The sequence below is a fragment of the Bradyrhizobium japonicum USDA 6 genome (assembly GCF_000284375.1).
Taxonomy (GTDB): domain Bacteria; phylum Pseudomonadota; class Alphaproteobacteria; order Rhizobiales; family Xanthobacteraceae; genus Bradyrhizobium; species Bradyrhizobium japonicum.
Window position 1 is genome coordinate 8,886,007 of the sequence record NC_017249.1, and the last position, 114,789, is coordinate 9,000,795.

Here is a 114,789-nt window from a genome sequence, read left to right on the forward strand (position 1 = left end):
GATGGAGACGCCCGCGCTGCGCGCGTTGCAGAAGAAGGACATGTTCACGTCGGATGTGAGAACGGACGACGACATCCGCGCCATCCTGCGCAATCGCGTCGACACCGTCTATCACCCCGTCGGCACCTGCAAGATGGGCACCGATGCGATGGCCGTGGTCGATCCGAAGCTGAAGGTGCACGGCATCGAAGGCTTGCGCGTCGTCGACGCCTCGATCATGCCGACGCTGATCGGCGGCAACACCAACGCGCCGACGATCATGATCGGGGAGAAGGCGGCGGATATGATCGGTGCGGAGATGCGGGCGAACTAAAGCATGATCCGGAAAAGTGCGCAGCGGTTTTCCGAAAAGATCATGCTCAAACAACAACCTAAAGCGCGATGACGATTCGTCCCAATCTCATCGCGCTTTAGCGAACGGACTTTTCGAGCGACAACAGGCCGGGATAGACTGCTGATCCAGCCCGGAGACATCGATGCGCGCCGTAGCCCTGGAGCTTGCCTGACATGACGCGTGGACGACGGGTCGGACTTGCGGCGGCGATCGCGCTGGCGCTTTTCGTTGCCTATGAGGTGATATCGTCGTTCGTCGCCTTCACCGACGACGCCTATGTGCAGTCCGACCTGATCGCGCTCGCGCCTCAGGTGACGGGGCGCATCATTGCCGTGGACGTCGCCGACAATCAGGACGTCGCAGAAGGCGACCTGCTCGCCAGCATCGATCCGGTACCTTTCCAGCTCGCCGTCGATCAGCGGCGCGCCGATCTTGCCGAGGCCCGCGCGCAGATCGCCTCCGACCAGCACCGCATCGCCTCGACACGGGACGCGCTGGCGGCCGCGAGCTCGGCTGCGGATTTTGCGCGCGAGAACGAAAAGCGCCTGACGACCCTGGCCTCGGCCCAGGATGTGTCCCGCGTCGCGCTCGACCAGGCCAGCGATACGTTGCGACGGGCCGATGCAGCACGCGACGCTGCGCAGGAGTCGGTCGCGGCAGCAGAGGCCACTCTGTCCATGCATCAGGCGACCGAAGCCCGCGCGGTCGCGGCACTCGCGCTCGCGGAGTGGCAGCTCGCCCGCACCAAGCTGGCGGCGCCGACCAGCGGCACGGTCACATCCCTCAGCCTGCGCGTCGGCGACACCGCACAGGCCGACGTGCCCCTGATCGGCATCGTCGATGCCCGAGCCTGGCGCATCGTCGCCAATTTCAAGGAGAGCTACATTCGCGGCTTCACCGTGGGCAGCACGGCCTGGGTATCGCTCGACTCGAATCCCTGGCATCTGCGGCGCGCCAGGGTGGCGGGAATCGCCCGTGGCATCAGCCGTGAAGCCGTACCCAATCGGCTCCTGAACTATGTGGCGCCGACCACCGACTGGATCCGCCTCAAGCGCCGCTTCCCCGTGACACTGACATTGGTCGATCCACCGTCCGACCTGAAGCTCTATATGGGAGCCGACGCAAGGGTGGTCGTGCTGCCATGAGCGGAGCCGCCGCACGAGCGATCTCTGCATTGCGGCAGGAGTTGCTGGAGATCGATCTGGCCGGCTCACGCAGCCATCATTGCAACCGGGTTGCACTCGCTGTCACGCTCGCTGTGGCCGTCGCGCTCGCGCTGCGGGTGGACGCACCATGGTGGGCAGCGATCAGTGCCTTCGTCTCGACCCAGGTGACAGCGCCTGCGTCCTTGCGACGCGGCGCCCTACGCATTATCGGCACGGCGATCGGTGCTGCCGCAGGCCTGCTCCTCAGCCCGTGGCTGATCGAGGACCAGGTCGCGCTCAGCCTCGCGCTGTTCGTCGCGAGCAGCATCGGCGTGCTCGGCCTGCAAGTCAGCCTCCATGGTTATGCCTGGCTTCTTGGCGCCGTCACCTGCGACATGGTGCTGCTTGCAACGCTCGACGATCCAACCTCGGCGCTATCGGTTGCCTGCAACCGCACGGCCGAGGTGACGATCGGCACGCTCGCTGCCATTCTCGTCTCGCACCTTCTGTCGCCGCGCGAGGATCATGCGCCGCCGCGTCCGCAAGCACCCGGCTGGTCCGATCTCCTCGGCGCGCAATGGGCTTCGACCCAGCATGCCATGCGCGCGGGGCTCGGCGTGATGCTGGTGCCACTGGCCTGGAGCTGGCTGCAATTGCCGAGCTTCTCGCAGGCTGCGATCACAGTCGCGGCCGTGATGGCCGTGCCGGTGCTGTCCGACGACAATGCCGCAAATCGCGAAAGCATCACTGCGCGCGGCACGCATCGCATTCTCGGCTGCCTGATCGGCGGCCTCGCCGGCCTCGCGGTGCTGGTCGTCTCGTTCGAGAACTTTCTGCCCTGGCTTGCTGCGCTTGCCATCGGCGTCTGGATCGGCGCGCATGTGCAGGCGAGCGCGCGCGATATCGGCTATGTCGGCACGCAGGGCGCGGTCGTGTTCATCATGACAATGGTGCAGGGATCGGGGCCGCCGTCGAGCATCATTCCCGGCATCGAGCGCCTCGCCGGCATCACCGGCGGATTGCTCATCGTCCAGATCGTGGCCATCCTGCTGGCCCCTCGGCTGCACGCGTCGCCGCGCGCTAGCCTCAATTCAGCAGGAAGCCGCCATCGACGGTGATCACGCTCCCCGTCATATACCGCGACGCCTGTGACGCCGGCAGCAGGATCGCGCCATCGAGATCGGACTCTGCGCCGACGCGGCGCTGCGGGATGCGTTTGGCCAATCTCTCGCCCGCGGGCGTCGACCAGAAGGCGTGATTCATTTCGGTATCGATATAACCTGGCGCCAGCGCGTTGATCCGGATGTTCTGGCCTGCGAGCTCCAGCGCCATCGCCCTGGTCGCCTGGAGGATGCCGGCCTTGGAGATCGCATAGGGCGACACCGCCTTCAGCACGCCGGTGCCGAGCACGGAAGCGATGTTGACGATGTTGCCTTCCTGCTTGCGCGCGATCATGCGGCGCGCGACTTCGGTCGCGAGGAAATAAGCGCCTTTCAAATTGGCGCCGATCACGGCGTCCCAATCGGATTCGGTCTGTTCGGTCGCGAGCTTCTCGATGGCGATGCCGGCATTGTTGATCAGCACGGTGATCGGACCGAGCGCGGCTTCCGTGGCATCCACGGCCTTGGCGATCGATGACATGTCGGTGACGTCGAGCGCGACCGCGGCAGCGCGGCCACCCTTGCCGCGGATCTCCTCCTCCAGGCTCTTCAGCTTGTCGGTCTGCCGCGCGGCGAGCGCGACGGCTGCGCCATGGGCCGCCAGAACCCGGGCAAATTGCCGCCCCAGCCCCTGGCTCGCGCCCGTCACAAGGATGGTTTCTTGACTGACGTCGAATAAGTCTGACATGACGCTTGCCTTGAGCGATTTCCCTGAGCTTTGGAGCCATCAATACAGACGATTTTAACGATCTGAAACCGGAATGATCGGTCCGGCGTTCATTCGTTCCATCGACGCTAGCGTTCCATCGAGGCAGGCCTGACGCTCATGAACAGTTTCGATCTCGCGGTCTATGCGGCACTCGCCGTCGCGATCGGCTTCGGTTTCAGGACCGGCCTGCTCGGCAGCGCCATGACCATCCTCGCCTATCTCCTGGCCGCTCCCATCGCCGTCGGGCTGATGCCGCTGATCGTGCCGCAGGTTGCGGCCAATCCGAACGCGCCGCTGCTGCAAAACTGGATCTGGTTCTTCTGCATCTTCGTGGTCGTCGGCATGCTCCTTGGATATATCGGCCGCCTCGCGCTGAACGACACGATACGCGAAGCCGGAATCGGCGACCGGCTCGCCGGCGCCGCACTCGGCGCCGTCAGGGTCGGCCTCGTCGCTACCACGCTGGTGCTGGTGTTCGACCAGATCGTGCCGGCCAACCGGCAGCCGCCATTCCTCGCCGGTTCGCATCTGCGGCCGCTGTTCTCGGCGGCCGGCAAGATGGGCTTCAAGACATTGCCGCCGGAGGCCGCCGCGGCGATCGACCGCCTCAAGCAGGAACGGCGCATCTAGCTTATTGTCTCGGCATGATCTTTTCGGATAACCGCGGCACACTTTTCCGGATCATGCCCGCACATTTGCATCGCCGCGCGACCGCGCCATGCATTTTGACGCGGCCCCCTCCCTTATCAGCGGCGCCACGATTGGCTAGAGTGCGACCCGTCCAAAACCTGCCTGACATTACGGGAGTGAAACAGTGGATCTTGGGATCAAAGGTCGCCGCGCCATCGTCTGCGCATCCAGCAAGGGCCTCGGCCGCGCCTGCGCCATCTCGCTGGCGGAAGCCGGCGTTGACGTCACGCTGACCGCACGCGGCGCCGAAGCCCTGAAGAAGACGGCCGACGACATCCGCAAGGCCTATCCGGGCGTGAAAGTCACCGAGATCGTCGGCGACATCACGACGCCTGCCGGCCGCGAGGCCGTGCTGAAGGCCTGCCCCGAGCCGGATATCCTCATCAACAATGCCGGCGGCCCGCCGCCCGGCGATTTCCGCAACTGGACCCGCGACGACTGGATCAAGGCAATCGACGCCAACATGCTCACGCCGATCGAGCTGATCAAGTCGACCGTCGACGGCATGATGGCGCGCAAGTTCGGCCGCATCGTCAACATCACCTCGGCCGCGGTGAAGGCGCCGATCGACATCCTCGGTCTCTCCAACGGCGCGCGCGCCGGCCTCACCGGGTTCATCGCCGGCCTGTCGCGCAAGACCGTGATCAACAACGTCACCATCAACGGCCTGTTGCCGGGCCCGTTCGAGACCGACCGCCTGACCGGCACCGCAAAGGCCGAGGCCGACAAGCGCGGCACGACGCCGGAGCAGATCCTGGCCGAGCGCGCCAAGCTCAACCCCGCCGGCCGCTTCGGCCAGCCCGACGAGTTCGGCTATGCCTGCGCCTTCCTCTGCGGCGCCAAGGCCGGCTTCATCACGGGCCAGAACATTTTGCTCGATGGTGGTGCCTTCCCCGGCACGCTGTGAGGGCGGTCTGGTACGAGCAAACGGGACCGGCGGCGGACGTCCTCACCTATGGTGAGATGGCGACGCCGGTCGCAGGCCCAGGCGAGGTTCGCATTCGCCTGGAGGCCTCCGGCGCGAATCCGGCCGATGTGGGCCGGCGCGGCGGCAGCTATCGCGCCATGGAATATGAGCGCGTCATTCCGAATAGCGACGGCGCGGGTTTCGTCGACCAGATCGGCGACGGCGTGACGCGCTTCAAGGTCGGCGACCGGGTCTGGCTGTTCAACGGCCAGCGCAACGGCCGCGCCTTCGGCACGGCGGCCGAATATATCGCGCTCGCCGAGCGGCTGGTGACGCCGCTGCCGGATCATCTTTCCTTTGCGGAAGGTGCAACGCTCGGCATCCCCGCGATGACCGCGTGGTGCAGCCTGTTTGCGGATGGGCCGATCGTCGGCAAGACCGTGCTTGTCACCGGCGGCGCCGGCGCGGTTGGCCACTATGCCGTGCAGTTCGCCAAATGGGGCGGCGCGCAGGTGATCGCGACGGTCAGCTCGGCGATGAAGGGCGAGCAGGCCCGGCGCGCGGGCGCCGACCTCGTGGTCAATTACAGGGACGAGGACGTCGTCGCCAAGGCGATGGCGTTGACCGGCGGACGTGGCGTCGATCGCGTGGTCGATATCGATTTCGGCGGCAACATCGCGACCACCTTGAGGTTGATGGCGGTCAATTCGACGATCGCGGTCTACGCCACCAACGGCAACCGCACGCCGGTTGTCCCGATGCGCGAGCTGATGGAAAAGTGCATCACGCTACGCACGCTGGTGCTGTTCGCGCTGCCGCCGGCGCTGCTTTCGGCGGCGCAGGCCGACATCACGAAATGGCTGGCGGCGGGACCGCGCATTCACAACGTCGCGGCGCAGTTCGCGCTGTCGGATACGGCGCAGGCCCATCTCGCGGTCGAGAAGGGCGACAAGCTCGGCACCGTGATCGTCGACTGCGCGCGGTGACGACTTAGGATACCGGCGTGGTCCGCTCGTCGGTCCAATCTATGCCGAGCTCGTCCATGCCATCGGCGAGCAGATCGCCCAGCATCGGCTCGCCCAGCAGGTATTGCACCGTTTCGCGACGCGGGTTCTTGTATTCACCGCGGGCCTCGGCGGCGCGGGCACGCAGATCGTCCCACTCCTCCAATTCGCCATCGCCGCGGCCAAGCCACATCAGCGTGACGAGGTCGAGCTGCTCGTCCTCGTTCAGCGCGCGGATGAACCCGGACAGCTCGGCTGCGACCGGGTCGGAATTCGTGTCCTCGAGCACGTCGATCTCATCATCATCAGAGGGATTGGAGCCCGAGTCAGGGGCGGACGCCGCCTCCTTGACGTCGAATTCGCGGGCCTTCTCGATGATGAAGGCGACCTTCTCGGCGGAAATGGCAAGCTCTGGCATCGTCGCTCTCTCTGGCTGTCTCGGGGTTCCCCCGATAACGCAACATCGCGACAGATGATCCATTGCGTTCGACGGCGGAAGGCCGCATCTTTCGCGAAAGCAAGAAAATTGGGATCGCCGCATGCCGTGGACCGTGGGCAAGGTCAAAATCACCAAGATCGTGGAAATGGAGACGGTCGGCTCGACCCGCTTCATCCTGCCGGCCGCGACCAATGACGAGATCCAGAAGCTGCCCTGGCTGATCCCGCATTTCGCCACCGAGGAGGGCCGGCTGAAAATGTCGATCCACTCGCTGGTGGTGGAGACGCCGACGCGCCGCATCGTGGTCGACACCGGCCTTGGCAACGACAAGCAGGGCCGCGGCGTCCCGGTCTGGAATAACCGCAGCACGCCGTTTCTGGAGACCATGACGGAAGCGGGCTTTCCGCCTGACAGCATCGACACCGTGCTGTGCACGCATCTTCATGTCGATCATGTCGGCTGGAACACGAAGCTGGTCGATGGCAAATGGGTGCCGACTTTCCCCAACGCGCGCTACCTGTTTGGCAAGACCGAGTATGACTATTGGCGTGACTATACGGCCGAGCCGGACAAGATCGCGGTGTTCAACGATTCCGTGAAGCCGGTCGTCGATGCGGGCCTGGCCGAGTTGATCCCGAGCGATCATCGGCTCTGCGAGGAGATCAGCGTGATCCCGACCCCCGGCCACAGCCCCGGGCATATGAGCGTCCTGATCGAATCCGGCGGCGAACAAGGGTTGCTCAGCGGCGACGTCGCCCATCACCCCTGCCAGATGGCGCATCTCGACTGGTGCTCGGTCGTCGACACCGATACCGCCCAATCGGCGGCAACCCGCCACAAGGTGTTCTCGCGCTTTGCCGATACCCCGACGCTGGTGATCGGCGGCCATTTCTCGGCCGGGCACATCAAGCGGGACGGGGACGCGTTCAAATTTGTGGCACTGCAATCGTAGGGTGGGCAAAGCCACCGGGTCGCGCGAATGCGCGCCCGATGACAGGCTCCGCGTGCCCACCATACCGGGCCATCAAAAAGAATTCGTGGGCACGGCGCTCCGCACCTTTGCCCACCCTACAAAGGAAGGGCTGCAATGCGCCCCGTTTTGAGCGGTTGAATTTCCCGCCGCCCTGTTCCATGAAGCTATTTAACCGACCGGTCAATCTCCAGGGAGAAACGAGAATGAAGCTTGTTCGTTATGGCGAAAAGGGTGCGGAAAAGCCCGGCCTGATCGACAAATCCGGCCAATTGCGCGACCTGTCGGCGCATGTGAAGGACCTGACCGGCGAGGCCTATTCCCCGGAATCCCTGAAGAAGCTGGCGGGCCTTGACCCGGCCTCCCTGCCTGTCGTCTCCGGCAAGCCGCGCTTCGGCGCGCCTGTCACCGGTATCTCGAAATTCGTCGCCATCGGCCTCAACTACAGCGACCACGCCAAGGAAACCGGCGCCGCGATCCCGACCGAGCCGATCATCTTCATGAAGGCCAACACCTCGCTGTCCGGCCCGAACGATGCGGTCGAGAAGCCGCGTGGCTCGACCAAGCTCGACTGGGAAGTCGAGATCGCCGCCATCATCGGCACCCGCGCCAAGTATGTCTCGGAAGCCGATGCGCTGAACTACGTCGCCGGCTATTGCGTCTGCAACGACGTCTCCGAGCGCCACTTCCAGACCGAGCGCCTGGGCCAGTGGACCAAGGGCAAGTCGCACGACACCTTCGGCCCGGTCGGGCCGTGGCTCGCGACCAAGGACGAGATCAAGGACGTGCAGAACCTGTCGATGTGGCTCGACGTCAACGGCCAGCGCCGCCAGACCGGCTCGACCCAGACCATGATCTTCTCCATGGCCAAATGCGTCTCCTACGTATCGCAGTTCATGACCTTGCTGCCGGGCGACATCATCACCACCGGCACCCCGCCCGGCGTCGGCCTCGGCATGAAGCCGCCGACCTTCCTCAATGTCGGCGACGTCGTCACGCTCGGCATCGAAGGCCTCGGCGAGCAGCGCCAGGAGATCGTGGCGGCGTAAGGCCTCCGCTCTCCCCCGTCATTGCGAGGAGCAAAGCGACGAAGCAATCCAGACTATTTCCACGGAGACAGACTGGATTGCTTCGCTTCGCTCGCAATGACGATAGCCAACTGCCGGTCACCGCGTAGGACATTTTCCATGAAACTCTCCTTCTCCGCCGCCTCGCCCTTCGCCCGCAAGGTGCGCATCGCCGCGATCGAGCTCGGGCTGATCGACAAGATCGAGCTGACACCCGCGACCGTCGCGCCGGGCACGGTCAATGAGGACTATTCGCGCATCACGCCGCTGAAGAAGCTGCCGGTGCTGATCACCAATGACGGCGACGTCATTCTGGATTCCTACGTGATCGTCGAATATCTCAACGAGATGGCCGGCGGCAGCCTGATCCCCGATTACGGCCCGCGGCGCTGGAAGGCCAAGACCAATCACTCGCTGATCAACGGCATGCTCGATTCCATGCTGCTGTGCCGCTACGAGAAGATGGTGCGGCCGCAGGGCCTGCAATGGCAGGCGTGGTCGGAAGACCACTGGAACCGGGCCTGGACCGGCATGGCGCGCTTCGAGAACATGCCCGAAGTTTTGAACGGCCCGTTCGACATCTCGCAGATCGGCCTCGTTTGCGTGCTCGGCTATGCCGACTTCCGCTTCGCCGATTGCGGCTGGCGCAAGGCCTATCCGAAACTCGACGCCTTCCACCAGAAGATGCTGGAGCGCCCGTCCGTCAAGATCTCGGTGCCTCCAGCCGCCTAAAGCACGATGAAGATCATCGCGCTTTAGGGTTGTTGTTTGAGCATGATCTTGTCGGAAAACCGCTGCACACTTTTCCGGATCATGCGGTACAGCGGGAGTTCTCATGAGCCTGAAATACGCGGTCGGCGATCTCACCATCCATCGCGTCATCGAGCAGGAGACTTCATTTGTCCCGGCCCTGGAGATGCTGCCGGGACTGACGCCCGAGGTCCTGGCCGAAAACCGGGACTGGATGCGGCAGGCCAAGGCACTGGACGAGCAGGATGTGCTGCTCCTGTGCTTCCAGTCCTATGTGGTGAAGACGCCGCACCACACCATTCTGATCGATAGCTGCATCGGCAACGACAAGCCGCGCCCCAATCGTCCGAAATGGAACATGAAGTCCGACGACACCTATATGCGCGGACTCAACGCCGCCGGATTCTCTGTCGACGACATCGACTTCGTGATGTGCACGCATCTGCATGTCGATCACGTCGGCTGGAACACGCGGCTGGAGAACGGCCGCTGGGTGCCGACCTTCCCGAGGGCGCGCTACGTCATCGCCAGGCAGGAATACGACCACTGGTTCGCGGAGAATGCCAAGACGGAGATCCCCCCCTTCGCCGACAGCGTGCTGCCGGTGGTCGAGGCCAGGCGCCACGAGCTGGTCGGCAATGATCACCAGATCGGCGACCACGTCCGCATCGTGCCGACGCCGGGCCACACGCCCGGCCATATCGCCATCGCGATGGGCCGCGGCAAGGACGACGCTGTGTTCTCCGGCGACCTCATGCATTCGCCATTGCAGACGCTCTATCCGGAGCTGTCGATCAAGTTCGACGCCGACCCGGCCGCGGCGGCGAAAACGCGCCGCGGCTTTCTGGAGCGCTATTGCGACACCGACACGCTGTGCTGCACCGCGCATTTCCCCTCGCCGTCGATCGGGAAGATCAGGCGCAGGGGCAGCGCGTTCGTGTGTGCGGCGGTTTGATTTAGCCGCGATGCCGTAGGGCGGGCAAAGGCGCGCGCTTCGCGCGCCGTGCCCACCATTCCTTAACGTGTTTGGCATGGTGGGCACGCTCCGCTTTGCCCACCCTACGATTCCACCCGTGTGGAGAAAGCAATGACAACGCTCCCCGACGTCCCTCTCCCCGCCGGCATCCGCTCGCGTTATGTCGACGGCATCAATGGCTTGCGCATGCATGTGCTGGAAGCCGGGTTCGAGACCAAGGGCCGGCCCTGCATCCTCTTGCTGCACGGCTTTCCGGAGCTCGCCTTCTCCTGGCGCAAGGTGATGCCGGCGCTGGCCGCGGCCGGCTATCACGTGATCGCGCCGGACCAGCGCGGCTATGGCCGCACCACGGGATGGACCGCCGATTACGACGGCGATCTCACGCCGTTCTCGCTCCTCAACCTGGTGCGCGACGCGCTCGCCCTGGTGTCGGCGTTCGGCTACCGGCAGGTCGATCTCGCCGGGCATGATTTCGGCAGCCCGGTCGCGGCCTGGTGCGCCCTGATCCGGCCCGACGTGTTTCGCTCGGTGACGCTGATGAGCGCGCCGTTCGGCGGAGCGCCGCCGCTACCGTTTGGCACGGTCGACAGTCCGGCAAAGCCGCCCGCGGAAGACCCCGTGCATCGCGAACTCGGCGCGCTGCCGCGCCCGCGCAAACACTATCAATGGTATTACGCGACGCGCCCGGCCAACGCCGACATGCAGCACGCCCCGCAGGGCGTGCACGATTTCCTGCGCGCCTACTATCACCACAAGAGTGCGGACTGGACCGACAACAAGCCTTATCCGCTGACGTCGTGGTCCGCGGGCGAGCTCGCAAAACTGCCGACCTACTACGTGATGGACGCCGGCGAGACCATGGCGGAGACGGTTGCGAAGGAGATGCCCTCGCCCGCCGCAATCGCCGCCAACCAATGGCTGCCGGACAGCGACCTCGCCTATTACAGCGCCGAGTACGGCCGCACCGGATTCCAGGGGGGCTTGCAATGGTACCGCTACGGGACGTCCGGCATGCTCAACAGCGAAATGCAGCTGTTTGCGGGCCGCAGCATCGACGTGCCCTCTTGCTTCATCTCGGGCAAACAGGATTGGGGCACCTATCAGCGCCCCGGCGTGTTCGAAGCGATGCAGGGGCGCGGCTGCACGAAGATGCTCGGCTGCCATCTCGTCGACGGCGCAGGTCATTGGGTGCAGCAGGAACAGCCGGTCGAGGTGAACCGCTTGCTGCTCGAGTTCCTTGCAAAAGCCGCCTGATTTGACCCGGGAACCGGCGCGCCCTATATAGTTTAGAATAATTCTAAACTATCGAACAGGGTCGCCGTGAAGAGTTTTGCCGAACTGACCGAGCGCGAGGTGCTTGCGGTCGCGATTTCCTCCGAGGAGCAGGACAGTCGCATCTACATGACCTTCGCCGAGGATCTGAGGGAACGTTACCCGGACACGGCAAAAATCTTCGAGGAGATGGCCGAGGAGGAACGCGGCCACCGGCATCGCCTGCTAAAACTTTACGAGGAGCGTTTCGGGGCGCATCTGCCGCCGATCCGTCGCGAGGACGTCAAAGGCTTTTTGCGCCGCCGCCCGATCTGGCTGACCAAGAACCTACCGCTCGATACAATCCGCAAAGAGGTCGAGACCATGGAGCTTGAGGCCGAGCGCTTCTACGCGCGGGCCGCCGAGCAGGCCGAGGATGTCGGCGTGCGCCGCCTGCTCGGCGATCTCGCCGAGGAGGAAAAGCATCACGAGAACCGCGCCGTCGCGCTCACCGACGAAATCCTGAAGCCGGACGTGCGCGCCGAGGAAGACCGCACGCGACGGCGGATGTTCGTGCTGCAATATGTGCAGCCGGGCCTTGCCGGCCTGATGGACGGATCGGTCTCGACGCTGGCGCCGCTGTTCGCCGCAGCTTTCGCCACCCACCAGAACTGGCAGACGTTTCTGGTCGGCCTCGCCGCCTCGATCGGCGCCGGCATCAGCATGGGCTTTGCGGAGGCGCTGTCCGACGACGGCTCGCTCACCGGGCGCGGCTCGCCATGGCTGCGCGGCATCACCTGCGGCGCGATGACGACGCTCGGCGGGCTCGGCCACACCCTGCCCTATCTCGTCCCAGACAGCTGGCCGAACGCATTCTGGATCGCGACGGGAGTAGCCGGCGTCGTCGTCTTCTTCGAATTGTGGGCAATCGCCTTCATCCGCGCGCGCTACATGGACACCCCGTTCCTCCAGGCCGTGTTCCAGATCGTGCTCGGCGGCGCGATCGTGCTGGCGGTGGGGATATTGATCGGGGCGGCGTAGGCAGCCAGCCTCACACTCCGTGTCGTAGCCTCACCCTCGGTGTCATCGCCCGCGAAGGTGGGCGATCCAGTACATCGCGGCCCATCGCTTCAATCACAACCCTCTCGGAGTACTGGATCGCCCGGTCAAGCCGGGCGATGACACCGACTTTTTGGCGTCCGCCCGACGAGCCTCACCGGCATATCAATCGCGATCAAACGGCGGTTGCGGCTTTCGGCCAAACTGCGCATCATCCTTTCAGGGAAGCGCAGGAGCATGTCGTGGCGAAATCGGAATGGAGTTTCAAGAGCGCGGTCGAGCTGTCGGCCGCGTTGACGGCGAAGAAGGTCTCCGCGGTCGAGCTCACGCAGGATGCGATCGACCGCATCGAACGTCACGACGGCAAGGTCAACGCGATCTGCGTCCGGGATTTCGACCGCGCGCTGAGCGCTGCGCGTGACGCGGATGCAGCGTTGGCACGCGGCGAAAGAAAGCCGCTGCTCGGCCTGCCCATGACGGTGAAGGAATCCTACAACATTGCCGGCCTGCCGACGACCTGGGGGATTCCTGCGCAAAAAAACTTCATTGCCAAGGAAGATTCGCTGCCGGTCACGCGGGTGAAGGACGCCGGCACCGTCATCGTCGGCAAGACCAACGTGCCGCTCGGGCTCGGCGACTGGCAGAGCTATAACGACATCTACGGCACCACCAACAATCCCTACGATCTCGGCCGCACGCCGGGCGGCTCGTCCGGCGGCTCCTCGGCTGCGCTCGCCGCGGGCTATGGCCCGCTGTCGATCGGCTCCGACATCGGCGGCTCGCTGCGCGTGCCGGCGTTCCATTGCGGCATCTATGCGCACAAGCCGACCTTCAATCTCGTCGCGATGCGCGGCCATACGCCGCCGCCGTTGCCGCCTTTGCCGTTCGAGCGCGATCTCTCGGTGATCGGCCCGATGGCGCGCAGCGCCGCCGACCTTTCGCTGGTGCTCGACGTGATGGCCGGGCCCGATCCGATCGACGCCGGCCTCGCCTACCGGCTCGAGCTGCCGGCGGCGCGACACACGGCATTCGGGGATTTCCGCGTGCTGGTGATCGACACCGATCCGGTGATGCCGACCGACACGGCGGTACGCGGCACCATCAACCGGCTGGCCGACAATCTCGCCAAGGCCGGCGTCAAGATCGAGCGCAGCAGCCCGCTGCTGCCGGATTTCGCGGCCTCCTCGCGGCTTTATATGCGCATGCTGATGTCGTTCCTCGGCTCGACCTTCGCGCCGGACATCTATGCCGGCGCGAAAGCGGCCGCAGCGTCGTTGTCAGAGGGCGACAACAGTCTGGCCGCGGAACGGCTCCGCGGCATCGCGCTGAGCCACCGCGACTGGGTGGCGGCAAATGCCGGACGCACGCGGCTACGGGCGCAATGGCGGGAGCTGTTCAAAACGTACGACGCTGTGATCTGCCCCGTCATGCCCACAGCAGCCTATCCGCACGACCATTCGCCGGACCAGGAAACCCGCCGCATCAAGATCGACGGCAAGGAGCACGTCTATCCCGACCAACTCGCCTGGCCCGGCATCGCGACGCTCCCTGGTCTGCCCTCCACCGCGATCCCGACGGGCTTTGCGGCTGATGGACTGCCCATCGGCGTGCAGATCGTCGGCCCGTGGCTGGAGGACCGCACGCCGCTCAAGCTCGCCGAACTGATCGAGCGCGAGTTCGGCGGGTTCGTGCCACCGAAGATGTTTGATGATTAATGCCGCCGCGTCATTGCGAGCGACTTGTCCGCCATAGCTCGAAGAGCGACGGCGGAAGCGAAGCAATCCAGTCTGTCCCCGCGGGGAGATTCTGGATTGCTTCGTCGCTTCGCTCCTCGCAATGACGGAGTAAGAAAATATCGGGATTCCGGGGCCACGCTCGGCGCGCCCGAAATGACGGGGAGGGAAATGCCATGAGCCAGGACCTCGAGCAGCTCACCGCACTCAACCACGACTATGTCGCCTCCGTACAGAACTGCGACGTCAAACGCTTCGACGAAATCCTCGCGCCGGAGTTCTTCTGCTCCAATCCCGACAAGACATTGGTCGACCGCGCAGCCTTCCTGGAGCAGACGGCACGGCCGATCGCAATCCGCAATCTGCATGCGCATGATGTCATCATCCGCATCATGGACGATTTTGCCATCATCCACGCAGCCACCAGCTACACCACCGCCGACGGCCAGCAGGCGACGGGGCGGTACACCGATTGCTGGACGAAGAAGAACGGGACGTGGCTCGCAGTATCAGCGCACGTGTCGCGGTGAGGCTTTTGTTGTAGCCCGTTTTTGTTGTAGCCCGTTTTTGTTGTAGCCCGGATGGAGCGAAGCGAAATCCGGGCTACAAACTCCACTGTCATGCCCCGCCTAGTGCGCTATTGCGCACGGGGGCGGGGCATCCAGTACTCCGGGACGACAGTTGGCTCACGCAACTCCTGCTGCGGAGTACTGGATCGCCCGGTCAAGCCGGGCGATGACACCGTCATTGGCGTTCAACTGTCAAACACAATCACGCTGCGCAGCGTCTTGCCGGCCTTCATGTTGGCAAAACCCTCGTTGATCTCCGACAGTTTCAGCTTGGCCGAGATCCAGTCCTCGAGGTGCAGCCTGCCGCGCAGGTAGAAATCGACCAGCCTCGGCATGTCCACGCGAAAATGGTTGGAGCCCATCGATGACCCCTGGATCCTGCGCTCGCGCAGGAAGTCGAAGCCGTGCAGCTCGATCTTCTGGCCGAACGGGATCATGCCGACGATGGTGGCCGTGCCGCCGGACGCCAGCATGCCAAAAGCCTGCTCCGCGGTCTCCTTGCGGCCGAGCACCTCGAAAGAATGATGCACGCCGCCATTGGTGCGGTCGCGGACCTGCTTCACCACGTCGCCGTCGGCGGGATTGATGATGTCGGTCGCGCCCAGCTTGGTCGCGAGCTGGAGCTTTGCCGGATTGGTGTCGATGGCGATGATGCGTCCGGCGCCTGCGATCTGCGCGCCGTTGATCGCGGCCATGCCGACACCGCCACAGCCGATCACGGCCACGGTCTCGCCGGCCGTCACCTTCGCAGTGTTCACGACCGCGCCGTAGCCGGTGATGACGCCGCAGCCGATCAGCGCGGCGAGATCGAGCGGCATTTCTTTCCGGATTTTGACGATCGCATTCTCGTGCACCAGCATCTGCTCGGCGAAGGACGAGAGGTTGAGGAACTGATGCAGCTTCTCGGACTTCGACCATTGCATCCGGTTCGAGGCGCCCGGCAGCATCTTCACCGTGGTGTCGGTGCAGAGCACGGTGCGGCCCGTGGTACAGTTGTCGCAGGTGCCGCAAAAAACCGACAAGCACGTCACGACGTGATCGCCCGGCTTCACATAGGTGACATCGGAGCCGACCTGCTCGACGATGCCGGCGGACTCGTGCCCGAGCACCGCGGGCAGCGGATGCGGATACAGGCCCTCCATGAAGTGCAGGTCGGAGTGGCAGAGGCCCGCGACCGCCGTGCGGATCAAAACCTCGCGCGGGCCCGGCTTCGGCAGGCTGACATCCTCGATGACCAGCGGCTGATTGACTTCATAGAGGACGGCGGCCTTCATCGAGCACTCCCTATCGCTTCTTTTGGTTTGAGCGTGGCGTACAGCCTACGCTGCCAGAACCAGTTCGCCAACCTCGCTCATGCCGGCGTCGCGATCCCCGAGCAGCAGCGCTGCGATCTTCGCTTGCGCGGCATTTTCCGTCAGCCGGAACGGATCGCTCGGCGCCACGCGATGGTCGATCACCAGCCGCGACAGCAGCAGCCGGCGCGCATCGCCGCGCATCTCGTGGATGCGATGCGCTTCCCAGGCGAGCGCGACCGCGCTTGCCACGTGATAAAGCAGGCTGGTCGCACGCCGCGCATCGGCCTCATTCTCGGATTTCCCCGCGACCTCGCGCGCGAAGCCGACGGCGCGATCGACGAGACCGCGCAAATTGTCGCGCCAGGCTTGCGGGACCGACACGCTATCATCGAGCCGCGCGTGCAGATCGGCTGATAGCGCGGATTCGGCGCCATGGCGGCCGACCGCGCGACGGAGCGCATCGATCGCGACGATGTTGCCGGTGCCCTCCCAGACCGAGCCGAGATGCGCATCGCGCAGCAGGCGGGGCGTGGCGAATTCCTCGATATAGCCGATGCCGCCGCGCATCTCGAGCGCGTCGCCGCAAACCTTGCGCGCATCGCGCGTGGCACGGAATTTCAGCGTCGGCGTGAGGATGCGCAGCAGCGCCGCAGCATCCTGGCTGCCGGCCTCGGCGCGGTCGAGCGCGTCGGCGGTCAGAAAGCTCATCGACAGCGCCTGCTCGACCGGCAGCATGATCTTCAGCATCTGCCGGCGCCCGAGCGGCAGATCGATGATGCGCTTGCCGAACACCACGCGGTTCTTGGCCACCGTCATCGCATCATGATAGGCGCGGCGCATCAGCGCGGTGGATTTGACGCCGTTGGAGAGCCGCGACGAATTGACCATCTCGGCCATCTGCACGAAGCCGCGGTCGAGCTTGCCGACCGCATAGGCGATCGCGCCTTCGAGCTTGATCTCGCCCGAGGCCATCGAGCGGGTGCCGAGCTTGTCCTTCAGGCGCACGATCCGGTAATGGTTCTGCGAACCGTCGTCGAGGAAGCGCGGCATCAGGAACAGGCCGACGCCGCGCGTGCCGGGGCCAGCGCCTTCGGGGCGCGCCAGCAGCATCACGACCTTGGCATCCGCGTTCGAGCAGAACCATTTTTCGCCATGGAGGCGCCAATGGTCGCCCTCCTGCACCGCGCGCGTGGTCAGCGTACCGACATCGGAGCCGCCCTCCTTTTCGGTCATGAATTGGCCGCCCTGGGTCAGCTTGCTCATGTCGGTCTGGGTCAGGCCGTCGAGATATTGCGCCTTCAGCGCCTCGCTGCCGAAATTCGCCAAGAGCTTTGCGCAGCCGTCGGTGACGTTGATCGGGCAGCCCATGCCGAATTCGGTCTGGTTGAACAGGAACGTGAAGGCGTGCTTGGCCACGACGGGATATTTATCCGGCCAGCCCATGATGCCCTTGCGGATCGAAAGCGCGTGGATGCCGAACTCGCCGAACGCGGAGTTCTCCAATTCGCGATAGGCCGGGTGATATTCGATCCACTGCACGTCGCGGCCGAACTTGTCGCGCTGGTGCAGCACCGGCGTGTGCCGGTCGGCGAGCCGCGCGCAATCGTCGAGCCGGCCACCTGCCAATTCGCCGAGGCGATCGAGATGCGGCTCGATGTGACGGAACAGAGTCTCTGGCAGATGAATGCGCAGGAGATCCGTCAGCGCCTGATCGGCGCGATAAAAGTTCATGCCAGACGTATCGGGCGCCAGCAGGCCCGGCTGCTCGGCCGCGACATGTTTCGGCTGCGCTGTGACCGGCTTGTACATGATCGTCCTCTTCGTTTCCGCCCGACGGCAATTCTTATCGCTTGCCGCTTGAGATGATGTCGATCATGCTCCAGTCGCAAAGGCGGATAAAGCCGCAAATTGTCAGGGAGGCATGATCGCCGTGAAGGAGCAATTCGCTCTGCGGAATTGTGACCGCCCCCGGCTGGTTGTCCGCACGGCGGATGCATAGATCAGCGACTTCCCGTCCCCGAGAGATCACACCATGGAACATCCGAAATACAAGATCGCCCTCATCGTCGGCGCCGGCGAAGGCCTGAGCGCTTCGCTGGCGCGGCTGCTGTCAGCGCAAGGCATCCGCGTCGCGCTGGCCGCGCGCAAGATCGAGAAATTAGGCGCGCTCTGTCGCGAGACCGGCGCCAAGGCCTATGCCTGCAACGCCACCGAGCCTGAGGAGGTCGAGCGGCTGTTCGGCCTGGTCGAACGCGAGATCGGCACGCCCGATCTCGTCGTCTACAACGCCAGCGGCCGCACGCGCGGGCCGTTCGTCGATCTCGTTCCGGCCGATGTCGCGCAGGCGATCGCGATCAGCGCCTATGGCGGCTTCCTGGTGGCGCAGCAGGCGGCCAAGCGCATGCTGCCGAACAAGCACGGCGCGATCCTGTTCACCGGCGCCTCGGCGAGCGTCAAGGGCTATGCGCAATCGGCCTCGTTCGCGATGGGCAAGTTCGCGCTGCGAGGGTTGGCGCAGAGCCTGGCGCGCGAACTCTCGCCGCAGGGCATCCACATCGCGCATTTCGTGATCGACGGCGGCATCCGCAGCGCGGCGCATGCGGAGCCGGCCGACAAGCCGGATTCGATGCTCGATCCCGATGCGATCGCGCTGAGCTATTGGAACGTGCTGCAGCAGCCGCGCAGCGCCTGGACCTGGGAGCTCGAGCTGCGGCCCTGGGTGGAGAAGTTTTGAGGCAAGCCAATAACCACACCCGTCATTGCGAGGAGCGAAGCGACGAAGCAATCCAGACTGTCCCGCGGAAAGTATCTGGATTGCTTCGCTTCGCTCGCAATGACGAAAGAAAAAGGGAGCGACATGACCACGGAAACCACCGTCGATACCGGCACCAATGAACTCCTTTGCGTCATCCGCGACCGCGTCGCAGTGATCACGCTGAACCGGCCGGAGGCGCGCAACGCGCTGTCGGATACCTTGACGCCGGCACTGCGGACGATGATCCGCACCTGCGGCGAGAGCCCCGATGTCGGCGCGCTTCTGATCACCGGCGCGGGCGCGGCCTTCTGTGCCGGCGGCAACGTCAAGGGCATGGGCGCGCATCGCGACCCGAAGAAGCTTGAAATGTCCTTCGACGACAAGGTCGCCGACCTCCAGGAACGGCAGCGGCTGCTCACCGGCGCGCTGGCGTCGGTACGCAAGCCGACCATCGCGGCGCTACCGGGGCCTGCGGTCGGCGCCGGGCTCGCCATTGCCATGGCCTGCGACATCCGCATCGCCGCGCAATCGGCCTTCGTCGCCACCGGCTACGCCCGCATCGCGCTGAGCGGCGACTACGGCATCGCCTGGCTGCTCACCCGGCTGGTCGGCACGGCGCGGGCCCGCGAGTTGCTGTTCACCGGTGATCGCGTCGACGCCGCGCGCGCCGAGACAATCGGCCTCGTCAACCGCGTCGTTCCCGACGACAAATTGCAGGCTGAAGCCTTTGCGCTGGCCAAGTCGCTCGCCGAGGGCCCGCGTCTGGCTCTGCGCTACATGAAGGACAATCTCGACGAGGCCGTGCTGTTCGATTTCGAGACCGCCCGTGACCACGAAGCCGGACGGCTGATCCGCCTGACCACGACCGCCGATCACAAGGAAGCCGTGCAGGCCTTCATCGAGAAGCGAAAAGCCGTGTTTACGGGGAAGTAACAGGATTCGACAATCTCTGACCATCACCCTGAGGTGGCCGCGCCTTCGCGGCCCTCGAAGGGCGACGGCCCGGCTGTGGTTGCGAGTCGCGTTTCATGAGTATCGGGGCCGTTCATCCTTCGAGGCTCCCCATGAGACGCCTTGCGTCCCATGCATCGCACCTCAGGATGACGGGATACACGTCGCTCGATCCGGGTCACTTGGCGGGCGCCCGCGCGAAATCCACGAACGCGCGCAGCGCTGCCGGCAATTGACGGCGGCTTGGATAGTACAGGAAGAAGCCGGGATAGGCCGGGCACCAGTCGGCGAGCACGCGAACCAGCTTGCGCTTGACGAGCAGCGCTTCGACCTGCGCTTCGAACACATAGGCAAGCCCAGCGCCGTCGAGCGCCGCATCGACCATCAGATCCTGGTCGTTCATCGTCAGCGGTCCAGCGACGTCGATCGCGAGCTCGATGCCGCCGCGCTCGAACTCCAAATGATAGAGCGCGCCGGAGGTGAAGCGGTAGCGGATGCAGGGCAGGCCTTTCAGGTCGCGCGGCGTGGTTGGCGGCTTGTGCGATTTGAAGAACGCGGGCGTGCCGACCACGGCAAATCGGTGCCGCGGGCCGATCGGCACCGCGATCATGTCGGCGGCGATGGTCTCGCCGAAGCGCACGCCGGCATCGAAGCCGGCCGCGACCATGTCGATCAGGGCGTCATTGATGACGATCTCGACGCTGACATCGGGGAATGATTTCAGGAAGCGCGTCACGATCGGCAGCAGCACCAGCTGCGCGGACTGGCGCGCGGCGGTGAAGCGCAGCGTCCCGGCGGGCTTGCCGCGGAAATTGTTGAGGTCCTCGAGCGCGTCGTCGATGTCGCGAAAGGCCGGCGTGATGCGGGCAAACAGCCGCTCGCCGGCCTCGGTGAGCGCGACGCTGCGGGTGGTGCGGTTGACGAGGCGCAGGCCGAGCCGCTCTTCGACATTGCGCAAAGCGTGGGACAGCGCCGATGGCGTGACGCCGAGTTCGGTCGCCGCCGCGCGAAAACTGCGGTGGCGGGCGATGGCGAGGAAGGTCGCGAGGTCGGACGGGTCGATCCGCATTGATGAATTTTTCTCAGTAGCTTGCAAAGTATATAGCGGATTATCTCAGCTATGGCGAGCCGCTACACCTTGCCCATCGGCTCGGCACATCGTCGGACCAAAATGGAAAGGGCAACATCATGCGTGTCTGGTTCATCACAGGAGCATCCCGCGGATTTGGCGCCTTGATCGCCGAAGCCGCCTTGAAGGCCGGGGATGCGGTGGTCGCGACGGCGCGCGATCCGTCCACTGTCACCGCGCGCCTCGGCAGCCACGAGCGCCTGCTCGCGACCCGGCTCGACGTCACCAGCGAGGCCGAGGCGCATGAGGCGGCGGGCCAGGCCGCGAAGCGCTTCGGGCGCATCGATATCCTGGTCAACAATGCCGGCTACGGCCTGCTCGGCGCGATCGAGGAGGCCAGCGGCGCGGAGACGCAAAAGCTGTTCGGCACGAATGTGTTCGGCCTGCTCGGTGTCACCCGCGCGGTGTTGCCGCATATGCGCCGCCAGCGCTCGGGCCACGTCATCAACATCTCGTCGGTCGGTGGCTACACCGGCTATCCCGGCTGGGGCGTCTATGGCGCGACCAAATTCGCGGTCGAAGGGATCAGCGAAGCGCTGGCCGGCGAAGTCGCGCCGCTCGGCATCAAGGTCACCGTGGTCGAGCCGGGCTTCTTCCGCACCGACTTCCTCGACGACACCTCGCTGTCGCGCACCGCGCAGGTGATCGACGATTATCACGAGAGTGTCGGCAAGACCCGCGCTCACGCCGCCGAATTCAACCACGGCCAGCGCGGCGATCCGCGCAAGCTGGCGCAGGCCTTCCTGACGCTGGTCGATGCCAAGACCCCGCCGCTGCGGTTGCCGCTCGGCAGCGACACGGTGGAGCGGATCGAGGCGAAGAACGCATTCGTTGCGCGGGAGCTGGCGGGATGGCGATCCGTCGCAACCTCGACCGACTTCACCAATGACGGCGCTTGAGCGAGGGCAAAAAAAGGCCCGGCTCTGGATGACCAGGCCGGGCTCGGAGTGGTGTCAGGCCGAGGCTGAGGGGCTGTCGGCCTGACGGGAAAGGGCGGCGAGGCGCCAGCTCGCGCAGGGAATGTCTTTCGGCGCGACGGCGATCTCCTTGTCGAAGCGCACCAGCCTCCAGTCGTCGGGATGATTGACGAAAGCGAAACCGGATTTGCGGGCGAGCGAAATCATGGTCTCGTTGGAGCGCAGCGTGTCGCCGAACATGTGCTCGGCACCGAGAGCTGCCGCGCGGCATTCGAGATTCTTCATCAGCGCGGTGGCGATGCCGTGGCCCTGCCAGCGGTCGTCGACCGACAGGCCGAACTCGAGTGTCGAGGTCTCGGCATGGAAGGCGTAGCGCGCTTCGGCGACGATGGTCTCGAAGCCGTCGACCATCTTGGTCGCGACGACAGTGAACCGCTCGCGCGCTCCAACGTCGAGGAATTCGCTCAGCAGGCCCTTCGGCAATTCGCTGATCGCACCGAAGAAGCGGTTGTAGCGGGAGCGGGTCGAGAGCGAGCGGAAATAGTGCTGAAGCTCCTCGGTGTCGCGCGGCTCGACGAAGCGAACGTTGATCGCCTCACCCTGCCGGGTACGCAGCGTGTCCGAATATTGCTTCAGATCTTCCAGGCGAAGAGTGCTCATGACACGAGCCCTGCGGAAAGAGGGACCGCCGGCGCCCCTGTGATCAGGCGGCGCCGGCCTGGCGGCCAATCAGGCCCGCCAGAAGGGTTTGTCAGCCTCGTAGGCGATATCGGTCCAGGACAGGCCGACGTCGTGGAGATCGCGGGCCGTCCAGTTGGTCAGTTCGCGGCGGGTCCGGTAGCGCTCGTGCCAGACGTGAAGCGTCTCGCCGATCTGCTGGATGAGGCCGGGCGCATGATGATTTGTCATCGAATTGTGGGTCAAAGTAGACATTTTCAGCTCCTTGAGCTAACTTGACCGCTAATATCTGCTTGCCACCGCGCTGCGACAAACGACAATTTGTACCCCTTCGCATGAAATAACGTCATGCATGCTGCTGCCAGATGACTGCCAGATTGCCCTCCCTGAACGGATTGCGGGCCTTTGAGGCTGCCGCGCGCCATCTCAGCTTCACGCTGGCCGCGTCCGAGCTGAACGTGACCCAGACCGCGATCAGCCATCAGATCCGGCGGCTCGAGGAGGAGCTCGGCATCCGCCTGTTCGTCCGGCAGAACCGCGCGCTGGCGCTGACGCCGGAGGCGCGCGACTATTTGCCGGGCGTCCGCGCCGCCTTCAACGACCTCCGCCTCGCCACCGACCGGCTGCTGCGCAAGGACGACGACAAGGTACTGACCGTCTCGACGTTGGCATCGCTCGCCGCGAAATGGCTGCTGCCGCGGCTGACCGATTTCCAGGAGCAGCATCCCGGCATCGACGTCCGCATTACCACCTCGACCAGCCTCGTCGATTTCCAGCGCGACAATGTCGATGCCGCGATTCGCTATGGCCGCGGTCAATGGCCGGGCCTGCGCGCCGACTGGCTGATGGCGGACGAGCTGTTTCCGGTGTGCAGTCCGTCGCTGCTGCGCGGCGACAAGCCGCTGCGCCAGCCTGAGGATCTCCGGGGCTATCCGCTGCTGCACACCTCCAATGCCAACAGCGATGACTGGCGGCTATGGCTGACGGCGGCCGGCCTTCCCGGCGACATCGCCAGGCAGCCCGGCATCACCTTCGACATGATCTTCATGACCATCCAGGCCGCAATCGACGGCATCGGCGTGGCGATGGGCCGGACCTCCTACGTCCAGGACGACATCGCCAAGGGCCGGCTCGTGGTGCCCTTCAAGATCGCGCTGCCGGCCGATGCCGGCTTCTACCTGGTCGCGCCGGAGGGCCGGCGCGAGCCGCCGAAGCTGGCCGCGTTCCGCGAGTGGATGATCGCTGCAACGCAGAATAAAGCGTGAAAAATCATCAGCTTCCCCGGTGAAATCGATTGACTCGCCGCGCGCCGCGCGAGAGGGGTAGGACAGATTGTCGCAGCCGACAATCGGCTGCGTTGCCGTGAAATGAGTTCCGGTCCGGCCGCGCCTTCCAGGGGAGTAACGACATGGCTGGACCAGCAACCAATCCGCCCGAGATCAAGTCGCGCATCGGCGCGATCCTGCGCGCCACCTCCGGCAATTTTCTCGAGCAGTTCGATTTCTTCCTGTTCGGCTTCTATGCCGCCGCGATCGGCAAGGCGTTCTTCCCCTCGACCAACGAGACGGCGTCGCTGCTCAATACTTTCGGCGTGTTCTGGCTCGGCGCTTTGATGCGCCCCGTCGGCGCGATCGTGCTCGGCGCCTACATCGACCGCATCGGCCGCCGCCAGGGCCTGATCGTCACGCTCGGCATCATGGCCATCGGCACCGTCGTGATCGCGTTCTGCCCGAGCTATGCGACCATCGGCATCGCGGCGCCCGTCATCGTGCTGATCGGCCGCCTGCTGCAGGGCTTCTCCGCCGGCGTCGAACTCGGCGGCGTCTCGGTTTATCTCGCGGAAATCTCCACGCCCGGCAATCGCGGCTTCTACACCTCGTTCCAGTCGTCGAGCCAGCAGGTCGCGATCTTCGTCGCCTCGATCCTCGGCTTCATCCTGTCCGAGGTGATGCCGGCCGACACCGTGGCCGCCTGGGGCTGGCGAATTCCCTTCTTCGTCGGCTGCCTGATCATTCCGTTGATCTTCTTCCTGCGGCGGACGCTCGAGGAGACACCGGCCTTCCTCGCCATGAAGAAGCATCCGACCGCAAGCGAAGTGTTCGCCTCCGCGTTCGCCAATTGGCGCATCGTCATCCTCGGCATGATGATCGCGGTCCTGACCACGACGACGTTCTACTTCGTCACCGTGTACACCCCGACCTTCGGCAAGACGGTGCTGAAGCTCTCGACGCAGGACGCACTGCTCGTGACGCTGCTCGTCGCCGTGACCAACTTCTTCTGGAATCCGGTCGGCGGCGCGCTGTCCGACCGCATCGGCCGCAAGCCGGTGCTGATCGGCATCGCCTGCCTCGCGCTCGTCACCGCCTACCCGGCGCTGTCCTGGCTGGTGGCCGCGCCGACGTTTGGCAAGTTGCTCGCCGTCGAGATGATGTTCTCGTTCTATTTCGGCATGTACAGCGGCACCATGCTCGGCGCGCTGGTCGAGATCGTGCCCGCGCATGTGCGGACCACCTGCTTCTCGCTCGCCTTCGCGCTCGCCGCCGCGCTGTTCGGCACGTTCACGCCGTTCGCCTCGACCTTGCTGATCGACTACACCGGCAACAAGGCCGCCCCCGGTCTCTGGCTGATGTTCGCGGCGGCGCTCGGCATCATCGCCGCGCTGGTCGTGTATCGCGGCGGCGGCAAGGTTGTGCCGACGTACGATACGGCGGCGGAGCCGGTTGCGGGGCATTGATAGTCACTTCGATCATCATCGCCTCTTACCCTCCCTAGAGGGGGAGGGTCGGCTCACATTGAGCGGAGCGAAAATGTGAGACGGGGTGGGGTGAAGGTCCCTTCGCGTCGAACGCTGCCCGTGGGGAGAGATCACCCCACCCCGCTCGCGCTGCGCGCGATCGACCCTGCCCCTCCAGGGGAGGGTAAGCGGAGCTAGAGCTCCACCACCACGTAGTCGCTCTCGATCTTCACCGTGACAGTCTCGGCGACATACGGCCCCTTCACCACGCTCGCGCCCGGCTCGACATGGGCCTGATAGGCCTTCACGCGGAAGCGGCGGGGGTCGCAATAGGACTGTCCGGTGCGGATGTCGAACTCCCAACCGTGCCAGGGGCAGCGGATGATCTCGCCGAGCTTGGTGTACTCGATCTCGCCGGGATCCTTTGACTGCGCGAGCCCGATCAGCGGGCCCTCGCACAGCGCCGCGCCCTGATGCGGGCAGCGGTTCATCAGGCCGAAATACTCGCCCTTGATGTTGAAGACCGCGATCGGCCGTCCGTCGATCTCCAGAAATTTTCGCGTGCCCGGCGGAAGCTCGTCCACCGCCGCAATCACGTGCCGCGCCATGCTTATGTCTTCCGCATAATCTCCGCGCAAACGCGTTCCGCGCTTGTCGCGAGGGAAAACCGCTTCACACTTTTCCGGATCATGCGGCAATCCCATAGAGCTTGCGCGCATTGCCGAGATAGAACGCTTCGCGGTTGGTGTCGCTGACGCCCGCCGGCAGCACGCGCGACGGATCGTCGTAGTCCCAATGCGGATAGTCGGTTGCGAACAGCAGACGGTCCCAGCCGATCCATTTGATGACGTCGAACAGGTCCTCGCGCCGCTCCGGGTCCTCCATCGGCTGCGTGGTCCACCACACCTGCTCGCGGATATATTCCGAGGGCGGCCGCTTCACATGCGGCACTTCGCTGCGCAGCCGGTGCCAGACCTTGTCGAGCCGCCAGGCGAGCGACGGGGCCCATCCGAAGCCGGCCTCGATCATCACCATCTTCAGCTTCGGAAAGCGCTCGAACACGCCTTCCAAGACAAGGCTCGCCAGCGCCGATTGCTGACACTGCGAGTGGCCCACCATCTCCTCGATGTAATAGGAAGGCCAGCCGGACGGCGTGATCGGATTGCCGCCGAAGCCGAAAGCGTGCACGCCGACGGGAAGGCCAGCCTCTTCCGCGGCCTGATAGATCGGCCAGTAACGGCGCTGGCCGAGCGGCTCGACGTTGCGGCTGAGCAGCAGCACCTGCACGAAATTCTTGTCGCCGGCGCGCTCGCGGATTTCGGCGGCGGCCGACAGGCCGTCCTCATTGCCGACGACAATGGACGCCTTCAGACGCCTGTCCTTGCTGGTCCATTTGTCGATCTGCCAGTCGTTGATCGCCGAGCACAGCGCCGCCGAGAGCTCGTGATTGCGGATGCCCTGCCCGGTGTTGAGCGGATTGAGCACGCCGAGTTCCACGTTGTTGGGATCGAGCAGCTGCTTCTGCATGAAGGACAACGAAGAGCCCTGCGGTCCGCCTTCCGGCGGATAGGCGTCGCGGCGCGATGCGTTGGGCTGGGCCTTCGGATAGGGCGGGCCTTCCATCATGCCCTGATAGGCATGGACGCCGTAGACTTCGAGATGATGCTGCCAGCGTTTGGCCAGATAAGGATAAAGCTCAGTCCGGGTTGCGCGTGCCGGATGGATGTCGCAGTCCGCGATTGCGGTTTTGACGGTCAGTGGGGAAGCGGCTTCGGTGCTCTCGCGGAATTGGACATTCATCGCCTTGCCTCCTTTGGCAGCGGGCTAAGTCAGGCGGGGATAGGTCGCATGCGGATTTTCGATCATGATCTTGCGCACGAGATCGGGGGTGAGGCCCTCGGGCAGCGCGTCCTGGCCGTTGAATTGCCAGTGCGGATAGTCCGTGGAGAATAGAACCAATTCGTCGGACTGCATATGATCAAACAGGCGAATTAATGTCTCAGGTTCCGGCGGCGCATCAAATGGCTGTAGAGAGAACCGGATGTTGCTGCGCACAATGTCGAGCGGCGCGCGATCGACCCATGGCGTCTCCATTCGCACTCCGCGCCAGAACTTGTGCAGGCGCCAGAGAAAGGGGGAGATCCAGGAGACGCCGGATTCGAGCATCACCATTTTCAGCCGCGGATATTTGGCGAACACGCCCTCGACGATCAGGCTGGTGAGTTGGGTCTGGAACGCCTGGGCCTGACCGACATAATCCTCGATGTGATAGGAACCCCAGCCCACGGCAGTCGGTGGATTGTGATAGGCGGAACCGGCGTGAATCCCGACGGGCAGTTGGAGCCGTTCCGCCGCCTCGTAGATCGGCCACAGCGCGCGCTTGCCGAGCGGCGTGTCGCCCATGACCAGCATCAGCACCTGCACGAAGCGGCGATCCTGCGCGCAACGCTCGATCTCGGCGACGGCTTTCTCGACACTTTGCGTGGGGATCACGATCGAGCCACGCAGCCGTGAATCGCGATCGAGCCATTCCTTCACCAGCCACTCGTTCAACGCGCGGCAGAAGGCGGCCTGCAAATCTTCCGAAAACACCATCTGCACGCCGTAGAGAGGATTGCAGATGGCGTATGTGAGCTGGAACGGATCGAGCAGATGGCGCTGCATGTCATCCAGGCTTGCGCCGGGCTTGCCCGTTTCCGGCCGCCAATCAGGACGCGCCACGATCGGCGAATTCTGCGGATAGGATTGCGAGACAAGATCGACCATGCCGCGCGTCGTCACCTGATCGCGCCAATAGTCATTCAGGTACGGCAGCAGGCTGGTCAGATGCGGCACGGCCGGATGCACGTCGCAATCCACCCCGCCGGCGATCAGGGACGCCATCACGTCTCCTTCACGTTTCCTCGTCACGTTTTGTCTTGTCCACCATTCAAGCAGGCCTGCCCGTCGCCCGCAACTCGGCCAAGGCCGCTGTCATATGCTAGGAAGGCACAGCTCCGTTGCGAGGACTGAGAGGTTAAAGGGATGAAAGAGCTCGTCGGCATTGCGGAACAGGTCGCGGCCCGACTAATCGCGCGCAAACAGACCATTGCGGTGGCTGAATCCTCGACCGGCGGCCTGATCTCGGCCAGCCTGCTCGCGGTGCCCGGCGCCTCCGCCTATTTCCTCGGCGGCACCGTGGTCTACACCCGCGATGCCAGGCGCGTGCTGATGGATATTTCGGACGAAGGAATGAAGGGCTTTCGCTCCTCGTCGGAGCCTTATGCGAGCCTCCTCGCCGAACGGATGCGCAGCCGCTTCGGCTGCGACTGGGGCCTGTCCGAAACCGGCGCCGCGGGCCCCACCGGCAACCGCTACGGCGACGCCGCCGGGCACAGTTGCATGGCCGTCGCCGGCCCCGCGGCGGAAGTGATCACGCTGGAGACGGGCAGCAACGACCGGCTTGCGAACATGCAGGTGTTTGCTGCCACAGCGCTGAAGCTGTTGTTGCGGAAACTGGAGGGGTGAACGCTGCCGCCGGTTAAGTGAATCGGACGGTCTTGCCACATCGTTGCTGTCATGCCCCGCGAAGGCGGGGCATGACAGCGGAATATGGGGCGACACTACCTCCCCAAATTCCGCATGAAAATCCGCACGACATATCCCTGCACCCGCGGCGCCTCATCATAGAGGTCCGATGCGATCCGCTCGATGGTTTCGCGTAGGGACAGAAACTGCGCCTGGCGCGCGCTGCTTTCGGTGCCTTGCATCCCCGCGAGCTCGTCCATCGCGGCGTCGCTGATCTGGCACTGCACGGCGCCGCCTTCACCGGTCATGGTGAAGCGAAAGGCCAGCCGTTCAAGGTCATGGCCGATTATCTTGTCGCGCGTCAGCGGCATCCAATTGTTCCGTTCGCGCCCCCGAACCGGACAATGCTGAAAATCTGACGCCTTGTCACCATCCGCGCTGAAGAACATGGCCGCCATACGGCGCCTGTCGACGGCTGCTCCCCAACGTCAGTAGGCGAGCGCCGTGCCGGTCGGCTTGTCGAGTGCCGCGGCCAGCGATCGATACTCCTCACAATCCGTCCCGCAGATGGCAGCAATCCGGCTGAGATGATAGAGCGCCTGCTCGCGGTTGCCCCGCTCGAGCTGCCACAATCCGTAATACTGCCACGTCAATACGTGGTTCGGATCTGCCTTCAATGCGCGCTCGTACCAGACCCGCGACTGCTCGTAGTCGCCAAGCTTGCGGTAGGAATAGCCGATGAGATTGGCGACGTTCGGATGGTCGTCATGGCCAAGCGACTTCAATTGCGCGATCGCAGCCGCATAGTCGTTGCGTTCGTAGATGGTGTCATAGGCGACGCGGTAGCCGGCCGCGAATGCGGGATCGCCGATGCTGGACTGGTTGTTCGGCTTCTTGCCTTTCTGGGTTGCCTTGGTGCCCGGGCGCTTCGGATAGGTTGGCTGCGGCCTCTGATCCGAATAGGCGCCGGCATAGGGATCGGTGGAGCCGTTACCGCCGCCTCCCCCGCCTCCGCCTCCGCCCGCGGCAAACGCCGGCGAGCCCAGCAGCGCTGCCGCAAATGTACCCAGCGTGACGAGTTTGATCATCTTCGCGAACATCTCCGTCTCCTGTGCTGTTCAAGCGGCCCCTGACAACGTAACCCTGCCTTGGCGGCGATATTCCGGGGCGCTGCGCTCACGGAGACGTCAGCGTTCGAACGGCAGTTCTGTTGTCCTTACTGGAACGCGACTTCGGCGAAGCTGCGGAGCTTTCGCGAATGCAGCCGTTCTGATTCCTGCTGCTTGAGCCGCTCCAGCGCCTTCAGGCCGATCTCGAGATGCTGGCCGACGCGGCGGCGGTAGAATTCGCTGGCCATGCCCGCGAGCTTGATCTCGCCATGCAGCGGCTTGTCGGAGACGCACAGCAGCGTGCCATAGGGAACGCGAAAGCGGTAGCCGTTGGCGGCGATCGCGGCCGATTCCATGTCGAGCGCGACCGCGCGCGACTGCGACATGCGGCGGATCACCTCGGGCCCCGAGATCTCCCAGTTGCGGTTGTCGACGCTCGCAACGGTGCCCGTGCGCATCAGGCGCTTCAGCTCGAAACCTTCGAGGCCGGTGACGTCCTCGACCGCCTGTTCGAGCGCGACCTGCATCTCGGCCAGTGCCGGGATCGGCACCCAGAGCGGCAGCTCGCGGTCGAGCACGTGGTCCTCGCGCACATAGCCGTGGGCGAGCACGTAGTCGCCGAGCCGCTGCGTGTTGCGCAGGCCTGCGCAATGGCCGAGCATCAGCCAGGCATGCGGGCGCAGCACTGCGACATGGTCGGTGACGTTGCGCGCGTTCGACGGGCCGGTGCCGATGTTGATCAGGGTGATGCCGCGATAGCCAGGCGCGACCAGATGGAACGCCGGCATCTGCGGCGCGCGGGCAGGCGCCACCCCACTCGTTGCGCCGCCGCTGCCGGTGATCACGTTACCGGGCGCGACGAAGGCTTCGAGGCCGGCTTCGCCGGACTGCAGCCGCTGCTGGCAGAGCTGCGCGAAGGCATCGACATAGAACTGGTAGTTGGTGAAGATCACGAAATTCTGGAAATGCTCGGGATCGGTGCCGGTGTAGTGATAGAGCCGCCGCAGCGAATAATCGACGCGGGCAGCCCGGAACAGGGACAGCGGCTCGGGCGCGCCCGGCTGAAGCTCGAAAGTGCCGTCGGCGATCGAATCGTCCATGGTGGCGAGGTCGGGCACGTCGAACGCATCGCGCAGCGATCGCGTCACAAGGGAATTCTCGCTGGTGGTGATTGCGGCTTCGATGTTGATGTCGCGGCGGTAGGCGAAGTGGATCGGGATCGGCTCGGCGGATTCGCCGATCTCGACGGGAACGCCGTGGTTCTGGATCAACAATCCGATCTGCTCGGTGAGATAGGCGCGGAACAGATCCGGCCGCGTGACGCTGGTCTCGTGCACGCCGGGGCCGGCGACGAAGCCGTAGGCGAGACGCGAGTCCAGCCGCGCATGCGTCGCGGTGGTGAGGCGGACGAAGGGATAATAGGCCCGCACCCGCGTCGTGATCGCCTCGCCGTTGACATAGGCCTCGAACCGGTCGCGCAGGAATTTCGTGTTGCGCTCGTAGATTTCCTCGAGGCGGGCGACGGCGAGGACGACATCGGTGAAGGATTTGGTGGCGATGGAGGGTGGGGATTGCATTGTTCGACCGCCGGGTTGCTGGGCCTGAGTCGAACTATAGCAAAGAACGATGGCAATCGTCAGCGAAGGGCGGTTTGCGAACCACACGCTCCACTGTCACGCCCCGGCTTGACCGGGGCATCCAGTACGCCGCGGCGTCCCGGTTCAATCACAGCCGCCTCTGGAATACTGGATCGCCCGGTCAAGCCGGGCGATGACAGCAAGTGTGCGGCGCGCTCCGGGATGACGCGCTTTCGTGCGTCACTTCTCGCGGAATGCCCGCATCAGCTGGTCGTGCAGCGGCTTCATCAGATAGGACAGCATGGTGCGGTCGCCGGTCTGGACGAAGGCTTCCGCCGGCATGCCGGGGATCAGCTTGGAGTCGCCGAGCTTGGCGACCTCTTCCGGGGACATCGACACGCGGATGGTGTAGTAGCTCTGGCCGGTGCGCTGGTCGGTGGTGACGTCGGGTGAAACGCGGCTGACGACGCCGTTGAGCTCGGGCGTGGTGCGCTGGTTGAACGCGGACAGGCGCAGCAGCGTCTTCTGGCCGATCTGGAGCTTGTCGATATCGACAGGATTGACCTTGGCCTCGACCTGCAGATCGTCCGCCTGCGGCACGATCAGCATGAGGGCATCGCCGGCGGTGACGACGCCGCCGACGGTATGCACCGTCGATTGCAGCACCATGCCGTCCTGCGGCGCGCGGATGTCGACGCGGCGAAGCTGATCCTCGGCCGCGACCTTGCGCTCGATCAGCTCGCCGATCTTGTCGTTGGTCTCGCGCAGGTCCTTGGAGACCTCGCTCACCATGTCCTTGTCGACCTGGATGATCTGAAGCTCGGTCTCGGTGATCTTGCCCTTGGCCTGCGCGCGCGATGCGATGTATTGCGCGCGCTCGCCGTTGAGGCGGGCGCTGTCGCGCTCGAGCGTGGTCAGGCGCGAGATCTGCACCAGGTGCTTCTCGTAGAGATCGCGCACGCCGGTGAGCTCCTGCTGCACCAGGACGATTTCCCTGTCCTTGGCCTTCTCCTGCGCGGAGAGGCCCTCGATCTCCTCGTTGAGCTGCTGGATGCGCTCGCGGAGCTGCGCCTTCTGGCCGGCGCGGCCGTTGACGCGGACGTCGAACAGCTTGGTTTCGGCGGAGAGCAGCGTCTTGACGTCGGGCTCGTTGGTGCGATCGAGCAGCGGTTGCGGAAACTCGATCTTGTCGAGCGCGCGCTGCTCGGCCTGGAGCCGAGACGCGCGCGCCAGCGCGGCGTCGAGATTCTTGGTGACGATGGCGAGATTCGCCTTGGTGACGGTGTCGTCGAGCCGTACCACGATGTCGCCGGACTTGACCACGTCGCCGTCGCGGGCGCGCAGCTCGCCGACCACGCCGCCGGTCGGATGCTGCACCTTCTTGACGTTGGATTCGACCACGACCTGGCCCGGTGCGATCAGGGCCCCCGAGATCTGCACCGTCGAGGCCCAGCCGCCGAGGCCGACGACGAGGGCCGCCACGATGGCCAGTCCGAGCATCAGGTGAAACCTGATGGAATCCCGGACGGTCCTCTTCGCGGCGGGCTTTCCGCCGCCGATAGCCATCGTGCTCATGACTTGGGCACTCCGCCTTCGCTGACGATCTTGATCGGTGCCGGCGGCGTCACGCGCGGCTGAAGCACCTGGGCAAGCACCTGCTCCTTCGGCCCGAACGCCTGCATGCGGCCGTCGCGCAGCACCAGGATCTGGTCGACCGCCTCGACGCCGATCGGGCGATGCGCCACCACGATGACGATGGCGCCGCGCTCGCGCGCACTGCGGATCGCGCGGGTCAGCGCCTCGTCGCCCTCGGTGTCGAGATTGGAGTTGGGCTCGTCGAGCACGATCAGGAACGGGTTGCCGTAGAGCGCGCGCGCCAGCGCCACGCGCTGCGCCTGGCCCGCGGAGAGCGCGGTGCCCTGCTCGCCGACCTGCGTGTTGTAGCCCTCGCGCATCTTGATGATCATCTCGTGCACGCCGGCTTCCTTCGCCGCGGAAATGATGCCGTCAGAGGTGGCCTCGGGATCGAAACGGCTGATGTTCTGCGCGATGGTGCCGCCGAACAATTCGACGTCCTGCGGCAGATAGCCGATGTGGCGGCCGAGCATGTCGGAGGCCCACTGGTCGAGCGCAGCGCCGTCGAGCCGCACCTTGCCACGGACCGGATGCCAGACGCCGACCAGCGCGCGGATCAGCGACGATTTGCCGGACCCGCTCGGCCCGATCACGCCGAGGCCATTGCCGGCGGTGAGCGCGAAGCTGACGTCCTGCACGATGAGGCGCTGATCGCCGGGCGGCACCATGGAGATGCCCTCGACCGACAGACGACTGGTGGGCGCCTGCAACTGGGTCGGCATCGTCTGCGGCGGCATCTGCTCCAGCAGGCGCGTGAGGCGCTGCCAGCTCTGACGAGCCGCGACAAAGGATTTCCAGTGCGCGATGGCGAGATCGACCGGCGCGAGCGCGCGGGCGGAGAGGATCGAGCCGGCGATGATGATGCCGGCGGTCGCCTCCTGGTGGATGACGAGATAGGCGCCGACCGCGAGCACGGCCGATTGCAGCATCATGCGCAGCACTTTTGCGACCGCGCCGAGACCGCCGGCGACGTCGCTCGCACGCTGGTTGCCGTCGAGGTATTTTTCGTTGGCCTCGCTCCAGCGCTGGTTCATCCGGCCGGTCATGCCCATCGAGACCATGACTTCGGCGTTGCGCCGGCTGGAGGCGGCGAGATCGTTGCGCTGGGCGGCAAGGCCCATCGCCTCCTTCGCCGGCTGGCGGGAGAGGAATTCGGTGACCAGCGTCAGTCCGACCAGGATGATGGCGCCGACCAAGGCGGTCACGCCGATCATGACGTGGAAGGCGAAGCAGATCGCGAGATAGAGCGGCAGCCAGGGCAGGTCGAAGAACGCGCTCGGACCCATGCCACCGAGGAAGGAGCGGACATTGTCGAGGTCGCGCAGCGGCTGCAGGCCCTCGTTGCGGCTGCCGACCAGGAGCGGCAGGCGCACGATGGTGTCGAACACGCGCTTGTTGAGGGCCTCGTCCAGCGCGGTGCCGACCCGCCCCAGGATCCGGTTTCGGATCATGTCGAGCACGCCCTGCGCCATATAGAGGAAGCCAGCGAGGATGATCAGGCCGACGAGCGTCGGAACGCTCCGGCTCGGCAGAACCCGGTCGTAGACCTCCAGCATGAAGATCGACCCGGTCAGATAGAGCAGGTTGATCATGCAGCTCATCAAGCCGACGCCGACGAACGCCGTGCGACAAGCACGCAAGGCGTCACCGAGCTCTGAACGGCGGACGCCAGGTACGGCTGCCATCAGTCTGATCTCTTTCAGATGAGGGGCCAGAGCCCCCGATTTCACAGGCGGTTCAGGGGTACTCGACCCGGATTAACATCGTATTCCCCTGCAACCAGCGCAGCCGATTTAATCCAGAACCCTGATGGGCACATCAACCCCTGACGGCCTCGCACGCAAGTCCGGTATTTCACAGTCTTTGCGGCTTTTTATAGCAGACATCGCGGCCTCTCCCCAGCGGGGGAGAGGCGAAAGTTCTGGCTCACCGAGCCAATGTGACGCTAGAACCGGCCGCCGCCGCGCACCAGCCGTACCACCAGGAGCAGGATGATGGCGCCGATGGCGGAATAAATGATCTCGGACACGAGCCCGGTGCCGAGGCGGATACCCAGTTTTGGAAACAAGAGGCTCGCCACCAGCGCGCCGGCGATGCCGATCACGATGTCGCCAATGATGCCGAACCCGGCGCCCCGCACGATCTTTCCGGCCAGCCAGCCGGCGATCAGGCCGACAAACAGGATGACGAGCAGGCCTTCGTTCGAAATGTACATAAATGAGGTCCCTCTCCCAGGAATGCGGCATGGAACGGGAACCGGGATGAACGGGGTCTGAATGCTGTTCCCCGCGACCGAATTGCGGCTGCCGAAACAAAAATGTCGAAAACAACCCCATGCACAGTAGGGGTGCAGTTGGCCGGTGGTGCGAGGTGAACTGTGACAAGTCGGTGTTGTCGTAGAGGGATTCTGAAGATGTGCGCGGGGCTCTTCACCTCTCCCCGCCTGCGGGGAGAGGTCGGATCGCCCTTGCGATCCGGGTGAGGGGATACAGGTCCCTCGACAATCTCATCCGCGGAGAGAGGCCCTCACCCCAGCCCTCTCCCCGCAAGAGCGGGGCGAGGGAGCCCACCGGTTACGTCGCTCCCACCGGCTCGGCCAGCACGCATCTCGCCGCCCTACCCGGCCCTACCTCGACATTCGCAGGCAGCTGCTCCAAGCATCGCGACTCGGCGAGCTTGCAGCGGGGGGCGAAGGAGCAGTTGTTCGGCTTGTCGGCCAGCGAGGGCGGGGTGCCGGGGATGGTTTCCAGCCGGGCGCCGCGCTTGGCGCCGTGGATGGTGGAGGCGAGCAGGCCCTTGGCGTAGGGGTGAACCGGCGTGCGGACGATGTCGCGGAGCGTGCCCTGCTCCACGATCTGGCCGGCATACATCACCGCAACGCGGTCGCAGATCTCGATCGCAACACCAATGTCGTGGGTGACGAAGATGACGGACATGCCGAACTCGCGCTGCAGCTCGCGCAGCAGCAGCAGGATCTGGATCTGCACGGTGGCATCGAGCGCGGTGGTCGGCTCGTCCGCAAGCAAGATCTTGGGACGGCAGGCGAGCGCCAGGGCAATCATCGCGCGCTGGCGCATGCCGCCGGACATCTCGTGCGGATAGGCATCGAGCCTGCGCTTTGCGGAGGGAACCCGCACGACCTCGAGCATTTCGAGCGCCCTCGCCCGCCCTTCCGCAAAGCTCTTGCCTTCATGGCGCACGACGCTTTCGGCGATCTGCGCGCCGATAGTGTAGACCGGATCGAGCGCGAGCGCGGGCTCCTGAAAGATCATCGACACGGTCTGGCCGCGGAACGACGACAGCTCCTCGTCGTTCATGGCGAGCACGTCGCGGCCCATCACGTCGACCTTGCCCGTGATCTGCGTGCGCTTCTTCGGCAGCAGCCGCATCAGCGCACGCAGGGTCACGCTCTTGCCGGAACCGGACTCGCCGAGCAGGCCCAGCACCTCGCCGTCACCGAGCGAGAGACTGAGATCGTTCACGGCATAGACCGTGCGCTCCCCGGTGAAGCGGATATTGAGGCCTGAGATGTCGACGAGCTTTGTCATGACGGCAGTTTGGGTACCCGGTCGTGGTAGTCGGTGACGCGCTGGAAGGCGGCGCCGATGGTGAGCAAGGTCGCTTCATCGAAGGAGCGGCCGATCAGCTGCATGCCGACCGGCAGGCCGCTTCTGGTGAAGCCGGAGGGAATGGTGAGCGACGGCAGGCCGAGAAAATTCACCGGGCGGGTGAACAGCGTCAGCCGCTGCACCATGGCCGGCGCGTTCGGACCGCCACCGACGTCGCTCTCGTCGATCGTCGGTGCCGGCACCGGCGATGCCGGCGCGATGATCGCGTCAACACCAGCCGCGGCTGCATTGTGCGCGGCGAGTGCGGGGCCACGCCAGCGCATGGCTTCGAGATAGGTGATGGCGGGAACGGCGAGACCGTTCTGAAGCCGCATCAGGACCTGCGGGCCGTAATCCTGCGGCCGCTCGATCATCCAGCGCTTGTGGAAGGCGGCCGCTTCGGCCGCGAGCACAAGCTGGCTTGCCGCGGACAATTGCCGCTGGTCCGGCAGCTCGACGGTGACGATATCGGCGCCCTCGCGCTTGAGCACCGCGATGGTCTCGTCCAGCACGCGCGCGACCTCGCTGTCGAGATCGTCGACATAGAAGGACGCGGGCACGCCGATCTTCAGGCCCTTGAGCGACCCCTTGGTGGCGCCGACATAGTCGGACAGCGGCTCATGACTGGTGGTCGAATCCGCGGGATCGAGACCGGCCATCAGCGCCAGCAGCAGCGCACAGTCTTCCGCGGTGCGGGCGAGCGGACCGACGGTGTCGAGCGATTGCGACAGCGGCATAGCACCGGCGCGGCTGACGCGGCCGACGGTGGTCTTCAGCCCGGTGACGCCGCAGAAATGCGCGGGCATGCGGATCGAACCGCCAGTGTCGGAGCCGAGCGCCGCGAACGTCAGGCGCGCCGCGACCGACGAGCCTGAGCCGGAGGACGAGCCGCCGGTGATGTGAGCGACGTTCCAGGGATTGCGCACCGGACCGTAATGGGCGTTGTGCCCCGTCGGTCCATAGGCGAATTCGGCCAGATGCAGCGTGCCGAGGCGGACCTGGCCGGCATCCTTCAGGCGCTGCAAGGCCGTCGACGAGACGGTCGGCACGAAATCGCGCCGGATCAGCGAACCGCAGGTCGAGACGTGGCCGGCGTCGTAATACATGTCCTTGTGCGCGAGCGGCACGCCGTGCAGCGGTCCGCGGACATTGCCCTTGGCGAGCTCGGCATCGGCGGCCTCGGCGGCCTTCAACGCGGACTCGGCTTCAACCGACATGAAGGCGTTGAGATGCGGCTGCCACTGCGCGATGCGGTGCAGCAGCGCGCGCGTCACCTCATGCGAGGACACCTGCTTCATCGCGATCGCGCGCGCGACCTCGGTGAGCGTCATCAATGCAGGCTCACGGCTCATTTCGACACCTTCTGCGTCTGCGCGATCGGATAGAGCGAGGGCTCGAGATCGAACGGCAGCGTGCCGGCGATGGCTTCAAAACCTTCGAAGGCGGGCCCGATGGAGTTGGAGATGCGCGTTGCGATCTCGTCATCGACAGGAACGCCCGCGACTTGCGCGATCGGCTTGATCTCTTTCGGTGTCGGTCTTGTCATGCTGTTTCCTCTGCGGGCGCGCGGCTATGGCCTGAACCCGGAATCGCCATGTAGCACGCGGCCTCGTGGCCCATTCTATCGACGGCCGTGAGCTTTGGTGCTGCATTTGCGCAGAGCGGCTCCGCAAACGCGCAGCGGGTGTGGAAGCGGCAACCCGGGGGCGGATCGATCGGATTGGGCGGATCGCCGGTGATCGGCGGTTTTTCGGTGCGACGATCCGGGTCCGAGGACGGCATCGCGGCAAGCAGCGCGCGCGTATAGGGATGCGCAGGGTTGTCCCAGACCTGGTCGACCGGACCGAGCTCGACCACCTCGCCGAGATACATCACCAGCACACGGTCTGAGATGTAGCGGACGACGTTGAGGTCGTGGCTGATGAAGAGATAGGTCAGGCCGAACTCGCGCTTGAGGTCGGCGAGCAAATTGAGCACCTGTGCCTCGACGGATTTGTCGAGCGCGGAAACGGCTTCGTCCAAAATCACCAGTCGCGGCGACAGCGCCAGCGCACGCGCGATGTTGACGCGCTGACGCTGGCCGCCGGAGATCTCGTGCGGATAGCGGTTGGCGAAGTTTTCCGGCCGCAAGCCGACTTTGCCGAGCAGCTCGCGAGCCAGCGCCCGGGCCGTTCCATCCGCCATGCCGTGCACTTTCGGGCCGAACGCGATCGATTCCTCGATCGTCAGGCGCGGATTGAGCGAGGCATAGGAGTCCTGGAACACCATCTGCATGCCGCGGCGCAGCTCGCGCAATGACAGCGACTGGCCGACGGTCATGCCGTCATAGATGATGTCGCCGGTATCGCGCGGCATCAGATGCATCAGCAGCCGCGCGGTGGTCGACTTGCCGCAGCCGGATTCGCCGACGATGCCGACAGTCTCACCCTTCGCGACCGAGAAGGAGACGTTGTCGACCGCGCGCACGGTGCGTTTGGCCGCGAACAATCCGCCGCGAACCGGAAAATGCTTGGTCAGGCCGTTGACCTGCAGCAGCGGCTGCGCGACGCCACCAACGTCCTCGACCGGCTCCAGCATTTCGACGGATATGTTGGTCTCGCTCATGGCCTAGTTCCTGATGTCCATGGCGCTACGCAGGCCGTCCGAGAGTAGGTTGAAGCAGATCGAGACCGCGAAGATCATCGCGCCCGGCAGCGCGGCAACCCACGGATTGACGTAGATCGCAGTGCGGAGCGTGTTCAGCATCAGGCCCCATTCCGGCTCCGGCGGTTTTGTGCCGAGACCGAGGAAGGAGAGACCTGCGGCCAAAATCATCGAGACCGAAATGAGACTGGTCGCATAGACGAAGATCGCACCCAAGACATTGCCGAGGATGTGCACCCGCATGATGGTGAAGGGCCCTGCGCCGGAGGCGCGCGCGGCCTCGACGAAATCCATGTTGCGCACGCCGGTGGTGACGCTTTCGGCGACGCGGGTGATCTGCGGCACGAACACGACCGTCAGCGACACGATGGAGTTGAGGATGCCGGCACCGAGCGCACCGGAAATCGCGATCGCCAGCAGTACGGAGGGAAAGGCGTAGAACACGTCGATCGTGCGCATGATCGCGGTGTTGAGCTTGCCGCCGACATAGCCGGCGACGAGGCCGAGCGAGGTGCCGATGCAGAAGGCGAGGATCACGGGCAGGATGCCGATGACCAGCGACAGCCGCCCGCCATAGATCAGCCGCGCGAGCATGTCGCGACCGAGCTCGTCGGTGCCGAGCGGATAGCCTGCTGTGCCGATGTGGCGGAGGCGGCGGATCATCGAACCCTTGTAGGGATCTTCAAGTCCGAGCCACGGCGCGAGCACCGCGGACAGGAAGATCAGCAGCAGCACCAGCGCGCAGGCCATGCTGACCTTGTCGCGGGCGATGCGGCGACCGACGGTCGCCCAATAGCCGCGCGCCTTGGTCGCGGGCGCGGCCTGGAGCGCGGCATCGGCGGTGGCGGACAACGGAAGCTCGCTCATCGGCTAGCTCCCGGAACATGTTGGTTCGATCGGTGCCAGCCAAGGAGGCAGTGCACCGCTCCCGCTTGCGGGAGAGGTCGGCGCAACGCGCCGGGTGAGGGTTTTCTCCTCTTGGGGGTTCTCGATTGAGGAGACACCCTCTCCGATAGCCGATGCTTCGCATCGGCGTCCTTTCTAAGGACGGCGGCCGAAGGCCGCCTGTGCCTCCCCCGCCGGCGGGGGAGGGAGCGCACCGTTGGCGTGACAGCAGGGTTCATCGGCTAGCCCCGCTTGATGCGCGGGTCGATCGCGGCTTGCGCGATGTCGACCAGCAGATTGAGGAAGACAAAGAACAGCGCCAGGATCAGGATCGTGCCCTGCAGCAGCGGCAGGTCGCGCTGGAAGATCGCCGAGTTGAGCAGGAAGCCCGAGCCCGGCCAGGAGAATACGGTCTCGATCAGGATCGAGCCGCCAAGCATGTAACCCAGTTGAAGCCCCATCACCGCAAGCGCGGTCGGCGCGGCATTCTTGATGACGTGGCGAAACACGCCGGTTTCGTGCAGGCCTTTTGCACGCAGCGCCTCGACGAAATCCTGCGAGAGGATGTCGCCGGTCAGCGCGCGCACGGTGCGGGTGACGATGCCCATCGGGATTACCGAGGTCGTGATCGCCGGCAGCACCAGATATTTCAGATGCGCCCAGTCCCAGGCCCAGGAGTTGGAGCCGTTCGGGCCGGCGCCGACCGCGGGCAGCCAGTTCAGCTGCACCGAGAAGATGATGACGAGCACCATGCCGAGCCAGTAATGCGGCACCGAGACGCCGGCGATGGCGAAGGAGGTCGCGACCTTGTCGATCCAGGTCTCGCGGAAATAGCCGGCGATCAGGCCGAGCAGGATGCCCATCGTAAAGCCGATGATGGCGGCCGCAATCGCGAGCGTGACGGTGTTGCTGACCGCGCGCATGACCTCGGCGAGCACCGGGCGCCCCGTCGCGATGGAATTGCCGAGATCGCCGTGAAGGGCACGCAGCAGCCAAAGCCCGAACTGCACCGGCAGCGGACGATCGAAGCCGTAGGCGGCGCGGAGCTGTGCCGCAAGCTCCTGCGAGGCGTCGGCCGGCAGCACGGCAACCAGCGGATCGCCCGGCGTGATGTGCACGAGCAGAAAGCACACCAGCGCCACGCTGATGACGATCGGAATGACATAGACGATACGGCGAGCGATATAGGCGAGCACTGGTCTTCTTTCTTCCTTCTCCCCTTGTGGGAGAAGGTGGCGCGCGATCAGCGCGCCGGATGAGGGGTATCTATCCGCAGATACAGCGTTATCGAATGAGGGAGAGGGTCGCTCGCGGAGAGAGACCCCTCACCCGGCTTCGCTGAAGCGAAGCCACCCTCTCCCACAAGGGGAGAGGGTGCAGCGAGTACGTTGCTAGCAGCTCACTACTGCATCGACACCAGCGAGAAGTCGATGAACCAGCTCTTGGGCTGCACGACGCCCGTCACCTTCGGGCTGATGGCGCGGGGGCCGACGTCGTGGGCGACGTAGAGGAAGGCAGCATCGTCGACGGAGGCCGCGTGCAGCTCGGCGAGGGCGGCGTCACGCGCGGCGGGGTCGAAGGTCTGGCGCGCCTTCTTCACGAGATCGTCGAACTTGGGGTTGTTGATGAAACCCCAATTGTTCGAGACCGGCGGCGCCATGCCCGATTGCAGGAAGCGCACCAGCGCGAAGAACGGGTCCATCGCCGCATAGGTGACGTTGGTCGCGTTCGAGCCGTTGGCGCTGGGATCCTTGGCGCCGCGGCGCCAGTTGGTGAACAGCGTGTTCCACTCGATGACGTCGAGCTTCACGTCGAAATAGCATTCGGCGAGCGCCTGCTGGAGATACTCGTTCATCGGCAGCGGCTGCATCTGGCCCGAGCCCGACGCAGAGGTCTGGATCTTCACCGTCAGCTTCTTGTTCGGGCCGAAGCCGGCCTCCTGCATCAGCTTTTGCGCAGCCGCCTTGTCATACTTGATCTGGAAGGTCGGACTGCCGCGCCAGGGATGGCCGGGCTCGAACGTGCCGCTCGCCGGCACCATGAGCCCCGCGAGCAGGCCGTCCTTGAGGCCTTCACGGTCGACGCAGAGGTTGGCAGCCTTGCGGACGCGGATGTCGTTCCAGGGCGAGCCCTCGACGCGCGAGAACTGCCACGGCCAGACATGCGGCTGCTCGTTGGCGTAGAGCTTGAAGCCGCGCTGCTTGAGCTCGGGCAGCGCGTCCGGCGCCGGCGCCTCGACCCAATCGACCTGCCCCGAGAGCAGCGCCGCGGTGCGCGCGTTCGCCTCCGGCATCGGCAAGAGCACCATCTTGTCGACCTTGGGCACGCGATCCTTGTTCCAGTAGCTCGCGTTCTTCACCAGTTCGAGCCGCTCGCGCGGGGTGAAGCTTGCCATCTTCCACGGGCCGGTGCCCGCGGCGTCCTTGGCGAACGCGGTCCACGCAGCCTGCGACTTCGCCTTGGCATCGGCGCCTTCCGCCTTGTCGTAGAAATGCTGCCACTTCGCCGGGCTCGCCATGAACAGGTTGGTGAGGTTGATCGGCAGGAAGCTGTCCGGCTCCTTGGTGGTGAGCTCGACCGTCATGTCGTCGATCTTCCTCGCGGAGGCCAGCGTCGGCATGCGCGACGCGGTGACGCCGACCTGGCTGGCGTCGAACTGCGGCGCATCCTGCTTCAGCACCTTCTCGACGTTCCACACCACGGCGTCGGCATTGAACGGCGAGCCGTCATGGAAGGTGACGCCGGGGCGCAGCTTGAAGACCCACTTGGTCTTGTCGGCATCGTCGACCTTCCACTCGGTCGCAAGGCCCGGAATCACCACGCTCGCCTTGTCGGCCGAGGACAGGTCCCAGCCCGTGAGCGCGTCGTACATGGTGAGGCCGGTGAAGCGGTTGCCTTCAAAACCCTGATCGGGCTGGCCCAATGTGCGCGGAATATCGGCAGCGGTCATGCCGATGCGCAGCACGGTTTCCGCGCTGGCCGCACGCGGCCATGCGGCCGCGCTGCCGAGCGCCAGCAACGCGATCAGCGCCGCGCGGGTCGTGTTCTTCTTGATAAGCATTACTTCAGTCCTTTTCCGGCTTTCGATGATTAATTTTGATGCAAACGTATGCAATGGCTATGCCAATGGGGAAATTAATTCTGCCAATTGCCCCTACGACGACAAGTCCTTGTGATCAGGCGCGGACACGAGCACTGCGCTGCCTATTCTGGCATCAAGATTGCAGGTTCGGCCCCGATTTTCCCCTGGGAGCCTTAGGCCATGCGTATTCGTTTAACGACCTGTCTCGCCGTGCTCGCGCTGGCGTCATTCGCAATCCCGGCGCGCGCCGAGTCGGTGGTGCGCTACGGCATCTCGATGGCGGACATCCCGCTGACGACGGGCCAGCCCGATCGCGGTGCCGGCGCCTATCAGTTCACGGCGTACACCATCTACGATCCGCTGGTGGCCTGGGAGATGGACGTTGCCGACCGCCCCGGCAAGCTGGTGCCCGGGCTCGCCACCGAATGGAAGGTGGATGATGCCGACAAGACCAAGTGGCGCTTCACCTTGCGCAAGGGCGTGAAGTTTCACGACGGCAGCGAGTTCAATGCCGACGCGGTGATCTGGAATCTGGACAAGGTGCTCAACGACAAGGCGCCGCAATTCGACAAGCGGCAGAGCGCGCAGGTGAAGACCCGCCTGCCCTCGGTCGCGAGCTACGCAAAGATCGACGATTTCACGGTGGAGATCACGACCAAGACGGTCGATTCCTTCTTTCCCTATCAGATGCTGTGGTTCCTGGTCTCGAGCCCGGCGCAATACGAGAAGCTCGGCAAGGATTGGGACAAGTTCGCGAGCCAGCCCTCCGGCACCGGTCCGTTCAAATTGACCAAGCTCGTGCCGCGCGAGCTCGCGGAGCTCACGAAGAATCCGGACTACTGGAACAAGAAGCGCATTCCGAAGGCCGACAAGATCGTGCTGGTGCCGATGCCGGAAGCGCTGACGCGCACCAATGCGCTGCTCGCAGGCCAGGTGGACCTGATCGAGACGCCGGCGCCGGATGCCGTGCCGCAGCTGAAGGCGGCCGGCATGAAGATCGTCGACAACGTCACGCCACATGTCTGGAATTATCATCTCAGCGTGCTGCCGGGCTCACCCTGGACCGACATCCGCCTGCGCAAGGCGCTGAACCTCGCGATCGATCGCGAGGCGGTGGTGGGCCTGATGAACGGTCTCGCAAAACCGGCCAAGGGCCAGGTCGACCCGTCGAGCCCGTGGTTCGGCAAACCGAGCTTCGAGCTGAAATATGATCTGGCCGCGGCCAAGAAACTGGTCGAAGAGGCCGGCTACTCCAAGGCGAAACCGCTGAAGGCCACTTTCATCATCGCCCAGGGCGGCACCGGCCAGATGCTGTCGCTGCCGATGAACGAATTCCTGCAGCAGAGCTTCAAGGAGATCGGCATCGACATCGACTTCAAGGTGGTCGAGCTCGAGACATTATATACGCATTGGCGCAAGGGCGCGGCCGACGAGATGAACGCCGGCATCACCGCCAACAACATCGCCTATGTCACCTCGGACCCGCTCTACGCCATCGTCCGCTTCTTCGCCTCCGACCAGATCGCGCCTGTCGGCGTCAACTGGGGCGGCTACAAGAACCCGAAGGTCGACGCTCTGATCAGCGAGGCCAAGCAGACGTTCGACACCGCCAAGCAGGACGATCTGATCGCCCAGGCGCACGCGCTGATCGTCGACGATGCCGTGCTGGTCTGGGTCGTCCACGACACCAACCCGCATGCGCTGTCGCCGAAGATCAAGCAGTTCGTGCAGGCGCAGCACTGGTTCCAGGATCTGACGACGATCGGGACGGAATGAGGGGGCGGTAAACGCCGGTGTCGTAGGGTGGGCAAAGCGGAAGCGTGCCCACCACCTTAGGCCGGCGCGAGGAGATGTGGTGGGCACAGCGCTAACGCGCCTTTGCCCACCCTACGGGAGTTGATGTTTGGCGCAGGTAGCGTGGCGCCAAGCTACCGCGTCAAACACCGCTGTCGTCCCGGGGCGCGACGTAGTCGCGAGCCCGGGACCCATAACCACAGGGAGTGGTTTGGCGAAGACTCGAGGTTACCTGCTCGCGCGATAACATCTCCCTGGGGGTATGGGTCCCCGCATAGGCGGGGGCGACAGTGAGTGTGCAGCGCCGCACCGCTACTTGGTCAGCAGCGCATACGCCCCGGTCCATCCCTCCGCCGGCGGATTGACCTGGAATTCCTTGATCCGCGCCTCGTACAGCTTGAACAGCTTTTCCAGCGTGTCGGCGTCCTCGCTGCGGCGGCCGCGCTCGATCGCGTCCAGCGCGCCCTGCCAGTCGCGGCCGCGGTAGCAGCCGAGCATCTCGATGGTGACGTTGCGCAGGCGCTGGAAGGCGCCCGAATGCATCACGTCCTCGCGGCCGGCGATGGCGTAGATCACCTCGGGCTCGGTCTTGCCCTTGACCATGATGAAGTCGAGCTCGAGGATCGCGAACTTGTCCTTGGCGGCGAGCGCGGTCCTGGAGCCGACGATGATCGGGAAACCGTATTCCTTCGACTGTCCCTCCAGGCGCGAGGCGAGGTTCACGCTGTCGCCGAGCACCGAATAGTTCTTCTTCAGGTCGGAGCCCATGTTGCCGACGACGCCGATGCCGGTGTTGAGGCCGATGCCGACATTGAGCGGGATGTAGACGTGACCGCCGTCGGCGGCCTCCCGCTCGCGCTCCTTGTTGACGGCGTCGATCTGCTCCAGCATCTGGATCGCGGCCTCGCAGGCGTTGACCTCGTGATCGGCATCGTCGAGCGGCGCGTTCCAGAACGCCATGATGGCGTCGCCCATGTACTTGTCGATGTAGCCCTTCTGATCGATGATGACGTCGGTCAGCGGCGTCAGGAAGCGGTTCATCAGCGCGATCAGGCCTTGCGGATCCTGCTTGTAGCTCTCCGAGATCGTGGTGAAGCCGCGCACGTCGGAGAACATGATCGTCATCTCGCGCTCCTCGCCGCCGAGCACGAGCTTTTCGGGCGACTGCGCGAGCTGCTCGACCAGGACGGGCGACATGTATTGCGCGAACATGCCGCGGATCTGCACGCGCTGACGCTGCTCGCGCACGAAGCTGGCGAAGATCAGTGTCAGATAGATCGCGGTGGTCGAGAGCAGCGGATAGGTGAAGTCGATGAGATAGCGGCGCTGCGCATAGAAGAACCAGGACACGCCGACCAGGATGGCGGCGAACATCGCGCCCGCGAGCACCAGACGGACAGGGCCGAGATTCGGCGTGAAAATGATGACGAGCAGACCGATCACGAGCGCGGCGATCAGCTCGACGCCGAGCGCATAGTTCGGCTGCGAGATCACCGCGCCGCTGAGCACACTCTCCAGCACCTGGGCATGGATCTCGACGCCCGGCATGGTCGATGACACCGGCGTGGTCTTGAGGTCGTTCAACCCGACCGCGGACGTGCCGACCAGCACCAGCTTGCCGGCGATCCTGGCGGGCGGCACGGTGTTGTCGAGCACGTCGGCCGCCGAGATGTAGATCGAGGGATCCTGGCGGGCATAGTGCACCCAGAGCTGGCCGTTCTTGTCGGTCGGAATCTCCACGCCCTTGAGGCGCACGGCCCGCACGCCAGTCTTGTCGGTCCGGACCAGCAGCGTCGGCGTGCCGGTCACCACTCGCAAAATCTCGAGGCTGAGCGAGGGCATGATGTTGCCCTGGGCGCGCATGATCAACGGCACGCGGCGGATCATGCCGTCGCGCTCGGTCTTGATCGAGAACAGGCCCCGGCCGGTGGCGACCTTCTCGATGACGGGCACGTTGCGCAGCAGGCCGGGGAATTCGAACAGGAAGCGTTCGGCGCCCTCCTCCCCGACCGTCGCCACGCCGGTGAAGGGAAGCGTCTTGTCGATCTCGGACGAAATGGCCGGCTGTCCGGTCTCGCCAAGCACCACGCGCGAGCGCTTGATCGCTTCGGAGAGGACCTGGTCGTTGGTCGGCAGCTCGCGCAGCCTGGCGCGGGTGGCATCGTCCAGATCGCGCATCTGGCTCGCGACCAGATCGGGGTTGAGCCGGTCGGCTTCGGAGAACACCATGTCGAAGCCGATCGTCACCGCGCCGTTACTGGTGAGGTTCTGGATCAGGTCCGCGATCCGCGTGCGCGGCCACGGCCACTGGCCGAGCTTGGCGAGGCTCTTGTCGTCGATGTCGACGATGGTGACCGGCCGCGCCATCTTGTGGCGCGGATCAATCAACTGAAACATGTCGAAGGTGCGCAGCCGCAATTCCTGGATTGGCGGCGGATCCCACAGGCGCGCGCCGGCGAACAAGACCAGCAGCGCAAGGCACATCAGCCGCGCGAAGCCGAGCTTCCGCGCAAACCACCGCCGCAGGATCTTCAGACGTTTCATTCGGCTTGGATATCACGCTTTCGCGGCGAACGGCAGCGGATCTGCAGGCGGTCGCGGCGCCAGAAGCGGCCATCAGGCATGGACGATGAAGTCACTCGCCTGGACGTGGGCGACGCCCTTCAGGAGGATGCTGTCCGTCGCGTTGATCGTGATCAGGGTGTCCGCCGCCCCTGACGCGGTCACGTGCTGATTGATCCAGCTCTGAGGATCGGAAGTCGTCACCACGGCCGACAGGTCGATCTTGTCCGTACCCGAGGTGAAGTTCAGGATCGTGTCGTGGTTCGAACCGGCCGCGAATACGAACTGGTCCTGATAGCCGGTGCCGAAGAACACGTCCTTGTCGGCCGTGCCGGCGAGAGTCACCGGACCTTCCCCGGTCAGGTTGAAGATCAGGTTGACCTTGTCACTCGCGCCATGGCCGTCGGTCACCGTCACCGCAACCTGGTCCGTCGCGGGCCCGTTCGGCTCGGCATAGGCCAGCGCCTGGAGTGCCGAGTTGACGTCGGCCAACGTGTCGCCCGCCGATGGGGGATCGACACAGCTGCCGGAGGCCGCCGTCGCGGCGAGCGTGAACGTTTCATGGGCGCCGGCATCGACGTCGGTGACTGAGAGGCCGTGGACGAAGACCTTGTCGCCTTCCTGCGTGACGCTGATCTGGTCGGTGTTGATCACCGGCGCGTCGTTCGTGCCGGTGATCGTGATGGTGACTTCGGCCGTGGTCTTCTGGCCCGCGTGGTCATCGAGCGTGATGGTGGAGACGATTTTCGCGGTCTGGTCCTTGCCGAGGAAATCCAGCGCGCCGTCGGCGACCGAATAGCTCCAGCCGATCGCGCCGTTGTTCTTGTTGCCGGTCTGTGGCAGCAGTGTCAGGGCGTGCTCGAGCGCGGCTTCCTGGCCGGTCAGCGCGAGGTGAGTCGTGCCGTCGGCATCGAGCCAGGTCACGGATTGGTCCGTAATCTCCGCCGTCGGCCGGTCGGTCAGGTCGATGTCCTTGAAGTCGATCGAGCCGGTCGCGGCCGGCGACGGGTCGAGCGTCGAGGACGCGGTGGTATCGGGCTGCTCGAAGAAGCTTGCGGTCAGCTGCGCCACATCCGTGGTGGTGAAGGTCGGCGCATCGTCCTCTGCGTTGATCGTGATCAGCGTGTGGCCGGTGCCGTCATCGCTGCCGGCGAAATGCGCGTGGCTGTAATCGGCGCCGGTCAGCTTCAGGCTGATGCTCTGGCCGTCGTCACCGGTGACCGTCAGCACACCGCCGGTCGCGGGATCGGCATTGGCGACATAGACGGCGCTGGTGTCGGACCCGTACTTGATGGTGGACAGGTCGATCGTGTCGGTCGCGGACAGCGCCGCGATCGATCCGCCAAACGTCGACGTATCAATCTGAAGATGGGCGCCGTCGCCGGCGAGCGTGATCGTTTGCGAAACCGTACCCTCGAGCGTCAGCAGCGCGCCGGCATCGACGGTGACCGACCCGGTGCCCGATAGCGAGCCGAACAGCGTCAGGTCCCCGCCATGGACCTCGATGGTTCCGGTATTGGTGATGGTGCCCGAGATCGACGCCGTGCCCCAGCTACCGATGGTCGCATAATTCGCGATGCTCAGCCCGGTCCCGGAAATCGAGGCCCCGTGCAGATCGATGTCGCCGTGGTTGACGATCGAGGACGCATCGCCGAACACGCCGCTACCGGCGACTGTCCAGGTGCCGCCTGCGTTGTTATTGAACGTGGCGGTGGCGACCGAAATGTTGCCGTTGATGTGGCCGGTGTTGTTGATCGTGATCTCGCCGCCAGTCTCGACGATCGCATAGGTCGATGAGGTCACACTGCCGGCATCGGCTGTCCCGATGGTGCCGGAATTGTCGATCGTCGCAGTGCCGGTGCCGTTCTCCTGGATGGAGATCGCAGCGACGCCATCAGCGCCGGCCACGGAGCCGGTGTTGGTGATGTGCGTCGAGCCGGTCGCGCCCGCATCGTCCTGGTCGACATTGATGCCGAACGAGGTCGTGCCGGTGATGTGCCCGTTGTTGGTGACGGTGACTGCGCCGTTGCCATGGGAGACGATGTCGAGACCGACCGCGCCGGAAACGCCGCCGCCGATCGTCGCCGTGATATCGCCTGCCCCGTTCGCGCCGTCATGCAGCACGATGCCGTTGCCGGTCTGGCCGGTGATGTCGCCTGACGTCGTCAGCGAGACGTCGCCGATGCCGTTCTGAGTGACGACAATGCCGTTGGTCGCGCCGGTCAGCGTACCGCTCGGGGTCAGTATGATGTTGCCACGATGGCCGATCGTCCCGCCCGAAGCGGTGAAGTCGAGCGCGTCGCCCTTGCCCGAATTGATGTCGGCATCGCCGGTGACCGTGAAGGTTCCGCCGGTCGTCGCCTGACCGGCGATGGTGCCGGTAAAGGCATGGCTCGTCTTGTCGAGCTCGAGCGTATTGGTGCCGCCGGTGAAGGTGACGGTCTGCGCGTCCGCACCACCGAGCTCCAGCGTCGTGTTGTCGTCGATGATCAGCGTGCCCGCGCCGGTGATGCCGCCGGACAGGTTGAGCGTGCCGCTCTGGACTTCGATGGTGCCAGTGTTGGTGACGCCGCCCGTGATCGTGTTGAGGCCGGCGACGCTATAGAGATTGCCGGCATTGGTCACGCTGCCGCCGTTGATCGAAACGTCGGTCAGATAGAGTTTTGACGCGCCGTCGACCGAAATGATGCCACCGGCGTTGGCGATGGTGGCGGCCGTGAGCTTCAGCGTGCCGCCGGTCACGGCCTCGATCAGACCGTGATTGGTGATGGCGTGGAGGATGCCGGGATCGATCGTCAGCGTGCCGCTGGTGACGGAGATCGTGCCAGTATTGTCGACGTCGGCGTTGTCGATGGCGCTCGCGCCGGTCGATTCCAGCGTGCCGGCGATGGCAAGCGTGCCGCCGGCCAGGCTCGCACCGTTCAACGTCAGCGTCTTGCCCGCATCGACATTGACGGTGCCGTGATTGACGATTGCGGTGCCCGAAACGGTCGCGTCGTCGAGCGCCAGCGTGACGTCGCCCTCGACCGTGAGGGCGCTGATGCTGACCGTAGCCCCGTTGTCGATCTTGCTGGCGCCGGTGACGTCGATCGTGCCGGCACCCTTGATGGCGCCGCCGCTGATCGTGGCGTCGTCCAGCGTCAGCACCGCATTGCCGTCGACGATGACGTCGCCGGCCGAATTGTCGACGGTCGAGCCCTGATCGATCGCGAGCGCGCCGTTGGCGAGCACTTCGATGATACCGGCATTTATGACGGTCTCATTGCTGAGCGCATTGCGCGCACCGCTCGCCTTGACGACGGCGTTGTTATTCAGAATGCCGCCGCTCAGGACGGCATCGCCGGTCAGATCGATCTCGCCGTTGTTGGTAATCGTGCCTGCGCCGCGAATGCCGGCGTTGACGACGGGCCCCCCCTCGTCATCACCGCCGATGGTGCCGATCACCGCACCAGCTCCGTCGATGGTCGCATTGCTGACGATCAGCTTGCCGCTGGCATCGACCGTGATCTGGCCGTCATTGATAACGCTGGAGCCCTGATGGATCGTCAGCCAGCCGTTGGCCAGCACCTCGATCACACCGGCCGCGGTGTTGGACACGGTCTCGTGGGCGAACTCGACCGCACCCTTGACGTTGACGGTGCCGGAATTGTTCAGCGTGCCGTTCTCGATCAGGCTGGCGCCGTCGAGCTCCAGCGTGCCCAAAATGCTGACGGTGCCGCCATCGACCGTCGCGGTATCGACGATCAGCGTCGCGCCGGCATCGGCCCTCAGCAAGCCGCCGGCATTGTGGATCGTGGCGAGCGTCTTCAGCGTGCCGCCGGACAGCTCGATCGTGCCGGAATTGGTGATCGTGGTGCCGCTGGCGAAATCGCCGCCGCTCGCGAGCGTCAGATAGCCGGCATTGGTGAGCACGCTCGTGCCCAGAATCTCGGCCTTGCCGCCGACCGACATCGTTCCGGTCGCGGCGGTCGAGAGGATCGAATCGGCGCCCATGTTGAGCGCGCCTGATATCGTCAGCGAGCTCTGGACGATCACCTTCGGCGGCGGGCCGCCGAAATCGTTCATCGTCAGCGACTTGGCGTAGGCCGCGGTGTCGATCGTCACCGGATAGGACGGCGTCAGGCCGTGCAGCTGATCGGTGATGACGATGACGTCGTCATTGATGGTCGGGACCGTACCGGTTGCCCAGTTCGCCGCGTCCTTCCAGAAGCCGCCGGAGGGAGCGCCGGCCTTGTCGGTCGCGATCCACACCACCGCGGGCGCGTCGGTGCCGGTGATGGTGACGGTGATGGTCTGCTGCGAGGTCGCGCCTTGCGAATCCGTCAGCGTCACGGTGTAGACCAGCGTCAGGACCTCGCCCTTCGGGATGAAGTCGGCGAGATAGACCGGCAGATCGGCCAGCGACCAGCTGATGGTGCCGGTGCCATCCCCGGTGCTGTCGGCGCCCGCCGCGATCGCGACCGACATCGCGCTCTGGAACGCCGCGAGCGGGCCCGGCGGAACGGTGCCATCGGGCAGGGTCGCGCTGGTCAGCGCCACCGACACCGTATGCTTGTCGGTGAGATCGACGTCGTCGAAGCTCAGCGTGCCCGTCGTCGGCACATCGCTGGTGAGCGGTCCGCCCGGCACGCTGGTGCCGCCTTCGAAGGTGATGGTCGGAACGCTGGTCGTGATCACCGGCTTGTCGTTGGTGCCGGTGATCGTGATGGTGATCTGGATGACGGTGGTCTCAGGACTGACCGAGAAATTGTTGTCGACGCGGACCATGTAGGTCAGCGTCAGCGTTTCGCCGGCCGCGAGGAAGTCGAAGACGTGGTCGGGGACCGTGTAGGTCCAGACCGCCGAGCCGTTGTTGTTGTTGCCAGCATCGGCGACGACGCTGATCTGGATCTGCGTCGCCGCGATATCCTGCTTCTGGAGTGCAGAGAGCGTGCCGGTGACGTCCTGGCCGGCACTCTTGTAGACGTAGTTCGGCGCTTCGGCGAGGTTTATGCTCACCGTCGGCCGATCGCCCAGGTTCTGGTCGACGAAGGTGATGCGGCCGGAGATCGTGTCGGAATGCGTCGCGTCGCCGGTCGTGTCCGCGCGCTCGGCCAGCGCGAACGCCGTCTTCACATTGCCGTTGAGATCGAGGCTCTGAGACAGAGGCTTGCCGGGGTAACGGTTGAAAGGCGCCGTGTGATCGCCGGACCCCTGCGATCCCTGCTGACTGAGGTTGACGAAGAACGCGGTCGCGACGTAGCCGGCCGGCGTCTTGATCACGAGGCCGTCGCTGGTCTGCGTGATCGTGTCGGTGAAGTTCGTGGTCAGCTTGGTGTTGGTGTTGTTGTCGGTGAACTTCAGCGTGAACACGTCCGTGATCAGCTTCTGCACGTCCGGCGACAGCAGCCCGTTGGTGATCGAGACGTTGCCGCCGCTGATCTGGATCATCTGGCCGGCCTGGTTGACCGTCGCGATCGGCAGCAACGTGACCTTGTCGAACAGGATGTAGGAGCCCGTCGTGCCGTTCGGCTCGACCAGCACCTGGAAGCTCGCCTGCGGCTGCGGATCGCCGCCGCCGGCGGGAACGACGAAGTTGATCTGGGTCAGCACCGCCGTGCCGCGGATGCCCATGGTGGCGACCGGCGTGTCGATCTTCATGTCGCCGTGCTTGGCGGTCTCGCCGGCGACGAAGGTGATGGTGCCCGCGACCAGACTCAGCAGCGAGGAATTGCTCGACCCGTTGGGGTCGTAGACCATCTCGTTCAGCACCATCCGCGCATTGGAGGACAGGCCGAACACGGTGCCGTCGATGAAGGTGATGCCGAGCGTCGAATCCGCACCGGTCGAGACCACATCGCCCTTCTCGACATTGTCGCCGTTGTTCAGGGTGACCGAGACGCCGTTGCGAACCGCGGTCGCGCTGCCGGAGAGTTTCGTGACGTGGCCGATGACCTGCGCGGCAGCGATGCCGGGCGCGGCCTGCGCATATTGCACATGGCCGGTGAGCGCGTTGACGACGTCGCCGGTGAGGTGGGCGCCATCGGGCGAGGCGATCGCTGCGCGCTTGTCGCCCTTGAAATAATCGTGAACGACGAACTCGTGCCCCTCGTGGGACAGCACGAGGTCGAGACCTGCGCGCTTGAACTCGCCATTGAAGATCAGGTTGGCATCGGGAACAACGAACGTGCCGTCGGGCACATGACCGTGTGCCTTTGCGACAAAGGGCTTGGCGATAAAGGGCTTGGCCGCAAAGGAATCGACAAGAATGTCCGCGGCCGAGCGGGAACCCTCGCCATCAAGGGGAATCGTGGCGTCAAATTTGCCAGCGTAATTCAACCGGGCACCGCAAAAAGAGTTAAAATTTAAGTAAGTAACGACCGCCTAAGCTTGAATAGCATTACCAAGTCCTTAGCGAAACCATCTATTGCTTGTGTGATTCGCATCACTTGGCCCGAGGAGTCCCCCAGTGGCGGCGCTTTCACAGAGGAGCCGAAGTAATTCTTCAAATATTCCGGGGTCGGTTTTCGGCTTCTTTTCACGCATTTCCAGTCATCCAAAGTAATCAGTCGTCTAAATCAAACGACGGATACTTGTGTCATCTTTTCTTCGTAGTGCCCCGCAGCATCCTGCGGCAAATACGGGGCAGAATCTGTGACCCAACTAACAGAACTCGTGAAATAGCGGGCTGTTAGCCATAAGCGGTAGAATCAGCCCGCCCGCAACTTCTCCCTGCAATTGGTTCCATTTCGCGGCGACGGAGCGCTCCTAGCCGGCGAATCGTAAAATTTTACGCAATTTGCACGGTCCCGTTTCAGCCTGTCCCACGGTTTTGGGGGCCCTTCCGGGCGCATTAAGCAGAACAAAACGGCCCGTCTCGCACTATCTCCGCGAAAGCAACAAAGCCCGGCACGTACAGGTCGAGGGGGACCTGGCGAAGCCGGAAGGGGATGTCAGATGGAGACCGCTGCTCGCTCGCGCGCCTGGCGCGCTGTCCTTGTGCTGTGCGGATTGATCCTGCTCGGATCGGCCGCCGAACTCCGCGCCGGCACGCTGCTGTCGCCTGGAGCCGGCGTCCTCGTGCGCAAATCCGCCGAGCCGTTCGGCGTGTTCGCCTTCGCCATCTCGTCCGGCAGCCTCCAGCAGAAATGGTTCGCGCTGAAGCAGAAGCTCGACGACGACATGGTGCAGCTCGCGCTGTGCGACGGCGACCGGGACAATTGCGCGTCGCCTGCGGCGCTCAAGCTGATCGCCATCGTCGACCAGGCCCGCAGCCGCGACGGCCGCGCGAAGCTCGGCGAGACCAATCGCGCCATCAATCTTGCCATCCGGACCGCCAATGACGGCGCCGACGACGTCTGGAGCTCGCCGCTCGCGACCTTCGCGCGGGGCGCCGGCGATTGCGAAGACTATGCCATCGCCAAGCTGGCCGCGCTGCGGCTCGCCGGCGTCGCCAATGAGGACCTCCGCATCGTCGTGGTGCATGACGTCAGGGCCGGCGAAGAGCATGCGGTTGCCGCAGCAAAGCTCGACGGCCACTGGCTGATGCTCGACAATCGCCGCATGGCGATGGTCGAGGACGACGCGGCGCAGACCTACCAGCCGCTGTTCGTGCTCTACCAGTCCGCCGTGATGAAATATGTCGACGAACCCGTGCGGTTGTCGATGGTCGCGCCCGAGGCGCACTGATTTTCTTGTAGCCCGGATGGAGCGAAGCGAAATCCGGGACCGCCATCACATCTTGCACCGGCCCCGGATTACGCTTGCGCTTCATCCGGGCTACGGGTCTCACATAGACCTTCCCCACAAAGCGGTTTCGCCGCGCGATCCGGGGCGCTAGCATGGCGCCTTTGCGGGGGCGACTGGAATGCGGTTCATCGTGTTGTCTGTGCTTGCGCTGCTGGTATTGCCGGCGGCACCAGGCTCCGCGCAATCGGGCCCATCCGACCGCTCCATCGCCGACAGGCTGCCGCTGTTTGCCCGAAACAACTGCCAGCAGATCCGCGATCCCGGCAATCAATTGATCTGCGGTGACGCCGAGCTGGCCGCCGCCGCCGAAAAGCTCGGCGCGGCGATCGAGGCACGGCTCGCCCGCCTGCCCGATCGCCTCCCCGCGATCGAGGAGAATGCGATCTGGATCCGACAGCGCAACCTCGGCTGCGGCATCGTTGGCCAGACCGCGATCCGGGCCGACGATTTCGACCGCGTGAAGGCGTGCCTTCTCAAGGTCACCGAAGAGCGCGCCGCAATCGTACGTGATCCGGATTTCGACTGTCTCGCGGCCAACACGGCCGCGGGCGCGCTTATCTGCGCGGACCCGTCGCTGGCGCTCACCGAAACCGAGCTCAACAGCCAGGTGCTGCGCCTGATCGGCAGGCTGGACCCGACCGCGGCCCGCTTTGCCTTCGCCGAATACGGCCGATGGACGAGGGAGCGCGATCGCAAGTGCAATCTCGTCGGCAAGGAGAACGTGCCGCTTGCCGAGCTTTCGTCCGCGGAAGATTGTCTCGCCGACCATCTGAAGCGCAAGACCGAGGAGATCGCCGCCGCCAAGGGCGATCCGAAGAAAGTGTTTGGCCGGCAGGTCGCGGCCCGCTCACCCGACACCGATGCCGTCGATTTCTGCGCCGCGCGGATTCACGCCGCCAATTCGTGCGGCAATTTCCTCCGCATCAACCGCGTCTACGCGGTCGACAGCCAGGTGACCGACCAGGAGGCGCAGGTCACGGGCGAGATCGAGATGGTCGTGCTGGCGCCCTTCACCATGTGCAGCAAGGTCGCTTCCACCTGCACCGGCACCTGCTGGGACCCCAGGACGGGCCGTCCGCAGCCCGGCGTCGGCAGCAAGGAGCGATCCGGCGAGGCCTTCAACGTCACGCGCCGCCTGAGAGTCCAGCGGACCTTCGCCTTCGTGAAAGCCGCCGACGGCTGGCGCTGCCGGGAAGACGAGCTCGCGCCGGTGAATTCGGGCACGGCGGGCGGGGGATCGTAGGTTCTTACCCTCCCTGCGTGTCGCTCCTTCTTCCTTCTCCCCTTGCGGGAGAAGGTGGCGCGAAGCGCCGGATGAGGGGTTCTCTCCGCTCGCTCGAGTATTCGTGAGGATAGAGACCCCTCACCCGGCTTCGCTTTCGCGAAGCCACCCTCTCCCGCAGGGGGAGAGGGTGCACCGTCAGCGCCGCGAGAGCGATCCGATCAAAACATCAGATTGTCCTTCACCAGCACCCAGCGGCCGCCCTTGACCTGCTGCACCTGGGTGATGGTGTTGGCGAGGTGGTCGGTCTTGGAGAACTTCGTCGGGGGCGAGTTGAAGATGTCGAGGAATTTCTCGCCCGACTCCAGCGAGTCCAGCATCTTCTGTCCGGTCAGATCCTTGCCCGCCTTGTCGGCATAGAAGGCGAAGGTCATCATCGCGTTGTAGCCGATGATCGCCTGCGTGTTGGCGTCGGAGTTGAACATCTTCTTGTAGTTGACCAGCCAGTCCTTCACCTTGCCCTTGGCGCTGTCTTCATAGGGAATCTCGAAGAGGCTCGCTGCATAGAGTCCTTCAACAGAGTCCTTGCCCAATGCTGGAACTTCCTGCACGTTGGTCGGCGAGGCGCCCAGGAAGGTTACGTCCCAACCGAGCTTCTTGGCTTCCGTCATCGCGCCGATGGTCTCGCGGAGGATGGTGCCGAGCAGGACGAGATCGCAGCCGTCGGACTTCATCTTGGCGACCTGCGCGCTGAAATCGGAAGCGCCACGCTTGTAGCTCGTGATCGAGGCCGGCTGCACCTTCATGGCTGTCAGTTGCTGGTTGAAGCCGTCGAGCACGTTCTTACCGTACTCGTCGTCCTGATGCATGATGCAGGGCTTCTGGAACTTCTTCCACTCCATCATGTATTTCAGCGCGGCCCGCGTGCTTTCGACATAGGGCAGCAGATTGTTGAACTTCAGCCGCTCCTGCGGCTTGGCCGGATCGAACTTGAAGGTGAACTCGGCCGCCGTCAGCGGGAAGAGCTGCAGCACTCCGGCGTCGAACAGGATGTCCTGCGCGGCGAGCACGGTCGGCGATCCCATTGGGCCCACCATCGCGAAGATCTTGTCACGCTCGATCAGCTTTTGCGAAGCCAGCACAGCCCTTTTCGGGTCGTACCCGCTGTCCTCGACGACCAGTCGAACCTTGCGGCCGTTGATGCCACCCGCCGCATTGATCTCGTCGGTCGCCATCTTCATGCCGTTCGCAACCGGCACGCCCCAGCCCTTGATCGGCCCCGACAGGTCCTGATGGGTGCCGACGACGATCTCGGATGCCGAGATGCCTTCGTTGGTGACCTTGGTTTGCGCCACGGCCGGCAGACAGGTGAGCACCACCGCACTCACAGCAAGGCCGAACGTGCTGAACGATTTCGACATTGACGTCTCCTCTCCTTTGGGCCCGTATGGCGCGAAGGGCGGGGGCCACAGCTCCTTCGCTTTCTCGAACTGGCAGGCTCGTCACGCCACCGCGCGCTGGCGATACATCGCCTCGATTTCGGCAGCGTAGCGCTTGTTCACGAAGCCGCGCTTCAGCTTCATGGTCGGCGTCAGCTCCTCGTCCTCCGGGGTCAGCTGGCGCTCGATCAGGTAAAATCTCTTGATGGTCTCGACGCGGGCGAAATTGCCGTTGACGCCTTCGATCTCGCGCCAGATCAGGTCCTGGATCTCCGCCGCGCGGCACAGGCTCGCATAGTTGGTGAAGGGGATGTCGTGGTCCTGGGCGAATTTCTCGACATTCTCCTGGTCGATCATCACGAGGCAGGTCAGATAGGGCCGCTTGTCGCCGATCACCACGGCATCCGAGATGTAGGGCGAGAATTTGAGCTGGTTCTCGATCTCGGACGGCGTCACGTTCTTTCCGCCGGAGGTGATGATGATGTCCTTCATCCGGTCGGTGATGCGGACAAAACCTTCGTTGTCGATGGTGCCGACGTCGCCGGTGTGCAGCCAGCCGCGATGGTCGATGGTCTCGGCGGTCTTCTCAGGCTGATTCAGGTAGCCCATGAACAGGAAGTCGCCCTTGATCAGGATCTCGCCATCGGGCGACAGCGCGACCTCGCCCCAGGACACGGCAGTGCCGACCGAGCCGAACTTGATGCGTTCCGCCGGCATCATGGTCGCGACGCCGCAATTCTCGGTCTGGCCATAGACCTCGTGCATGTCGATGCCGAGCGCGAGATACCAGCGGATCAGCTCCGGCGCGATCGGCGCAGCGCCGGTGAACGCGATGCGGCAGCGGTCGAGCCCCATCATGCGGCGGATGTTGCGGAACGCGAGCCGGTAGGCGATGCCGTTGGCGATGCGCAGCGAGAGCGGCGGCGCCCTGCCCTCGATCCGGCAATCGACCATGCCATAGCCGACCTTGATGGCGCGGCGATAGACCCATTGCTGCAGCGGTGTCGCGTCCTTCAGCGCGATGGTGATCGCGGAATAGAACTTCTCCCAGATGCGAGGCACCGCAAAGAAGACGGTCGGCTGCACCTCGCGCAGATTGTCCGGCACCGTCTCCGGGCTCTCGGCGAAATTCATCACCGAGCCGAGTGCGACCGAGATGTAGTAGCCGGCGACCCGCTCGGCGACGTGGCAGAGCGGAAGGAAGATCAGCCGGTCTTCGTCCTCCCGCGCCGAGATGAAATCGTTGGCATGCCGCATCTGGTGCGTGACGCTGCGGTTCGCGTGCATCGCGCCCTTGGGCGGGCCGGTGGTGCCCGAGGTGTAGACGAGGATGACAAGGTCGTCCGCGCTGCGGCTGTCGATCATCTCCTGCCACAACGCCTCACGGCCGACCATGTGGTTGCGGCCGAGCGCACGGAACTCGTCGAGCGACATCACCATGTCGTCGGAGAAGCCCCTGAGGCCCTCCATGTCGAACACGATGATCTTTTGCAGGGACGGACAGCGCGCGCGGCAGGCGAGCACCTTGTCGAGCTGCTCCTCGTCCTCGGCGAAGATCACCTTGGTCCGGGAATCGTTGACCAAATACTCGACCTGGGACGATGCATCGGTCGGATAGATTCCGGAGGAAACACCGCCGGCGCACAAAATGCCCATGTCGGCATGAACCCATTCCGGCACGGCATTGGCGATGACGGAGGCGACGTCGCCGGGCAGAAAGCCGGAGGCGCGAAGCGCGTAGGCGATCTCCTTCGAGATCTCCAGCCACTCGCGCCAGCTGGTCGGCTGCCAGATGCCGAATTTCTTCTCGCGAATAGCCGGCCTGTCGCCCCGCGTCTCGGCGGCGCGCAGAAAGCTCTTCGCGATCGTATCAGCGACCGTCAGCACCGCCGGTCGGGCCATGCGCGTCTCCTCCTTGTCGCTCTCCCCTCCGCTGCCTGCCTTGCCGGCGGTCTGTCGTTGCGGATGGGCCAATCCATTTAACGCCTTTCTCCTAGCGCCAAGTCTTCTTCTTTTTCCAGCGCCGCTCGCCTCGCGCGCCCGCCTCCTTGGCGCCAAGGTAGAATTCCTGGATGTCCTGGGAATGCATCAAGCGGTCGCAGGTGTCGTTCATCACGACGCGGCCGATCTCGAGCACGTAGCCGTAATGCGCCGTCTCCAGCGCCACCTTGGCGTTCTGCTCGACCAGCAGGATCGACATGCCCTGCTCATCGTTGACGCGGCGGATGATGGTGAAAATCTCCTTCACCAGCAGCGGCGACAGGCCAAGCGAGGGCTCGTCGAGCAGCAGCAAGGTCGGCCGGTTCATCAGCGCGCGACCGATCGCGAGCATCTGCTGCTCGCCGCCGGAAAGCTGGCCGGCCGGTTGGTTGATGCGCTCCTTCAGCCGCGGGAAATAGCCGTAGACGCGCTCCAGATCCTCCGCGACGCCATCACGATCCCGGCGCGGATACGCCCCCATCATCAGGTTCTCGCGCACCGAGAGGAACGGGAACACCTCGCGCCCCTCCGGCACATGGCTGAGACCCAACCGCACGATCCGGTCTGCCTCCATACGCTGGATCGACTTGCCCATGAATTCGATCGTGCCCTTCTGCGGATCCAGAATGCCCGAGATCGTCTTCAGCACCGTGGTCTTGCCGGCGCCGTTGGCGCCGAGCAGGGTGACGATGCGGCCGCGCGGCACCTCCAGCGAGATGCCGCGGATCGCCATGATCGGCCCGTAATAGCTCTCGATGTTGGAGAGTTTCAGGATGATGTCGGGCGTGACGGCGGCGTCCATGCGTCAGGCTCCCAGATACGCGGCGACGACATCGGGATGCTGCTGCACCTCGGCGGGCGAGCCCATCGCCAGCACCCGGCCGTAGTTCAGCGCGATGACGCGATCGGAGACGCGGTTGACCAGCGACATGTCGTGTTCGACCATCAGCACGGTGACGCCGAGCTCGTTCTTCATGTCGCGGATCCAGAAAGACATGTCGCCGGTCTCCTCGACATTCAGTCCGGAGGACGGCTCGTCGAGCAGGATCAGTTTCGGCTCCGAGCACAGTGCGCGCGCCAGCTCGATCACCTTGCGCACGCCGTAGGGCAAGCCGGAGATCAGCTTGTCGCGATAGGGTTCGAGATCGAGGAACTCGATCACCTGCTCGACCCTGCGGCGATGCACCTTCTCGTTCGCCCGCACGCTCGGCAGGAACAGCAGTTCCTGCCAGAGCCGGGTAGTCGAATGACGGTGGCGGCCGACCAGGAGGTTGGAGAGCACCGTCGCGTTCTCGAACAGCTCGATGTTCTGGAAGGTGCGGGCGATGCCGAGCCTTGCGATGTCGTAGGGCGGCTGCTCGGTGATGTCCTGGTCTTCGAAGAAGATGCGGCCCGCGGTCGGCCGGTAGATCCGCGAGATCAGGTTGAAGATCGAGCTCTTGCCGGCACCGTTCGGTCCGATGATCGAGAGGATCTCGCCCTTCTCGACCGCGAAGGACACCGCATCGACCGCCTTCAGCCCTCCGAAATGCAGCGACAGGTTCTCCGCGCGAAAATAGCTCATCGGTTGCGCTCCGACTTCACGTAGATCTTCTGACGCTTGAAGGTGGCGCGCTTGTAGAGCGGAAACAGCTGGAAGAAGAGCTTGATCTTGAGCCAGCGGCCGTAGAGCCCGAGCGGTTCGAACAGCACGAACAGCACGATGATGATGCCGTAGATCGCGCCCTTCAGCCCGTTGAGCGAGGCGAACGCCGCGACCTTGGACTGGATATTGCCCGCAGTCGCCGGGCCCGCCCCGAACGTCGCGGCAATGCCGGCGATGATGCCGGGCAAATCGTCCTTCAGATAGGTCAGGAACGGGTCGATCATCACGATGAAGATCGCGCCCAGCACCGCGCCGTGCAGGCTGAAGGTGCCGCCGATCAGGATCACGATGATGAACTCGATCGAGAGCTGGAGCGTGAACATCTCCGGCGAGATGAAGGAGAGCTTGTGCGCGAACAGCACGCCGGCAAACCCGGTGATCGCCGCCGAGATCGCAAACGACTTCACCTTGTACAGCGCGACGTTGACGCCCATGCTGCGCGCCGCGGTCTCGCTGTCGCGAATCGCGACGAAGGCGCGCCCCGTTGGCGAGCGCAGCAGGTTGAGCGTGCCGACGATGGTCAACACCAGCACGGCAAGGCAGAGGAAATAGAAGGTCGGGCTGTCGCGCGGGACGGCGACGCCGAGCAGCGACAGCGTCTTGACCCGCATGCCCTCGTTGCCGTTGGTGACACTCTCCCAGCGCGCCAGGATCTCCTCGACGATCAGGGCAAAGGAGATGGTGGCGATGACGAGGTAGATGCCGGTCAGGCGCAGGGCAGGAAAGCCGACCATCGCGCCGATCAACCCGGTCAGGGCACCGGCGGCGAGGAAATAGACCGGGAACGGCACGTTGTATTTCTGCAAGTAGGCCGCCGTGTAGGCGCCGATCGCGAGGAACGCCGCGTGGCCGAGCGAGGCTTGCCCGGTAAAGCCGGTCAGGATCAGGAGGCCGACGCCAACCGTCGCGTAGATGCAGACGAAGACGAGCTGGCTCATCAGATAGCTGGAGAGCACATAGGGTGCGATCAGCAGCAGCGCGAGCAGGATGCCGTAGGAGACGACATAGCCCGAATGCGGGAACAGCTTGATGTCGTCCTCATAGTCGGTCTTGAACAGGAAACGCATGGCGTTCAGACCTTCTTGCGGACGTGGAGGCCGAACAGGCCTTCAGGCTTCAAGAGAAGTACGGCGAGCAGCACGAGATAGGGCGCGACGTCCTTCCAGCCCTCCGCCAGATAGAAGCCGGCCATGCTCTCGATCACGCCGATCAGCACGCCGCCGACGACTGCGCCCGGGATCGAACCGAAGCCGCCGAGGACTGCGGCGGGAAACGCCTTGAGGCCGAGCACGAGGCCGACATTGGAATGGATGAAGGTGATCGGCGCCAGCAGCACGCCGGCGCAGGTCGCGACCGCCGCGCTGATCGCCCAGACGACCGACACCACGCGCTTGACCGGGATGCCCATGTAATAGGCTGCCAGCATGTTCTCGGAACTGGCGCGCATCGCGGTGCCGAGCGTGGTCTTGTTGAAGAACAGCCAGAGCAGCGCGCACAGGATCATCGTCGCGGCGATCACCGAGAGCTTGTCGTAGGCCAGCACCAGCGAACCGACGCGCAGCACGCCGTGGCTGAACGGCGTCTCGATCTTCAGATCGTCGGTGCCCCAGATCATCCCGGCGACCGAGCGCAGGAAATAGCCGAGGCCGATGGTGGCCATGATGATGGAGAATTGCGGATAGCCGAGGATCGGCCGCACCACCACGCGCTCCGCCAGCATGCCGAACAACGCCATGGCCGCCACCGCACCGGCAAAACCGATCCAGTAGTTCAGTCCCATCATGCCGATGAAGGTGAAGGCGAAGAAGCCGCCCAGCATCATCAAATCGCCCTGGGCGAAATTGACGACCTCGGTGGCCTTGTAGACGAGCACGAAGCCGAGCGCGATCAGGCCGTAGACGCAGCCGAGCGCAACACCGCTGACCAGCTGCTGAACGAAATCCAGCATCGCCGCGCTTCCTCCCGATGCAACCAGCGGTTCTTCGCGACCGCCTTGCTGCATCTTGTGTCCAGTCGCTACGCGGTCGTTTCGCCGCGTTAGCGCCATTTGTCCCGGCGGCAATTCAGCCTGAACCGTCCAGCGCTGTCAACAAACGGTGACTTGCCATTAGTAGCAGCCGGATGGCGGAATTTGTGGGCCGTAGATTCACGGTGCCGAAACATCTTGGGATCATGGTCGCGAGCGATGCAAAACCGGATGGTATGGCCGTCATGAAGCCGGACAAGTCGGCGCTGGAAGTCCTGGGGTTAACGAAGCGTTTTGACCGTCTGGCGGTCGACAGCCTCGATCTCACCATTCACGCTGGCGAATTCTATGCGCTGGTCGGCCCCAACGGCGCCGGCAAGACCACCACTTTGCGCATGGTCGCGGGCCTGTTGCGGCCCGATGCCGGCGCGGTCTCGATCTTCGGCATCGATGCGCTCGCAAATCCCGTCGCCGCCAAGCAGGTGATGGCGTGGGTCTCCGACGAGCCCATGATCTACGACAAGCTGACGCCGCTTGAGTACCTCGAATTCGTCGCCGGGCTCTGGGGCATCGCGCCGTCGGTCTCGGAACCGGTCGCACAGGACCTCCTGACCTCGCTCGGGCTCGAGCCGCACCGGCACGAACGCTGCGAAGGCTTTTCCAAGGGCATGCGCCAGAAGGTCGCTCTCGCCGGGGCGCTGGTGCACGATCCCCGGCTCATCATCCTCGACGAGCCGCTGACCGGCCTCGATGCCGTTTCCGCCCGACATGTGAAGGGGCTGCTGAGCGAGCGCGTCCGCGCCGGCTGCACCGTCATCATGACCACGCATATTCTCGAGGTTGCCGAACGCATGGCCGACCGCATCGGCGTGATCGCCTCGGGCCGTCTGGTCGCCGAGGGCACGCTGACTGAGCTGCGCCAGCAGAACGGCCATGCCGACACCAGCCTGGAGGATCTCTTCATCGCGCTGGTGACGCTTCCGGAAGCCGCATGAGCTCGGCAACCGCGCTCTCCTGGTTTGCCCGCCACGAGCTCCGGCTCGCCTGGCGCGAATGGTTCGCCATGATGACCGGCGGCCGGCGCAAGCGGGCGCGCGCCGCGGTGATCGGCCTGCTGTTCTTCGCGGCACTGCTGCACGTGCCGGCCTGGGCGGTGATCGGCCGTTTCGCCGACCTGCAGCTGCCGCTCGACAAATCCTCGCTGATCGTGATCTCGGCGACGATCTTTCTGGCCTGGACGCTGATGCTGTCGCAGGCGATCGAATCGGTGACGCGGGTGTTTTACGCCCGCGCCGATCTCGACCTGATCATGTCCTCGCCCGCGACGCTGGCCAATCTGTTCTCGGTGCGCATCGCCGCGATCGCGCTGGCCGTCACCGCAATGGCGCTGCTGTTCTCGACGCCGTTCATCGACGTGCTGGTGATCGGCGGCGGCGCGCGCTGGCTGGCGGCGTTCGGCGTCGTCGTCGCCATGGGCCTCTCGGCCGCGGCGATCGCGATCGCCGTCACCATCCTGCTGTTCCGCCTGATCGGCCCGGCGCGCACGCGCTTCGTCGCCCAGGTCCTCGCCGCGATGATCGGCGCCGGCTTCGTGATCGCGCTCCAGGTCGCCGCGATCATGTCCTATGGCACGCTGTCGCGCTTCACCATCCTGACCTCGGACAGCTTCGCCGCCTACGCGCCCGACGTCGACAGCATCTGGTGGTGGCCGGCGCGGGCGACCATGGGCGACAGCGAGGCGCTGCTGCTGCTCCTGGCGCTCGGGCTCGTGCTGCTCGGCAGCGTGATGGCGGTCTTCTCGCACCGCTTTGCCGACACTGCGATCGATGCCGCCGCTTACGGCGCCTCCGGCAGCAAGGCCGCGAAGCAGCGCCCGTTCCGCCGCGGATCGCGGCAACAGGCGCTGCGGCGCAAGGAATTTTCGCTGCTCTGGCGCGATCCCTGGCTGATCTCGCAGACGCTGATGCAGCTGCTCTACCTGGTGCCGCCGGCACTGCTGCTCTGGCGCAACTTTGCCGAGAGCTTCGCGGCGCTGACGCTGATCACACCTGTCATCGTGATGGCGGCGGGACAGCTCGCGGGCGGGCTCGCCTGGCTGACGATCTCGGGCGAGGACGCGCCCGATCTGGTTGCGACCGCGCCGCTGACGCCGTCCAGCGTCATACGCGCCAAGATCGAGGTGGTGCTGATCGCCATCGCCGCCATCTTCTGCCCGCTGGTCGCAGCACTCGCCTTCGCCTCGCCGTTCCAGGCCGCGGTCAGTGCCGGCGCTGTCATCATCAGCGCGGCGTCCGCGACTTCGATCCAGCTCTGGTTCCGGGTGCAGGCCCGGCGCAGCCAATTCCGTCGCCGCCAGACCTCGTCGCGGCTCGCGACCTTCGCCGAAGCCTTCTCCTCGATCGGCTGGGCCGCCAGCGCCGCGCTGCTGCTCGCCCTTCCCATCGCCGGCCTCATCAGCGGCCTGATCACCGCGACCCTCGTCGCCGTCACCTGGAAGTTCAGCCCAAAGCGCAACTAAAAGCCGGGAGTGAGGCTGCGACACTGACGCGCTGTTGATCGCGGCCTATTGGCCACGCGCTGCATTGCACGCTAGACTTCTTCCGAAGTCATCGGGGACGGATTCATGCGGCGACTGGTTTCAGCGGCTCTGGCGCTGTTCGGCGCATTGCTCTCTCCTGCTCTCGCCCAGCAGCCACCTCAGCGGAGCGAATGCCTGGCGATGGCAAACGCCGTGCCCCGCGCAATGCCGGCCGCCTTCCGGCAGGCCGCAGGCTCGGCTGAAGTCCAGATCACCTATGCCGGCCATTCCACCTATTTCATCGACACGCCCGGGGGTTTGCGCATCGCGACCGACTACAGCGGCGCCTACCAGGTCGGACGTCTGCCCGATGTCGTCACCATGAACCGGGCGCACAGCACCCACTACTCTTTATTTCCCGACAAGCGCATTCCCCATGTGCTGCATGGCTGGGGTGAGGACGGCAAGCCGGCCATCGTGTCGGAGCGCATCGGCGACACCTTCATCCGCAACGTCACGACCGACATCCGCCGCTATTTCGGTGACGATTCCGGCACCGACATGATCCGCGACGGCAATTCGATCTTCATCTTCGAGGTCGCCGGGCTCTGCATCGGCCATCTCGGCCATCTCCACCACAAGCTCGACGAAAGCCATTTCGCCCAGATCGGGCGGCTCGACATCGTGATGGTGCCGATCGACGGCACCTACACCATGTCGCTCGACGGCGTCTCCGAGATCACCAGGCGGCTGCGCGCCTCTGTGGTGCTGCCGATGCACCGCTTCGCCACCCCGCTCGACGAGTTCATGCACCTCATCGGCCGGCAGTTCGAGATCGATCGGCGCAGCGAGCGCTCCTTCCGGATGTCGCGGGACGCACTGCCGACGACGCCGACAGTGATCATCCTCGACGGCGTCTGACGCGCAATTTTCTCCAAGCCGATTGCCGTTCGGTCGTGCTGATCTCCTCACGACAGGAGATCGACATGACCGACTTTGCCAGACTTTTGCACGCGGACGGACCGAACCCCGAGCACGCGGCGGCGCTCCAGCTCTACGGCCGCTTCGTCGGCGACTGGGATGCCGGGATCACCGCTCATGCCCCCGATGGAACCAGGCACACCGCGCCCGGCGAAATCCATTTCGGCTGGGTGCTGGAAGGCCGCGCCGTTCAGGATGTCTGGATCATTCCCCGCCCCGCGGGTGCGCCGGCGTTTCCGATCGCCGGCAATTGGTACGGCACGACGCTGCGGGTCTACGATCCCTCCATGTCCGCGTGGCGGATTTCCTGGTTCGATCCCGGTCGTAGCGTATTCCGCCAACAGATCGGCCGCCCGCGCGGCGAGGACATCGTGCAGGAAGGTACGACCGATGCGGGCGACCTGACACGCTGGAGTTTCACAGAGATTGCCGAAGATTCCTTCCATTGGCTCGGCGAAGTGAAGCCGGCAGCCGCTGCCGATTGGCGGCTGGCGGTCGATGTGAGGGCGAAGCGGCGCAAGGGCTAACGACGGCGCCGCTGTGCTCGCGATGACGGGTGCGGTTGCGCAACACGCGCAGCTGGATGCGAGGACGAGATGCTAGGCTCCCCCCACAAAAACATGAGGGAGCGAATGCCGATGGCTGCAAGCGGTGTGCCCGCCAACACGAGCGGGCTATTCGTCGAGCCGCGCGAGGACTGGCTCGCGCAATATCAGGAGGAGATCATCGATCCGTTGCGGCCGATCGTCGATCCTCATCACCACCTCTGGAATCGCGGGCATCGCTATCTGATCGAGGAGATGGCGGCCGATATCGCCTCCGGGCACAACATCATCGCCACCGTCTATGTCGACTGCCGTTCGATGTATCGCGCGCACGGGCCCGAGGCATTCCGGCCGGTCGGCGAGGTCGAGTTCGCCAACGGCGTCGCCGCCATGAGCGCAAGCGGCGGCTACGGCACGGCCGCGATCTGCGCGGGCATCGTCAGCCACGTGAACCTGCTGCTGGGCGATGCCGCCAAGCCGGTGCTGGAAGCCGAGATCGCTGCGGGCAACGGCCGCTTCCGCGGCATCAGGCATTCCTCGGCCTGGGATGAAGACCCTGTCGTCGCCGGCATGTATGCCAACCGGCCGAAGGGGTTGTTGCAGGACTCAACCTTCCGCAAAGGCTTTGCCTGCCTCGCACCGTTGAACCTGAGCTTCGATGCCTGGCTGTTTCATCCGCAGATCGGCGAGCTGACCGAGCTCGCGCGCGCCTTTCCCGACACCAGGATCGTGCTTGACCATTGCGGCGGCCCGGCCGGCGTCGGTCGCTTTGCAGGGCGGCGCGAAGAGGTGTTTCCGCAGTGGCGCGCCTCGATCCAGGGAGCTCGCGAAGTGCGAGAACGTCTCGGTGAAACTCGGCGGGCTCGCGATGTGCCTGCTCGGCTATGACTTCCATCTGCGCGCGAAGCCCCCGTCCTCCGAGGAGCTTGCGGCGGCCTGGCGGCCCTATGTCGAGACCTGCATCGAGGCGTTCGGCCCCAGGCGCGCAATGTTCGAGAGCAATTTCCCGCCGGACAAGGGCCAGTGCAGCTACCAGGTGATCTTCAACGCGTTCAAGCGTATCGCGGCGCCCTTGAGCGAGGCTGAGAAGACGGCGCTGTTCTCGCAGACGGCGAGCGATGTCTACCGGCTCGATTTGCCTGCATGAAAGGATTTGCGTCAAGACGAGAAGAGGGGCCGGGATGTTGGTCCCGGCCCCTCTTCCGTCGTGGCCGCTGGGAAGCGTCCTTGAAACCCGGAAACTGACTAGCCGGCACCCATCAGCGAGGCCGGACGGCGTTCGCCCGTGGAGACGAACATCTTCTTGAGCTTGTTGACGACGCGGATCAGGAATCCGATCATCACGGGATTGGTCTTGCGGCAGAAGGCGATCTTCTTGACGTGGCCTTCGACATGCCATTTGGCATGCGCGCCGTCGCGGAAGAAAATGACGTCGCCCGGGCCGTAGCGCTTCGGCGGCATGCCGTCGCTTTCGAGCACGATCGATCCTTCCATGATCATGATCGTCTCGTCGATGTCGTAGTACCAGTTGAAGCGCCCTTCGGTGCAGTGCCAGATGATGGTCGAGGCGGTGCCGTCGGCGCTGGTGGACAGGATGCGCGAACGCGACACTGGATTGCCTTCGATAATCCAGGACGGCTCGATCGGCCGCAGCTCAAGATCCACGTTGCAACTACTGATTTCAATCAATGACGGCGACATCTGCTTCCCCAGGGAATATAATATGTATGGCCGGGTCTGGGCCCGGATTGTTTCGAAAGATGTTGGGAACGCTAGTAGCCGGTTTTTAATTCTTTCTTACGCAGGCGCCGACAATCAGCCGCAAGTTGCAGGCGCGACGAGGTTAACGTCGGGATTTGCCTGCAAATTCGCGAACATGAACCCATCTTTTCCGGGGTGCGACAAAGTGCGCGAAAGTGACCATCGAAGGAGTCCGCACCGATGCCCCTCACCCTGGAGGTTCTGACAACCCAAGGCGAGGTCGTCGCCTGGCTCGGCAGCCTCGATGTTTCCTTCGCAGCCGAAGAAGAGCCCTGGTTCACGATCGACGGCGTCGAAAGCCCCCGGCAGATCGGCAGCGACGGCTGCGGTGGCACCTTCGTGCTGCTGCCATCGCGGAATGTGCTCTACGTCTCATCGGAGGGCCGCGCTGGAATTATCGCCGGCACGTTCGAGGCCTTCATCCAGCTCGTTGTCGCTCGCCCCTACTGGCTGGACATCCTCAAATTCTCCGCCGGCGGCGATCTCACGGAGATGCGGCGCGCGGCGGATGCGCTGGAGGCGACACTCGACGAGGAGGATGACGTCAACGCGGCCCGCGAGGAAATTCGCGGCGGCCTCGACCTGCCCGAGGCGGACGATCCCATCGGTGCGCTTTACGAGGCGGTCGCCACGTCCGACGCCATCGTGCGGGCCACCGACGGCAGCCCGTTCACGACGCTGTTCAACCGCTTCAGCATCGACAACAACCCGATGCTGCGCAACGCGGCGGCGTGAGGGCACGTGACGCCAGCGTTCGGGCTTGAACCCTCCACCATCATCGTCATGGCCGGGCTTGTCCCGGCCATCCACGCCTAGCGGCACAAAGAACGTGGATGCCCGGGACAAGCCCGGGCATGACGAGCAGCAGCGGCCTACTTCGCCCACTCGCCCTTGCGGAACACCGGCACCTTGCTGCCGTCGGCGAGAATGCCGTCGATGTCGGTCTCGGCAGAACCGATCATCCAGTCGATATGGATCAGGCTCTGGTTGCCGCCTTGCGCGGCGATCTGCTGCGGCGTCAGCTGCGCGCCGTTGACGAAGCATTTCGAGTAGCACTGACCGAGCGCGATGTGCGAGGCCGCGTTCTCGTCGAACAGCGTGTTGTAGAACAACAGCCCGCTCTGCGAGATCGGCGAGGAATGCGGCACCAGCGCCACCTCGCCGAGGCGCCGCGCACCTTCGTCGGTGTCGAGCACCTTGTTCAGCACCTCTGCGCCGCGCGAGGCCTTTGCGTCGACGATCTTGCCGTCCTCGAAGCGCACCGCAATGTTGTCGATCAGCGTGCCCTGGTAGGATAGCGGCTTCGAGCTCACGACATGGCCAAAGACGCGTCGGCAATGCGGCGTGGTGAAAACCTCTTCGGTCGGGATATTGGCATTGCAACTGATACCGTTCTTGGACAGCGAGGCGCCGCCCTCCCACTCGTGTCCGTCGGCAAGCCCTATGGAGAGGTCGATCCCGGGACCTGAATATTGCAGCGCGCGAAAACGCTGGCCGTTGAGCCAGTTGGTGCGCTCGCGCAGCACCGCATTGTGGCTCGCCCAATTGCCCATCGCATCCTCGCGGTCGACGCGGGAGGCCGCGAAGATCGCGTCTGCCAGCTTGCCGATCGCAACGTCCTCGGGATCATCAGGGAAGACCTGCTTGGCCCATGACGGGCTCGGATAGGCGATGATGTTCCAGTTGGTGTCGAAGTTGACGATTTTTTCCAGCGCCGGCTGATAGGCCATCGAATTGGCCTTGCTGGCGCGCGCCACCTTGGACGGATCTTCGCCGGACAGCAGCATCGGATTGTCGCCGACGATGGCAAGCCGCGCGGTGTTGTCGGAGAACGCCTTGGCCATGCCCTCATAGAGCCAATTGGCGGCACGATCGAAGCTGTTGTCCTGGCCGTAACGGTAGCGCGCCAGCGTCATCTCCTCATCCGACAGGATCGGCGTCACGATGCCGGCGCCGGCCTTGTAGGCGTGCACGGCGATCCGCCGCACCAGCGGCAGTGCGATCGCGGGCGCCGTCAAGAGCAGATCCTGTCCCGGCCGCAAGCCCAGGCCCACCTTCACCGCCACCTCGGCCAGCCGGTCGAGTTTCACGGGATCGATGGGAACGGCGGAATTGCGGTGATCAATCATGCGGGGTCCTCTGCCGAAGGTCTCTCGTTCAATCTAAGTCTAGCATCGCTAGGCGCAAGTGCGCGAGCGCCTTGCGACACGGAGAAGATACGCAGTTTCACGCATCTTGGTTTTCAACGCGTTGCCGATTTCAGCACCCGATCGACCATGGCAGGCGCAAGGCCGAGGTAATTTTTCGGTGAAGTCAGCGCCTCGATGGTGGCACGGTCGATCCTGCTCGATACGCGGGCGTCGGACGAGAGCGCGTCCGCCAGCGTCAGACCCTTCTCATTGGCGAGCCGGCAGGCATCATAGACCACGTCGTGCGCCTCCTGCCGCCCGATCTGTGGCGCCAGCCCCATCATGACCGCTTCGGCCACGATCAGGCCGCGGCTGATGGCGAGATTGTCGTTCATCTTCCTTTCATCGACGATGAGGCCAGCGAGCGCGAACTTCGCCTGGTGCAGCGCGCCGGCGGTCAGCACGAAGCTTTCCGGGATCGCCATCCATTCGGCATGCCAGGGCCCGGTGGCGCGCTCGAAATCCTGCACTATCGCGTCCAGCATCAGACCGGCATGCTGGCGGACCGCCTTGGACGCCGCGAGCATCAGCTCCGAGGAGATCGGGTTGCGTTTCTGCGGCATGGTCGAGGAGGCGCCGCGGCCCTTAACGAAGGGTTCGTAGACCTCGGCGAACTCGGTCGAGGCCATGATCATGATGTCGAGCGCGATCTTGCCGAGCGAGCCTGTGACCAGCGCGAGGAAGTTCACGGCCTCGGCAAAGCCGTCGCGCGCGACGTGCCAGGTCGAGGCGGGAACGCCGAGCTCGAGCTCGGCGCAGAGCGCCTCCTGCACCTCGAACCCCTTGCCGCCGAGCGAGGCCAGCGTTCCGGCGGCGCCGGCGAACTGTCCGACCAGCACGCGCGGCTTCAATTGCACGAGCCGCTCGGCGTGGCGATCGAACATCGCGAGCCAGATCGCGGTCTTGTAGCCGAACGTCACCGGCAGCGCCTGTTGGAGATGTGTGCGCCCGGCCATCGGCGTGTCGCGGTAGCGCTTCGAGAGGTCCGCGAGGATGTTCCGCAGCCCGGCGATGTCGCGCTCGACGATCCCGAGCGCGGCGCGCAATTGCAGCACCACCGCGGTATCCATGATGTCCTGCGTGGTCGCGCCCCAATGCACGTAGCGGCCCGCCTCGCCGCATTGCTTCACCATCTGATGCACCAGCGGCAGGATCGGATAGCCGACGATGTCGGTCTCCTGTCGCAGCAGATCGAAATCGAATGCGGCGACGTCGGTCCGCGCCGCGATCTGGTCTGCGGCTTCCTGCGGGATCACGCCGCACTTCGCCTCCGCCTTCGCCAGCGCCACCTCGACTTCGGCATAGCGCGCCACCAGCGCGACATCGGAAAACACCTCGCGCATCTCGGGCGTGCCGAAGGCGTCGCGGAACAGCATGGAATCGAGCACGGTCGTCGAGGCGGGAAAAGCGGGCATGGGCGTTTCTTTATCGTTTGCGTTTGTGTGAGACCAGCTTACGCGGGCCGCGCTGTTCGGCAATGGACATTCATGGCTCGCCACACGTTCGATGCCGTACGACGACATTGCGACGGCGCATCGCTCCATCACCCCGTCATCCTTAGATGCGAGGCGTGCGATGCGCAGCGGCGCACGAAGGGCCTCGAAGTGATGGGCGGCCGCGATGCAGCCGGGCCGTCGCCCTTCGAGGGCCGCGACAAGGCGGCCACTTCAAGGGGACGGGGATAAACTGTGCGCGCAGCAAGATCGGGCTAAGTGCGCAGCCCGCGACAGTCCACCAGACCCGCCACATTCTCATTCAAGTTGTATCCCTATCCGAAAACGGCATAGCAGCCATCACGCGATCGTGGTGAACCCGGCAGGCCGCTCAGCGACACACAGTCTTAGAGTCGAAATCCATTCTGATTTCATCATTGCCTGATGTCATTGCGAGGGTTGAGTTTTCGACGTGCAATTTATGTTCCGGGACCACCTTCTCGACACCGACCGGCGCGAGCTGAGCCGCGAGCAGGTTCCCGTGGCCGTGGAGCCGCAGGTCTTCGACCTCGTCGTTCACCTCATGGAGAACCGTGACCGGGTGGTCAGCAAGGATGAGCTGATCGACAAGATCTGGCACGGGCGCAGCGTCTCCGAATCCACCCTGACCAGCCGGATCAACGCGGCGCGCAAGGCGATCGGCGACAGCGGCGCGAACCAGGCGCTGATCCGTACCATCGCGCGCAAGGGCTTTCGTTTCGTCGGCGTCGTCCAGACGCAGCGCGCCACCGCGCCGGAGCCGGGCCGTGTCGCCCAGGCGCCGCCGGCTACGCTCGCGCTGCCCGACCGTCCCGCGATCGCCGTGCTGCCCTTCACCAATATGAGCGGCGATCGCGAGCAGGACTATTTCTCCGACGGCATCAGCGAGGACATCATCACGGCGCTGTCCAAGCTGCGCTGGTTCTTCGTCGTCGCCCGCAACTCTTCCTTCGTCTACAAGGGCCGCGCCGTGCATATGCACGAAGTCGCGCGCGAGCTCGGCGTACGCTATGTGCTCGAAGGCAGCGTGCGGCGCAGCGGCGATCGCCTGCGCATCTCGGCGCAGCTCAACGACGTCTCGACCGGCAGCCATCTCTGGGCCGAGCGCTACGACCGCGAGCTCGCCGACATCTTCGCCGTGCAGGACGAGATCACCGAGGCGATCGTCGCCGCGATCGAGCCGCAGCTCTATACCGCCGAAAGCTTTCGCGCCCAGCAGAAGCCGCCGGGCAGCCTCGACGCCTGGGACCTCGTGATGCGTGCATTGTCGCATTACTGGCGCATCACGCGCGAGGACAACGCCGCCGCGCAGGGACTGCTGGAACAGGCGACCGCGATCGATCCCACCTATGGCAAGGCGCTGGGCTTGCTCGCGACCAGCCATATCTTCGGCGCGCATATGGGCTGGGCCGACATGGCCATGACCGTACCGGTCGCCGAACGCGCGGCGCTCGCGGCGGTGGAAGCCGATCGCGAGGACGCCTGGGCCCATCACGGTCTGGCTTATACTTATTTGTTCCGCCGCCGCTTCGACGACGCGCTGGCGGAGTTCGAGCTGGCGCTGCAACTCAATCCGAATTTCGCGATGGCGCACGCTTTCTACGGCGTGACGCTGTGCTACGCGGGGAGATGGCAAGACGGCGATGCCGCCGCACGCCGCGCGCTGCGGCTGAGCCCGCGCGATCCGCTCGCGGCGATCTATTGCGGCGTTGCCGCCTATGCCCAGTTCATCGGTCGCAACTATGAGGGCGCCGTGCAGATGGCGCGGGAATCGATGCGGCAGCGCGCCGATTTCGTCGGCGCCCATCGCGTGCTGACGGCCGCCGCCGGCATGTTGGGTGATCCTCAGCTCGCGGCGTCCGCGCTGCGGGGCCTGCAACGCACCCAGCCCGGCATCTCGCTGGCCTGGCTCACGCGCGAGCTGCCGATGCGGCGGGCAGAGGATCGCGAGCACTATCTGCAGGGGTTCCGGCGCGCGGGGATGAGGTAGGCCGTGCTCACCACAGTGACGGTGCACCCTCTCCCCCTGCGGGGCTGTTGCGTAATTCGTCAATTGTGATTCCCTAGGGCAAAGCCTTGGAGGGTAGCGATGGCGGTCAAGCGGACGGGACAGCCGAGCTTTGTGGAAGCGCTGATGCCGAAGGGGCCGGCGCCAATGCGGCGCTGGATCGGCTGGCTGGCCTGGTCAAGTGGTACCGGTTCGAGAAGCTGATCGGCCATTTGCGGGATGAAGGGAGCCCCGGTCGACCAGGCTATCCGGTGTTGGTGCTGTTTCGTGCTGTGCTGTTGCAGTCGCTGTATGGTCTTTCGGAGCGCGAACTCGAGGAAGCGCTGGGCGACCGGTTGTCGTTCAAGCGCTTCGTCGGTTTGAGCCTTGAGGATGCGACGCCCGACCACACGGTCCTGAACCGCTTCCGGAACCAGCTCGTTGAACAGGGCCTGCTGGAGAAGCTGTTTGGCGAATTGGATCGTCAGCTTGAGAATGCTGGCGTGATCCTCAAGCGCGGCACGATGCTGGATGCGACCTTGATCCAGGCAGTCTCGGCTCCGCCCAAGGAGGATCGCCCCTCAAACGACCCTGATGCCCGGTTTGCCAAACGGCAGGGCAAAAGCGGCTCGACCTTCGGTTACAAGGCCCATGTGGGTGTGGACGAAGGATCCGGCTTGATCCGCGCGGTGCTGACCACACCCGCTAACGTCAACGATACGACACCTGCGGACGCTTTGATCCGGGGCGATGAAGCTGCGGTGTGGGCCGATGCGGCTTACGACACCCATGCCCGACGGGCCCGGCTGAAGGCGGAGGGCAAGAAACCCCGCATCGCTCGTCGGCCCAACAGACATCATCCGGAACTGCCGCCCAGGCTCAAACGCTACAACCTCCTCATCGCGCGCCGCCGAGCCCAGGTCGAGACCACCTTCGCTACTCTCAAACGCCGCATGCGGCTGACCTGCATCCGCTACGTCGGTCTGATCAAGGCGACCGGGCAAGTCGTGCTCGCCGCGATCGCCTTCAACATGAGGCGGTGGGCCACAATCGCCGCGTGAGCCACCCTCCGAGGGCGACAACTACAGATCTTGGCAGGCAATTGCCGGGACCAAGGCCTTCGTTCCTGACGTCTTCAGCCTCAAGAGCTGATAACGCAACAGGCCCCCTGCGGGAGAGGGTGGATTCGATGCGAAGCATCGAAGCCGGGTGAGGGGTTTGTCTCCGCACGTCGAGCTATCGAATGCTTGGAGAGAACCCCTCATCCGGCGCCGTAGCCGAAGCTTCGCTTCGGCGTCCTCTATAGAACGGCGACCGAAGGTCGCCTACGCCACCTTCTCCCGCAAGGGGAGAAGAAAGAGCGGTGCGCCTCTACTCCTGCATCATCTCGCCGCTCCCGCCGAACTCAGCCGGAAAGTCCTTCAGCTTCGGCAGGCCGTCGCGCATCGGCAGCACTGTCTCGGAATAGTTGACGTGGACGCCGGGCGTGAAGGCGAGCGTGGGGATGGTGGCGGTGAAGACGTCGATCAGGTCGAGCGGCGGGTGGTTGGTCATGAGATGACCGCCGCACTTCTTGCAATATTTGCGCTGGCTGAGCGGCGTCTTGGCGAAGGTCTCGACGTTCTGGGCGCCTTCGGCGATGCGCACGGCTTCCGGCTTCCACAGGCTGAAGGCATTCACCGGTCCGCCCGACCACGAGCGGCAGGAGCGGCAATGGCAATAGCCCATCGCCGCCGGATCGCCCGTGACCTCGATCGTGACCGCGCCGCAGAAGCAGTTTCCGACATGTTTCATTGGGTCGTCTCCGTTGATGAAGGTTGAAATTCCTCTCCCCGCCCCGGCTCGCCGATAAAGCGGCAAAGGCGGGTGCGGGGAAAGGCGTCGGAGTGGAGGGAATCACCCCGAGGGACGTTGAAGGCTGGAGGCCGGCAACGTCCGTTACGCGCTTCGGTTCCGCCGCGCGTCCTCCTTTCGGTGGACGCGGCGGAAAGATGCTACGGCTATACCGATCTGCGCCAGGGAATAAGCATCGACACCCGTTGTTTGTACTGCCGGTATTCGTCGCCGAAGAGATCGACGAGGTCGTGCTCCTCCAGCGCGATGCCGACGAAGATGTAGAGCGTGGTCACGGCCGCGAACAGCAGATGGCCCGCCGTCATGACCGGCGCCGCCCAGAACGCGATGATGAAGCCGAGATAGATCGGATGACGCACGAACTTGTAGAACAACGGCGTCTTGAAGCGCGGCGGCGCCGCCTCATTGCCCACGAGATGGTTGGTCACCTGGTGCAATCCGAACAATTCGAAGTGATTGATGATGAAGGTCGAGGCGAATACCAGCACCCAGCCCGCGAGGGACAGCGTGACCATCGTCACGGCGAGATCCGGGTTTCCGACATCCCATACGACCGCAGGCATCGGACGCCACTGCCAGAACAGGAGCAGCAATGACAGGCTCGCGAACAGCACGTAGGTCGAACGCTCGACCGGCTTGGGGACGAACTGCGTCCACCACGCCTTGAACTGCTTGCGCGCCATCACGCTGTGCTGAAGGGCGAACAGCGTCATCAGGAGTAGATTGATGATGACGGCTTCGGCCGTCGGCGTGTCGGTTCCGGTGTCGATGGTCTTCGGCACCACCAGCCCCATGACGAAGCCGATGGCGTAGAGAATGGTCACGAAAAACACGAGATATGCCGCAATTCCGTACAGAAAGCCGATGAACTTGAAAATGCGTGAGCCCGCAACCTCCGGGCCGATGGAATGAAGCTGGTGATCAAGTTGGGTCATAGAACGCTCCGTTGTGCCGAGGCATCGGCACTGTTTAGTGTTCGCACCATGCCGGATCGGACACCCCCTGACTTTCGCGGACGGTTGATTTTCGCCTGAGACGACTTTGATTTTTGCTTGAGATGATAGAAACGTGCGATTTCTCTTTGAAAACAACGTGCTCGACGGCGACCTGCGGGAGCTGACCTGCAGCGGCGCGGCTGTGCCGCTGCAGCCGCAGGTGTTCGATCTGCTGCTTTATCTGGTCGCGCAACGCGCCCGTGTGGTCAGCAAGGATGACCTGATCAGCCAGATCTGGAGCGACCGCATCGTCTCGGATTCCGCCCTGAACAGCCGAATCAATGCCGCGCGCAAGGCGCTTGGCGACGACGGCGCGACGCAGCGGCTGATCAAGACGATCCCGCGCAAGGGCTTCCGCTTCGTCGGCGAAGTCCGGGAAGATGTGGCAACGACGCTTGCGCCGGTGGAACCCGGCCCTGCCCCGGTACGCGCCGTGACGGATCGCCCGGCGATCGCGGTGCTCGCCTTCGAGAACATGAGCGGCGATCCCGCGCAGGACTATTTCGGCGACGGGATCAGCGAGGACATTCTCACCGCGCTGTCGAAGCAGCGCTGGTTCATGGTGATCGCCCGCAATTCGTCCTTCACCTACAAGGGGCGCTCGGTTCATATCAGGCAGATCGCCGAAGAGCTCGGCGTGCGCTACATCGTCGAAGGCAGCGTGCGCAAGGTCGACAATCGTGTGCGGATCACCGCGCAGCTCAACGACGCCACCACCGGCAGCCATCTCTGGGCCGAGCGCTACGACCGCGAGCTTGTCGACGTCTTCGCCGTCCAGGACGACATCACCAACGCGATCGTCGCGGCGATCGAGCCGCAGATCCATGCGGCCGAGAATTTCCGCGCCGACCGCAAGCCGCCCGCGAGCCTCGATGCCTGGGACCTGCTGATGCGCGCGCTGTCACATTACTGGCGGGTGACGCAGCAGGACCACAAGGCTGCGCAGGCATTGCTCGAACGCGCCATTTCGATCGACTCGAACTACGGTCAGGCGCTGTCGGTGCTCGCGGCAAGCCACATGTTCGGCGTCCATCTCGGCTGGGCGGAGCTTGCCACGACGGTGCCGATCGCGGAGGCCGCCGCGCTCGCCGCGGTGCGCCATGACCACGAGGATGCCTGGGCGCATGCCGCGCTCGGCAGCGTCTTCTTCTCGACGCGCAGGCTTTCCGACGCGCTGTCCGAGTTCGAGCAGGCGCTCGCGCTCAACCCGAACTTCTCGCTGGCGCAGGGCTATTACGCCCTGGCGCTGTCCTACGCCGGTCGTTCCAGGGAATCGTTCGATGCGGCGCAGAGGGCGATCCGGCTCTCGCCGCGCGATCCGTCGCTGGCAATCTATTACGGCATTGCCGGCTATGCGCGCTTCACCGAACGGCATTACGACGAGGCGATCGCGCTGGCGCGCGAGGCGATCCGCCATCGCGGCGACCTCACCGGCGCCTACCGCGTGCTCGCGGTGTCCGCCGGCATGACCGGCGACGGCGCGCTGGCCGAGATGGCGCTGGGCGAGCTCCGCCGTACCCAGCCCAACATCTCGCTGCACTGGATCGCAACGCAGCTGCCCTGGGCCAGTGACGCCGATCGCGAGCACTATCTGGAGGGGTTCCGGCGCGCGGGGTTGCAGTAGAGGCCCGTCTGGCCCGCGCTACATCACGCGCTTCCGGCGCAGATGGACGACGACGTCGAGCCGCGCGATCTCGTGGCCGGGCAACGGCTGCGGCACCTTGCTGAAGGCGAGCCCGCCGGCGACGTCGACCAGCACGTCCTCGCCCTCCAGATAGAAATGCGGATGCACGGAGGTGTCGGTGTCGAAGAACGACTTGATCCCGTCGGCCGCGATCCGGCGCAGCAGGCCGGCCTCGGTGAACTGGTTCAACGTGTTGTAGACGGTTGCGAGCGACAGCCGCAGATTGGCGGCCATCGCCTCGTCATAGAGGCCTTCCGCGGTAACGTGACGGTGATCGCCCATCAGCAGCATCCGGGCGAGCGCCAGACGATGACGCGTCGGCCGCAAGCCGGCATCGCAAAGCAATTGCGCGCAACGCGCTGCAGCCTCGTCCGCGAGCTGCGCGGCGACATCGTCTGAATCCGCTTCAGGAAGGGTGGTGAGGACGTCCATCGCCGCTGCGTCTCGCGGTTGACAGGGGCGCACGTATCTTGCGCGTCCCGCCATCCAAGCGCAAATACGGCGCGTACGCCTTGATCCGGATCAAATCTGGCGATGCTGCGGTTATTTTGCTTTGGCCTGTATCGGCTTCGGTGCCGGCACGGCGGCCCATTCCTTGTCGGCACGGGGGCCGTTGAGATCGCCGGTGAGGCCGACGAGTTGGCCGGGCAGTACGTCGAGGGTCTGCTGCCAGGTCTGGATCTGGCACAGGAACTTGATCAGGCAACCCCTGAGCTTGAGGCGATCGGCTGCGTCGCGCCACAGCGAGACCGAATAGGATTTGCCGTCCTCGGCATTGTAGATCTCGCCGGCAAACTGTCCCTCCGGCGTCGCCTGCAAGCCCATGATGAGCTGATGGCCGAGCAGCGCGCGAGTGCGCTTGTCGGGATCGGGATTCTCCTTGTCGCGATAGGGCTGGCCGCGCTTGTCGGCCGGCTCCTTCATCCAGACGATGAAGCCGCAGATGCGGTCGCGCGACGGCCCGCAGCGCTCGAGCCTGATGCGCGCACGGCCGTCCTGGACGAGCCAGGTGCCGCTGGGATCGGGCGGCGCCGCGGCGCCGGCGCGGCCGCCAAACGCCATCATCAGGATCGTGATCGCAACGCGCAGCACGAAGCGAAGGACAAGGTTCATCAGCGGCATCTTTCGTTGGATGGGTCGCGGCGTCAGTTCAATTGCGCCATCAGCGCGTCGGCGCCCTTGTCGAGGCCGGCGGTGGCAGCGGCGAGCGCGCCGGCGGTGGCCTTGATGTCGTAGGCGGCAGGGTATTGCTTGGTGACGTAGGCGGAGAGCAGGCGCGCGGTGGCGGCGTCGAAGATCTCGACGCCGTAGATGACCGAGCCGGTCATGGTGCCCTCGCCGTCGCGCGCGGCCTGCACGCCGTTGTAGACGGCGCCGGCGACGTCGAAGCGGGAGAGCGTGCCGAGCACCGGCGTGTTGGCGACGGCGCCGGTGAGTGTCAGCCTGATCCGCAGCGTCTCCGGTCCACGCTCGCGCACCAGCGCGAAGCGGCCGCGCAGACCCTCGGCGAAACGGGTCTGCATGTAGGCGGCAAGCGTCGCCTTGTCCTTGTCGGACATGTCGCCGAACTGGTGATCCCTGCCGCGATAGACCACGACCGGCTCGAGGATGACCCTATGATAGGCGCGCCAGTCGACCGGCGTGGAATAGCGGTAGGGCACGCGCCCGGAGGCGTCCGACTTGTCCGGAGCCATGTACGCTGAGGACGCCATCCCGGAATACGGCACGGGCGCGACGGTCGCGCAGCCCGCGACGGCTGCGCCAAGCAGCAGCGTTCCCAGACCGCGCAGGGCGATCGAGCGATTCATTCCAGACTCCTCTCGCGGCTTGCTGCCAAGGCAGTGGCGACCGCAGCCGCGTACGGGACCAGACGCGGCTGCGGCGCTCACCAGTGCCAACCCGAGGCTTCGTCCGGGGCCATCTCGGAAGCCTCGGGCCGTCTCAGTGTGTCCATTTATAAAACCGACTGGACGGTTTGTAAAGTTCAAATACGCGAGCCTGGCACATTTGGCCGCAGGCGCGGCTTTGGGCAGCGATCGGCGGAAAATCGTTAACGATGAATCAGGCGCGCTTGCGCGGCGTTGCGGCCTTCGCCGCCGATGGCGCACCGGATTTGACGGTGCGCTTGGCGGCCGGCCGTTCGAGGCCGGTCCACTGCGCATCGTCGAGCAGACGCGCGAACAGCCGCTGATGCTCGTCCTTGCTGAGCGGCGACATGCCGAACAGCGAGCTCAGCAGCAGTCCCATCGCGCCGGCCCAGCGCAGCATCGCGAGATCAGGATCAGTGGCCTCTTCCCTGATCGCCGCCATCCTCTCCATCTCGCGCTCGCGCGGCAGCGCCATCAGGCTGGGATTCTCGACCATGGCCGCAACCAGCGCCAGCGCGGCAGAATTCGGCGAGATGGCCGCTTCGCGCACGGTCGCGAGCTGGGTCGCCAGGTTGGGATTCGCGGAGGTCGCGCTCACCTTTGCCATCGTGCTGGTGGCGAACTCCTCGAAATGCGCCATCTGCCGGTCGAGCAACGCCTTGAGCACCGCTTCCTTGGTGCGGAACTGATGCATCACGCCGCCCTTGCTCAGTCCACTCTCGCGCGCGATCGCATCCAGCGTCAGCCGGCCCGGCCCGTCGCGCGCGATGATCGCGATGGCCGCTTCGAGCGCGGCGTTACGGGATCGTTCGGAGCGGCTGGCATTATCCATGGCCGACTTGTCTCCGTGACAAGACAATGAATCAAGTGAAAACAAGACGCGCTGTACATTTTTTGTGCGAACACTGTCGAGACTTTCATCTTGCGGCCCCGAATGAGACTGTGTGAGCCTCGATATCGGATGGGGACTGGGATGGGCCGGCCGGAGCTTTGCGCGCCATGACGTGCGAAGCATTTTCGGCCGGTCTCGCTTGAGAAAGATACGACATGCCAAAACGAGTGTTGCTTGGTGCCCTCCTGGCTTGCGGCCTCACGGCCTCGGCGCTGGCGCAAGAGCCGAAAACGGGGGGTGTGATCAACGCCGTGATCCAGCCCGAGCCGCCCGGCCTGATGCTTGCGCAGGTCCAGAACGGCCCGACCCAGATGGTCTCGGGCAATATCTTCGAGGGCCTACTGCGCTACAGCCCGAAGCTCGAGCCCTTGCCGGAGCTCGCCGAAAGCTGGAGCGTCAGCGAGGACGCCAAGACCTACACCTTCAAGCTCAAGAAGGGCGTCACCTGGCATGACGGCAAGCCCTTCACCGCCGCCGACGTCCTGTTCTCGATGGAGATGCTGAAGCAGACGCATGCGCGTGCCCGCACGAACCTGGCGCAGGTCGACAAGATCGAGACACCGGACGACTACACGGTGGTCTTCACGCTGAAGCAGCCGTTCGGCCCATTCCTCGGCATCTTCGAGGTCGGCTCGATGCCGATGGTGCCGAAACATCTCTACGAAGGCACCGACTGGAAGACCAACCCCTACAACAACGCGCCCGTCGGCACCGGCCCCTTCATGTTCAAGGAATGGCAGAAGGGCTCGTTCATCCGCCTAGTCAAGAACCCGAACTACCACGAAAAAGGCAAGCCCTACATCGACGAGATCTACTGGCAGATCATCCCCGACGCCGCCGCGCGCTCGGTGGCGTACGAGACCGGCAAGGTCGACGTGCTGCCCGGTGGATCTGTCGAGAATTTCGACGTGCCGCGCCTGTCCAAGCTGAAGGACACCTGCGTCACCGGCGCCGGCTGGGAGTTCTTCTCGCCGCTGGCCTGGCTGTGGCTCAACAACCGCCAGGGTCCGCTCGCCGACAAGCGGGTGCGGCAGGCGATCATGTTCGCGATCGACCGCGACTTCGCCAAGGACGTGATCTGGAACGGGCTCGGCAAGGTCGCGACCGGCCCGTCCGCCTCGACCATCAAGTACTACACCGACGACGTGCCGAAGTACCCTTACGATCCCGCCAAGGCCAAGGCGCTGCTGAAGGAAGCCGGCTACAAGGGCGAGAAGATCCGCCTGCTGCCGCTCGCCTATGGCGAGACCTGGCAGCGCTGGGGTGAAGCGGTGAAGCAGAACCTCCAGGACGTCGGCATGAACATCGAGACCATCGCCACCGACGTCGCCGGCGGCAACCAGAAGATCGGCGACTGGGACTATGACATCGCCTTCACCTATCTCTACCAGTATGGCGATCCCGCCCTCGGCGTCGGCCGCAATTATATCTCCAGCAACATCGCGAAGGGACAGGTCTTCAACAACGTCGAGGGCTATTCCAACCCGGAGATCGACAAGCTGTTCGCCGACGGCGCGGTTGCGACGCCGGACTCGAAGCGCAAGGAGATCTACGAGAAGGCGCAGAAGATCCTGTCGAGGACGTGCCGGTGGCCTGGATGCTGGAACTGCAATTCCCGACCATCACCCGCTGCAAGGTCAAGAACCTGATCACCACGGGGATTGGCGTCAACGACGGCTTCAAGGACGCATGGCTGGACAAGTGAGGGTGCGACACCGCGGTGGCTCCCCGCTGCGGTGTCGCGTCGCGATTGATCTCCCGTGATAGCTTCAACCGAATGATATCGTCTCTCGCCGCGAACTCGCTGCACCTCTCCCGCTTGCGGGGGAGGTCGACGCGCGCCGGGCGATGCGAAGCATCGTCCCAAGCGCGGCGGGTGGGGGCTCTCTCCACTCGAAGAGCCCCTCTGCGGAAACACCCCCACCCCAATCCTCCCCCGCAAGCGGGAGAGGGGGCGGACCGTCGCCGCGGTGGCCCTCATGTTAAACAAGTGTCGCTCTAACTATGCTCTCCTTCGTCGCTCAGCGTGTCCTGAAGGGCGTGATCGTCCTGCTCGCGATCGTCGTCCTCAATTTCTTCCTGATCCGGCTTGCGCCCGGCGACCCCGCGGTCGTGATGGCGGGCGAGGCCGGCGCCAGTGACCAGGTCTTCGTCAAGCAGCTCCGGGAAAAGTTCGGCCTCGACAAGCCGCTGCCGGAGCAGCTCTTCATCTATGTCAAGGGCGTCGTCACCCTCGACCTCGGCTTCTCCTTCCGCCAGCAGGCGCCGGTCGCCAAGCTGATCGGCGAGCGGCTGCCGGCGACGCTGCTGCTGACGCTGACGGCCTTCGCGATCTCGCTCATGCTCGGCGTTCTCTTCGGCACCTTCGCCGCGCGCTTTGCCGGTACCTTCCTCGACACGGCCATCACCGTGTTCGCGCTGATCTTCTACGCCATGCCGATCTTCTGGGTGGCGTTGATGGGAATCCTGCTGTTCTCGGTCACCATGGATTGGCTGCCGAGCTTCGGCTACGAGACGGTCGGCGCCAACCTCACCGGCCTTGCCCACGCGGTCGACGTCGCAAAGCACCTGATCATGCCGGCGATGACGCTCGGCCTGTTCTTCATGGCGACCTACACCCGCATGACGCGCGCGTCGATGCTGGAAGTGAAACGCCTCGACTTCGTCAAGACCGCGCGCGCAAAGGGCCTCTCCGACGCCGTGATCCAGCGCCGACACGTGCTGCGCAACGCGCTGCTGCCGGTCGTGACGCTGGCCGGTGTGCATTCCGGCACGCTGATCGGCGGCGCCGTCATCACCGAGACCGTGTTCGCCTGGCCCGGCATCGGGCGCCTGATGTACGACGCGCTGCTCCAGCGCGACTACAACCTGCTGCTCGGCGTCTTCGTGATCTGCTCCGCCATGGTGCTGATCTTCAACCTCGTCACCGACCTCGTCTACCGCCTGGTCGACCCGCGCATCGAATTCGCCTCATGAAACAGTTCTGGAAATCGATGCTGAAGAGCCCGAGCGGCGTCATCGGGCTCGTCATCCTTGTCCTTGCGATCTCAGTCGCGGTGTTCGGGCCGATGCTGTTCCCGAATTCGCCCTGGCGCATGGTGCAGCGGCCATTCCTGCCGCCCTTCACGCTCTCGACCGTGCCGCTCGGCACCGACGCGCTCGGCCGCGACGTGTTCGCCGGCATGATCTTTGGCGCCCGCGTCTCGCTGCTGGTCGGTCTCGTCTCCACGCTGGTCGCGCTGGTCGTCGGCGTTCCCATCGGCGCCATGGCCGGCTATTTCGGCGGCAAGGTCGACGACGCCCTGATGCGCTTCACCGAATTCTTCCAGACCATTCCAAGCTTCGCGCTCGCGATCGTGCTGGTCGCGATCCTGCAGCCCTCGATCTATTCGATCGTGGCCTCGATCGCGGTGGTGAGCTGGCCACCGGTCGCCCGCCTCGTGCGCGGCGAGGTGCTGTCGCTGCGCACGCGCGAATATGTCCAGGCCGCCGTCGTCACCGGCCAGAGCAATACCTGGATCATCCTGCGCGAGATCCTGCCCAACGCGCTGTCGCCGGTGATCGTGCTGGCCTCGCTGATGGTGGCGACCGCGATCCTGCTGGAATCCTCGCTGGCGTTCCTTGGACTCGGCGATCCCAATCTGATCTCCTGGGGCTACATGGTCGGCGCCGGCCGCACGGTGATCCGCCAGGCCTGGTGGATCACCGTGTTTCCCGGCATCGCCATTCTGATCTCGGTGCTCGGGCTGAACCTGATCGGCGAAGGCCTCAACGATGCGCTCAATCCGCGGCTGTCGCGGGAGGGCCGCTGATGACCGCCCCGCCCGCCGTCTCCATCAAAAATTTGCGGATCGCGCTGCCCAAGGGCGCCGAGCGTCCGTTCGCGGTCGACGGCGTCTCGCTGGCTTTGCGGCCCGGCAAGATCGTCTGCGTCGTCGGCGAATCCGGCTCCGGCAAGTCGATGTGCGCGCACGCGCTGATGGGCCTGCTGCCTGATACGGTCACCGTCACCTCCGGCGAGATCCAGTTCGAAGGCCGCGACCTGCTCAAGCTCGATGACGACGGCTGGCGCGATCTGCGCGGCCGCCGGCTCGCGATGATTTTTCAGGAGCCGATGACCGCGCTCAATCCGTTGATGCGGATCGGCGACCAGATGGCGGAGATGTTCGAGGCCCATGGCCTGCTGACGCCGAAGGAGCGGCGCGCCAAGGCCCTGTCGCTGGCGCGCGAGGTCGGCCTGCCCGACCCCGAGCGCATTGTCCGCGCCTATCCGCACCAGCTCTCCGGCGGCCAGCGCCAGCGCGCCATGATCGCGATGGCGCTCGCGCTCGAGCCTGCGGTGCTGGTCGCGGACGAGCCCACCACCGCGCTCGACGTCACCACCCAGGCGCAGATCCTGAAACTGATCCGCAACCTCCAGCGCAACCGCAACATGGCGGTGATGTTCATCACCCATGATTTCGGCGTGGTCGCCGACATCGCCGACCAGGTCGTGGTGCTCCGGCATGGCAAGGTCGTCGAGGAAGGCCCCGCTAGCTCCGTCTTCAACAATCCGCAGCATGACTACACCAAGGCGCTGCTCGCCGCCGTACCGTCGATGGACCCGCCGGCGCGTGAGCCGCTTGACGACCAGGCGAGGGCCGTCGAGGTGATCGGGCTGGACAAGACCTATGTCACCTCAGGCGGCTGGTTTCGCGAGGACCGCCGCGTCGATGCCGCGCGCGAAGTCAACTTCAACATCCTCAAGGGCGAGACGCTCGGCCTCGTCGGCGAATCCGGCTCCGGCAAATCGTCGGTGGCGCGGCTGGTGATGCGACTGATCGAAGCCGACCGCGGCACGGTGCGGATCGGCGAGACCGATCTCACGCAGCTCTCGGGCAAGGCGCTCCGCGCCGAGCGCCATCGCATCCAGATGATCTTCCAGGACCCGTTCGCCTCGCTCAATCCGCGGCGCAAGGTCGGGCACATCATCGCCGACGGTCCGATCGCGGCCGGCATCGATCCGAAGGTGGCGTTCGACCGCGCCCGCGATCTCCTCAAGATGGTCGGGCTGGACGCCGGCGCGCTCGACCGCTACCCGCATGAATTCTCCGGCGGCCAGCGCCAGCGCATCGGCATCGCGCGCGCACTCGCGCTCGAACCGGAGATCATCGTCGCGGATGAGGCCGTCTCCGCGCTCGACGTCTCCGTGCAGGCGCAGGTGCTGCGACTGCTCGAAGACCTCAAGGCGCGCCTTGGCCTCTCGATGCTGTTCATCACCCACGACCTCCGCGTCGCAGCGCAGATCTGCGACCGCATCGCGGTGATGCAGCGCGGCGCCATCGTCGAGTTGAAGCCGACCGCGCAACTCTTCGCCGCGCCGGAGCACGCCTATACGCGCGAGCTGCTGGCGGCGGTGCCCGGGCGGAAGGAACGCGCGCCGGCGGCGTGAGGCGGCCGATCGCGGTTGCTACTTGGCCGGAGGGTTGGTGTTCTTCCAGGTGGGGACTGAGTTGGTCACGCCGACCGATGGTTGATTGGACGTTCCGATCGACGGCGCAGTGACGGTCCCGACGGTCTGCCCGGAGCTTCCATAAGTTGTGCCTTGGGTTACTGGCGCTCCGGAGCCACCGCCCGTGTTGCTTTGGGTGCCCGCCGCAGACGTCTGCGCGCCTGCAGCGAATGGCGATGCCGCAAATCCGACCGCGATAAGTACCGCAATCGAGCGTCCGATTCTTGTCATGGCTAGTCCTTTCGGGCGTGGTGTCTCAGTCGCGTCGGCCGTTCGCTCGTCGAACCACTCGTGCACTGAGCAATCTTACAACTCCACGCGCGCCAAAATGTGCCGCAACACGGTCACAATGCAGCGCCTGGCGCTCCATCACGATGGCGCGACGAGCAACTCCAGTCGAACAAGAGCGCACTCCCCGCCCCTTAGCTCGCCGCCGCGCCGCGGTGCCGGGACACGAGCAGCGCGCGCCCGCAACGTCAGGCCAGCTCATGGCTAAGGTATTCCGCTCCTCTTCGCGCAGCGGAACAGTCACGGGCTTTTTATCCCTCGTGACCGTCCGCACAGATGCGAAACAGAGGCCGACACCCCACATTCGCATGGAATGATTTCCATCATCTGATGATGGATTTCCGATCCATTGGAGCCAATATGGGCCAGGTTATTCAGTTTGTTTCGAAATCCGAGCGCGAGCGCATTCGCCTCATTCAGGAGGCACGCGCGATCTACGACAGCATTTTTCCGCCGGCTGATCCGAGCGGCGGGCATCAGGACAAGGCGACGATCGGCCGCGCGGCCAACGGCGACGCAGGAAATCTGGCGTGATCAAGATCATCGCGGTGCTCTGCAGCCTCTCCTCTCCGACAAATTGTCACGAGCAGATCGTCACCACCTCCGACTTCGCCAACGTCTCGATGCAGTCCTGCATGATGGGCGCGCCGCAGCTCGCCGAATGGATGAACCAGCATCCGGCCGAGCGCCTGGCTGGATGGCGCTGCGTGTTCGGTCAACAGACCGGCAGGGGCGCCTGAGGCCACAGGCCGTCTGATCAAGGACGGCGCCATCCAGTTGAACCGTGACGAGCATGCATCGCCAGGCTAGAATGGCGACGCTGCTGGGCAGAGGGGGACGCCGGATGGAGGTCGCCAGCCTCGTTCTTCCCGTGTTCGCAATCATCGTCACCGGCTGGCTTGCCGGCGAGCTCGGTTATCTCTCCCGCTCGCTTGCGGACGCGCTGGTGCATTTTGCCTACAACGTGGCGATGCCGGCGCTGCTGATCGTCACGATCGCCCAGGAGCCAGCGCGCAACCTGCTGGAATGGCGCTTCCTGCTCGCGTTCGGCGGCGGCTCCCTCCTCTGCTTCGCGCTGGTCTTCCTGGCGCTCCGCGCGGGCGCCAAGCGCGATCTCGCCAGCAGCACGATCCATGGCATGGCGGCGGCCATGACCAATACGGGCTTCGTGGCGCTCCCGATCCTGCACGCGATCTACGGCCAGCCCGCCGTCTTGCCCGCCGCGGTGGCGACGGTGTTCGTCGCCGGCGTGATGTTTCCGCTCACGGTCATCCTGCTGGAAAGGGACGGGCGCGGCCCTGCGCATTCGGCCGGGCTGGTGAAGCAGATCCTGCTCAATCCGATGGTGCTGTCGACGCTCATCGGTCTCGTCTGGGCGATCACGGGCTTGCCGATTCCGGCGCCGGTCGCGGCCTATCTCAACATCATTGCCGCCGCGCTCACGCCCTGCGCACTGTTTGCCATCGGGCTTGGTCTGTCGGTCGACGGTCTGCGATCCAACCTGAAAGCATCGTTCGCGCTCTCGACCGTGAAGCTGGTGGTGATGCCGCTGATCGTCTACGGACTTTGCGTGGTCACCGGCCTCAATCCGCTCTACACAGTCGCCGCCGTCATATGCGCGGCCGTGCCGACCGCGAAGACCGTCTATGTGCTGGCACACGAGCACAAGGTCGAGGAGAAGCTGGTTGCGGCCACCGTCTCGGTCACGACGATGCTTTCGGTCGCGACATTGCTGGTCGCGCTCTACCTGCTCTCCGGCCTCGCGCCCGGCGCGCGTTGACGGTCACCGGCGCGCCTGGCGACGTGTCCTTTATCTCGTGGTGTTGCTCCAGGTCGGCACCGCATTGGTCACGCCGACCGACGGCCAATTGTACGATCCGATCGAGGGCGCCGTGACCGTCCCGACCGTCTGTCCGGACGATCCGTAGGAGGCCCTGGGCTGCACGACCGGCAATGCGGCAGCGCCATAGGTGGGGGCCACCACGCCCGTGCTGTAGTGATGCCGGCTCGGCCGGGCCTTCTTCGCTTCGGCTGCGAAGGGCGCGGCAAGCAGTCCGACGGTGATGAGTGCGGCAATGGCGGGTTTGATGCTTGTCATGACTGTTCCCTTCATTGGCTGCGAGCCCATTCTGCCATGTGTTCATTCAACGCGGAATTTCCATGGGCACCCGTTCATAACTTCGTGCACGCCCGAATGGGCAACGCCGCCGTGGCTATCGTCGCTTCGGGCGACACGCCTTGCGGCCATGTCGCTCCTTGACTGTCGCGACAGAGTGCATCAGCTCCTTGAAGGCGACTATCGCCGGATCGTCAGCGAGCGCGTGGTCGGACCGCGACTCCAGATGCTCGACCACGGCCAGCAGCGCGTCCGCGATCTGTCCGATCTGCTTGCCGTAACCGGCGACATCCGACAGCACGTCCTTCTCGACATCTGGCGCCGAGGATTGCCCCACCGTGATGTTGACGAGGCCGAACTGGCCGCCGGTGGGACTGAAGAACGACGGATAAATGGACTGGACGACATCCCCCGACAGGGGCAGCTTGAACACAGGCATGCGATTTCGCCTCGCTGATGCTCGACCGGCACGGACACACTATCACGAGCACCCGCCTTCGGATGGACCCGAATCAGCGCTAGTGGATTGCCTTCGGTGACTTCCCTGGACGCAATCAGCATGACCGGCCCCGAACTGAAGCAGCTCCGCAACGACCTTTCCGACGCGCTCGAGCGCAAGCTCACCGCGGCCGACATGGCCAGGCTTTGCGGACTGCCGGCGCAGGGCGGCGCCGATACCATCCGGCGCTGGGAGGTCCGTGGCCCGACGCCGTCCGCGACCAAGGTGCTGCGCGTGCTCGCGATGGCGAGCGAGCGCTATCCGATCATGGAGAAGTTCGACGTCTTCGATCGCCACGACGTCCGCGAGGAGGACCGGCCCGCAAGGCGCGCGGCCTTCCGCTCGCAGATGCGCGATGAGGTGCGGCGGCGGCTTGGTTAACGAGAGACGTGCGCAAGTTACCCGAGACGTGCGACGTTAAGCCTTCCTTCACCACTTCTTAAGCCGGCATTAAGCACGAAAATCATTTACAGCCCAATAAGTTAGGTTGGCTGTCGTTGTGCCATGCATGTGACAGCATTTTCGTCAAAAGCGAGCTATCTGCAAAACCAACGACGGCGCGGACAGCGCGCCTGCCGGGGACCAAAGTGCTGGAGTTCAAGACGATGAAGAAGATTTTGTTTGCAACCGTTGCCCTGCTCGTGGTGAGCGCTGCCGCGCCGGCCGTCGGCGCCGATCTCGGCAACCGCAACTATTACAAGGCGCCCGCGCCGGCCTATGCCGCGCCGATCTATAACTGGACGGGCTTCTATATCGGCGGCCATGTCGGCGGCGCGTTCTCCAGCGACAACAATTTCAACGGCCTCTCCACCGGCAACAACGGCAACGGCCGTTTCCTCGGCGGCGTGCAGGTCGGTGCGGACTGGCAGTTCAACCCGAGCTTCGTGGTCGGCGTCGAAGGCCAGTACTCCTGGCTTTCCGGCAGCGTCGGCGCTGTGTTTCCGGGCGGCATCGCCTACAGCAACGACCAGCGTGGCCTCGGCTCGATCACCGGCCGCGTCGGCTACACCTGGGGTCCGGGCCTGCTCTACGTGAAGGGCGGCTACGCCTATTCCGACAACAACGAGAAGGTGACCGTCGGCGGCGTGCCGACCGCCTTCCTCATCACCGGCGATCACCGCAACGGCTACACCGTCGGCGCGGGCCTCGAATACATGTTCGCCCCGAACTGGTCGGCCAAGGCCGAGTATCAGTACTACAATTTCGGCGACGCGAGCTTCACCGGCGGTCCGCTGGCGGGCACCGGCAGCTTCACCACCGACGACCACACCATCAAGGCGGGCGTCAACTACCGCTTCAACTGGGCCAACTCGGCGGTCGCGCGCTACTGATCGCGCCTCCAAATATCTCTTCGCAATCAAGGGCCGGCAAATCTGCCGGCCCTTTCTTTTTCGCTGTGCGGAACAGGCGCAACCGATTGTGCAACTTGCGATTTTTTAACCCGGCCGAAGGATACTCCGCGGCGAAAATATAAAGATCACGCGTGGGGAATTTCGATGGCGATCCGTCTGGGTGCTGGCCGTGTCCTTGGCCGTCTCAAGCCTCGTTTCAAGATGCCAAGGTGGGGCGTGCGCGGCAGCCTGTTCGCCGCCTTCGCGTTGATCGCGGGCATGGGCCTCGTGATCGCAGCCGGCGCCGGCTTCGTCTTCAATCACCTCGGCGCGACCATGATGGATCTGAGCGGCCGCGACATCCCGCGCCTCTCCGCCAGCCTGCAGCTCGCCTCGCAAAGCGCGACACTCGCGGCGCAAGGCCCGGGCCTGCTCGCATCGCCCTCCGACGAGGCGCTGAAGGAACGCACCAAGAGCGTGAAGGACATCCAGCAGCTCGCCATGGCCAAGCTCGGCGAGATCATCGAGCTCGGCGCCGACAAGCAGATCGCAACCGCGCTGCGCGACACCGCCAAGAGCATCGACGAGGCGACCCAGAGCCTGGTGTCGGCCGCGCGCGAGCGGCTCGAGACCGGCGCGCTGCATGACAAGCAGTATGAGGCGCTACGCAAGGCGCAGCTCACCTTCGTCGGCGCGGCCGGTCCTGCGATGCTGGACGCACAGACGCGCCTGAACGCGATCCTCGGCGCGGCGGAAGTTTCCGCAGATGATGCGACTGAGGCTGCCCGCACCGTCTCCCAGGTCGCGACAATCTCCGCCAACGGCAATCTGATGGCCGCCGACATGATGGCGGCGCTGTCGGCCAACAACAGCGACACGCTGGAGGCGATCGAGAAGGAGTTCAAGGCGACGCGCGACCGCGTCAAGTCGAACCTCGAGGACCTCCCGAACATGCCCTCGATGCAGACGGTGCGCGACACCGTGCAGAAGCTGTTCGCCTTCGGCGAGGGCAAGACCGGCGTGTTCAAGATTCGCCAGAAGGAGCTCGACGCCATCGACTACGGCCAGACTATCCTGGACGAGACCCGCAAGCTCAATGTCGGTCTCGGCATCAGCGTGCAGCAGCTCGTCGACGGCGTGCAGAAGGAGACCAACGCCTCGACCTTCCAGGCGCGCCAGGAGATCTCGCTTGCCACCACCGCGATGCTCGCGCTGGGCGCGCTGATGCTGGTCGGCTCGGCGCTGTTCGTCCGGCTCTATGTCGGCCGCAACATCCTGCGGCGGATCGGCGCGCTGCATCAGTCGATGCAGCTGCTCGCGAACGGCGACCTCGAGACGGAGATCTACCGCTCGAAGCACCACAACGACGAAATCTCGGTGATGGCAAACACGCTGCAGGTGTTTCGCGAGAGCATGATCGAGGCCCGCGCGATGTCGAGCGAGCAGGACAAGGACCGTGTCGCCAAGGCCGAGCGTGCCGGGCGCATGGAAGCGAAGATCGCCGAGTTCGAGGGTGCGGTACGCAACGCGCTCGACAATCTCGCGCAGTCGGCCAATTCGATGCAGTCCACAGCGCAGAGCATGTCGAACACCGCCGACCAGTCCAACGCGCTGGTAAACGCGGTCGCCTCCGCTGCCGAGGAGACCTCGGTCAACGTGCAGACCGTGTCATCAGGCACCGAGCAGCTGTCGTCCTCGATCGAGGAGATCAGCAAGCAGGTCGTCACCTCGGCCGCGATCGCCAGGAAGGCGGTCGACGAGGCCGGCGCCACCGACACCACGGTGCAGAGCCTTGCCGACAGTGCGAGCCGCATCAGCGTCGTGGTCGACCTGATCCAGACGATCGCGTCTCAGACCAACCTGCTCGCGCTCAACGCCACCATCGAGGCGGCGCGCGCGGGCGAGGCCGGCCGCGGCTTCGCGGTGGTCGCCTCCGAGGTGAAGAGCCTCGCGAGCCAGACCGCCAAGGCGACGGAAGAGATCCGCACCCAGATCGCCAGCATGCAGCAGGTCACCACCTCGGCGGTAGGCGCCATCCAGAGCATCGGCCGGATCATCGGCGAGATCAACGACGTGACGACGACGATCGCCGCCGCGGTCGAGGAACAGGGCGCAGCGACCCGCGAAATCGCCCGCAACATCCAGCATGCCGCCGGCGGCACCAGCGAGGTCTCCAGCAACATCATCGGCGTCTCCACGGCTTCGGCGGAAGCCGGCGCGGCGGCGAGCGAAGTGCTGGGCGCCTCCGACGCGCTCCGCCGCGAAGCCGACATGCTGCGCGGAGAGATCGACGCGTTCCTCAACAACATGCGGGCGGCGTAAGCCGCCGGTCCGTAGCCCGGATGGAGCGCCGCGTAATCCGGGCTACGGAAAACTGCGGGTATGACCGCCATGCGGAGACCACGGCCCGGCCTTTTTCGGCTGGCGCCCCGCGCCCGGCGGGTTTAAGCCGGTAGCATGAACCCGAAAACCGACACCGTGCAGTCCTCGGCCGAGGCCCTGCGCTATCCCTGGGAACAGCATCCCGGCCCCAAAGAGGTCGTCGAGGTGCGTCCCGGCGTGTTGTGGGCGCGGCTGAAACTGCCGTTCCGCCTCAACCACGTGAACATCTACCTGCTCGCCGACGGCGACGGCTATGCCATGGTCGATGCCGGCTTCGGCAATGAAGAGACGATCGAGGCCTGGACCAGACTGTTCGAGGGACCGCTGAAGGGCGTCAATATCACCCGCCTGATCGTCACGCATTCGCACCCCGATCACGTCGGCCTCGCGGGCTGGATCGTCGAGCGGTTCAACTGCCCGCTGGTGATGTCGCAGGTCGAATATCTGCAATCGGTCTACCACCAGAACCGGGGCACCGAGGAGCGGCGCGAAGCCCAGCGGCTGTTCTTCCGCCGCCACGGCATGGACGAGTCGCTCACCGAAAAGCTGCTCGGCCGCGGCCAGGATTATCTCAAGCGCGTCTCGGTGCTGCCGCCGTCCTACCGCCGCATCTCGCATGGCGACGAGATCGTGATCGGCACCCGCCGCTTCAAGGTCATCACCGGCGGCGGGCACGCGCTCGACCAGGTGATGCTGTATTGCGCCGGCGACAAGCTGTTCCTCTCCGCCGACCAGGTGCTGAGCAAGATCTCGCCCAATGTCAGCGTCTGGGCCGTCGAGCCCGACCAGAACTCGCTCGGCGAATATCTGGCCTCGCTCGCGAGCCTGACCACCACCCTGCCCTACGATCTGCTGGTGCTGCCCGGCCACGGCGTGCCGTTCTATGGTCTGAAGACCCGCATCAAGCAGCTCGCCGACCACCACGAGGAGCGCTGCCGCCTGATCGCGGAAGCCTGCAGCGAGGAGCCGCAGACCTCGCGCGCCCTGGTGCCTGTCGTGTTCAACAAGCACGTGCTGGACGAGCACCAGATGGGCTTTGCCGCCGGCGAGCTCGTTGCCCACGTCAATTACATGATCGTCGAGGGCCGGCTGACGGCGGAGACGAAGGACGGCGTGTTCCAGTTCCGGACGACGTGAGCGTTCACTTCACCTCGCCCCGCTTGCGGGGAGAGGTCGGTCGCGAAGCGACCGGGTGAGGGGGACTCTCCGCGAGTCCAACTCTCACCGTGCTCGCGGAAGCAGCCCCTCACCCCAACCCTCTCCTCGTAAGAACGGGGCGAGGGAGCAGACCTCCGCCGCGGCTACCAGCTCACTTCGTATTGGCGATCGCGTGCAGCGCCGCGACGTAGCCGAACGGGCCGAGCCCGCAGATCACACCGGTCGCCACGAACGAGATCTTCGAATGCCGGTGATATTCGTCGCGGGCGTGAATGTTTGAGATGTGGACCTCCAGCACCGGGCCTTCGAAGGTCTTGATCGCGTCCATGATCGATACCGAGGTGAAGGAGAGGCCGGCCGGATTGATGATGATGGCATCGGCGTCCTGCCGCGCCGACTGGATCAGATCGACCAGCACGCCTTCATGGTTGGACTGGTGGAAGGCGAGCTTGAGCCCGAGCTTGGCGGCCGCTTCCTCGCAGCTCGCATTGACCTCCGCGAGCGTGGTCGTGCCGTAGATGTGCGGCTCGCGGATGCCGAGCATGTTGAGGTTGGGACCGTTGAGGATCATCACGCGCTTCATGGACAGGTCCTTCTGGAAGTTAGCCACCGAACCACTTGGCCGGGCCGGTGACGAGAACGGGAAACAGCGTCAGCAAGGCTAGCACGACGAGCTGCGCGATCATGAAGGGCCAGACGCCGCGGATCAGATCATCCATCGAGACGCGGGCAACGCCGCAGACGACGTTGAGCACGACGCCGACGGGCGGCGTGATCAGGCCGATCGCATTGTTGATGATGAAGAGCACGCCGAAATAGACCGGGTCGATGCCGGCCTGCTTGACGATCGGCATCAGGATCGGCGTCAGGATCAGGATCGTCGGCGTCATGTCCAGCGCGGTGCCGACGATGACGACGATGATCATCAGGACGAAGGTGAGGAGGGTCTTGTTGCCCGCGAACGGCTGCACGAGCGCCACGATCTGGTCGGAGATCTCGGCAACCGTGATCAGCCAGGACGATACCAGCGCCGCAGCGACGAGGAACATCACGACAGCCGTGGTCTGCGCGGTTGAGACCAGCAGTGCCGGCACTTGTGCCGGCCTGAGCTCGCGATAGACGCCCATCGCCACCACCAGCGAGTAGACGGCGACGACGACGGCCGCTTCCGTCGGCGTGAAGATGCCGAAGCGGAGGCCGAAAATGATGATCATCGGCAGCATCAGGGCCCAGAAGCCGTCGATCAACGCGCGCCAGATCTCAGTGAGGCTCTTGCGCGGCAGGCGCGCCGGGTTCTCCTTGCGCACCACCCACCACCAGGCAAAGCACAGGCCGGCGCCGAGCAGCAGGCCCGGCACGATGCCGGCCAGGAACAGCTTCGAGATCGAGACATTGGCGGCGACGCCGAAAATGACGAAACCGATCGACGGAGGAATGACGGGCGCGATGATCCCGCCGGCAGCGACGAGGCCAGCCGCGCTGGCGCGATTGTGACCGGCGGCGGCCATCATCGGCACCAGGAGCGCACCGAGCGCAGCCGCGTCCGCGACCGCCGAGCCCGACAGCGAGGCCAGGATGCATGACGTCAGGATCGCGACATAGCCGAGGCCGCCGCGGAAATGGCCGACCAGGGCGATGGCGAAGTTGAGGATGCGGCGCGCCAGGCCACCGGTGTTCATGACCTCGCCGGCGAGAATGAAGAACGGCACCGCCATCAGCGGAAAGGAATCGACGCCATTGATGACGTTCTGCGCGATGATCTGGGAGTCGAACATCGCGAGATAGGTCATCAGTGCGATGCCGCAGATGATCAGCGCAAACGCGATCGGCATGCCGATCGCCATGGCGCCGAGCAGCGAGAAGGTGAAGACGGCGACAGTCATGCCTGCTGCTTTCCCCTCGCGGTGCCAGGAGAATGCGGGAGCTCCTCGGACTCGCTGATGGCGATCAGATCGGCATCGGCGATCTGCCCGGTCACGAGCCGATAGAGCTCATGCACGATGATCACGCAGGAGGAGGCGCCGAACACGATCCCGGCAGCGTAGAACAGGCCGACCGAGAGCCCCGAGGCGGGCGCCACCGTATCCCAGTTCAGCACCGTCTGCTTCCAGGAGCCCTCCGTCAGCAGCACGGAGGCATAGAGCATCAGCGCGTGGCTGAGGCCGTAGCAAACCTTGCGACCGAACGGCGACAGCACCTTGACGAGGCTATCGACGCCAAGATGGGCATGCTCCTTCAGGCCGATGATCGCGCCCAGAAACACCATCCACACGAACAGCCAGCGCGACAGCTCTTCCGAGATCGGTATCCCGGAATTGAAGCCGTAGCGCAGCACGACGTTGCCGAACACGAGCACCACCATGGCGGCGAGCAGCACCGCGATCACCGCGCGGAGCAGCCAGAAATAGGCGTCGACCACCGTTTTCATCACGTCCGTCCTGCTGCGCGTCGGCTTACGGCTTCAAAGCGTGCACGCGGTCGAGCTCACTATTGAACAGCTTGACGATGGCGGGGTCGTAGTCGGCCGAGAATTTTTCCGCGATCGGCTTTGTCTTCTCTCGCATGCGGTCGAGCTCGGCGGGTGCGATCTCGTTGACCGCCATGCCCTTGGCCTTGAGCTCGTCGATCGCGGCCTTGGCTTGCTCGCGGCTGACCTTGCGCTGGTAGTCGCGCGCCTCGATCGCCGCGTCCTGCAAGATCTTCTGCTCGTCAGGCGAAAGCCCGTCCCAGAATTTCTTGCTGATCAGGATGATGTTGGTCGAATAGGTGTGGTTGGTGACGCTGAGATACTTTTGCACCTCGAAGAACTTGTTCGACAGGATCACGGAGAACGGGTTCTCCTGGCCGTCGACGGTGCCCGTCTCCAGCGCGCTATAGAGCTCCGAGAAACTCATCGGCACCGGGTTGGCATTGAAGGCCTTGAAGGTCTCGAGATAGACCGGGTTCGGGATCACACGGATCTTGATGCCGCCGAGGTCCTCGCCCCTGGTGATGGCACGCTTGCTATTGGTGACGTTGCGGAAGCCGAGATCCCAATAAGCGAGACCAACCAGCCCCTTCTCAGGCAGCTTTGCCAGCAGCGCCGCGCCGAGCGGACCATCGAGCAAGGCGTCGGCCTGCTGCGGCGTCGAGACGATGAAGGGGAAATCGATCAGGCCGTAATCCTTGACGATGCCGACCAGCGACGTCGTCGCCGGCGACTGCATCTCCTGAGTGCCGGCGCGCAGCGCCGATTGCTGCTGCATCTCGCTGCCCAGCTGGTTGGCCGGATATTCGCGCACCTTGATCTTGCCGCCACTCTTCGCCGCGACGATCTCGGCGAATTTCTGCACGCCTTTGCTGACGGGATGGTCGGTGTTGTTGAGGTGCCCCCAGCGGATGGTGCGCTCCTGAATGGCCTGCGCCGAGACCGGCCCCATCGCGCCCAAGGCGACCGCGCCGATCGCCGCCACCAAAGCCAGACCTTTGAACCGAACGGGCATCGCCCCTCCCCTGTTGATCTCGTTCTTAGGGACTGGAACGTCTTATATGATGAATTACAAATCAACCTATATTTTAATTTTGTATGATATTATAAGAAACACTTGATAAAGTTACGAAATTTGGCAAAACGCACGTCCAACGCGCTAGGATGAGGCATGGACACCCTTCCCGAGACGACCGCCGAGACGGTGGGCGACAGCGCCTATCGCCGCATCCGCACCGACCTGATCTTCGGCAAGCTGACGCCGGGGCAGAAGCTGAAGCTCGAGCGGATGAGCGGCGCCTATGGCACCAGCATCTCGACGCTGCGCGAGACGCTGAACCGGCTGTGCTCGGAAGGTTTTGTCGTCGCCGAAGGCCAGCGCGGCTTCGAGGTCGCGCCGATCTCGGCGACCGAATTCCAGGAGATCGCTGAGCTGCGCGAGCTGCTCGAGGGCCACATGATCGAGAAGTCGTTTGCGGCCGGCGATCTCGACTGGGAGGCGCATATCGTCTCGGCGCATCACAAGCTCGCGGCGATGGAGCGGATGCTGCTGTCAGGCGAGCGATCCGATGCGGAGAGCTGGAAACAGTGCGATTTCCAGTTTCACCGCGCGCTCGTCGCGGCCTGCGGCTCGAAGGTGCTGCTCGATGCGCATGCCGCGGTCTATGACCGCTATCTGCGCTACCAGATGATCGCCGTGGTGTTCCGCGGCGAGATGGCGGCAGCCGAGCATCGCGAGTTGAAAGAGCTGGCGCTGAAGCGCGACGCCAAGGGCGCGAACAAGGTGCTGCACACCCACATCCATGATTGTGTGGCGCATGCCTTGCGCAATTCGGATTGGTTAAAGCCGGCGGCCGCCGTGAAGGAGGCGCGTGCCGAGCCGCGCAAGAAGGCCAAGGCCGGGTAGACCAGCACCACCGCGGATGGTGCAAAGCAACATTGCCTCTCGCGCGAACTTGATCGGGATCAAGTTTCAAATCGCACGATAGGGCATTTTGCCCAAATGCTCCCCATGCCCAAATGTGGGAAAGCGCATAGACTCTAGAGCTGGAAAAGCTCTAAGAAGATGCGCCCTTTTGGTCAGTTCCGTCTTAGGTTTTGCCGATGGATTACGCCCAGTTCTTCAATACCGCCCTCGATCGTCTCCACACCGAGCGGCGCTACCGCGTGTTCGCCGATCTCGAACGCATCGCCGGCCGGTTCCCACATGCGCTGTGGCACTCGCCCAAGGGCAAACGCGACGTCGTGATCTGGTGCTCCAACGATTATCTCGGCATGGGCCAGCACCCGAAGGTGGTCGGCGCCATGGTCGAAACCGCGACCCGCGTCGGCACCGGCGCAGGCGGCACCCGCAACATCGCCGGCACGCATCATCCGCTGGTACAGCTCGAGGCCGAGCTCGCCGATCTCCACGGCAAGGAAGCGTCGCTGCTGTTCACCTCGGGCTATGTCTCGAACCAGACCGGCATCGCGACCATCGCGAAGCTCATTCCGAACTGCCTGATCCTGTCGGACGAGCTCAACCACAATTCGATGATCGAGGGCATCCGCCAGTCCGGCTGCGAGCGCGTCGTCTTCCGCCACAACGACCTCGCCGACCTCGAAGAGAAGTTGAAGGCCGCAGGTCCGAACCGGCCGAAGCTGATCGCCTGCGAGAGCCTCTATTCGATGGACGGCGACGTCGCCCCGCTCGCCAAGATCTGCGATCTCGCCGAGAAATATGGCGCGATGACCTATGTCGACGAGGTCCACGCCGTCGGCATGTACGGCCCGCGCGGCGGCGGCATCGCCGAGCGTGACGGCGTCATGCATCGCATCGACATTCTCGAAGGCACGCTGGCCAAGGCGTTCGGCTGCCTCGGCGGCTACATCGCCGCCAACGGCCAGATCATCGACGCCGTGCGCTCCTACGCGCCGGGCTTCATCTTCACCACCGCGCTGCCGCCGGCGATCTGCTCGGCCGCGACCGCCGCGATCAGGCATCTGAAGACCTCGAACTGGGAGCGCGAGCGCCATCAGGACCGCGCCGCCCGCGTCAAGGCGATCCTCAACGCCGCCGGCCTGCCCGTGATGTCGAGCGACACCCATATCGTACCGCTGTTCATCGGCGATGCCGAGAAGTGCAAGCAGGCGTCGGACCTCCTGCTGGAACAGCACGGCATCTACATTCAGCCGATCAACTATCCGACGGTAGCCAAGGGCACCGAACGCCTGCGCATCACGCCCTCGCCCTATCACGACGACGGCTTGATCGATCAGCTCGCCGAAGCGCTCCTGCAGGTGTGGGACCGCCTGGGTCTGCCGCTCAAGCAAAAGTCGCTGGCGGCGGAGTAGGCTTCTTTTCTTCGCCTCTCCCCGCTTGCGGGGAGAGGCCGGAATGCGCGCGGAACGCGCGGGGTCCGGGTGAGGGGAAGCTTCCGCGAGTCCAACTGTCACCACCCCCGCGGAGGCTCCCCCTCACCCCACCCTCTCCCCGCAAGCGGGGCGAGGGAGCGCTGGCAGCTCGCCCTATAGCTTAACGACAACCCCAGTTCCCGCCCCGCTAGGGCATTTCGCTGTCGCTTGCGCCCGCCCAACGCGCTAGATTTGCAGGGAAAATGAGTTCGGGCGCCCTCGCGCCCAGGGAGAAGCGCGCTCGCCATGCTGCACGACTGGGGCGTGATCGCTGCCGCCTTCGGCTATATCGGCTTCCTGTTCCTGGTGGCGAGCCACGGCGACCGCCGCTCGCTGGCCGGGCGCGGCCGTGCGTCCGGGCTGATCTATCCGCTGTCACTCGCGATCTACTGCACCTCCTGGACCTTCTTCGGCTCGGTCGGCTTCGCCACGCGGGCCTCGACCGACTTCCTCGCGATCTATGTCGGCCCGATCCTGATGATCGGGCTCGGCGCCGGCGTCCTGCGCCGCGTGATCCAGCTCGCGAAAGCGCACAACATCACCTCGATCGCCGACTTCATCGGCGCGCGCTACGGCAAGAGCCAGGCGGTGGCGGCAACGGTGGCGCTGATCGCGATCATCGGCTCGGTGCCCTACATCGCGCTCCAGCTCAAGGCGGTCGCCTCCTCGCTCGAAACGATCCTGAGCGAGGACCAGGCGTTCTCCCACATCCCGATCCTCGGCGACATGGCGCTGATGGTGACGCTGGCGATGGCCGCCTTCGCCGTGCTGTTCGGCACGCGGCAGACCGACGCCACCGAGCACCAGCACGGCCTGATGCTGGCGGTCGCAACCGAATCCATCGTCAAGCTGATCGCCTTCCTCGCCGCAGGCATCTTCGTCACCTTCTGGATGTTCTCGCCGCACGAATTGATCGAGCGCGCGATGAAGACGCCGGAGGCGGTGCGCGCCATCAACTATTCGCCGTCGATCGGCAACTTCCTGACCATGACGCTGCTGTCGCTCTGCGCGATCATGCTGCTGCCGCGCCAGTTTCACGTCAGCGTGGTCGAAAACTCCTCGGATGCCGAGGTCGGCCGCGTGCGCTGGCTGTTTCCGCTCTATCTCGTCGCCATCAATCTGTTCGTGATCCCGATCGCACTCGCCGGCCTCGTTACCTTTCCGTTCGGCGCGGCCGACCCCGACATGTATGTGCTGGCGCTGCCGATGGAGGGCGGCGGGGAGCTGCTCAGCGTCGCCATTTTCGTAGGCGGCCTGTCGGCAGCGACCGCGATGGTGATCGTCGAATGCGTCGCGCTCTCCATCATGGTCTCGAACGACCTCGTGGTGCCCCTGGTGCTGCAGCGGCGGCGGGAGGGGCGCACCGGCGGCGCCGATTTCAGCGACTTCCTGCTGCGCTCGCGGCGCCTTGCGATTTTCGCCATCATGGTGTTGGCCTATTTCTACTACCGCGCGCTCGGCAACACCCAGCTTGCGGCGATCGGCCTGCTCTCCTTTGCCGCCATCGCCCAGCTCGCGCCAAGCTTCTTCGGCGGGCTGTTGTGGCGGCGCGCCACCGCGCGCGGCGCCATCGGCGGCATGCTGGTCGGCTTCGCGGTGTGGCTCTACACGCTGTTCATCCCGAGCTTCATGGATTCCTCGACGGCGGGCATCCTGCTGCTCCAGCACGGCCCGTTCGGGATCGAGGCGCTGCGGCCGCAGGCGCTGTTCGGCGCCGACCTGCCGCCGCTGATGCACGGCGTGATCTGGTCGCTGTCGCTCAACATCCTGACCTATGTGCTGCTGTCGCTGGCGCGGCGGCCGTCCTCGATCGAGCTGGTGCAGGCCGATCTGTTCGTACCCAACACGCTCGCGCCGATCTCACCGAGCTTCCGCCGCTGGCGCACCACCGTCACGGTGCAGGACATCCAGACCACGGTCGCGCAATATCTCGGACCCGACCGCGCCCGGCATTCGTTCGAGGCATTTTCGGTACGGCGCAATGTTCGCCTGGAATCCGGGGCGCCCGCCGATTTCGAGTTGCTGCAGCACGCCGAGCACCTGATCGCCTCGTCGATCGGCGCGGCCTCCTCGCGGCTCGTGATGTCGCTGCTGCTGCGCAAGCGGACGGTCTCGGCGAAAGCGGCGCTGAAACTGCTCGACGATTCCCACGCGGCGCTGCATTTCAATCGCGAGATCCTCCAGACCGCGCTCAACCATGTCCGCCAAGGCATCGCCGTGTTCGACGCCGATCTGCAGCTGATCTGCTCCAACCGGCAGTTCGGCGACCTCCTGAACGTGCCGCCGCATTTCATCCAGTTCGGCACGCCATTGCGTGAAATCCTGGAATTCATGGGTGTGAGCGAGCCGGACAATCCGGTCGAGCGCGAAGGCATGCTGGAGCGGCGGCTCGCGGCCTACACCACCGACAGCGAGCCTTATCTCGAGCGCCTGCCCGACCGCCACATGGTGATCGAGATTTTGACCAACCGGATGCCCGGCGGCGGCTTCGTCATCACCTTCACCGATGTCACGCCGACGTTCGAGGCGGCCGAAGCGCTGGAGCGCGCCAATGCGACGCTGGAAAAGCGGGTGCGCGATCGCACCGAGGAACTGACCCGGCTGAATTCCGAGCTGGCGCTGGCCAAGAGCGCGGCCGAGGACGCCAGCATCTCCAAGACGCGCTTCCTGGCGGCAGCCAGCCACGACATCCTCCAGCCCCTGAACGCGGCGCGGCTCTATGTCACCAGCCTGGTCGAGCGCCAGCATAGCGGCGAGGAAACGCGGCTGGTCGAGAACATCGACGAATCGCTCCAGGCGATCGAGGAGATCCTCGGCGCACTGCTCGACATATCGCGGCTGGATGCCGGCGCAATGACGACCTCGATCTCGAGCTTCAAGATGGCGGACCTGATGCGCTCGCTGGAGATCGAGTTTGCGCCGATCGCGCGCGCCAAGAACCTGGAGCTCGCCTTCGTGCCCTGCTCGCTGCCGGTCGAGTCCGACCGGCTCTTGCTGCGGCGCCTGCTCCAGAACCTGATCTCAAACGCGATCAAATACACCCCGCGCGGGCGCGTGCTGGTCGGCTGCCGCCGGCAGGGCCCTTCGCTGAAAATCTGCGTCTACGACACCGGCGTCGGCATTCCGCCGGTCAAGCGCGGCGAGATCTTCAAGGAGTTCCACCGCCTCGAACAGGGCGCGCGGATCGCCCGTGGCCTTGGACTCGGCCTCTCGATCGTCGAGCGTCTTGCACGCGTGCTCAAGCACGGCATCGCCATCGACGGCAACAAGAGCGGCGGCTCGGTCTTCTCCGTGACAGTGCCGACGGCGAAGGCGATCACCCACACCGCGGCCGTGACAAGCGCGACGCCGCTGGCGCGTAGGCCGATCTCGGGCGCCCTCATCGTCTGCATCGAGAACGACGCGGCGATCCTCGACGGCATGCGCACGCTGCTGAAGGCCTGGGACGCCGAGGTGATCGCGGTCGCCGACCCCGAGGGCGCGATCGCCGCGATCGAAGGCGCGGGCCGCCGCGTCACCGGTCTGCTGGTCGATTATCACCTCGACCGCGGCAACGGCATAGCCGCCATCCGCGACATTCGCCGCCGCTTCGGCGACGGCATCCCTGCGATTCTGATCACCGCCGACCGCAGCCCCGCGGTGCAGGTCGCCGCGCGCGAGGAAAAAATCGCGGTGCTCAACAAGCCGGTGAAGCCGGCCTCGCTGCGCGCCCTGCTGGGACAGTGGCGCACGCAGCAGATGGTGGCGGCGGAGTAAGACGCGGTCAGTAGTCGGTCGAGACGCTGAGCGTGCGCCACCTCTCGAGCTCGTCGAGGCGTTGCCGGTCCGTCGCCGCGATGGCGTTCACCGCGTCGCTGCCGAGCGCGATCCGCAGCGGCGGGCTGTCCATGTCGACGAGCTTCAGCACAACGGCGGCGGCCTTCGCCGGATCGCCCGGCTGGCGGCCATCGTAATCGCGCTGCATCCTGACGGCCGCGCCAACGACGGCATCGTACTCCGCCCGCCCTTCGCCGGTCGCATGCGCGGACTGCGCAAAGCCCGTACGGAAGCCGCCGGGTTCGACGATCGTCACGTGCACGCCGATCAACGCCATCTCGCGCGCCAGCGATTCAGAAAAGCCCTCGATGCCCCATTTGGCGGCCGAATAGGCCGCGCGTGCGGGGGCTCCGATCCGTCCGCCGACGGATGAGAATTGCACGATATGCCCGCGGCGCTGCCGGCGCAGCACGGGGATCGCCGCCTTGGTGACGATGATGGTGCCGAGCAGATTGACCTCGATCTGCTGCCGGAACGAGGCCAGGCTCGTGTCCTCGACCGATCCGAGATCGCCATAGCCGGCATTGTTCACGACCACATCGACGCCGCCGAATGCCGCCACGGCGAGGCCGATGGCCGCTTGCGCGGCAGCCTCGTCGGTTACGTCGAGCGTTGCGAGCCGCAGTCTCTCACCAAAGCGCTCACTCAACGGTTCGAGCGGCTTCGTGTCCCGGGCCGTAGCCACCACGCGATCTCCCGCCGCAAGTGCGGCTTCCGTGATGGCGCGTCCCAGCCCGCGCGAGCTGCCGCTGATGAACCAGATCTTTGACACGGCGGGCTCCTGACCGCTCAAGGCGCAAGCCGGGTGAAAACGTAGTCGCGGCCCTTGGCGCGGGCATCATGGCAGGCGAAGCAGGTGCGGTGCTGGGCCTCGTCGACCGGCTTGCCATTGACGAAGCGCCCGAACCCCCAGCCGCCGGTGGACGCATATTTCCTGGAATCCTTGACCATCACCTGCACCGTGGTGGCCGCGCCGGGGATCGTCGCGGATGCGAATTCCGGTGACTGTTTCCGCTTCCAGGCGCGCTTGACCAGAATCGTGCCGTCCGGGAACGGAAGTTTTCCGGCCTGATAGGCCTCGATTGCTGTCTGATTGCCGACAACTGCGCGAAGCTCGTCGAGCGGTGCCGCCTCTTCGGCGGGCGCGATCAGCTCCCACTGCTTGTAACCCGCAGGAATCGTGACGCCGAAGATCGGCGAAGCGTCTGCCGCATTGCCTTGCACCGGCCCCTCGGCGAGAGCGATTGAGACCAGGTAGGGCACGCAAGTCAGGAGGACGACGAGAAGGAGCGCGGCAACCGTGATAGCCGTGGCATAAGAGCGCTGCTTCTTTTCAGGTTCGGTGGGCGTCATGACTTTCCTTCATGCTGGGATCGCGGCATAGCCTCGGTCCAGCCGCGCTGGACCGAGGCATCGAATGAGCGCTCAGGCGCCGTCGGCGTCGATGACGGCCTTGGCGAAGGCTTGCGGCGCTTCCTGCGGCAGATTATGGCCGATGCCGCCGGTGATCAGGCGGAAGTCGTACCGGCCCGAGAACTTCTTGGCATAGGCGCTGGGGTCGGGATGCGGCGCACCGTTGGCGTCGCCCTCCATCGTGATCGTCGGGACACTGATCAGCGGAGCTGCAGCGAGCTTCTTTTCGAGCTCCTCGTATTTCGCCTCGCCCTGGGCGAGCCCAAGCCGCCAGCGGTAATTGTGGATCGTGATGGCGACATGATCCTTGTTGTCCAGCGCCGCCGCGCTCCGGTTGAAGGTCGCGTCGTCGAACTTCCATTGCGGCGAGGCGAGCTTCCAGATCAGTTTGGCGAAATCATGCGTGTACTTCTCGTATCCGGCGCGGCCGCGCTCGGTCGCGAAATAGAACTGGTACCACCATTGCAGCTCGGCCGACGGCGGCAGCGGCGCGTTGCCCGCGGCCTGGCTGGAGATCAGATAGCCGCTGACCGACACCAGCGCACGGCAGCGATCCGGCCACAACGCAGCGATGATATCGGCGGTGCGCGCGCCCCAGTCGAAGCCGGCGATGACAGCCTTCTTGATGTCGAGCTTGTCCATCAGCGCGATGATGTCGACGGCCATGGCCGCAGGCTCGCCGTTGCGCGGCGTCTCGCTGGAGAGGAAGTGCGTCGAGCCGTAGCCGCGCAGGTACGGGATGATCACGCGATAGCCGGCCTTTGCAAGGATCGGCGCGACATCGACGAAGGCGTGAATGTCGTAGGGCCAGCCGTGCAGCAGGATCGCCACGGGACCGTTCGAGGGACCTGCCTCCGCATAACCGACATTGAGGACGCCGGCGTCGATCTGCTTGATCGGACCGAACGACGCATTCGATGCAGACGACTTCGGCGCGTCCGTTTCGGCACGGGCGAGGTCGATGACGCCGAGACCGGCGGCGACGGTGCCCGCGGCGACGCCAAAGAACTTGCGGCGATGCTGGTCGATGAGCTGCTTCATATGGGGCTTCCTTGGTGATGGTTGGCGATGGTGATCAGATCAGTGCGACCGCGACGTCGATGTTGCCGCGCACGGCCTTGGAATAAGGACAGGTCTGGTGCGCTTCATCGACGATGCCGCGCGCGACCTCGCGATCGAGGCCCGGCAGGCTGACATTGAGGCGCGCCCGGAGAGCGTAAGTGCCCTCATCGAGAAGAAGGTCGATTTCCGCATCGATCGCGCATTTTCTCGGAAGCACGATTTTCCGCCTGCGCGCGGCCATCTCCATGGCGCCTTCGAAGCAGGCCGACCAGCCGGCCGCGAACAATTGCTCGGGATTGGTGCCGATGCCCGCGCCGCCCGGCGGCGACAATTTGACATCCAGGCGGCCGTCGGAGCTGCGCGATATGCCGTCCTGTCGTCCACCGCTGGTGTGGGTCTTGCCCGTGTAAAGCAGTTTTGCCGCTTGCGTCATGAAGGTCTCCTTGCCGTCGCGCAACTGACTAGCAGCGGCGTCGGCAGGACACCCGTTGGGACTTGTGAGAAGTTGTGAGGCCGGCAGGGAACTCGGTGGCGAGACCTGCAAGCGCGGTCTGAGGCCGATGCAATGCCGGCCTTGCCGGATCGCCCTCCGCTGGCTATGCGGTTTCCAAATGAGCAAGATTTCGCGATGACTGAGCCGGCCGCGCCCGCGGCATCGACATTGTCGTTCGGGCCATTCACCGTGACGCCGCGTGAAAGGCTCGTGATGCGCGACGGCGTCGCGCTGCCGCTCGGCGCGAAGGCCTTCGACACGCTGATCGCACTGATGTCGCGGCCGAACGAGGTTGTCAGCAAATGGGATCTGATGGCGCTGGTGTGGCCCGGCCTGACCGTCGAGGAAACCAATCTGCGTTTTCACGTCGCAGCCCTGCGCAAGTCGCTCGGCGACGGCAAGGACGGCGCCCGCTACATCACCACGCTCTCCGGCCGCGGTTATTGCTTCGTGGCGCCGATCTCGCGAACGGACGCTGCAGCGGAACCGCATCCCGCACCGCGGGTGAACCTGCCGCCCGTAAAACTACCTAACCGCCTGCAACGCATGGTCGGCCGCGACGATGCGGTCGCCGCCGTCTCCGACAGGCTCATCGGCTCGCGCTTCGTCACGATCGTCGGCCCGGGCGGCGTCGGCAAGACCGCTGTTGCGGTGGCGATCGCGCACGACCTGCTCGAGACTTTCTCCGACGCCGCGCATTTCGTCGACCTTGCCGCGCTCAGCGATCCCGATCTCGTGATCACCTCGATCCTGCTGATGCTGGGCTTGCCGGCGCAGACCGACGATCCCCTGCCGGCGCTGCTCGCGCATCTCGGGGACAAGCGGATGCTGCTGATCCTCGACAATTGCGAGCACGTCATCGCCGCCGCGGCGCCGCTGGCAGCAGAAATCTTTCACGCCGCGCCGCATGTCCATATCCTCGCCACGAGCCGCGAAGCCCTGCGCGTCGAGGGCGAGCAAGTCTACCGGTTGGCGCCGCTCGCCGTTCCCCCTGACAATCCCGGGCTGACCGCGGCTGCCGCACAGACTTATCCCGCGCTTCAGCTCTTCCTCGAACGTGCCATGGCCGGCGGCGCGCAGATCGCGCTCGACGATGCCAATGCCGCAATCGTCGCCGGGATCTGCCGCAAGCTCGACGGCATGGCGCTGGCGATCGAGCTCGCCGCCGGCCGGGTCGAGGCCTACGGCCTGGAGCAGACGGCCGCCCTACTCGACGAACGCCTCAATCTGCTCTGGCAGGGCCAGCGCACCGCGCCGCCGCGGCAGAAGACGTTGCAAGCGACGCTGGACTGGAGCTACGGGCTGCTGTCCGACACCGAGCGCCTCGTGCTGCGCCGGCTTGCCGTCTTCGCCGGTCACTTCACCATCGACGCCGCGCTCGAAATCGTGCCGGACAAGCGCGTCGACCGCTCGCGCCTGTTCGATGCCATCGACAGCCTGGTCGCCAAGTCGATGGTCGCGCCGCGACCGGTCGGCGCCATGATGCGCTACCGTCTGCTCGACACGACGCGCGCCTATCTGCTCGAGATCGAGCCGGACGAGACCGCGCTTGCCGCCCGCCACGCAACCTACTACCGGCGATGGCTGGAGCAGGCCGGCACGACATGGGCGACGGTGCCGAGCGCCGACGAACGCGCGATCCATTTCTCCGCGCTCCACAACGTACGCGCCGCCCTGGACTGGTGTTTTGGCGCGAACGGCGACGCGAGCATCGGCATAGCGCTCGCCGCCGCGGCGGCTCCGATCTTTCTCGCGATGTCGCTGCTGATCGAATGCCGGCGCTGGTCGGAACGGGCGCTGCTTGCGATCGATCCGCCCTCGCGCGGCAGCGCCGAGGAAATGCACATCCAGGCCGCCCTCGGATTGACCTTGATGTTCACGCGTGGCGGCAGCGAAGCTGCGCGTGCCGCCCTGAGCCGCAGCCTGGCGATCGCCGAGGCGCGCGGCGACGCGCCGAACCAGCTCCAGCTGCTCGGCCGCATGCACATCTTCCACGAGCGGATGGGACAGTTTGGCGCCGCGCTCGGTTATGCGCAGCAGAGCCTCACGGTCGCCGAGACGCTCGGCGATGCCGCCTCCATCGCCCTCGCCCATTCGCTGCTGGGTGTCTCCTTGCATCTGGCCGGCGAGCATCGCGACGCCCTGAGCATGCTGGAGGCCGCCTGGCACGGGCCGGGCACGGAGCGGATCAGCACGGTCCACGGCTTCGATCACCGCAACCGGGCCGGCATCTCGCTCGCGCGCGAGCTTTGGTTGCAGGGTCGGCCGGCGGCTGCGCGGCAACTGGCGCGGCAGACGGTCACCGAGGCCGCGCAGATGGACCATCCGATCACGCTCTGCATCGCGCTGATCTGGGCGGTCTCGATCGATCTCTGGAGCGGGGATCTCGACGGCGCGGAAGAGAACCTCGACCGCTTCATCGCACATGCCGAAACGCGCTCGATGGGCCCTTATCTCGCGGTCGGCCGCGGCGTCAAAGGCGAGCTGGCGATCCGGCGCGGCGACGCCGCTGGCGGCGTCGAGACGATACGGGCCTGTCTGCGCGAGCTCCACGACGCCGGCTACGAGCTGCTCACCACGACGTTCAACATCGCGCTCGTGCATGGCTTGCTGGCGCTTGGGCAGATCGAGCGGAGCGCGCGCCTGATCGACGACGCGATCAGCCTCGTCGAGCAAGGCGGCGATCATCTCTACATGCCCGAGCTGCTGCGCATGAAGGGCAGTGTGTTGCTGTCACTGCCGCAGCCTGCCGCCGACGAGGCCGAGAACCAGTTCAGGCGATCGCTTGACCTGAGCCGCCGCACGGATGCGAAAGCCTGGGAGTTGCGAGCGGCGATCGATCTCGCGAAATTGATCGCCGGGCGCGGCCAGCGCGCGGACGCGAAGAGGCTGCTTCGATCGGCGCTCGGAGGTTTCTCCGAGGGCTCACAGACCTCGGATATCGGGATCGCCAGCAAGTTGTTGGCGACTCTCTAGGAAGAGCACCGGCGACCAGGCGCTGACCGAAACGGTATCTCGATGTTCGAGGTTTGCGCCGCGTATCCCTGCGACATCCTCTCTCGTTGCAACTCCCGGGAAATGGACTAGCATCAACCACTGCGAGTATTTTATCGCATGTTGAACCTATTCAGTTGATTGCCTTTAGCACGTCCATTTCAATCATCCGGAGCCACGACAATGGCAGGGTCCAGCCTCGAGGATACACTGGCCGCGATTGGCTATGTCAAAGTGATTGTCACGATGAAGGACAGGGCGGCGGTCGCCGCCACATCCGAGACCGCGATGCAGGATCATTTCATCGCGCCGGACACTGCCCAGACACAGAGTCTCGTGGCGGCGGCGACGCGCTCCGCTGGCCGCCAGATCAGACGAGCGGAGAGCCTGGCCGAGCGCCGCGTGCGCATCTACCCCAACCTTGGACTCGCGGTCGGCAGCGTGGATGCCAGCGGCCTCGTTTCGCTCCAGGCTGATCCGCAGGTGGGCAAGGTCGACAAGGCTCCGGAGATAAGCCTGATCAAGCCGGTCGAAGCCCGTCCAATCAAGACCGGAGTCGGTCCGACCTGGGGCATCAAGCGCTTGAACGTGGAACGCCTTTGGCAGGCAGGATTCACCGGCCAAGGCGTGGTGGTTGGTCACCTCGATACCGGCGTCGACGGCAAGCATCCGGCATTGGCTGGAGCCATCAAGAAGTTTGCCGAGTTCGACCTGGCGGGAGATCGGGTTCCGAACGCACCGGCCCGCGACAGCGGCGTACACGGCACTCACACCGCGGGCACGATCGTCGGCCGACCGGTCAGCAAGGGGCGCTTCGGCGTCGCACCGGATGCCCAGCTCGCGAGCGCGATGGTGATCGAGGGCGGGCAGGTGATCGAACGCATCCTGGCCGGAATGGACTGGGTGATCGGCGAAGGCGCCCGAGTCCTGAGCATGTCGCTCGGACTGCGCGGCTTCACGCCGGCATTCCAGACTGTGATCGATGCGTTGCGCGCCGCCAACGTTCTGCCGGTCATTGCGTCCGGCAATGAAGGCCCCCGGACCAGCCGCTCACCGGGCAATTACGCGAACGTGTTGTCGATCGGCGCGATCGACGTGCACGACGTCGTGCCCGATTTCTCCAGCAGCCAGAGCTTCAATCGCGCGATCAGCCCATTGTGCCCGGCGATCGTCGCACCGGGGGTCGCGATCACGTCCTGCGTTCCCGGCAAAAAGTACGAGACCATGAATGGGACGTCGATGGCGACGCCCCACGTCGCGGGTCTTGCAGCCCTCCTGCTGCAAGCCAGGCCGACCGCAACGGCGGACCAGCTCGAAGCCGCCATCATCGGCTCCTGCGCGCGCCCCGAGGCGATGGAAGAGGCCCGTGCGAACCATGGGGTGCCCGATGCCGTAAGGGCTTACGAGCTTCTGACCGGATCGCAGCTCCCCGCCGCGCAGGCGAGCGTCGCGCCCCGGCGGCGCACGCCCGCGAAAAAGCGCTCTGCGAGGGGGCGCTCGTCGTCGCATCCGCCGCGTAGCGTCGCCAAGAAGATGGCACGCCGGCCGAAGGTTGCCGCATCGCGACGCGCCGCGCGCAAGAAGAGCCCTTCGAAGCGCCGGCCCGCCTGACTCCACGGCAATTCTTGTTGCGGCCAGCTAAAAGCCGGCCGCAATAAGCGCTATATTGGCCGGGCCGTCAGGGATTCCCGCACAGGAGCCGGCCATGACCGACAAGACAAAGCCTTCGCCCGAATGGGAAGGTAAGGCTGTCGTCAATCGATTGCGCCAGGCCACCAAGCCCGGCCAGCCTTCGTCAGTTCAGGTGTTCCTGAACGATGACGTTGCCGCGAGCGACCTGCAGGAGAAGGCAAGGGAAATCGTCACTGACATGAGCGCCAGCCTCGATCTGCCGGCCAATGCGATCAAGCTCGGCAAGGTGTTTCGCTTGGCCAAGTCGTTTTCGGTGTCGACCGACGTGCCCGACGTCTTCGATGCCCTCGCAAGGCATGGCGACGTCAAGAGCATCCTGGAATCGGTACAGCCGGATATCCTGCCCAAGCCGACGCGCGAAAAAGGCGACTGACCCGATCGCGGTCTACGATCCGGTCGGGGTGCCCTGCTTCCACTGGCCGCCGGCGATCTTGGCCGCGGCAATCACCGCCTGGGTGCGGCTCTCGACGCCGAGCTTTTGCAGGATCGCCGAGACATGCGCCTTGATGGTGGCTTCGGAGACGCCGAGCTCGTAGGCGATCTGCTTGTTGAGCAGCCCTTCCGACAGCATCATCAAGACTCGGACCTGTTGCGGTGTCAGCGTCACCAGGCGGTCGCGCAGGCGCGTCATGTCGGGATCGGCGGCGGCCGATAGATCGGTGTCGGTGGGAACCCAGACGTCCCCCTCCATCACCTTGAGGATAGCGTCGCGCAAGGTCTCGACGCCGAATCGCTTCGGGATGAAGCCGGAGGCGCCGAAATCGAGCGAGCGGCGAATCGTGGCGCTGTCGTCGGAGGCCGAGACGATCACCACCGGGATGGCCGGGTATTGCGCGCGCAGATAGATCAGCCCGGAAAAGCCGGAGATCCCGGGCATCGAGAGGTCGAGCAGGACCAGATCGACGTCGGATGTCTGTTCCAGCAGCTTGGTGAGATCCTCGAACGATCCCGCCTCGTCGATCCTGGCCGAGGTCAGGACGCCCGCCACCGCTTGCCGCAACGCGTCGCGGAACAGGGGATGGTCATCGGCAATGACGAGATGGGTCGAAGGAGCGCTCATCGTTCTCTTGCTGGCATTCGCACCGGGCCAGTAGGCCGGCCCGGGGCCTTGGTCAATTCTTTCCCGACCGGCCGTGGCATGCAAGTGGGCATTATCCCTTTGCGGGAACGGGGTTAACCCATGGTCGAGCGCGATCGTGCCGGATTGAAAGGTTCGCGGCGTCAGGTGCGCGTCAGTGCGCAAGGCCGAAAGTCGTATTGGGGCGGGTTTCACGCCGATGTTACCTTGGAGCCAAGACCTGGGTCGATCCGGCATGACCGGATATCCGGGGCGCGAGGAAACGCATTTCGGGGAGCGACTCAACATGTCGACAATGGCTGTGTCTCAAGCGGGCGCTGGAGGGATGACGAAGGACGAACGGTTCGTCATTCTCGCCTCCTCGCTCGGTACCGTCTTCGAGTGGTACGACTTCTACCTCTACGGTTCGCTGGCCGGTATCATCGGAGCGCAGTTCTTCTCGGCCTATCCGCCGGCAACCCGCGACATCTTTGCGCTGCTGGCCTTCGCCGCGGGCTTCCTCGTCCGTCCGTTCGGCGCCATCGTGTTCGGGCGCGTCGGCGACATCGTCGGCCGCAAATACACCTTCCTCGTCACCATCCTGATCATGGGTCTGTCGACCTTCATCGTCGGCCTGCTGCCCAATGCGGCGACCATCGGCATCGCGGCCCCGATCATCCTGATCGCGCTGCGCCTCGCCCAGGGCCTGGCGCTCGGCGGTGAATATGGCGGTGCGGCGACCTATGTCGCGGAGCATGCTCCGAACGGCAAGCGTGGCTACTACACC

Annotated in this window: 99 protein-coding genes and 3 pseudogenes (2 of these 102 cut by a window edge); 50 read left to right on the top strand and 52 right to left on the bottom strand. The window is 64.9% G+C overall.

Features of this window, described 5'->3' with window-relative positions:
* From BJ6T_RS40905 to BJ6T_RS40915, 3 genes are all read left to right on the top strand, one after another.
* Positions 1-313, top strand: the final stretch of a protein-coding gene (locus tag BJ6T_RS40905) for a GMC family oxidoreductase (protein ID WP_014498389.1). The gene continues 1,286 nt to the left of window position 1, outside the view; the window shows 313 of its 1,599 coding nt (coding positions 1,287-1,599); the start codon falls outside the window, past its left edge; the stop codon is at positions 311-313.
* 194 nt (positions 314-507) lie between these two features.
* On the top strand, positions 508-1,479 hold the full coding sequence (locus tag BJ6T_RS40910) for an HlyD family secretion protein (RefSeq protein WP_014498390.1): 972 nt from the start codon (positions 508-510) through the stop codon (positions 1,477-1,479).
* Positions 1,476-2,597, top strand: a complete 1,122-nt coding sequence (locus tag BJ6T_RS40915; protein ID WP_014498391.1) for an FUSC family protein — start codon at positions 1,476-1,478, stop codon at positions 2,595-2,597. The genes BJ6T_RS40910 and BJ6T_RS40915 overlap by 4 nt, the downstream gene beginning before the upstream one ends.
* Here BJ6T_RS40915 and BJ6T_RS40920 read toward each other — a convergent pair.
* Positions 2,566-3,327 carry an SDR family NAD(P)-dependent oxidoreductase gene (locus BJ6T_RS40920; RefSeq protein WP_014498392.1) on the bottom strand — a complete coding sequence of 254 codons (762 nt, stop codon included), beginning with the start codon at positions 3,325-3,327 and terminating at the stop codon, positions 2,566-2,568. The two genes, BJ6T_RS40915 and BJ6T_RS40920, sit on opposite strands and share 32 nt — an antisense overlap.
* A 138-nt stretch (positions 3,328-3,465) precedes the next feature.
* Here BJ6T_RS40920 and BJ6T_RS40925 point away from each other — a divergent pair, with 138 nt between their 5' ends.
* From BJ6T_RS40925 to BJ6T_RS40935, 3 genes are all read left to right on the top strand, one after another.
* Positions 3,466-3,978 (top strand): CvpA family protein, encoded by a 513-nt coding sequence (locus BJ6T_RS40925; protein ID WP_014498393.1) that lies wholly within the window; start codon positions 3,466-3,468, stop codon positions 3,976-3,978.
* A 184-nt stretch (positions 3,979-4,162) separates the two neighbouring features.
* Positions 4,163-4,945: an SDR family oxidoreductase gene (locus tag BJ6T_RS40930; protein WP_014498394.1), complete on the top strand. Its 783-nt coding sequence runs from the start codon at positions 4,163-4,165 to the stop codon at positions 4,943-4,945.
* Positions 4,942-5,931, top strand: coding sequence for an NADPH:quinone reductase (locus BJ6T_RS40935; protein WP_014498395.1), 990 nt, complete (start codon positions 4,942-4,944; stop codon positions 5,929-5,931). Before BJ6T_RS40930 ends, BJ6T_RS40935 begins: the two co-directional genes overlap by 4 nt.
* A 4-nt stretch (positions 5,932-5,935) precedes the next feature.
* On the opposite strand, the gene BJ6T_RS40940 is transcribed toward BJ6T_RS40935, so the two are convergent.
* Entirely contained in the window at positions 5,936-6,367 is a 432-nt protein-coding gene (locus BJ6T_RS40940; RefSeq protein ID WP_014498396.1) for a DUF3775 domain-containing protein, read from the bottom strand.
* 121 nt (positions 6,368-6,488) lie between these two features.
* Here BJ6T_RS40940 and BJ6T_RS40945 point away from each other — a divergent pair, with 121 nt between their 5' ends.
* The 8 genes from BJ6T_RS40945 (at position 6,489) to BJ6T_RS40980 (ending at position 14,724) form a co-directional block, all read left to right on the top strand.
* On the top strand, positions 6,489-7,340 hold the full coding sequence (locus tag BJ6T_RS40945) for an MBL fold metallo-hydrolase (RefSeq protein WP_014498397.1): 852 nt from the start codon (positions 6,489-6,491) through the stop codon (positions 7,338-7,340).
* Between the two features lie 224 nt (positions 7,341-7,564).
* A complete protein-coding gene (locus BJ6T_RS40950; RefSeq protein ID WP_014498398.1) occupies positions 7,565-8,407 on the top strand; it encodes a fumarylacetoacetate hydrolase family protein in 843 nt (280 codons plus the stop codon).
* A gap of 138 nt (positions 8,408-8,545) precedes the next feature.
* Entirely contained in the window at positions 8,546-9,157 is a 612-nt protein-coding gene (locus BJ6T_RS40955; RefSeq protein ID WP_014498399.1) for a glutathione S-transferase family protein, read from the top strand.
* Between the two features lie 103 nt (positions 9,158-9,260).
* Positions 9,261-10,130 carry an MBL fold metallo-hydrolase gene (locus BJ6T_RS40960; protein WP_014498400.1) on the top strand — a complete coding sequence of 290 codons (870 nt, stop codon included), beginning with the start codon at positions 9,261-9,263 and terminating at the stop codon, positions 10,128-10,130.
* A gap of 132 nt (positions 10,131-10,262) precedes the next feature.
* Complete coding sequence (locus BJ6T_RS40965) at positions 10,263-11,405, top strand: alpha/beta hydrolase (protein ID WP_014498401.1); 1,143 nt, start codon at positions 10,263-10,265, stop codon at positions 11,403-11,405.
* A gap of 66 nt (positions 11,406-11,471) precedes the next feature.
* Positions 11,472-12,443, top strand: a complete 972-nt coding sequence (gene mbfA, locus BJ6T_RS40970; protein ID WP_014498402.1) for an iron exporter MbfA — start codon at positions 11,472-11,474, stop codon at positions 12,441-12,443.
* 260 nt (positions 12,444-12,703) lie between these two features.
* The gene (locus BJ6T_RS40975; RefSeq protein WP_014498403.1) at positions 12,704-14,176 is read left to right on the top strand and encodes an amidase; all 1,473 of its coding nucleotides are present in this window, start codon (positions 12,704-12,706) and stop codon (positions 14,174-14,176) included.
* Positions 14,177-14,370: 194 nt separating this feature from the next.
* A complete protein-coding gene (locus tag BJ6T_RS40980; RefSeq protein WP_014498404.1) occupies positions 14,371-14,724 on the top strand; it encodes a nuclear transport factor 2 family protein in 354 nt (117 codons plus the stop codon).
* A gap of 224 nt (positions 14,725-14,948) precedes the next feature.
* Here the strand turns inward: BJ6T_RS40980 and BJ6T_RS40985 are convergent, their stop codons facing one another.
* On the bottom strand, positions 14,949-16,037 hold the full coding sequence (locus BJ6T_RS40985; RefSeq protein WP_014498405.1) for a Zn-dependent alcohol dehydrogenase: 1,089 nt from the start codon (positions 16,035-16,037) through the stop codon (positions 14,949-14,951).
* Between the two features lie 45 nt (positions 16,038-16,082).
* Positions 16,083-17,867 (bottom strand): acyl-CoA dehydrogenase family protein, encoded by a 1,785-nt coding sequence (locus BJ6T_RS40990; RefSeq protein WP_014498406.1) that lies wholly within the window; start codon positions 17,865-17,867, stop codon positions 16,083-16,085.
* Between the two features lie 223 nt (positions 17,868-18,090).
* Here BJ6T_RS40990 and BJ6T_RS40995 point away from each other — a divergent pair, with 223 nt between their 5' ends.
* Positions 18,091-18,792 (top strand): SDR family NAD(P)-dependent oxidoreductase, encoded by a 702-nt coding sequence (locus tag BJ6T_RS40995; protein ID WP_014498407.1) that lies wholly within the window; start codon positions 18,091-18,093, stop codon positions 18,790-18,792.
* A gap of 123 nt (positions 18,793-18,915) precedes the next feature.
* Positions 18,916-19,746 carry an enoyl-CoA hydratase gene (locus BJ6T_RS41000; RefSeq protein WP_014498408.1) on the top strand — a complete coding sequence of 277 codons (831 nt, stop codon included), beginning with the start codon at positions 18,916-18,918 and terminating at the stop codon, positions 19,744-19,746.
* Positions 19,747-19,942: 196 nt separating this feature from the next.
* On the opposite strand, the gene BJ6T_RS41005 is transcribed toward BJ6T_RS41000, so the two are convergent.
* The gene (locus tag BJ6T_RS41005; protein WP_014498409.1) at positions 19,943-20,833 is read right to left on the bottom strand and encodes a LysR family transcriptional regulator; all 891 of its coding nucleotides are present in this window, start codon (positions 20,831-20,833) and stop codon (positions 19,943-19,945) included.
* A 119-nt stretch (positions 20,834-20,952) separates the two neighbouring features.
* On the opposite strand from BJ6T_RS41005, the gene BJ6T_RS41010 reads away from it, so the two are divergent.
* On the top strand, positions 20,953-21,792 hold the full coding sequence (locus tag BJ6T_RS41010; RefSeq protein WP_014498410.1) for an oxidoreductase: 840 nt from the start codon (positions 20,953-20,955) through the stop codon (positions 21,790-21,792).
* Between the two features lie 54 nt (positions 21,793-21,846).
* Here the strand turns inward: BJ6T_RS41010 and BJ6T_RS41015 are convergent, their stop codons facing one another.
* On the bottom strand, positions 21,847-22,470 hold the full coding sequence (locus BJ6T_RS41015; RefSeq protein ID WP_014498411.1) for a GNAT family N-acetyltransferase: 624 nt from the start codon (positions 22,468-22,470) through the stop codon (positions 21,847-21,849).
* Positions 22,471-22,539: 69 nt separating this feature from the next.
* Positions 22,540-22,743: a DUF1127 domain-containing protein gene (locus tag BJ6T_RS41020; RefSeq protein WP_014498412.1), complete on the bottom strand. Its 204-nt coding sequence runs from the start codon at positions 22,741-22,743 to the stop codon at positions 22,540-22,542.
* A 110-nt stretch (positions 22,744-22,853) separates the two neighbouring features.
* Between BJ6T_RS41020 and BJ6T_RS41025 the strand changes: the two genes are divergently transcribed.
* Together BJ6T_RS41025 and BJ6T_RS41030 are read left to right on the top strand one after the other, a co-directional pair.
* On the top strand, positions 22,854-23,753 hold the full coding sequence (locus tag BJ6T_RS41025) for a transcriptional regulator GcvA (RefSeq protein ID WP_028157247.1): 900 nt from the start codon (positions 22,854-22,856) through the stop codon (positions 23,751-23,753).
* A 143-nt stretch (positions 23,754-23,896) separates the two neighbouring features.
* On the top strand, positions 23,897-25,222 hold the full coding sequence (locus tag BJ6T_RS41030) for an MFS transporter (protein WP_014498414.1): 1,326 nt from the start codon (positions 23,897-23,899) through the stop codon (positions 25,220-25,222).
* A 194-nt stretch (positions 25,223-25,416) separates the two neighbouring features.
* On the opposite strand, the gene BJ6T_RS41035 is transcribed toward BJ6T_RS41030, so the two are convergent.
* The 3 genes from BJ6T_RS41035 to BJ6T_RS41045 form a co-directional block, all read right to left on the bottom strand.
* Entirely contained in the window at positions 25,417-25,830 is a 414-nt protein-coding gene (locus tag BJ6T_RS41035) for a Rieske (2Fe-2S) protein (protein ID WP_014498415.1), read from the bottom strand.
* Between the two features lie 79 nt (positions 25,831-25,909).
* A complete protein-coding gene (locus tag BJ6T_RS41040) occupies positions 25,910-27,022 on the bottom strand; it encodes an amidohydrolase family protein (protein ID WP_014498416.1) in 1,113 nt (370 codons plus the stop codon).
* A gap of 24 nt (positions 27,023-27,046) precedes the next feature.
* The gene (locus BJ6T_RS41045) at positions 27,047-28,105 is read right to left on the bottom strand and encodes an amidohydrolase family protein (RefSeq protein WP_014498417.1); all 1,059 of its coding nucleotides are present in this window, start codon (positions 28,103-28,105) and stop codon (positions 27,047-27,049) included.
* 141 nt (positions 28,106-28,246) lie between these two features.
* On the opposite strand from BJ6T_RS41045, the gene BJ6T_RS41050 reads away from it, so the two are divergent.
* Positions 28,247-28,729, top strand: coding sequence for a CinA family protein (locus tag BJ6T_RS41050; RefSeq protein ID WP_014498418.1), 483 nt, complete (start codon positions 28,247-28,249; stop codon positions 28,727-28,729).
* A 95-nt stretch (positions 28,730-28,824) separates the two neighbouring features.
* Here the strand turns inward: BJ6T_RS41050 and BJ6T_RS41055 are convergent, their stop codons facing one another.
* From BJ6T_RS41055 to BJ6T_RS41115, 13 genes are all read right to left on the bottom strand, one after another.
* On the bottom strand, positions 28,825-29,100 hold the full coding sequence (locus BJ6T_RS41055) for a DUF1488 family protein (RefSeq protein ID WP_014498419.1): 276 nt from the start codon (positions 29,098-29,100) through the stop codon (positions 28,825-28,827).
* Between the two features lie 117 nt (positions 29,101-29,217).
* A complete protein-coding gene (locus tag BJ6T_RS41060; RefSeq protein WP_014498420.1) occupies positions 29,218-29,829 on the bottom strand; it encodes a tetratricopeptide repeat protein in 612 nt (203 codons plus the stop codon).
* A gap of 116 nt (positions 29,830-29,945) precedes the next feature.
* Entirely contained in the window at positions 29,946-31,415 is a 1,470-nt protein-coding gene (locus BJ6T_RS41065) for an AMP nucleosidase (protein WP_014498421.1), read from the bottom strand.
* Between the two features lie 240 nt (positions 31,416-31,655).
* On the bottom strand, positions 31,656-32,990 hold the full coding sequence (locus BJ6T_RS41070; RefSeq protein WP_014498422.1) for an HlyD family type I secretion periplasmic adaptor subunit: 1,335 nt from the start codon (positions 32,988-32,990) through the stop codon (positions 31,656-31,658).
* Positions 32,987-34,735 (bottom strand): type I secretion system permease/ATPase, encoded by a 1,749-nt coding sequence (locus tag BJ6T_RS41075; RefSeq protein WP_028170401.1) that lies wholly within the window; start codon positions 34,733-34,735, stop codon positions 32,987-32,989. The genes BJ6T_RS41070 and BJ6T_RS41075 overlap by 4 nt, the downstream gene beginning before the upstream one ends.
* 260 nt (positions 34,736-34,995) lie before the next feature.
* Positions 34,996-35,265 (bottom strand): GlsB/YeaQ/YmgE family stress response membrane protein, encoded by a 270-nt coding sequence (locus BJ6T_RS41080; protein ID WP_014498424.1) that lies wholly within the window; start codon positions 35,263-35,265, stop codon positions 34,996-34,998.
* 358 nt (positions 35,266-35,623) lie between these two features.
* Complete coding sequence (locus BJ6T_RS41085) at positions 35,624-36,598, bottom strand: ABC transporter ATP-binding protein (RefSeq protein WP_014498425.1); 975 nt, start codon at positions 36,596-36,598, stop codon at positions 35,624-35,626.
* Entirely contained in the window at positions 36,595-38,010 is a 1,416-nt protein-coding gene (locus BJ6T_RS41090; RefSeq protein WP_014498426.1) for an Asp-tRNA(Asn)/Glu-tRNA(Gln) amidotransferase GatCAB subunit A, read from the bottom strand. Before BJ6T_RS41090 ends, BJ6T_RS41085 begins: the two co-directional genes overlap by 4 nt.
* Positions 38,007-38,204, bottom strand: coding sequence for a hypothetical protein (locus BJ6T_RS41095; RefSeq protein WP_014498427.1), 198 nt, complete (start codon positions 38,202-38,204; stop codon positions 38,007-38,009). Before BJ6T_RS41095 ends, BJ6T_RS41090 begins: the two co-directional genes overlap by 4 nt.
* Complete coding sequence (locus BJ6T_RS41100) at positions 38,201-39,262, bottom strand: ABC transporter ATP-binding protein (RefSeq protein WP_014498428.1); 1,062 nt, start codon at positions 39,260-39,262, stop codon at positions 38,201-38,203. The genes BJ6T_RS41095 and BJ6T_RS41100 overlap by 4 nt, the downstream gene beginning before the upstream one ends.
* A gap of 3 nt (positions 39,263-39,265) precedes the next feature.
* On the bottom strand, positions 39,266-40,168 hold the full coding sequence (locus BJ6T_RS41105; protein WP_014498429.1) for an ABC transporter permease: 903 nt from the start codon (positions 40,166-40,168) through the stop codon (positions 39,266-39,268).
* Between the two features lie 260 nt (positions 40,169-40,428).
* Positions 40,429-41,382, bottom strand: coding sequence for an ABC transporter permease (locus BJ6T_RS41110; RefSeq protein ID WP_014498430.1), 954 nt, complete (start codon positions 41,380-41,382; stop codon positions 40,429-40,431).
* Positions 41,383-41,588: 206 nt separating this feature from the next.
* Positions 41,589-43,247, bottom strand: coding sequence for an ABC transporter substrate-binding protein (locus BJ6T_RS41115; RefSeq protein ID WP_014498431.1), 1,659 nt, complete (start codon positions 43,245-43,247; stop codon positions 41,589-41,591).
* A 201-nt stretch (positions 43,248-43,448) separates the two neighbouring features.
* Between BJ6T_RS41115 and BJ6T_RS41120 the strand changes: the two genes are divergently transcribed.
* Positions 43,449-45,044 carry an ABC transporter substrate-binding protein gene (locus BJ6T_RS41120; protein WP_014498432.1) on the top strand — a complete coding sequence of 532 codons (1,596 nt, stop codon included), beginning with the start codon at positions 43,449-43,451 and terminating at the stop codon, positions 45,042-45,044.
* 330 nt (positions 45,045-45,374) lie between these two features.
* Here BJ6T_RS41120 and BJ6T_RS41125 read toward each other — a convergent pair whose 3' ends face one another.
* Positions 45,375-47,606 (bottom strand): CHASE2 domain-containing protein, encoded by a 2,232-nt coding sequence (locus BJ6T_RS41125; protein WP_014498433.1) that lies wholly within the window; start codon positions 47,604-47,606, stop codon positions 45,375-45,377.
* Between the two features lie 72 nt (positions 47,607-47,678).
* A complete protein-coding gene (locus tag BJ6T_RS41130; RefSeq protein ID WP_014498434.1) occupies positions 47,679-53,942 on the bottom strand; it encodes a VCBS domain-containing protein in 6,264 nt (2,087 codons plus the stop codon).
* 618 nt (positions 53,943-54,560) lie between these two features.
* On the opposite strand from BJ6T_RS41130, the gene BJ6T_RS41135 reads away from it, so the two are divergent.
* Together BJ6T_RS41135 and BJ6T_RS41140 are read left to right on the top strand one after the other, a co-directional pair.
* Positions 54,561-55,292 (top strand): transglutaminase-like cysteine peptidase, encoded by a 732-nt coding sequence (locus tag BJ6T_RS41135; RefSeq protein ID WP_014498435.1) that lies wholly within the window; start codon positions 54,561-54,563, stop codon positions 55,290-55,292.
* A gap of 178 nt (positions 55,293-55,470) precedes the next feature.
* Complete coding sequence (locus tag BJ6T_RS41140; protein WP_014498436.1) at positions 55,471-56,595, top strand: lysozyme inhibitor LprI family protein; 1,125 nt, start codon at positions 55,471-55,473, stop codon at positions 56,593-56,595.
* 200 nt (positions 56,596-56,795) lie between these two features.
* Here BJ6T_RS41140 and BJ6T_RS41145 read toward each other — a convergent pair whose 3' ends face one another.
* From BJ6T_RS41145 to BJ6T_RS41170, 6 genes are all read right to left on the bottom strand, one after another.
* Positions 56,796-57,995, bottom strand: coding sequence for an ABC transporter substrate-binding protein (locus BJ6T_RS41145; RefSeq protein ID WP_014498437.1), 1,200 nt, complete (start codon positions 57,993-57,995; stop codon positions 56,796-56,798).
* An 81-nt stretch (positions 57,996-58,076) separates the two neighbouring features.
* On the bottom strand, positions 58,077-59,915 hold the full coding sequence (locus BJ6T_RS41150; RefSeq protein ID WP_028170400.1) for an AMP-dependent synthetase/ligase: 1,839 nt from the start codon (positions 59,913-59,915) through the stop codon (positions 58,077-58,079).
* A gap of 91 nt (positions 59,916-60,006) precedes the next feature.
* On the bottom strand, positions 60,007-60,795 hold the full coding sequence (locus tag BJ6T_RS41155) for an ABC transporter ATP-binding protein (protein WP_014498439.1): 789 nt from the start codon (positions 60,793-60,795) through the stop codon (positions 60,007-60,009).
* Positions 60,796-60,798: 3 nt separating this feature from the next.
* Positions 60,799-61,557 carry an ABC transporter ATP-binding protein gene (locus tag BJ6T_RS41160; RefSeq protein WP_014498440.1) on the bottom strand — a complete coding sequence of 253 codons (759 nt, stop codon included), beginning with the start codon at positions 61,555-61,557 and terminating at the stop codon, positions 60,799-60,801.
* Positions 61,554-62,705 (bottom strand): branched-chain amino acid ABC transporter permease, encoded by a 1,152-nt coding sequence (locus BJ6T_RS41165; RefSeq protein ID WP_014498441.1) that lies wholly within the window; start codon positions 62,703-62,705, stop codon positions 61,554-61,556. The genes BJ6T_RS41160 and BJ6T_RS41165 overlap by 4 nt, the downstream gene beginning before the upstream one ends.
* A 5-nt stretch (positions 62,706-62,710) precedes the next feature.
* Positions 62,711-63,586 (bottom strand): branched-chain amino acid ABC transporter permease, encoded by an 876-nt coding sequence (locus tag BJ6T_RS41170; protein WP_014498442.1) that lies wholly within the window; start codon positions 63,584-63,586, stop codon positions 62,711-62,713.
* A gap of 263 nt (positions 63,587-63,849) precedes the next feature.
* On the opposite strand from BJ6T_RS41170, the gene BJ6T_RS41175 reads away from it, so the two are divergent.
* From BJ6T_RS41175 to BJ6T_RS41195, 5 genes and pseudogenes are all read left to right on the top strand, one after another.
* Positions 63,850-64,599, top strand: coding sequence for an ABC transporter ATP-binding protein (locus BJ6T_RS41175; protein ID WP_028170399.1), 750 nt, complete (start codon positions 63,850-63,852; stop codon positions 64,597-64,599).
* Complete coding sequence (locus tag BJ6T_RS41180; protein WP_014498444.1) at positions 64,596-66,122, top strand: hypothetical protein; 1,527 nt, start codon at positions 64,596-64,598, stop codon at positions 66,120-66,122. The genes BJ6T_RS41175 and BJ6T_RS41180 overlap by 4 nt, the downstream gene beginning before the upstream one ends.
* Positions 66,123-66,227: 105 nt before the next feature.
* Complete coding sequence (locus tag BJ6T_RS41185) at positions 66,228-67,043, top strand: MBL fold metallo-hydrolase (RefSeq protein ID WP_014498445.1); 816 nt, start codon at positions 66,228-66,230, stop codon at positions 67,041-67,043.
* A 65-nt stretch (positions 67,044-67,108) separates the two neighbouring features.
* A complete protein-coding gene (locus BJ6T_RS41190; RefSeq protein ID WP_014498446.1) occupies positions 67,109-67,630 on the top strand; it encodes a hypothetical protein in 522 nt (173 codons plus the stop codon).
* Between the two features lie 111 nt (positions 67,631-67,741).
* Positions 67,742-68,795, top strand: a pseudogene (locus tag BJ6T_RS41195) (amidohydrolase family protein).
* Between the two features lie 98 nt (positions 68,796-68,893).
* On the opposite strand, the gene BJ6T_RS41200 reads toward BJ6T_RS41195, so the two are convergent.
* Positions 68,894-69,349, bottom strand: a complete 456-nt coding sequence (locus BJ6T_RS41200; RefSeq protein ID WP_028170398.1) for a cupin domain-containing protein — start codon at positions 69,347-69,349, stop codon at positions 68,894-68,896.
* Between the two features lie 240 nt (positions 69,350-69,589).
* Here BJ6T_RS41200 and BJ6T_RS41205 point away from each other — a divergent pair, with 240 nt between their 5' ends.
* Complete coding sequence (locus tag BJ6T_RS41205) at positions 69,590-70,144, top strand: hypothetical protein (protein ID WP_014498450.1); 555 nt, start codon at positions 69,590-69,592, stop codon at positions 70,142-70,144.
* A gap of 137 nt (positions 70,145-70,281) precedes the next feature.
* Here the strand turns inward: BJ6T_RS41205 and BJ6T_RS41210 are convergent, their stop codons facing one another.
* Both BJ6T_RS41210 and pcaB read right to left on the bottom strand, forming a co-directional pair.
* Positions 70,282-71,538 carry an aminopeptidase gene (locus BJ6T_RS41210; protein ID WP_014498451.1) on the bottom strand — a complete coding sequence of 419 codons (1,257 nt, stop codon included), beginning with the start codon at positions 71,536-71,538 and terminating at the stop codon, positions 70,282-70,284.
* A 113-nt stretch (positions 71,539-71,651) separates the two neighbouring features.
* Positions 71,652-73,013, bottom strand: a complete 1,362-nt coding sequence (gene pcaB / locus BJ6T_RS41215; RefSeq protein WP_014498452.1) for a 3-carboxy-cis,cis-muconate cycloisomerase — start codon at positions 73,011-73,013, stop codon at positions 71,652-71,654.
* 490 nt (positions 73,014-73,503) lie between these two features.
* Between pcaB and BJ6T_RS41220 the strand changes: the two genes are divergently transcribed.
* Complete coding sequence (locus BJ6T_RS41220; protein WP_014498453.1) at positions 73,504-75,060, top strand: winged helix-turn-helix domain-containing protein; 1,557 nt, start codon at positions 73,504-73,506, stop codon at positions 75,058-75,060.
* Between the two features lie 99 nt (positions 75,061-75,159).
* Positions 75,160-76,118 (top strand): annotated as a pseudogene (locus BJ6T_RS41225) (IS5 family transposase).
* Between the two features lie 310 nt (positions 76,119-76,428).
* Here the strand turns inward: BJ6T_RS41225 and BJ6T_RS41230 are convergent.
* Together BJ6T_RS41230 and mddA are read right to left on the bottom strand one after the other, a co-directional pair.
* Entirely contained in the window at positions 76,429-76,851 is a 423-nt protein-coding gene (locus BJ6T_RS41230; RefSeq protein ID WP_014498455.1) for a GFA family protein, read from the bottom strand.
* Between the two features lie 206 nt (positions 76,852-77,057).
* Entirely contained in the window at positions 77,058-77,846 is a 789-nt protein-coding gene (mddA, locus tag BJ6T_RS41235) for a methanethiol S-methyltransferase (protein ID WP_014498456.1), read from the bottom strand.
* 133 nt (positions 77,847-77,979) lie between these two features.
* On the opposite strand from mddA, the gene BJ6T_RS41240 reads away from it, so the two are divergent.
* Positions 77,980-79,530 (top strand): winged helix-turn-helix domain-containing tetratricopeptide repeat protein, encoded by a 1,551-nt coding sequence (locus BJ6T_RS41240; RefSeq protein ID WP_014498457.1) that lies wholly within the window; start codon positions 77,980-77,982, stop codon positions 79,528-79,530.
* Positions 79,531-79,548: 18 nt separating this feature from the next.
* Here BJ6T_RS41240 and irr read toward each other — a convergent pair whose 3' ends face one another.
* From irr to BJ6T_RS41260, 4 genes are all read right to left on the bottom strand, one after another.
* On the bottom strand, positions 79,549-80,022 hold the full coding sequence (gene irr, locus BJ6T_RS41245) for a Fur family transcriptional regulator Irr (protein ID WP_014498458.1): 474 nt from the start codon (positions 80,020-80,022) through the stop codon (positions 79,549-79,551).
* Between the two features lie 111 nt (positions 80,023-80,133).
* Positions 80,134-80,703 (bottom strand): DUF2147 domain-containing protein, encoded by a 570-nt coding sequence (locus BJ6T_RS41250; protein WP_028170195.1) that lies wholly within the window; start codon positions 80,701-80,703, stop codon positions 80,134-80,136.
* A 32-nt stretch (positions 80,704-80,735) separates the two neighbouring features.
* Entirely contained in the window at positions 80,736-81,398 is a 663-nt protein-coding gene (locus tag BJ6T_RS41255) for a DUF3313 domain-containing protein (RefSeq protein WP_028170196.1), read from the bottom strand.
* 253 nt (positions 81,399-81,651) lie between these two features.
* Entirely contained in the window at positions 81,652-82,290 is a 639-nt protein-coding gene (locus BJ6T_RS41260; RefSeq protein WP_014498461.1) for a TetR/AcrR family transcriptional regulator, read from the bottom strand.
* A gap of 215 nt (positions 82,291-82,505) precedes the next feature.
* On the opposite strand from BJ6T_RS41260, the pseudogene BJ6T_RS41265 reads away from it, so the two are divergent.
* From BJ6T_RS41265 to BJ6T_RS41280, 4 genes and pseudogenes are all read left to right on the top strand, one after another.
* A pseudogene (locus BJ6T_RS41265) lies at positions 82,506-84,055 on the top strand (ABC transporter substrate-binding protein).
* A gap of 299 nt (positions 84,056-84,354) precedes the next feature.
* Positions 84,355-85,326: an ABC transporter permease gene (locus BJ6T_RS41270; RefSeq protein WP_014498463.1), complete on the top strand. Its 972-nt coding sequence runs from the start codon at positions 84,355-84,357 to the stop codon at positions 85,324-85,326.
* Positions 85,323-86,162 (top strand): ABC transporter permease, encoded by an 840-nt coding sequence (locus BJ6T_RS41275; protein WP_014498464.1) that lies wholly within the window; start codon positions 85,323-85,325, stop codon positions 86,160-86,162. Before BJ6T_RS41270 ends, BJ6T_RS41275 begins: the two co-directional genes overlap by 4 nt.
* A complete protein-coding gene (locus tag BJ6T_RS41280) occupies positions 86,162-87,781 on the top strand; it encodes an ABC transporter ATP-binding protein (protein ID WP_014498465.1) in 1,620 nt (539 codons plus the stop codon). The genes BJ6T_RS41275 and BJ6T_RS41280 overlap by 1 nt, the downstream gene beginning before the upstream one ends.
* 18 nt (positions 87,782-87,799) lie before the next feature.
* Here BJ6T_RS41280 and BJ6T_RS49825 read toward each other — a convergent pair whose 3' ends face one another.
* A complete protein-coding gene (locus BJ6T_RS49825; protein WP_080593955.1) occupies positions 87,800-88,072 on the bottom strand; it encodes a hypothetical protein in 273 nt (90 codons plus the stop codon).
* Positions 88,073-88,459: 387 nt separating this feature from the next.
* Between BJ6T_RS49825 and BJ6T_RS46760 the strand changes: the two genes are divergently transcribed.
* From BJ6T_RS46760 to BJ6T_RS41290, 3 genes are all read left to right on the top strand, one after another.
* Positions 88,460-88,663, top strand: a complete 204-nt coding sequence (locus BJ6T_RS46760) for a hypothetical protein (protein WP_141379200.1) — start codon at positions 88,460-88,462, stop codon at positions 88,661-88,663.
* The gene (locus BJ6T_RS41285) at positions 88,660-88,869 is read left to right on the top strand and encodes a hypothetical protein (protein WP_014498468.1); all 210 of its coding nucleotides are present in this window, start codon (positions 88,660-88,662) and stop codon (positions 88,867-88,869) included. The genes BJ6T_RS46760 and BJ6T_RS41285 overlap by 4 nt, the downstream gene beginning before the upstream one ends.
* A 104-nt stretch (positions 88,870-88,973) precedes the next feature.
* Positions 88,974-89,909 carry an AEC family transporter gene (locus tag BJ6T_RS41290; RefSeq protein ID WP_014498469.1) on the top strand — a complete coding sequence of 312 codons (936 nt, stop codon included), beginning with the start codon at positions 88,974-88,976 and terminating at the stop codon, positions 89,907-89,909.
* Positions 89,910-89,939: 30 nt separating this feature from the next.
* Here the strand turns inward: BJ6T_RS41290 and BJ6T_RS41295 are convergent, their stop codons facing one another.
* Together BJ6T_RS41295 and BJ6T_RS41300 are read right to left on the bottom strand one after the other, a co-directional pair.
* Positions 89,940-90,227 carry a hypothetical protein gene (locus BJ6T_RS41295; protein WP_028170197.1) on the bottom strand — a complete coding sequence of 96 codons (288 nt, stop codon included), beginning with the start codon at positions 90,225-90,227 and terminating at the stop codon, positions 89,940-89,942.
* Between the two features lie 115 nt (positions 90,228-90,342).
* Complete coding sequence (locus BJ6T_RS41300; RefSeq protein WP_014498471.1) at positions 90,343-90,684, bottom strand: hypothetical protein; 342 nt, start codon at positions 90,682-90,684, stop codon at positions 90,343-90,345.
* Between the two features lie 120 nt (positions 90,685-90,804).
* Between BJ6T_RS41300 and BJ6T_RS41305 the strand changes: the two genes are divergently transcribed.
* The 4 genes from BJ6T_RS41305 to BJ6T_RS41320 all read left to right on the top strand — a co-directional run bounded on the left by BJ6T_RS41305 (position 90,805) and on the right by BJ6T_RS41320 (position 95,594).
* Positions 90,805-91,125, top strand: a complete 321-nt coding sequence (locus tag BJ6T_RS41305) for a hypothetical protein (RefSeq protein ID WP_014498472.1) — start codon at positions 90,805-90,807, stop codon at positions 91,123-91,125.
* Between the two features lie 224 nt (positions 91,126-91,349).
* Entirely contained in the window at positions 91,350-92,075 is a 726-nt protein-coding gene (locus tag BJ6T_RS41310) for an outer membrane protein (protein ID WP_028170198.1), read from the top strand.
* Between the two features lie 165 nt (positions 92,076-92,240).
* Complete coding sequence (locus BJ6T_RS41315; RefSeq protein WP_028170199.1) at positions 92,241-94,397, top strand: methyl-accepting chemotaxis protein; 2,157 nt, start codon at positions 92,241-92,243, stop codon at positions 94,395-94,397.
* Between the two features lie 135 nt (positions 94,398-94,532).
* Positions 94,533-95,594 (top strand): MBL fold metallo-hydrolase, encoded by a 1,062-nt coding sequence (locus tag BJ6T_RS41320; protein ID WP_014498475.1) that lies wholly within the window; start codon positions 94,533-94,535, stop codon positions 95,592-95,594.
* A gap of 172 nt (positions 95,595-95,766) precedes the next feature.
* On the opposite strand, the gene aroQ is transcribed toward BJ6T_RS41320, so the two are convergent.
* From aroQ to BJ6T_RS41340, 4 genes are read right to left on the bottom strand one after another with little or no spacing between them, the layout of a single operon-like run.
* Entirely contained in the window at positions 95,767-96,198 is a 432-nt protein-coding gene (gene aroQ / locus BJ6T_RS41325; RefSeq protein ID WP_014498476.1) for a type II 3-dehydroquinate dehydratase, read from the bottom strand.
* A gap of 19 nt (positions 96,199-96,217) precedes the next feature.
* Entirely contained in the window at positions 96,218-97,498 is a 1,281-nt protein-coding gene (locus BJ6T_RS41330; protein WP_014498477.1) for a TRAP transporter large permease, read from the bottom strand.
* Positions 97,495-98,043: a TRAP transporter small permease gene (locus BJ6T_RS41335; RefSeq protein WP_014498478.1), complete on the bottom strand. Its 549-nt coding sequence runs from the start codon at positions 98,041-98,043 to the stop codon at positions 97,495-97,497. The genes BJ6T_RS41330 and BJ6T_RS41335 overlap by 4 nt, the downstream gene beginning before the upstream one ends.
* A gap of 25 nt (positions 98,044-98,068) precedes the next feature.
* A complete protein-coding gene (locus tag BJ6T_RS41340; RefSeq protein ID WP_014498479.1) occupies positions 98,069-99,097 on the bottom strand; it encodes a TRAP transporter substrate-binding protein in 1,029 nt (342 codons plus the stop codon).
* Between the two features lie 156 nt (positions 99,098-99,253).
* Here BJ6T_RS41340 and BJ6T_RS41345 point away from each other — a divergent pair, with 156 nt between their 5' ends.
* From BJ6T_RS41345 to BJ6T_RS41355, 3 genes are all read left to right on the top strand, one after another.
* Complete coding sequence (locus BJ6T_RS41345; protein ID WP_014498480.1) at positions 99,254-99,988, top strand: GntR family transcriptional regulator; 735 nt, start codon at positions 99,254-99,256, stop codon at positions 99,986-99,988.
* A gap of 197 nt (positions 99,989-100,185) precedes the next feature.
* Complete coding sequence (hemA, locus tag BJ6T_RS41350; RefSeq protein ID WP_014498481.1) at positions 100,186-101,415, top strand: 5-aminolevulinate synthase; 1,230 nt, start codon at positions 100,186-100,188, stop codon at positions 101,413-101,415.
* A 306-nt stretch (positions 101,416-101,721) separates the two neighbouring features.
* On the top strand, positions 101,722-105,231 hold the full coding sequence (locus tag BJ6T_RS41355) for a PAS domain-containing hybrid sensor histidine kinase/response regulator (protein WP_014498482.1): 3,510 nt from the start codon (positions 101,722-101,724) through the stop codon (positions 105,229-105,231).
* A gap of 7 nt (positions 105,232-105,238) precedes the next feature.
* Here the strand turns inward: BJ6T_RS41355 and BJ6T_RS41360 are convergent, their stop codons facing one another.
* The 4 genes from BJ6T_RS41360 to BJ6T_RS41375 all read right to left on the bottom strand — a co-directional run bounded on the left by BJ6T_RS41360 (position 105,239) and on the right by BJ6T_RS41375 (position 108,199).
* Entirely contained in the window at positions 105,239-106,063 is an 825-nt protein-coding gene (locus BJ6T_RS41360; protein ID WP_014498483.1) for an SDR family NAD(P)-dependent oxidoreductase, read from the bottom strand.
* 17 nt (positions 106,064-106,080) lie between these two features.
* Entirely contained in the window at positions 106,081-106,644 is a 564-nt protein-coding gene (locus BJ6T_RS41365) for a cytochrome P460 family protein (RefSeq protein ID WP_014498484.1), read from the bottom strand.
* 72 nt (positions 106,645-106,716) lie between these two features.
* Positions 106,717-107,745 carry an alpha/beta fold hydrolase gene (locus BJ6T_RS41370; protein ID WP_014498485.1) on the bottom strand — a complete coding sequence of 343 codons (1,029 nt, stop codon included), beginning with the start codon at positions 107,743-107,745 and terminating at the stop codon, positions 106,717-106,719.
* Positions 107,746-107,779: 34 nt separating this feature from the next.
* A complete protein-coding gene (locus tag BJ6T_RS41375) occupies positions 107,780-108,199 on the bottom strand; it encodes an organic hydroperoxide resistance protein (protein WP_014498486.1) in 420 nt (139 codons plus the stop codon).
* A gap of 195 nt (positions 108,200-108,394) precedes the next feature.
* Here BJ6T_RS41375 and BJ6T_RS41380 point away from each other — a divergent pair, with 195 nt between their 5' ends.
* The 3 genes from BJ6T_RS41380 (at position 108,395) to BJ6T_RS41390 (ending at position 113,318) form a co-directional block, all read left to right on the top strand.
* Positions 108,395-111,235 (top strand): ATP-binding protein, encoded by a 2,841-nt coding sequence (locus BJ6T_RS41380; protein ID WP_014498487.1) that lies wholly within the window; start codon positions 108,395-108,397, stop codon positions 111,233-111,235.
* A 201-nt stretch (positions 111,236-111,436) separates the two neighbouring features.
* Positions 111,437-112,864: a S8 family peptidase gene (locus tag BJ6T_RS42780; RefSeq protein WP_014498488.1), complete on the top strand. Its 1,428-nt coding sequence runs from the start codon at positions 111,437-111,439 to the stop codon at positions 112,862-112,864.
* A gap of 94 nt (positions 112,865-112,958) precedes the next feature.
* Entirely contained in the window at positions 112,959-113,318 is a 360-nt protein-coding gene (locus tag BJ6T_RS41390; RefSeq protein ID WP_014498489.1) for a hypothetical protein, read from the top strand.
* 12 nt (positions 113,319-113,330) lie between these two features.
* Here BJ6T_RS41390 and BJ6T_RS41395 read toward each other — a convergent pair whose 3' ends face one another.
* Entirely contained in the window at positions 113,331-114,005 is a 675-nt protein-coding gene (locus tag BJ6T_RS41395; protein ID WP_014498490.1) for a response regulator, read from the bottom strand.
* Between the two features lie 343 nt (positions 114,006-114,348).
* Between BJ6T_RS41395 and BJ6T_RS41400 the strand changes: the two genes are divergently transcribed.
* Positions 114,349-114,789, top strand: partial view of an MFS transporter gene (locus BJ6T_RS41400; RefSeq protein ID WP_014498491.1) — the start only. Its footprint extends 1,185 nt past the window's final position; the window shows 441 of its 1,626 coding nt (coding positions 1-441); it begins with the start codon at positions 114,349-114,351; the stop codon falls past the right edge of the window.

Bases quoted from the DNA above. Each gene is read 5' to 3' on its own strand.
- BJ6T_RS40910 (WP_014498390.1), top strand. From the start codon at position 508: ATGACGCGTGGACGACGGGTCGGACTTGCGGCGGCGATCGCGCTGGCG.
- BJ6T_RS40915 (WP_014498391.1), top strand. From the start codon at position 1,476: ATGAGCGGAGCCGCCGCACGAGCGATCTCTGCATTGCGGCAGGAGTTG.
- BJ6T_RS40920 (WP_014498392.1), bottom strand. From the start codon at position 3,327: ATGTCAGACTTATTCGACGTCAGTCAAGAAACCATCCTTGTGACGGGC.
- BJ6T_RS40925 (WP_014498393.1), top strand. From the start codon at position 3,466: ATGAACAGTTTCGATCTCGCGGTCTATGCGGCACTCGCCGTCGCGATC.
- BJ6T_RS40940 (WP_014498396.1), bottom strand. From the start codon at position 6,367: ATGCCAGAGCTTGCCATTTCCGCCGAGAAGGTCGCCTTCATCATCGAG.
- BJ6T_RS40945 (WP_014498397.1), top strand. From the start codon at position 6,489: ATGCCGTGGACCGTGGGCAAGGTCAAAATCACCAAGATCGTGGAAATG.
- BJ6T_RS40950 (WP_014498398.1), top strand. From the start codon at position 7,565: ATGAAGCTTGTTCGTTATGGCGAAAAGGGTGCGGAAAAGCCCGGCCTG.
- BJ6T_RS40955 (WP_014498399.1), top strand. From the start codon at position 8,546: ATGAAACTCTCCTTCTCCGCCGCCTCGCCCTTCGCCCGCAAGGTGCGC.
- BJ6T_RS40960 (WP_014498400.1), top strand. From the start codon at position 9,261: ATGAGCCTGAAATACGCGGTCGGCGATCTCACCATCCATCGCGTCATC.
- BJ6T_RS40965 (WP_014498401.1), top strand. From the start codon at position 10,263: ATGACAACGCTCCCCGACGTCCCTCTCCCCGCCGGCATCCGCTCGCGT.
- BJ6T_RS40980 (WP_014498404.1), top strand. From the start codon at position 14,371: ATGAGCCAGGACCTCGAGCAGCTCACCGCACTCAACCACGACTATGTC.
- BJ6T_RS40985 (WP_014498405.1), bottom strand. From the start codon at position 16,037: ATGAAGGCCGCCGTCCTCTATGAAGTCAATCAGCCGCTGGTCATCGAG.
- BJ6T_RS40990 (WP_014498406.1), bottom strand. From the start codon at position 17,867: ATGTACAAGCCGGTCACAGCGCAGCCGAAACATGTCGCGGCCGAGCAG.
- BJ6T_RS40995 (WP_014498407.1), top strand. From the start codon at position 18,091: ATGGAACATCCGAAATACAAGATCGCCCTCATCGTCGGCGCCGGCGAA.
- BJ6T_RS41000 (WP_014498408.1), top strand. From the start codon at position 18,916: ATGACCACGGAAACCACCGTCGATACCGGCACCAATGAACTCCTTTGC.
- BJ6T_RS41005 (WP_014498409.1), bottom strand. From the start codon at position 20,833: ATGCGGATCGACCCGTCCGACCTCGCGACCTTCCTCGCCATCGCCCGC.
- BJ6T_RS41010 (WP_014498410.1), top strand. From the start codon at position 20,953: ATGCGTGTCTGGTTCATCACAGGAGCATCCCGCGGATTTGGCGCCTTG.
- BJ6T_RS41015 (WP_014498411.1), bottom strand. From the start codon at position 22,470: ATGAGCACTCTTCGCCTGGAAGATCTGAAGCAATATTCGGACACGCTG.
- BJ6T_RS41020 (WP_014498412.1), bottom strand. From the start codon at position 22,743: ATGTCTACTTTGACCCACAATTCGATGACAAATCATCATGCGCCCGGC.
- BJ6T_RS41025 (WP_028157247.1), top strand. From the start codon at position 22,854: ATGACTGCCAGATTGCCCTCCCTGAACGGATTGCGGGCCTTTGAGGCT.
- BJ6T_RS41030 (WP_014498414.1), top strand. From the start codon at position 23,897: ATGGCTGGACCAGCAACCAATCCGCCCGAGATCAAGTCGCGCATCGGC.
- BJ6T_RS41035 (WP_014498415.1), bottom strand. From the start codon at position 25,830: ATGGCGCGGCACGTGATTGCGGCGGTGGACGAGCTTCCGCCGGGCACG.
- BJ6T_RS41040 (WP_014498416.1), bottom strand. From the start codon at position 27,022: ATGAATGTCCAATTCCGCGAGAGCACCGAAGCCGCTTCCCCACTGACC.
- BJ6T_RS41045 (WP_014498417.1), bottom strand. From the start codon at position 28,105: ATGGCGTCCCTGATCGCCGGCGGGGTGGATTGCGACGTGCATCCGGCC.
- BJ6T_RS41050 (WP_014498418.1), top strand. From the start codon at position 28,247: ATGAAAGAGCTCGTCGGCATTGCGGAACAGGTCGCGGCCCGACTAATC.
- BJ6T_RS41055 (WP_014498419.1), bottom strand. From the start codon at position 29,100: ATGCCGCTGACGCGCGACAAGATAATCGGCCATGACCTTGAACGGCTG.
- BJ6T_RS41060 (WP_014498420.1), bottom strand. From the start codon at position 29,829: ATGTTCGCGAAGATGATCAAACTCGTCACGCTGGGTACATTTGCGGCA.
- BJ6T_RS41065 (WP_014498421.1), bottom strand. From the start codon at position 31,415: ATGCAATCCCCACCCTCCATCGCCACCAAATCCTTCACCGATGTCGTC.
- BJ6T_RS41070 (WP_014498422.1), bottom strand. From the start codon at position 32,990: ATGAGCACGATGGCTATCGGCGGCGGAAAGCCCGCCGCGAAGAGGACC.
- BJ6T_RS41075 (WP_028170401.1), bottom strand. From the start codon at position 34,735: ATGGCAGCCGTACCTGGCGTCCGCCGTTCAGAGCTCGGTGACGCCTTG.
- BJ6T_RS41080 (WP_014498424.1), bottom strand. From the start codon at position 35,265: ATGTACATTTCGAACGAAGGCCTGCTCGTCATCCTGTTTGTCGGCCTG.
- BJ6T_RS41085 (WP_014498425.1), bottom strand. From the start codon at position 36,598: ATGACAAAGCTCGTCGACATCTCAGGCCTCAATATCCGCTTCACCGGG.
- BJ6T_RS41090 (WP_014498426.1), bottom strand. From the start codon at position 38,010: ATGAGCCGTGAGCCTGCATTGATGACGCTCACCGAGGTCGCGCGCGCG.
- BJ6T_RS41095 (WP_014498427.1), bottom strand. From the start codon at position 38,204: ATGACAAGACCGACACCGAAAGAGATCAAGCCGATCGCGCAAGTCGCG.
- BJ6T_RS41100 (WP_014498428.1), bottom strand. From the start codon at position 39,262: ATGAGCGAGACCAACATATCCGTCGAAATGCTGGAGCCGGTCGAGGAC.
- BJ6T_RS41105 (WP_014498429.1), bottom strand. From the start codon at position 40,168: ATGAGCGAGCTTCCGTTGTCCGCCACCGCCGATGCCGCGCTCCAGGCC.
- BJ6T_RS41115 (WP_014498431.1), bottom strand. From the start codon at position 43,247: ATGCTTATCAAGAAGAACACGACCCGCGCGGCGCTGATCGCGTTGCTG.
- BJ6T_RS41120 (WP_014498432.1), top strand. From the start codon at position 43,449: ATGCGTATTCGTTTAACGACCTGTCTCGCCGTGCTCGCGCTGGCGTCA.
- BJ6T_RS41125 (WP_014498433.1), bottom strand. From the start codon at position 47,606: ATGAAACGTCTGAAGATCCTGCGGCGGTGGTTTGCGCGGAAGCTCGGC.
- BJ6T_RS41135 (WP_014498435.1), top strand. From the start codon at position 54,561: ATGGAGACCGCTGCTCGCTCGCGCGCCTGGCGCGCTGTCCTTGTGCTG.
- BJ6T_RS41140 (WP_014498436.1), top strand. From the start codon at position 55,471: ATGCGGTTCATCGTGTTGTCTGTGCTTGCGCTGCTGGTATTGCCGGCG.
- BJ6T_RS41145 (WP_014498437.1), bottom strand. From the start codon at position 57,995: ATGTCGAAATCGTTCAGCACGTTCGGCCTTGCTGTGAGTGCGGTGGTG.
- BJ6T_RS41150 (WP_028170400.1), bottom strand. From the start codon at position 59,915: ATGGCCCGACCGGCGGTGCTGACGGTCGCTGATACGATCGCGAAGAGC.
- BJ6T_RS41155 (WP_014498439.1), bottom strand. From the start codon at position 60,795: ATGGACGCCGCCGTCACGCCCGACATCATCCTGAAACTCTCCAACATC.
- BJ6T_RS41160 (WP_014498440.1), bottom strand. From the start codon at position 61,557: ATGAGCTATTTTCGCGCGGAGAACCTGTCGCTGCATTTCGGAGGGCTG.
- BJ6T_RS41165 (WP_014498441.1), bottom strand. From the start codon at position 62,705: ATGCGTTTCCTGTTCAAGACCGACTATGAGGACGACATCAAGCTGTTC.
- BJ6T_RS41170 (WP_014498442.1), bottom strand. From the start codon at position 63,586: ATGCTGGATTTCGTTCAGCAGCTGGTCAGCGGTGTTGCGCTCGGCTGC.
- BJ6T_RS41175 (WP_028170399.1), top strand. From the start codon at position 63,850: ATGAAGCCGGACAAGTCGGCGCTGGAAGTCCTGGGGTTAACGAAGCGT.
- BJ6T_RS41180 (WP_014498444.1), top strand. From the start codon at position 64,596: ATGAGCTCGGCAACCGCGCTCTCCTGGTTTGCCCGCCACGAGCTCCGG.
- BJ6T_RS41185 (WP_014498445.1), top strand. From the start codon at position 66,228: ATGCGGCGACTGGTTTCAGCGGCTCTGGCGCTGTTCGGCGCATTGCTC.
- BJ6T_RS41190 (WP_014498446.1), top strand. From the start codon at position 67,109: ATGACCGACTTTGCCAGACTTTTGCACGCGGACGGACCGAACCCCGAG.
- BJ6T_RS41200 (WP_028170398.1), bottom strand. From the start codon at position 69,349: ATGTCGCCGTCATTGATTGAAATCAGTAGTTGCAACGTGGATCTTGAG.
- BJ6T_RS41205 (WP_014498450.1), top strand. From the start codon at position 69,590: ATGCCCCTCACCCTGGAGGTTCTGACAACCCAAGGCGAGGTCGTCGCC.
- BJ6T_RS41210 (WP_014498451.1), bottom strand. From the start codon at position 71,538: ATGATTGATCACCGCAATTCCGCCGTTCCCATCGATCCCGTGAAACTC.
- pcaB (WP_014498452.1), bottom strand. From the start codon at position 73,013: ATGCCCGCTTTTCCCGCCTCGACGACCGTGCTCGATTCCATGCTGTTC.
- BJ6T_RS41230 (WP_014498455.1), bottom strand. From the start codon at position 76,851: ATGAAACATGTCGGAAACTGCTTCTGCGGCGCGGTCACGATCGAGGTC.
- mddA (WP_014498456.1), bottom strand. From the start codon at position 77,846: ATGACCCAACTTGATCACCAGCTTCATTCCATCGGCCCGGAGGTTGCG.
- irr (WP_014498458.1), bottom strand. From the start codon at position 80,022: ATGGACGTCCTCACCACCCTTCCTGAAGCGGATTCAGACGATGTCGCC.
- BJ6T_RS41250 (WP_028170195.1), bottom strand. From the start codon at position 80,703: ATGAACCTTGTCCTTCGCTTCGTGCTGCGCGTTGCGATCACGATCCTG.
- BJ6T_RS41255 (WP_028170196.1), bottom strand. From the start codon at position 81,398: ATGAATCGCTCGATCGCCCTGCGCGGTCTGGGAACGCTGCTGCTTGGC.
- BJ6T_RS41260 (WP_014498461.1), bottom strand. From the start codon at position 82,290: ATGGATAATGCCAGCCGCTCCGAACGATCCCGTAACGCCGCGCTCGAA.
- BJ6T_RS41270 (WP_014498463.1), top strand. From the start codon at position 84,355: ATGCTCTCCTTCGTCGCTCAGCGTGTCCTGAAGGGCGTGATCGTCCTG.
- BJ6T_RS41275 (WP_014498464.1), top strand. From the start codon at position 85,323: ATGAAACAGTTCTGGAAATCGATGCTGAAGAGCCCGAGCGGCGTCATC.
- BJ6T_RS41280 (WP_014498465.1), top strand. From the start codon at position 86,162: ATGACCGCCCCGCCCGCCGTCTCCATCAAAAATTTGCGGATCGCGCTG.
- BJ6T_RS49825 (WP_080593955.1), bottom strand. From the start codon at position 88,072: ATGACAAGAATCGGACGCTCGATTGCGGTACTTATCGCGGTCGGATTT.
- BJ6T_RS46760 (WP_141379200.1), top strand. From the start codon at position 88,460: ATGATGGATTTCCGATCCATTGGAGCCAATATGGGCCAGGTTATTCAG.
- BJ6T_RS41290 (WP_014498469.1), top strand. From the start codon at position 88,974: ATGGAGGTCGCCAGCCTCGTTCTTCCCGTGTTCGCAATCATCGTCACC.
- BJ6T_RS41295 (WP_028170197.1), bottom strand. From the start codon at position 90,227: ATGACAAGCATCAAACCCGCCATTGCCGCACTCATCACCGTCGGACTG.
- BJ6T_RS41300 (WP_014498471.1), bottom strand. From the start codon at position 90,684: ATGCCTGTGTTCAAGCTGCCCCTGTCGGGGGATGTCGTCCAGTCCATT.
- BJ6T_RS41305 (WP_014498472.1), top strand. From the start codon at position 90,805: ATGACCGGCCCCGAACTGAAGCAGCTCCGCAACGACCTTTCCGACGCG.
- BJ6T_RS41310 (WP_028170198.1), top strand. From the start codon at position 91,350: ATGAAGAAGATTTTGTTTGCAACCGTTGCCCTGCTCGTGGTGAGCGCT.
- BJ6T_RS41315 (WP_028170199.1), top strand. From the start codon at position 92,241: ATGGCGATCCGTCTGGGTGCTGGCCGTGTCCTTGGCCGTCTCAAGCCT.
- BJ6T_RS41320 (WP_014498475.1), top strand. From the start codon at position 94,533: ATGAACCCGAAAACCGACACCGTGCAGTCCTCGGCCGAGGCCCTGCGC.
- aroQ (WP_014498476.1), bottom strand. From the start codon at position 96,198: ATGAAGCGCGTGATGATCCTCAACGGTCCCAACCTCAACATGCTCGGC.
- BJ6T_RS41330 (WP_014498477.1), bottom strand. From the start codon at position 97,498: ATGACTGTCGCCGTCTTCACCTTCTCGCTGCTCGGCGCCATGGCGATC.
- BJ6T_RS41335 (WP_014498478.1), bottom strand. From the start codon at position 98,043: ATGAAAACGGTGGTCGACGCCTATTTCTGGCTGCTCCGCGCGGTGATC.
- BJ6T_RS41340 (WP_014498479.1), bottom strand. From the start codon at position 99,097: ATGCCCGTTCGGTTCAAAGGTCTGGCTTTGGTGGCGGCGATCGGCGCG.
- BJ6T_RS41345 (WP_014498480.1), top strand. From the start codon at position 99,254: ATGGACACCCTTCCCGAGACGACCGCCGAGACGGTGGGCGACAGCGCC.
- hemA (WP_014498481.1), top strand. From the start codon at position 100,186: ATGGATTACGCCCAGTTCTTCAATACCGCCCTCGATCGTCTCCACACC.
- BJ6T_RS41355 (WP_014498482.1), top strand. From the start codon at position 101,722: ATGCTGCACGACTGGGGCGTGATCGCTGCCGCCTTCGGCTATATCGGC.
- BJ6T_RS41365 (WP_014498484.1), bottom strand. From the start codon at position 106,644: ATGACGCCCACCGAACCTGAAAAGAAGCAGCGCTCTTATGCCACGGCT.
- BJ6T_RS41370 (WP_014498485.1), bottom strand. From the start codon at position 107,745: ATGAAGCAGCTCATCGACCAGCATCGCCGCAAGTTCTTTGGCGTCGCC.
- BJ6T_RS41375 (WP_014498486.1), bottom strand. From the start codon at position 108,199: ATGACGCAAGCGGCAAAACTGCTTTACACGGGCAAGACCCACACCAGC.
- BJ6T_RS41380 (WP_014498487.1), top strand. From the start codon at position 108,395: ATGACTGAGCCGGCCGCGCCCGCGGCATCGACATTGTCGTTCGGGCCA.
- BJ6T_RS42780 (WP_014498488.1), top strand. From the start codon at position 111,437: ATGGCAGGGTCCAGCCTCGAGGATACACTGGCCGCGATTGGCTATGTC.
- BJ6T_RS41390 (WP_014498489.1), top strand. From the start codon at position 112,959: ATGACCGACAAGACAAAGCCTTCGCCCGAATGGGAAGGTAAGGCTGTC.
- BJ6T_RS41395 (WP_014498490.1), bottom strand. From the start codon at position 114,005: ATGAGCGCTCCTTCGACCCATCTCGTCATTGCCGATGACCATCCCCTG.